Consider the following 113589-nt stretch of genomic DNA (forward strand, 5'->3'; position numbering starts at 1 on the left):
CGGCCCGCCACCTGCTGCAAAGCCGGCCGGCCGGGCTGGTGCCGCCGGGCCATGACAGCTGGGACGCCGTGCTGGACGCCGCGTTGGCCGGCCTGGCCGGCGATGTGCAGAAGGCGGCGGGCGGCGATCTCGAGGCCTTCAGCTGGGGCGCCCGCAACCAGGCCGGGGTCAGGCATCCGCTGGCCCGGCTGCTGCCGCCGGTGGGCTGGCTGACCGATCCGCCGGACGGGCCGGTGCCGGGCGACACGGTGCAGCCGCGGGCCCAGGCCCCCGGCTTCGGCGCCAGCGAGCGCTTCGCCGTCTCTCCCGGCCATGAGGAGGAAGGCTATTTCCACATGCCGGGCGGGCAGAGCGGCTATCCGCTGTCCCCCTATTACCTGGCCGGGCATGAGGACTGGGTCGAAGGGGTGCCGGCGCCGTTCCTGCCGGGGGTGCCTGTCTGGACCCTGCGGCTGGAGCCGGGGCGGTGACGGGTGGCGCGGAGGGGGCGCAAACGGGGGGCAGGGCTGTGACCCGCCGCCCCGGATGATCCATCGGCCCAGCGGGGAGCGCCATGCCGGTTTTCTTCACCGCCGACACCCATTTCGGCCATGCCGGGGCCATCGGCCGCTTCCGCCGGCCCTTCGCCGATGGGGCGGACATGGAGGCGGCGCTGGTGGCGCGCTGGAACGGGCGGGTGGGGCCGGCGGACGAGGTCTGGCACCTCGGCGACTTCGCCCTGCATCACGGGCCGGAGCGCATGGCGGCGATCCTGGCTTCGCTCAACGGGCGCAAGCATCTGCTGGCCGGCAACAATGACAGCGCCGCGACCAGGGCCCTTTCGGGCTGGGCCGATGTGCGGGACTATGCCGAACTGGTGGTGGACGACACCCGGCTGGTGCTGGGCCACTACGCCTTCCGCACCTGGAACGGCCTGTACAAGGGCGCCTGGAACCTGCACGGCCACAGCCACGGCCAGCTGAAGGGCCTGACCCGGCAGGTGGATGTCGGCGTCGATGTCTGGGATTTCCGCCCGGTGACCCTGGCGGAGATCAAAGCCCGGTTCGGCCGGCGGCTGAAGCCGGCGGACTGACGTCCGCCGTCAGAGCTTCTCCCCCCACAACAGGTAATTGACGTCCAGGTCGCGCGGGGCCAGGGCGAACCGGTCGCTGACCGGGTTGTAGGTCATGCCGCACAGGTCGCGCACGGCGATGCCGGCCCGGCGCAGCCCGCCCACCAGTTCCGACGGGCGCAGGAACTTCTTCCAGTCATGGGTGCCGCGGGGCAGCCAGCGCAGCACATATTCCGCGCCGATGATGGCCATGAGATAGGATTTGGTGGTGCGGTTCACCGTGGCCATGAACAGCAGCCCGCCCGGATTGAGCAGGTGCGACAGGGCCTGGAGGAACAGGTCCACATCGGCCACATGCTCCACGATCTCCAGCGCCACCACCACGTCGAAGCGCTCGCCGGCCGCGGCCAGATCCTCGGCCGGGATGCAGCGGTACTCGACGGGCACGCCGGCCCCGTCGGCATGGGTGGCGGCGGTCTTGACGTTGCGTTCGGAGGCGTCGATGCCCACCACCGTCGCCCCCATGCGGGCCAGCGGCTCGGCGATCAGGCCGCCGCCGCAGCCCACATCCAGGATGCGCAGGCCGGCCAGCGGCTGCAGCGCCTGCCCGTCCCGGCCCAGCCGGGCACAGAGGGTGTCGCGCAGATAGGCCAGGCGTACCGGGTTCAGCGTGTGCAGCGGACGGAACTTGCCCATGGGGTCCCACCATTCCGCGGCCATGGCGCTGAACCGGGCCACCTCGGCGGGATCGACGGTGGTGCGGGCGGCGGAAGACGGGGCGGCGGTCATGGTGAACGGTATCCGGATCAAGGGCGCCCGGCGTGCCGGGCATGGGTGCGGTGCAGGATAGCGGCCGCCCCCCTGGCTTGCGCGTCGGGGGGCGGCCAGAGTATGGATAGCCTGCTCTGCCCCGGCAAGCGAGGCTGAAACCGCGACATGCTGTGTCGCTTTGCGGCCTCCCGACGCAACTCTTGAACGGCCGCTTCGGCCTGGTGGATCTCGGCATGGCGCGTCTTGTCCTGAAATTCGGCGGCACGTCCGTTGGCGACACGGAGCGGATCAAGAACGTCGCCAGGAAAGTCAAACAGGAGGTCGATGCCGGTCATCAGGTGGCGGTGGTCGTCTCGGCCATGTCCGGCGTGACCAACCAGCTGGTGGAGTATTGCCGCTCCATCGCCAAGATCTATGACGCGCGCGAATATGATGCCGTCGTGGCCTCGGGCGAGCAGGTGACCTCCGGCCTGCTGGCCATCGCGCTGCAGGAACTGGGCGTTCCCGCCCGCTCCTGGCAGGGCTGGCAGATCCCCATCATCACCGACGATGTGCATGCCAAGGCCCGCATCGAGCGCATCGACACCACCGAGATCGTCCGGCGCATGGAAGAGAGCGGCGAGGTCGCCGTCTGCGCCGGCTTCCAGGGCGTGTCGCTGCGTAACCGCATCAGCACGCTGGGCCGTGGCGGGTCCGACACGTCGGCCGTGGCCCTGGCCGCGGCGCTGAAGGCCGACCGTTGCGACATCTATACCGATGTGGACGGCGTCTACACCACCGACCCGCGCATCGTGACCAAGGCCCGCAAGATCCCCCGCATCACCTATGAGGAGATGCTGGAGATGGCCTCGCTGGGCGCCAAGGTGCTGCAGACCCGCTCGGTGGAAATGGCGATGAAGCACCGCGTGCGGGTGCAGGTGCTGTCGACCTTCGAGCCTGCCCCCGGCAGCGACTACCCCGGAACCCTGGTTGTGGATGAGGACGAGATCGTGGAACAGGAACTGGTGAGCGGCATCGCCTACAGCCGGGACGAGGCGAAGATCACCCTGGTCGGCGTGGCCGACCATCCCGGCGTCGCCGCCCGCATCTTCGGTCCGCTGACCGACGCCGCCATCAATGTGGACATGATCGTCCAGAACGTGTCGGAGGACGGCAAGACCACCGACATGACCTTCACCGTCGGCAAGACCGACCTGGACCGCGCCGTGCAGGTGCTGGAGAAGGCCAAGGAGGAGCTGAATTTCCGCAAGCTCTCCTCCGACGCCAATGTGGTCAAGGTCAGCGTCATCGGCGTCGGCATGCGCAGCCATGCCGGCGTGGCCCAGCGCATGTTCAAGGCCCTGGCCGACCGCGGCATCAACATCCAGGTCATCTCCACCAGCGAGATCAAGGTCAGCGTGCTGATCGCCGAGGACTACACCGAGCTGGCGCTGCGCGCCCTGCACACGGCCTACGGGCTGGACAAGGCCTGATCGGATTGCGCCGCCGGCCCCCCATCCGGCGGCCGGCGGAGCTTTTGCGCCGGGGGCGGCGGGGCATGGCCGCCAGCCGTCCCCCGCCCTTGACCGGGCGCGGAGCCGGCGCTAGTGAACCCCGATTCCACCACGCCATTCCCGGCATGAAGAAAGATCCCGCCCGATGAACGCTCGCCAACGGCTCGACCACCTCTGGGCGCGCGGGCGCGACTATCTGGGCACCGACCTCGCCATCATGGGCGGGGCCATGACCTGGGTGTCGGATCACGGGCTGGTGGCCGCCATCTCCAATGGCGGCGGCTTCGGCGTCATCGCCTCCGGCTCCATGCCGCCGGACCTGCTGCGGGCGGAGATCCGGGCCACCCGCGCCCTGACGGCCAGGCCGTTCGGCGTCAACCTCATCACCCTGCATCCGCAGCTGGACCAGCTGGTCCAGGTCTGCCTGGAGGAGAAGGTCGGGCACATCGTCCTGGCCGGCGGCCTGCCGCCCGCCGCCGCCATCAAGGCCGGCCGTGACGGCGGCGCCAAGGTCATGTGCTTCGCCCCGACCCCGGTCATCGCCAAGAAGCTGATCCGCAGCGGCGCCGATGCCATCGTCATCGAGGGCAGCGAGGCCGGCGGCCATATCGGCCCGGTCTCCACCTCGGTGCTGGCCCAGGAGATCCTGCCGGAGATCCGCGACGTGCCGGTGTTCGTGGCCGGCGGCATCGGCCGCGGCGACGCCGTCATCTCCTATCTCGAGATGGGGGCGGCCGGCGTGCAGCTGGGCACCCGCTTCGTCTGCGCCAGCGAATGCCGCGCCCATCCGGCCTTCAAGCAGGCCTTCATCCGCGCCAGCGCCCGCGACGCCGTGGCGTCGGTGTCCATGGATGCGCGCTTCCCCGTGATCCCGGTGCGCGCCCTGCAGAACGAGGGCACCCGCCGCTTCATGGAGAAGCAGAAGGAAGTCATCTCCCGCTTCGACCGCGGCGAGCTGGACCAGAAGGCGGCCCAGCTGGAGATCGAGCATTACTGGGCCGGCGCCCTGCGCCGCGCCGTCATCGACGGCGATGTGGAGATGGGCTCGCTGATGGCTGGCCAGTCGGTGGGCATGGTCACGCGTGAACAGCCCTGCGCCGAGATCCTGGCCGAACTGGTGGAGCAGGCCGCGGCCGCGCTCGACCGCCGTCTGGCGGTACCGGTTCCGGGCTGAGGCCGGCCCGGCCTGGCGGGATGGTCGCAGGCCGCGGCCCGCTGCACTTCGTTCTCTTGCCCGGACCGCCTGCCATGGTAACGATGGGGGGACAGGTCCGGCGGCGTCCGGCGGCACGAGCACGGGTGACATGGCAGATCCGACCGAATCCCTGGAAGTTCAGCGTGCCCGTGACAGCGCCTTCGGCGCCCGGCGCCTGCTGGCGCGCCTGCGGGACATCATGGCCGGCAGCGGTTCGGCCCAGGACCGGCTGGACAAGATCGTCAAGACCATCGCCCACGAGATGGCGGCCGATGTCTGCTCCTGCTACGTCATGCGGGCGGGCGAGGTGCTGGAGCTGTTCGCCACCATCGGTCTGAACCCCGACGCCGTCCACAAGACCCGCATGCGGGTCAGCGAGGGCCTGATCGGCGACGTGGCCGCCCGTGCGCGGCCCATCGCCCTGGCCAATGCCCAGAGCCATCCCAATTTCGCCTACCGGCCGGAAACGGGGGAGGACCCGTTCCACGGCTTCCTGGCCGTGCCCATCCTGCGGGGCAGCCGGGTGCGGGGCGTGCTGGCCATCCAGCACACCGAACGCCGCGATTATGACGAGCAGGAGGTCGAGACCCTTCAGACCATCGCCATGATCGTGGCCGAGCTGGTGGCCACCGGCGAGCTGGTGGACAGCCGCGAACTGTCGGTGGCCAACGATCTGGTGCTGCTGCCGTCCCGGCTGGAGGGCATCAGCCTGCACCGCGGCGTCGGCATGGGTCCCGCCGTGCTGCACCGGCCGCAGCTGACCATCCGCCAGATGGTGGCCGACGATCCCGAGACGGAGCTGGCCCGGCTGAAGCTGGCGGTGGACGGCATGCACTCGGCCATCGACCAGCTGCTGATCGCCGTCGGCGAGATCGAGGGCGAACATGCCGAGATCATGCAGACCTACCGCATGGTCGCCGCCGACCGCGGCTGGCTGAACCGTATCCGCGAGGCCATCCGCAGCGGGCTGACGGCGGAGGCCGCGGTGCAGCGGGTGCAGAACGACAACCGCGCCCGGCTGCAGCAGGTGTCCGATCCCTATATCCGCGAACGGCAGCTGGACCTGGACGACATCACCAACCGGCTGTTGCAGCATCTGACCGGCCGCCCGGTCGATGCGGTGGGCGGCACGCTGCCCGACGAGTTCGTGCTGGTGGCCCGCAATCTGGGTCCGGCCGAGCTGCTGGACTATGACCGGCGCAAGCTGCGCGGCCTGGTGCTGGAGGAGGGGTCCTCCTACAGCCATGTCTCCATCGTCGCCCGGGCGCTGGACATCCCCGTGGTCGGCCAGTGCAGCGAGGTGCTGTCGCGGGTCGAGCCGCTGGATTTCCTCATCGTCGACGGTGACCACGGCCAGGTCTTCGTCCGCCCGGCCGAGGACATCCAGGACACCTTCGCCAAGTCGGTCCAGGCCCGCTACCGCCGCAAGCAGGCGGCGGCCGATCTGCGCGACCTGCCCTCGGCCACCCGCGACGGGGTGGCGGTGCAGCTGCTGCTGAACTGCGGCCTGCTGATGGATCTGCCGCATCTGCAGAGCACGGATGCGGAGGGGGTCGGCCTCTACCGCACCGAGATCCCGTTCATGGTGCGGCCCAGCTATCCCGACGTGGATGTGCAGCAGGAATCCTATGCCAAGGTGCTGGACGCGGCCGAGGGCAAGCCGGTGGTCTTCCGCACCCTGGATGTGGGCGGCGACAAGTCGCTGCCCTATTTCCCCGACCTGGACGAGGAGAATCCGGCCCTGGGCTGGCGGGCCATCCGCATCGGGCTGGACCGGCCGGCCATGCTGCGTAAGCAGCTGCGCGCCATGCTGCGGGCCGCCGCCGGGCGTCCGCTGCGGCTGATGTTCCCCATGATCGCCATCGTGCCCGAGTTTGACCAGGCCCGGCGTGTGCTGGACCTGGAGCTGGACCGGCTGGTCCGCGACGGGCTGCCGCCGCCCGCCACCCTGAAGGTGGGGGTGATGATGGAGGTGCCGTCGCTGCTGTTCCAGCTGGACGGGCTGCTGCCGCGCATCGACTTCATGTCCATCGGCAGCAACGACATGTTCCAGTACCTGTTCGCGGCCGACCGCGGCAACCCGGCCATGAACAACCGCTACGACCTGCTGTCGCCGGCCATGCTGACGGTGCTGCGCACCCTGGCCCGGCGTTGCGACGAGGCCGGGGTGGACCTGTCGCTGTGCGGGGAGATGGCCAGCCGCCCGCTGGACGCCATGGCCCTGCTGGGTGTCGGCCTGCGCCGCCTGTCGGTGTCGCCGCCGGCCTTCTTCGACATCAAGGCGATGGTGCGGTCGGTCGATGTGGGCGAACTGGCGCGCTACATGGACCATCTGCTGGTCCGGCACGACCGTTCGTTGCGGGAATGGCTGCGGGCCTATGCCCGCGACCATGGGATTCAGATCTGACCCCCTCTCGTAAGGGGAGGGATACCGCGGCGCGGTTGCGCCCGCCGCGCCGGGTTGCTAAGACAGCAGGCGACCATTGGGCCTGACCGCAGCCGATGCCACACCGGCAGCAGGCGCAACGGTCCCGGAGGATGAAGCGGCCCCGGAGGGTCGGCGGGGAACCATGGTCGATCAGAAACGCAGACAGTTCGACGTTATCGACGGCAGTGCCGGCACCATCGGCACCGCGCCGGGGCATGCCCCCGACGCCAGCCAGCCCACCGGCATCCAGCATGTGGGCGAACTGCTGCGCTTCCGCCGGCAGCAGCTGGGGCTGAACCTGACGGAGCTGGCCGGGCGGCTGCGCATCCGCGAATCCTATCTCCAGGCCATCGAGCAGGGGCGCTGGACCGAGCTGCCGGGACAGGCCTACGTCACCGGCTTCCTGCGCTCCTATGCCCAGGCCCTGGATCTGGACGCCACCCAGGTCCTGACCCGCTTCAAGCAGGATGCCGCCGGCGTGCCGCAGGCGGCGGAGCTGTATTTCCCCGAGCCGGTCACGGAAAGCCGGGTGCCCGGCGGGGCCGTGCTGCTGATCGCCGGTCTGCTGGGGGCCGTGGTCTATGGCGGCTGGTACGTCATGTCGTCGACCAACCGCAGCCTGTCCGACTTCGTGCCGCCGCTGCCGGACCGGCTGGCGGCGCTGATCTATGGCAATGGCAGCGCGCCGGAGCCGGCCCCGCCGCCCACGGCCGTGCTGCAACCCAACCAGGTGCAGGATCTGGTGGGCAGTTCGCAGCCGACGGCGCCGGAGATCGGGGTGGCGCAACCGCCCTCGCCGGCGCTGACCGGAACCGGGCCGGCGCCGGGCCTTCCTCCGGCCGGCGCTCCGCCGGCGCCGCGCCCACAGCCGGGTGCCCTGCCGGGCTCCGTCCAGCCGGGCGCCCAGCCCGGGGTCCTGGCTGGCGCCCAGCCCGGTGCCCCGACCGCGGCAGCGCCGCCGGCGGCCGAGCCGGACGAGGCGGAGGTGCCGCAGCTTCCCGATCTGGGGCAGGCGCCGCCGCCCGAGTCCGAGGAGGAGCAGGCCGCCGCACCGGAGGAGATCGCCCCGCCGCCCGCGCCGGCCACGCCGCCGACCGGCCGCGTCTTCGGCGTCAGCCAGGGCGAGGTGCGCGTGGTCGTGCGCGCCGTGGAGGATACCTGGATCGAGGTGCGCGACGCCAAGGGCACCACCTGGGCCGCCCGCAACCTGCGCCCCGGCGACGTCTTCCGCGCGCCCGACGCCGCCGGGCTGACCCTGCTGACCGGCAATGCCGCCGGCGTGGTCATCAGCCTGGACGGCCGGGATCTGCCGCCGCTGGGCGCCCGTGGTCAGGTGGTGCGCAACATCGCCCTGGCCCCCGACGCCCTGGCCGCCCGCGCCGCCCGCTGAGGCGGGCGGACCACCCGGGCACCGCCCCGTTTCCCGGCCGGCCGCATCTTTCCGCCGGCCGGGCCTTGATCCCGTCGCTTTTCGCCCGCACCTTTAGGCCCGTGCCGGCCCGCGCCCCGCGGGCCGCCCGTTCTGGAACCGGCTGTCCGATCATGTCCACCACCCATCGCGCCTATCGCCAGATCCTCCGCCGCAAGAGCCGCCAGATCATGGTCGGCCCGGTTCCGGTGGGCGGGGATGCGCCGATCACGGTGCAGACCATGACCAACACGGTGACCGCCGACGCCAGGGCCACCATCGAGCAGATCCGCCGGGCCGAGGAGGCGGGGGCCGACATCGTGCGCGTCTCCTGCCCCGACGCGGACTCCACCGTCGCGCTGAAGGAGATCGTGCGGGCGGCGCGGGTTCCCATCGTCGCCGACATCCATTTCCACTACCGCCGCGCGATCGAGGCGGCGGAGGCCGGCGCCGCCTGCCTGCGCATCAATCCCGGCAATATCGGCGATGCGTCGCGCGTGCGCGAGGTGGTGCAGGCGGCCAAGGACCATGGCTGCTCCATGCGCATCGGCGTCAATGCCGGCAGCCTGGAGAAGCACCTGCTGGAGAAGTATGGCGAGCCCTGCCCCGAGGCGCTGGTGGAAAGCGCGCTCGACCATGCCCGCATCCTGGAGGACCATGACTTCCGGGAGTTCAAGATCTCGGTCAAGGCCTCCGACGTGTTCCTGGCCGTGGCCGCCTATCAGGGGCTGGCCGAGGCCTGCGACTATCCCCTGCATATCGGCATCACCGAGGCCGGCGGCCTGCGCGCCGGCACGGTGAAGAGCAGCATCGGCCTGGGCATGCTGCTGTGGGGCGGCATCGGCGACACCATCCGCGTCTCCCTGTCCGCCGATCCGGTGGAGGAGGTGAAGGTGGGCTTCGAGATGCTGAAAAGCCTGGGCCTGCGCCGCCGCGGCGTCACCGTCATCTCCTGCCCCTCCTGCGCCCGCCAGCAGTTCGACGTCATCAGGACGGTGGAGGTGCTGGAGGAACGGCTGGCCCACATCACCACGCCCATGAGCGTGTCGGTCATCGGCTGCGTGGTCAACGGCCCCGGCGAGGCCACCATGACCGATATCGGCTTCACCGGCGGCGGCAAGGGTGTCCACCAGGTCTTCATCGGCGGCGTCCCCCACCACCGGCTGAAGGACGAGGCCATCGTCGACCATCTGGTCAAGCTGGTGGAACAGAAGGCCGCCGAGATCGAGGCGCAGAAGGCCAAGGACGCCGCCGTGGCGGCGGAGTAACCCTCCGTCCCCGCCGTAGGTCGGATCAGCGAAGCGTAATCCGACACCCCCACCCTGCGAGGCACCAGCCGTCACCCCGGCCCCCGAGCCGGGGTCCCCGGGATCGGCTGATGCAGATCACCGAAAGCCCCGTAGGTCGGGGTAAGGCGAAGCCGCACCCCGACACCCATCCCCCCCATCCTAACCCCACCCCCACCGTGGTCCGGGAACACGGATGAACACGGATCACAACGGATGAACACGGCACCCCCTCACCCCGCCGCCTCATCCCCCCGCCGCAGATACACCCCCACCCCACCCGCATCCGCTGTGAACACCACGTCGAGCACCTCGAACGCCGCCCGCAGGTCCCGCAAGGTTGCTGGACCTCTACCGCCGCGACACCGACGGCATGACGGACGACGAGTGCGACGCCTTCCTGGACCGCCGGCCGCCTGACCTGGCTCCTCACCCTACTCCCCGCCCAGACCCCGGCCCACACCTCCGCCAAACTCACCATCCTCTGCCACCGCCTCTGCCACGAACTGGACCCCGGCTGCGTCCCCATGCCGGTGACGGACTACCTGCTGGTGGAGAGTGTGCGGGGGGATGTGGAAGGAGTTCTCTCAAAATGATACGAATGGAGTAGGCGCGAGATTTTCGGGGTGTACGCGATGGTAGATCCATTCTTTAATGAACGCTCTGATCAAAGCGAGGTAAAGGCTGCAATAATCCATGATTATTTCTTTGCTTGGGCCAATGTTATTAAAGCAACAGCTAAACGGTTCCACAACAACAAAATTGCATATATAGATCTGTTTGCCGGACCTGGACGCTACAAGGATGGCGCGAAGTCGACCCCATTGCTTGTGCTCGAGCGTGTGGCAAACGATCCTGATCTTTCAAAGATGCTGGTATCTATTTTTAACGATGAGGAGCCGACGCATGCCGATAGCTTGCGCAATGAGGTTCAGAATATTAAAGGAGTAGAGAAACTCAGATTTAAGCCAGTCATAGAAAACGGCGATGCTGGCGGTTACATTGGCAAATGGATGCAGGAAACGAAACTTGTTCCAACATTCTCATTTATTGATCCATTTGGATATAGAGGTCTTTCTCTGGGATTAATTCAGGGCGCTATAAAGGATTGGGGTTGCGATTGTGTTTTTTTTCTTCAATTACAATCGCATAAATGCCGGTCTTCCCAATCAGGTAGTTGGCCATCATATGGATGCCTTGTTCGGAGCTGAAAGAGCAGAGAAACTTCGTGCTGCATTGCAGAACAAGACCCCAATACAAAGAGAGTCAATGATCCTTGAGCAAATCACGCTAGCTATAAAAGAGCTTGGCGGCAACTATGTTCTTCCTTTTCGCTTCAAAAATTCGCAAGGAACTCGAAGCTCTCACCATCTAGTTTTCGTATCCAAGCATGTTTTAGGCTATAAGATCATGAAGGAAATCATGGCAAGGCGCAGCTCTCGAGTAGAGGACGGTGTTGCATCATTTGAGTATTCGCCAGCTGATGAGAACTCGCCTCTGTTGCTGTCACTGTTGAGGCCGGTCGACGATCTTGCGAGAGATCTATCGATTAAGTTCTCCGGTCAGACACTCAGATTTTCCCAAATAGTGGATAGACATCATGTGAATACGCCTTATGTTGACAAAAACTACAGAGAAGCCCTGATCAGACTGGAGGCGGATGGCCGGATTAATGTCATAACAAACTCGCAAATATCCCGGAGAAACGGTACGTTTGGGGAGAGCGTTCTTATTTCATTCCTGTAGGATTGATGATCTATGGCTGACAGCAGCATCGAATGGACCGACAGCACCTGGAACCCGGTCGCCGGCTGCACGATCCTGTCGCCGGGTTGCACCAACTGTTATGCCATGCGCATGGCCCGGCGGCTGGAGGCCATGGGGCAGGAGAAATATGCCGGCACGACCCGGATTTCCGGCGGGCGGCCGAAATGGACGGGGACGCTGGTAATGGATCGGGCGGCGCTGGACATCCCGCGCCGCTGGTCCAAGGGTCGGATGATCTTCGTGAACTCCATGTCCGATCTGTTCCATGAGGACGTGCCGCTGGACTTCATTCAGGACGTGTTCACGGTGATGCGGGAGACACCGCAGCACACCTATCAGATCCTCACCAAGCGGGCGGAACGGCTGGAGGTGCTGGCCGCCGCCATCCGCTGGCCGCAGAATGTGTGGATGGGGGTCAGTGTCGAGTCCGAGGCGTATTGGTATCGGGTCGATCATCTGCGCCGCACCGGGGCTTTCGTGAAGTTCCTCAGCCTGGAACCGTTACTGGGGCCGTTGACGACGCTGGACCTGCACGGGATCGATTGGGTCATTGCCGGTGGGGAGAGTGGGCCTAATGCGCGGCCCATGGATCAGGCCTGGGTCCGCGGCATCCGCGACGCCTGCGTGGCCCAGCGCGTCGCCTTCCACTTCAAGCAATGGGGCGGCCGCAACAAGAAGGCCGCCGGCCGCATCCTGGACGACCGGACCTGGGATGAGTGGCCGACGCAGGCCAGGGTCCTGACTGCGGCGGAATAGGGTGATCCCCCGCTGATCCGCACGCCGCGCCCCGACCTTCCCGCGTGACCGCGGCCCTGGGATGCCCTATATCCAGCGGCCGGAGGATCGGGTGTCATGAGTGATTTCGAGCAACGCTTCGGGGAGCCGCTGGCCAAGGTGTCCCAGCGGTATGACGAGCTGCGCGACCTGATGGCCAGCGGCGGTCTGGCCGGCGACGCCTTCGTCAAGGCCAGCCAGGAATTCGCGGAGCTGGAGCCGGTGGCCGCCGCCATCGCCGAGATGCGCAAGGCCCGCGCCGACCGGGCCGAGCTGGAGGCCATGGCCGCCGGCGACGATGCCGACATGGCCGATCTGGCCCGGGCCGAGCTGGAGGAGGCCGACCGCCGCCTGCCCGATCTGGAACGGCGCATCCTGCTGGCGCTGCTGCCCAAGGACGAGGCCGACGAGAAGAACGCCATCCTGGAGGTGCGGGCCGGCACCGGCGGCGACGAGGCCGCCCTGTTCGCCGCCGCGCTGTTCGACATGTACAGGCGCTATGCCGCCCTCCAGGGCTGGCGCTTCGAGGTGATGGAGATCAGCGAGACCGGGCTTGGCGGCTACAAGGAGGCCATCGCCACCATCACCGGCCGCGGCGTGTTCCGCCGGCTGAAATACGAATCCGGCGTCCACCGGGTGCAGCGCGTGCCCGCCACCGAGACCCAGGGGCGCATCCACACCTCCGCCGCCACCGTGGCCGTGCTGCCCGAGGCGGAGGAGGTGGATGTGCAGATCGACGAGAAGGATCTGCGCATCGACGTGTTCCGCTCCTCCGGCCCCGGCGGCCAGTCGGTCAACACCACCGACAGCGCCGTGCGCATCACCCACCTGCCCACCGGGCTGGTGGTCAGCCAGCAGGACGAGAAGAGCCAGCACAAGAACAAGGCCAAGGCGCTGAAGGTGCTGCGCGCCCGCCTCTATGAACTGGAGCGCCAGCGCAAGGACGCCGCGCGCGCCGCCGACCGCAAGAGCCAGGTCGGCTCCGGCGACCGCTCCGAGCGCATCCGCACCTACAACTTCCCCCAGGGCCGCATCACCGACCACCGCATCAACCTGACGCTCTACGGCAAGATCGAGCGTTTCATGGCCGGCGAACTGGACGAGGTCATCGACGCCCTGATCGCCCAGGACGAGGCCGAGCGGCTGGCCGACCTGCAATAGGGCCGGCGGCCGCCGGTTTTTCGGGTTCCCTCAGGCGCCGGGCGCCGCCGTGCGGCGGCTTGGCTCGCGCGGGCATGGGCCCGCGGGCCGGCGGTCGCCGGCCTTGGTCCGGGTTCCCTCAGGCGCCGGGCGCCGTCACTCGTTGCGCAGCAGCGGCGCGGCCGGCTGGCCCAGGGCCCGCCAGGTGCCGACGAAGCCCAGCCCCAGCGTGATGGCGGTGCAGAGCAGGGCCGTGGTCAGCACGGCGCCGGGCAGGAAGGTCCATTCGAACTCCATGACCCGGGTCAGCACGGCCCAGGCCGTCAGCGTGCCCAGCGCGCCGGAAATGGCGGCGGTGATCAGGCCCAGCGCGCCATATTCCAGCAGGAAGGCGCGCAGCACCGTCATGCGCGTGGCCCCCAGCACCTTCAGCACCACCGAATCATAGACCCGGCGCTTGTGTCCGGCGGCGACGGCCCCGGCCAGCACCAGCGTGCCGGCCAGCAGCGTCACGCCGGCGGTGATGCGCACGGCCAGCCCGATATTGCCGAGGATGCCGTTGATGGTGTCCAGCGCATCCTTGACCCGCACGGCGGTGATGTTGGCGAAGTCGATGGCCACCTGCCGTTGCAGCCGCGCCTCGGCCTCGGGCGTGGCGCGCACCGTGGCCACATAGGTCTGGGGCGCCGCCTCCAGCACGCCGGGGGAGAAGACCAGCGTGAAGTTGATGGTCATGCTGCGGAAATCCAGATCCCGCACCAGCCCCACCTCGGCCTCGATGTCGCGGCCCAGGATGTTCACCGTCAGCCGGTCGCCGGGGCCGATGCCGAAGGCGTCGGCCACATCGCGGTAGATCGCCAGCTTCGGCGGCCCCTGGTAATCCTTGGGCCACCAGGCTCCGGCCGTGACCACGTCGCCGGCCGGCGGCTCGGCCTGATAGGTGATGCCGCGGTCGCCGTTCAGCACCCAGGCATGGTCGCGGTTGACCACGGCCTTCTCGGCCTCGGTGCCGTTGACGGCGACGATGCGGCCGCGCAGGTTCGGCACCATCTCCAGGCCGGAGGCGCCGGGAATAGCCTCCACCGTGCGGCGGAAGGCGTCGGCCTGGTCCTGCTGGATATCGACGAAGAAGAAGGCGGGCGCATTGCCGGGCAGGGTCTCCTGCACCTCGCGGCGGAAATTGCCCTCGATCAGGGCGATGGCCACCAGCACCGTCAGCCCCAGCCCCAGCGACAGCACCACGGCCCCGGTGGGATTGCCGGGCCGGTGCAGGTTGGCCAGGGCCAGCCGCAGCACCGGCAGGCGCGGCCGCCCCAGGCGGGCGGCCAGCCGGGTCACGGCCCAGCCGGCGGCCCAGAAGGCGGCCAGGGTGGCGGCGCTGCCCGCCACGAAGGCCAGGGCGAAGCCCTTCTCCTCCGCCGTGGCCACGGCCAGACCGGCCAGCCCCAGGCCGGAGGCCAGCATCAGCGCCAGATAGGCCGGACGCAGGCGCACGCGGGCCGGCAGGATGGCGTCGCGGAACAGGGCGGCGGCCGGCACCTCCCGCGCCCGGCTCAGGGGCCAGGCGGAAAAGGCCAGGGCCGTCAGCAGCCCGAACCCGGCGGCGATGGCCAGGGCGCCGGGATAGACGCCGATCTCGGCGGCGATGGGCAGCAGCCCGGCCAGGGCGCGGCCGGCCAGCAGCGGCACCAGCGCCCCGATGACCAGGCCGATGCCGATGCCGACCATGGCCAGGGCCAGGATCTGGGCCAGATAGGCCTCGAAGATCAGCCCGCCGCGGGCGCCCACGCATTTCAGCGTGGCGATGGTGGCCGTCTTGGTGTCGAGATAGCTGCGCACGGCATTGCCGACGCCGACCCCGCCCACCAGCAGGGCCGTCAGCCCCACCAGGGTCAGGAACAGGGTCAGCCGGTCGATGAAGCGGGCCAGCTGCGGGGCGGCGTCGCTATAGTCGCGCACCCGCCAGCCGGCATCGGGCCAGTCGGCCTTCAGGGCGTCGCGGAAGGCCGTGACATCGCTGCCGGGGGGCAGCTGCACCATATAATTCCAGGTCACCAGACTGCCGGGCTGCAACAGGCCGCTGGCCCGGAGCGCCGCGTCGGCCAGCATCAGCCGCGGACCCAGGGAGAAGCTGCCGCCGCCGGCCCGGTCGGGCTCGCGGGCGATGATGGCGCGCACCTGCAGCAGCAGATCGCCGACCTTGACGGCGTCGCCCACGGCCAGACCCAGCCGGTCGGCCAGCGTCTGCTCCACCACCGTGCCCCAGCGTCCGTCGCGCCGGGCCAGCGCCTGGTCCAGGGTGCCGGCGCCGCCGGTCAGCTCCAGCCGGCCATAGAGCGGATAGGCGTCATCGACGCTTTTCAGCTCCACCAGCGTGGCCCGGCCGGGATCGTCGGGGTCGCGGGCCATGGCCCGCATCTCCCCATGGGTGGTGACCCGCCCGCGCGCCTGCAGCCAGGACATCTGCTCCGGCGTCAGTTCCCGGTACAGCAGCCGCAGGGCGGCATCGCCGCCCAGGATGGCGCGGCCGTCATTGCGCAGCGCCTCCAGGATGCCGCTCGACACCGACTGGACCGAGGCGATGGCGCCGACCCCCAGGGCCAGACAGGCCAGGAAGATGCGGAAGCCGGTCAGCCCGCCGCGCAGTTCCCGCCGGGCGATGGTCAGGGCCAGCCGCAGCTGGGACAGGGGGCGGGCGGCGGCGTCGGACGGGATGGCGGTCAAGGATCGATCTCCAGAAACCGATACGGACCCGGAATGATACGCTCCGGACCTGGACTATTGCAGGCGGGGTCAGTCGGCCACGGCGCGGACGGCGCTGCGCCCGTCATCGACGATCAGCCCGTCCACCAGCCGCACCACGCGGTCGCACTGGCGGGCCAGTCCGGGATCGTGGGTGATCAGCAGGATGGTGGTGCCCAGCCGGTCGGCCATGCCGAACATCAGGTCGATGACCTTGCGGCCGGTGTCGCCGTCCAGATTGCCGGTGGGCTCGTCGGCCAGCAGCAGGGCCGGTTCCGGGGCGAAGGCGCGGGCCAGCGCCACACGCTGCTGCTCGCCCCCCGACAGCTGGCCGGGATAGTGGCCCAGGCGGTGGCCCAGCCCCACCGCCTCCAGCCCGGCGCGGGCACGGTCGAAGGCATCGGGCGCCCCGGCGAACTCCAGGGGAATCGCCACATTCTCCAGCGCCGTCATGGTCGGGATCAGGTGGAAGGCCTGGAAGACGATGCCCACCTCGTCGCGGCGGAAGCGCGCCATCTCGTCCTCGCCCAGGCTGGTCAGCTCGCGGCCCTTGACGCGGACACTGCCGGCGCTGGGCGGCTGCAACCCGCCCAGGATCATCATCATGGAGGATTTGCCGGACCCGGAGGGGCCGACCACGCCCACCTTCTCCCCCGCCCCCACATCCAGGCTGATGCCTTTCAGGATGTTGACGGGTCCGGCCTCACTCTCCAGCTTAAGGTGGACGTCCTTCAGAAGAACGACGGGATCGGCCGGAACCATGGGCTTCGCCATGACGAACTCTCGCACTGCGGAAAACTCCTGGCGATATGGCCCTGGGCCTGCGCTTTTCAACCGAATCGCGTCTCTGGTCCTGGCCATGGCGGCGTTTCTGGCCCTGTCGCTGCCGGGACCCGTCCTGGCGCAGGGCGCTGCCGGCGCCCCGGCGGACCGGCCGCTGACCATCGTCACCCTGGGCGACAGCCTGTCGGCCGGCTACAAGCTCCCGCGGGAGGCGGCCTTCACCAGCCAGCTGGAGGCGGCGCTGAAGGCCAGGGGCTATGATGTGCGCGTGCCCAACACCGGCGTGTCCGGCGAAACCACGGCCGGCGGCCTGTCGCGGCTGGACTGGCTGCTGGCCGACAAGCCCGACATGGTCATCGTCGAGCTGGGGGCCAATGACGGGCTGCGCGGCATCGACCCCGCGGCCACCCGCGCCAATCTCGACCGCATCCTGACCAGGCTGAAGGAAAAGGGGGTGGCCGTGCTGCTGGCCGGCATGCTGGCCCCGCGCAATCTGGGGCCGGAATATGCGCGGGCCTTCGACGCCCTCTATCCCGATCTGGCCAAGGCCCATGGCGTGGCCTTCCATCCCTTCTTCCTGGAGGGGGTGGCCATGGACCCGGCCCTGAACCAGGAGGACGGCATGCACCCCACCGCGGAGGGCGTGGCGGTCATCGTCCGCAACATCCTGCCCGGCGTCATCGCCGTGCTGGACGGTCTCAAGGCGGGCTGAGGGCGATCATGGCAGACAGCATGGGTGCCAGCACAGGGCAGCCCCGTTTCGCCGCCGCCCTGGCCGGGGGGGCCGACTGGGCCGAGGCCGCCAAGGCCTGCCTGGACCGGCTGCCACGGCTGGCCGGCGCCACCCAGGGCTTCCTCTATGTCAGCGACGCCCTGGCCGACCAGCTGGGCAGCATCGTCACGCTGTTCCGCGGTGTCAGCGGGGTGGAGCACTGGGTCGGGACGGTGGGCATGGGCGTCTGCGCCATCGCCGGCGGCGAGGCCCGGACCCTGGGCGGGGGGCCGGCGGTGGCGGCGCTGATCGGCCGTTTCCCCGCCGGTGCGCTGCGGCTGCTGCCCTCGATGACGGATGGTCTGGATGCGCTGGACGAGGCGGCCACCTGGCTGGCCCTGCACCGGCCGACCCTGGCCCTGGTCCATGGCAATCCGAACAACGGCAAGCTGATGGATCTGGTGCAGGGGGTGGCGCAGCGGACCGGGGCCTATGTCGTGGGCGGGCTGACGGCCGGCCGCGGCGAGCCGGCGCAGGTGGCCGGGCGGGCCGTCAGCACCGGGGGCCTGTCCGGCCTGCTGGTCGGGGCCGAGGTGGAGGTGGCCACGGCCCTGACCCAGGGCTGCCGGCCGCTGGGGCCGGCGCATACGGTGACCGCCGCCGACCGCGCCGTCATCATGGAGCTGGACGGGCGGCCGGCGCTGGATGTGTTCCGCGCGGAGATCGGGCCGGACCTGGCGGCCGACCTGCGCCGGGTGGCCGGGCCGGTGACGGCGGCGCTGCCGGTGCGTGGCAGCGACACCGGCGAGTATCTGGTGCGCGACCTCATGGCCATCGATCCCGTCCGCGGCTGGATCGCCATCGCCGAGGGGGCAGAGGTGGGGGACACGCTGCTGTTCTGCCGCCGCGACCGGGATGCCGCCGCCGCCGACATGGACCGCATGCTGGCATCGCTGAAGCGCCGGCTGGGCGGACGCACCCCGGCCGGCGCCCTGTACCTGTCCTGTATCGCCCGCGGTCCCGACAGCGCGGGGCTGCTGCCGGACGAGGTCGAGCGCATCGCCCGGGTGCTGGGCGATGTACCCCTAGCGGGATTCTATGCCGCCGGCGAGCTGTCGAACGGGCGCCTGCACAGTTACAGCGGCGTGCTGACCCTGTTCCTGTGATCGGACAGTGAGAATGGCGTTGCGGCCCCCTCTCTGCCGAAGCAGGCCGGCATCGGGGACCCCAAGCAGGCTGTCGGGGTTATGCCCGGCCGTTTACGGGTTTTCTTTGCTGTCGACTGTGCCGTTGCCTTGCAGACCGACCGGCCCTGTACCGGCGACCTTCGCACCGCCGCAGCTTTTATCCAGGCGTGTGCCTGTGGCCCCGCAGTTTTTGTTGCGGTAAGCGGCATCGCTGGAGGCGACCTTGGCACCATCTCCCTTCGGCGTCGGATTTCCGGCGCAGGCCGCCAGCAGAACAAGCGAGGACAGCAGTATGGCGTGGAGCAACGGCTTGGTCATGCACAGGCCTTTCATTGTAATGGAGAGGGGGGATGAAGGGACAGAGGGCTGTCGGCCGGCTTCATGCGAGACGCCTCCGCTTCCCAGGGTTGTTGACGGAAAGACCATGCCATCCTTCCGTGCCGGCGGATAGTCCTTGCGGCAATAGATCGGAATGGGGCAGGGGCAGCCGATAAGACCCAATCCCTGTGACCAGGGAATGGCCCCATCCTCTCCCTCTCGCCAGCAGCGGCAACCTTGGAGACGTGCCCATGATCCGCCTGTTCGTCGGTCTTGCCCTGCCCGAGGAGGTGCGCCTGCGTCTGGCCCGGCTGGGCGGCGGCGTGCCCGGTGCCCGCTGGGCCCCGGCCGCCAATTTCCACATCACCCTGCGCTTCATCGGCGAGGTGGATGAGGGCCTGGCCCAGGATATCGACATGGCGCTGGAGACGGTGGCGTCCCCGCCGTTCCCGCTGGCGCTGTCGGGGCTGGGCAGCTTCGGCAAGGGTCACCGCACCCATACGCTGTGGGCCGGGGTGGAGCGCAACGAGGCGCTGCACCATCTGCGCGACCGGGTGGAATCGGCGCTGGTCCGCGCCGGCCTGCCGGCGGAGGAGCGCAAATTCAGCCCGCACGTCACCCTGGCCCGGCTGGGCGATGCCAAGGCCGACAAGCTGGCCCGCTTCCTGGAGGAGCAGGGCCTCTACCATGACGGGCCGATCCTGGTGGACCGCTTCGTGCTGTTCGAAAGCGTGCTGGGCAAGGGCGGCCCCGTCTATCACGCCCTGCGCACCTATCTGCTGGGGGCGCGGCGCTGGGCGGACGCCGGGGACGAGCCGGACGCGGATGCGGACCAGGGCGCCGACGGGGAAGAGCGCGGCGCCTGATCGCCCTCCTGTCCGTCGCGGCCGGCCCCGGTTCAGGACCCGGCCGGCCGGTCCGATGGCCGGCCGGCCGGGGGCAGGCGCCGTGCCGCCGCCTGCCGCAGCCAGTCATGGCCGCTGACCAGCAGGATGCCCCCCAGCACCAGCAGCGCTCCGGCCAGGAAGCTGGGGTCCAGCGCCTCGCCCAGCAGCCAGACGCCGAAGCCGATACCGAACAGCGGCGTCATGAAGGACAGCACCCCCAGGCGCGAAGCCAGATAGGTGCGCAGCAGCGAGAACCAGGCCAGGAAGCTGAGGAACGACACCACCAGCGCCTGGAAGGCCAGGCTGGCGACGGAAACGGTGGTGAACCGCACCGCCGTCTGATCCAGCAGCACCGCCGCCAGCGACAGCACGGCACAGGCTCCCAGCAGCTGGTACAGCAGGGTCATGGTGGCCGGGGCGCGGGACAGGCTGGAGAAGCGGATGACCAGGGTGGTGGCGCCCCAGGCCAGCCCGCCGGCCAGCCCCAGCAGGTCGCCGATCCAGGCCGTGGACTGGCCTCCCCCGTTGAGACCCGGGGCGGGGCCGCCGCGGCCCAGGAAGGAAAGGGCGACCCCGGCGAAGGCCAGCCCGACGCCGGCCCATTGCAGCGGCCGCAGCCGTTCCGCCGGCAGCTTCAGATGCAGGCCCAGCGCGGCGAAGATCGGCGCGGTGTAGAGGAAGATCGCCATGTGGGCGGCGCTGGTGTGGCGCAGCCCCTCGCCCACGAACAGATATTCCAGGGCGAAGAGCAGCCCGACCAGCAGGCCGGGGACCCAGGTGCCGTCGCGGAAGGGCAGGCGTTCGCGCCGCGCCAGCATCAGCAGCGCGACCAGCAGGGCGGCGATGCCGGAACGGGCGGCCACCTGCACGATGGGGGCGATGTCGCCACCGGCCGCCTTCAGTGCCACCTGCTGCATGCCCCAGATGGCGCAGAGCACCAGCATCAGTCCGGCGGCACGGCCGTCAATGTCCTTACGCGTATCCATGAAATCCCATCCAAGCGGGTCCGGCCGCCCTTGGGCCGCCGGGCACCCCATCTCCGCAAGCGGCCGTGTCAGCCGCGCAGGCTGGCGGCCAGCACCGCGGCCACGTCGGCCACATCCACGTCGGCCGAGCGGAAGGCCCGGCCGATGCCGCGGGCCAGGATGAAGGTGACGCGGCCCTGGCGCACCTTCTTGTCCTTGGCCATGTGCGCCAGCAGCGCTTCGGCGGTCCAGCCGCCCCGGCCCGGATGGGCGGCGCTGGTGGGCAGGCCGACGGCGGCCAGATGGGACCGCAGCCGCTCGGCATCGGCGGCCGGGCACAGGCCCATGCGCACGGACAGGTCGAAGGCCATGACCATGCCGATGGCCACGGCCTCCCCATGCAGCACGGCGCCGCCATAGCCGGCCTCGGCCTCCAGCGCGTGGCCGAAGGTGTGGCCCAGGTTCAGCAGTTCGCGCAGGCCGCTTTCCGTCTCGTCCTTGGCGACGATGGCGGCCTTGGCCTCGCAGGAGACGCGGATGGCCTCGGCGCGGGCGGCGGCGTCGCCGGCGATCAGGGCGGGGCCGTTGGCTTCCAGCCAGTCGAAGAAGCCGGGATTGTCGATCAGCCCGTATTTCACCACCTCGGCATAGCCGGCCAGCACCTCGCGCCGGGGCAGGGTGTCCAGGGTCCGGGTGTCGGCCAGCACCAGACGCGGCTGGTGGAAGGCGCCGATCAGGTTCTTGCCATGGGCACTGTTGACACCGGTCTTGCCGCCGACCGAGCTGTCCACCTGGCTCAGCAGCGTGGTCGGCACCTGCACGAAGTCGATTCCGCGCAAGGCGATGGCAGCGGCGAAGCCGCCCAGATCGCCCACCACGCCGCCGCCCAGCGCCACCAGCACCGTGCGCCGCTCCAGCCCGCGGGCCAGCAGCGCATCCATGACCGCGGCCAGCCGGCCCATCTCCTTGGAGGCTTCGCCCGCCGGCACCACCACCGGCTCCAGCACCGGGGCACCGCTGGCGGTCAGCGATGTCATCAGGGCCGGCAGATGCAGGTCGGCCACGGTCGCGTCGGTCAGCACCACCAGCGGCCGTCCGGGCAGACGCTCGGCGATGGCCTGTCCGGCCCCGGCGATCAGGTCCGGCCCGATCAGGATGTCATAGCCGCGGCGGCCCAGATCGACCCGCACCGTCGCGGCGGCGGGTCCGGCCGTCGGGGGAAGGCCCGTCAGGGGGGCGGCGGCCGGAGGAACGGCGGTCGGGATGCTCATGGCGGCCTCGGCAGCAGGGAACGGGAGCAGACTCTAGGCAGAGTCCGGGCGGGGGGGAACCGCCGTCTCCGCAACCGGTCCCTGCGCCGTCGGCGCGGTGGTCTGATACGCCGTCGGCGTTCCGTGCTCCGCATCGCCCTGCTGCACGGCCACCCAATCCTGCACGGCGCGCAGCACCCGCTCGGTGGTGGCGTCGGGGGGGATGTCGTCGCTGTCCACGGTCAGGTCGGCCTCGGCATAGACGGGATAGCGCAGGGCCATCAGCCGCCCCAGGATCTCCCGCGGGTCGCCCTGGCGCAGCAGCGGGCGGTGGTCGCGCTTGGCGGTGCGGGCCACCAGCACGTCCAGCTCGGCCCGCAGCCACACCGACAGGCCCTTGTCCCGGATCAGGGCGCGGGTGGCCGGGTCCATGAAGGCGCCGCCGCCGGTGGACAGCACCTGCACCGGGCCGTCCAGCAGCCGGGCGATGACCCGCCGTTCCCCGTCGCGGAAGCCGGCCTCGCCGAAACGGTCGAAGATTTCCTGCACGCTGCAGCCGGCCGCGCTCTCGATGGCCTGGTCGGCATCGACGAAGGGCAGGTGCAGGCGCGCGGCCAGACGCTTGCCGATGCTGGTCTTGCCGGCGCCCATGAGGCCGATCAGCACCACCGTGCGGGGCGGCTTCAGCAGTAGGCGTGGCGGGTTGGCCTGCGGTCCGACCATGGTCTGGTCCCCCGAAGGTCTTAACCGCGGCCGGGGGCGGCGTTGCCAGCCCCCAGGTCGGACGCTACAGTGCAGAACGGTGCGGACAGCATGACCCGTCCATAGCATGGGCGGCCGTGAATGTTACAGTCCCATCATCATTCCGGTCCGGGTCCTTTGCGCGCTGGGGGCCCGGGCACCGATTCGAGCGCGGTTCCGGTCCGTCTATGAGCAAGCTTGTCCAGATCCTCCTGCTGCTGGTGCTGATCCTGGTGGTCGGCAGCGTCGCCTTCCTGGCGACCTGGGACATGCCGGCGCCATCGGCCCCGGTGGAGCGGGTGATTCCCAATGACCGTTTCGGCTGATCGCCGTCTGCGCCATGGCCTGATTCCGCTGGTCCTGCTGCTGGCCGGGACGGCGCCCGCCGCGCTGGCCCAGGGCAGCAATGCCCCGATCCCGCTGGTGCCGCCCTCGCTGGGCGGCCCGGCCCCGGATGCGGCGGCGCCCCGGGACCCACAGGGGCCGGCCCCCATGACGGCACCGGCGCCTTTGGGGCCGGAGACGGCGACGACCCCGGCGTCCCCGGCGATGGGCGCGCCGGCGGCCGATCGGCGTGTGCCGTCGGGCCTGGAGGTGGAGGAGCTGCGTCCGGTCAGCCAGGAAGCGGCCGGGACGCTGGGGCCGGACAATGGCGGCCTGTCCGCCGATCTCTGGGGGGCCACCCCGCGGCCCGAGGTGGAGCGCCTGCTGGCAGACCTGCCGGCGCGTCTGGCCTCGCCTGCCCTGCGCGCGGCGGCCCGCCGCCTGCTGCTGACCGCGGGCACGCTGCCGGCGGGGGAGGGGACACGCAATCTCGCCGCCCTGCGGCTGCAGAAGCTGGCGGGGCTGGGCGATGTGGCCGGCACCGCGGCCATGCTGGACGTGGCGCCGGACGCGCTGGAGGATGAGGAGGCGGCAGCCGCCTGGATGGCCCTGACCTATCTGGCCGGGGACAGCGCCGCCGCCTGCGGCCGCGTGGGCGAGCTACTGGGCCGCTTCAACCACGCCATCTGGCAGAAATACCAGATCGTCTGCCAGGTGCAGGCCGGCGATGCCGATACCGCCCTGCTGGGCATCGACATGCTGCGCGAGCTGGGCGACAAGGACGACACCTTCTTCCGTCTGGCGGAGATCGCCGCCAGCGGCCAGAAACCGCCGGTCAAGGGTCTCAGCGAGCCGACACCGCCGCAGCTGGCCCTGATCCTGGCCTCGGGCCGGCCGCTGCCGGCGGATCTCAAGCCCCTGGGGCCGGCGGAAGCCGCCGCCATCGCCCGCACTGCCGCGGTGCCGGCGGCCCAGCGTGCCGCCGCCGCCGAGCGGGCCCTGCGTCTGGGCAGCCTGGAGACGGCGGGGCTGCAGACCCTGCTGGAGGGGCTGGAGCCCGGCGACGCCCGCACCCTGCCTGCCGCGGCGCGCAAGCCCACGCCGCTGATCCGGCTGCAGCTGCTGAAGGCGGCGCTGGCCGAACCCTCGCCCAGCCTCAAGGGCGGGCTGGTCAAGGCCGCGGTGCAGGCAGCGGACCCGGCCCTGCTGGCCGGGGCCTACGGGTCCCTGCTGGCGGAGGAGGTGCGATCCCTGCCGGTCAATGTGGGGTATGCCGTCATCGCTCCCCATGCCGCGCGGCTGCTGCTGCTGCAGGACCGGCTGGCCGAGGCCCAGCCCTGGATCGAGCTGGCCCGGGCCGATGCCCGCGCCGGCAAGGATGAGGGGGCCTGGGGCCGGCTGTGGCCGCTGGCCGCGGCTTACGGGCTGGTGCAGGAACGCGAGGTGGACCAGGGCGCCTGGGTCGCCGGGCTGGCCAGTGGCGGCGGCGATGCCGCCGCCGCCCGCGACAAGGCCGACGGCGTGCTGCTGGTGCTGTCCGCCCTGACCGGCACGGCGCTGCCCGATGCGGCCATCGATGCCGGACCGAAGCCCCAAGGGGTGGGCGTGGCCGAGGCGCTGTCGATCCTGGCCACCAGCGGCGGCGATGGCGGGCCGGCCCAGGCCAGTCCGCTGGATGTGCAGGCCGCCGTGGCCGCGCTGAAGGCCGCCGGGCTGGAGGATGTGGCCCGCCGCGTGGCGGTGGAAGCCATGGCGGGGCGTCTGGGCGCATGAGCACGGCTGCTCCGCCGGCCGGTGCGGCGGCCAAGGCCCGCCCGGGCCGGCCGAAGAAGCCGGCCCCGCCGCTGCCGCCGCATGTGGATGCGCTGCTGGACATGCTGGTGGCCGAGCGCGGGGCGGCGGCCAATACCCGCGACGCCTACCGCCGCGACCTGACCGATGCCGACGGCTTTCTGCGCCAGCGCTGCGCCACCGGGCTGGACCGCGCCTCCAGCGAGGATCTGCGGGCCTATCTCGCCCATCTCGGCGACGGGCGGATCAAGGAGAAGGCGTCGGTGCGCACCGTGGCCCGCCGCCTGTCGGCCCTGCGCCAATATTACAAGTTCCTGGTGTCGGAGGGGCTGCGGGCGGAGGACCCGTCCTCGGTGCTGGACACGCCGAAGCAGGGGCGGCCGCTGCCGAAGATCCTCAGCGAGGACGATGTCGGGCTGATGCTGGCCGGCGCCGCCCGCCGCGGCGGGCCGGAGGGGCGGCGGCTGGCGGCGTTGCTGGAGATCCTCTACGCCTCGGGTCTGCGCGTGTCGGAACTGGTGGGGCTGAGCGCCAGCGCCCTCAGCCGCGACGGCCGCGCCCTGCTGGTGCGGGGCAAGGGCGGCAAGGAGCGGCTGGTGCCGCTGTCGCTGCCGGCCCGCGACGCCCTGGCCGCCTATCTGCCGGACCGGGCCTATTTCATGGTGCGCGGGCGCGAGGCCAAACAGCAGGCCTTCCTGTTTCCGTCCCGCAGCGCCGCCGGGGTGCTGACCCGGCGCCGGCTGGGGCAATTGCTGAAGGAGCTGGCGCTGGAGGTGGGGCTGGACCCGGCCAAGGTCAGCCCGCATGTGCTGCGGCACTGCTTCGCCACCCACCTGCTGGACCATGGCGCCGATCTGCGCAGCGTGCAGAAGATGCTGGGCCACGCCGATATCGGCACCACCCAGATCTATACCCATGTGGTGGGCGAGCGGCTGAAAAGCACGGTGGAAACCCACCACCCCCTGGCGCGCAAGCGCTAGGGCACGCGCACGCGGCCGGGCAGGGGGCGGCGGTCCGCCTCATCCCGGCGTCCGCGGGTCCAGCGGGGTGAACAGGGCGCGGACCCCGGCCAGCACGCAGACCAGCACCACCGCGGCGATGAGGCCGCCCAGCGGCTTCAGCAGGGCCAGGGTGCAGGCCCCCAGCCAGGCCAGCGACAGGAACATCTCGCCCAGCCCCAGGGTGACGGAGCCCTTGCGCCGCTGGGCGAAATCCTTGCGTTTGCCCGGCTTGGCGTACCAGAGCGACAGCAGCGACGCCGACAGCCCGGCCAGCCCGGCATAGGCCAGCAGGATCAGCGCCACGCGGGGGCTGTGGGGCAGCACGCACACGGGCACCAGCAGCAGCGGCGCGAAGGCGGGGATCAGCGCCGCCTCGATCTTGGCCCAGCGCACGGTGGCGGCGGAGACGGGCAGTGTGCCCACCAGCTCCGGCGCGTCCTCCGCCGACAGGGTCAGCCAGAGCAGGCTGCCGGCCAGCAGCGGCACCAGCAGCACAAGGCCCGTCCAGGCCAGCGACAATGTCCCGTCGGTGCCGGGGATGGGTTTGGTGAACAGGACGATGGAGAGCGGCACCAGCATGCCGAGATTCTGCAGCAGCTGCTGCGCCAGCATGGACGGGTCCCGGCGCATCAGCCGCCATTCCTTGATCCGCAGGCTGGCCCGGGGGCCGCGCGGGCGCAGGCGGCTGCTGCCCTGGCCCGAGCGGCGCCGCGGCGTGGCCGGGACGGCGGCGGCCCCGGCCAGGGTGCGGACGAAGGCGGGGGCCAGCCCCCAGGCGATCAGGACGAACAGGGCCAGCGCCAGCAGCGGCACCAGCAGCACCGGTGCCGACTGGCCGGTCAGCACCTGCCCCAGGGCCGCCAGCAGCGGCTTGGCGCCGGCCAGCCTGTCGAGCAGGGCCGTCAGCCAGTCCGGCAGCGCCTTGGTCTGCTGCATCAGGCTGGGGATCTGTCCGGCCAGCACCACCAGGAATCCCAGCAGCCCGGCCAGGATCTGGCCGGCCAGCTTGGTGCGGCGGGGGCCGATCAGGCGGAACAGCCCCAGCGCCAGCGCCAGGCCGATGGCCGTGGCCAGCAGGGCCAGGGCCGGCACCGTGACATAGGCCAGCAGCCAGCGGGCGCTGACCATCACCGCCAGGCTGTTGACCATGGGCAGCAGGAAGACGCTCATGCCCAGCACCACGGTGACGGCGATGCCCAGGGCACGCACCAGCATCAGCCGCTGCGGCGGCAACGGGCTGGACAGCAGCAGATCCAGGTCGCCGCGGGTATAGAAGGCGTCCACCGCCGTGGCCAGGGCCGTGGCCACCATCACGCCCAGGGCCAGCAGCCCGCTGCCGCCCAGGACCGGCGCCCAGTCCAGCAGCCCCTTGTCTGCCGCCGTGCGCAGGCCCAGCGCCAGCAGCACGCCGACGCCGTGGAACACCACCAGGATGAATCCCAGCAGGGCCAGGGCCAGCTTGGGCTTGTCGCTGCGGCGGTTGAACAGCCGCAGCTCGTGCCACAGCAGCCAGGGGATGCCGCCGGGCCGCAGCCGGGCCATGGCGCCGCGGCGGCGGGCCGGGGCGGGGATGTCGGAGAGAAGGGCGGTCCCGCTGCTCATGCCATGGCTCCGGCCGGCGTCTCGGGCTTCTCCAGCGTCAGGGCCAGGAACACCTCCTCCAGCGTGCCGCCCTCGCGGCCGGCGCGGCCGCGCAGCTCGGCCAGGGTACCCTCGGCGGCGATCCGGCCGCGCTGGATGATGCCGATGCGGTCCACCAGCCGCTCCGCCACCTCCAGGATATGGGTGGTCAGGATGATGGTGCAGCCGGCCCGCGCCCGCTCCACCAGCAGGTCCTTGACCTGACGGGCGATGGCCGCGTCCAGCCCGGTCAGCGGCTCGTCCAGGATCAGCAGGCGCGGCTCATGGATCAGCGCCCCGGCCAGCGCGGCCTTCTGCTTCATGCCGCGGGAAAATCCCTCGCAGCGCTCGTCGCGGTGGTCCCAGAGCTCCAGCCGCTCCAGCAGCGCCTGGGCCCGTGCGTCCGCCTCCGCCGCGCCGATGCCCCAGAGGCCGGCCACGAACTCCAGATATTCCAGCGGCGTCAGCTTGTCATAGAGCATGGGCTCGTCCGGCAGCCAGGCCACCATGCGCTTGGCCGCGATGGGATCGCGGGCCACATCGACGCCATGGATCTCGACCGTGCCGGCATCGGCGGGCAGCAGCCCCACCACCATGCGCAGGGTCGTGGTCTTGCCGGCGCCGTTGGGACCCAGCAGACCGTAGAATTCCCCCGGCGCCACGGTCAGGTCCAGGCCCTGGACCGCGGCCTTGCCGCCGAAGGATTTGCAAAGACCGCGGATACGCAGCGCGTCATGGCGTGCTGACATGGGAGCGGAAGCCTCCGGTCGGGACGGACGGGGGCAGCCGGGCGCGGGGGCGATGGTCGGCGGCCATCCGCCTGCATCGATCCCCACCCTTGCCGGCCGCACCACCATCACGGGTGTGACGATGGTCCCTTCTACCGCGTCGGGACGGGCAGGTCCAGGCGGGGGCAGGCGGGCAGGGGCTGCCTGGAGCGGAAGTCGAGAAACCGGGCGGGACCCCGTAAACACATACGGGAGGTTAGGTGGCCGAACCATTCATCGGTGCTATGTCTGGGTCCTATGCCCCGACAAAGGCGAATACAGGGAACATCACGATGGATCTGCTGTCGCGTGTGAATGTCGGGGGCCGTCTGGCGCTGCTGGCCGGTCTTCTGGGGCTGGCGCTGGCCGGCACGCAGATCCTTGACCTGGCGGCCCAGCGCGGGGCCCTGCTGGAATCCCGGCGCGAGCTGGTGCGCTCGGTGGCGGAGGCGGGGCGCTCGGTGGTGGCGGGCTATCAGGAGCGTGCTGCCCGCGGCGAGATGACGGAGGCCGAGGCCAAGGCCGCGGCGCTGACGGCGTTGCGCGCCCTGCGCTACAGCGGCTCCGAGTATATCTGGGTCAATGACCGTCATCCCGTGATGGTGATGCACCCGATCAAGCCGGAACTGGAAGGCAAGGATCTGTCGGCCACCGCCGATCCCACGGGCAAGCGCCTGTTCATGGCCTTCGTCGAGGCCACGGCCGGCGGGCGCTCCGGCTATGTGGACTATCTCTGGCCCAAGCCCGGCGCCAGCGAGCCGGTGGACAAGATCTCCTACGTCACCCCCTTCGATGCCTGGGGCTGGATCATCGGCACCGGGCTGTACACCGATGATGTGCAGGCCCGGTTCCTGGCGGAGGCCAGAAGCGCGGCCCTGCGCATCCTGTCGATCCTGGCGGCGGCGGTTGTGGCGGCCTGGATGCTGATCCGCTCCATCCGCGTCCCCCTGCGGGCGGCTGTGGCCTCCGCCCAGGCGCTGGCCGGCGGCCAGCTGGACCGGCCCGTGCCCGGCACCGGGCTGCGGGACGAGATGGGCGAGGTGGCCCGGGCCCTGGACGTGCTGCGGCTGGCCGCGCGGCGGGCGCGGGACCTGGAGGCGGAAACGGCGGCGCAGAAGCAGCAGGCCGAAGAGCTGCGCCGGCAGGAACTGCTGCGGCTGGCCGACACCTTTGAGAACGGCGTGAAGGGTGTGGTGGACGCCGTGGCCGCGGCGGCCACGGAGATGGAGGCTTCGGCCTCGGCCCTGGGTGCCACGGCCGAGGAGACCACCCGCCAGTCCGGCACGGTGGCCGCCGCCGCCGGCCAGGCCAGCGCCAATGTCGGCACCGTGGCCGGCGCCACCGAGGAGCTGTCGGCCTCGATCCAGGAGATCGCCCGGCAGGTCGGCGACAGCAGCCGTGTGGCCGGACAGGCGGTGGAGGAGGCGGCCCAGGCCAAGCAGACCATGGCCGCCCTGGCGGAGACGGCGCAGCGCATCGGCATGGTGGTGCAGTTGATCAACACCATCGCCAGCCAGACCAACCTGCTGGCGCTCAACGCCACCATCGAGGCGGCGCGGGCGGGAGAGGCCGGGAAAGGCTTCGCCGTGGTGGCCAGCGAGGTCAAGACCCTGGCGCAGCAGACCCAGAAGGCGACGGAAGAGATCGCCGCCCAGGTGCAGGGTATCCAGGGCTCCACCGCTCAGGCCGCCGGGGCCATCGACGGGGTGGCGGCCACCATCACGCGCCTGAGCGGCATCGCCACGGCCATCGCCGCCGCCATCGAGCAGCAGCAGGCGGCCACGCGGGACATCGCCGGCAATGTGGCCCGCGCCGCCCAGGGCACCGAGCAGGTCAGCCACGTCATCGGCGAGGTCAGCCAGGCGGCAGGGGAGACGGGGCTGGCCGCCAGCCAGGTCCAGGGCGCCGCCGCCAGCCTGTCGCGTGAGGCCGACCAGCTGCGCCGTCAGGTGGACGGCTTCCTGGCCGGCATCCGGGCATGAGGGTGGAATAAGGACGGCAGGGTGGGGGGACCGGCCGCGCCCGGTGCCTCCCGCCGTGCCTCAGCGGACCCCCACCTCCACATAGCTTGTGATTCCGCGGATATGCTCGTCCGCCTCCAGCCGGTGGTTCAGCGGCGGGAAGGCGCGCAGCGTGCAGTCCAGCCGCGGGCAGATGCGGCAGTTGACGCCGATGGGGGTGGCGGCCTCCAGGTTCGACAGATCGACGCCGTCGGCATAGACCAGCTGGCCGGCATGGGCGATGTCGGTGCCCAGGGCGATGGCGAACTGGCGGGCCGGCCGCTTCCAGCCGCCGCCGGGCTTCACCACGCGGCGGGCGATGGAGAAATAGGTGGTTCCGTCCGGCAGCCGGGCCAGCTGGGTCTGGATGGCGCCGGGCAGGCGGAAGGCGTCATGGATGTTCCAGCGCGGGCAGGCGCCGCCGAAGCGGGCGAAATGGAAGCCCGGCGTGGCGCTGAAGCGCTTGGAGATGTTGCCGGCATTGTCGATGCGCAGGAAGAAGAAAGGCACGCCCTTGGCGCCGGGCCGTTGCAGCGCGGTCAGCCGGTGGCAGACCTGCTCGAAGCTGGCGCCGAACCGGTGCATCAGCAGTTCCACGTCGTAGCGCAGGCTGCGGGCCGCCTGGAGGAAGCGGCCATAGGGCATCATCACGGCGCCAGCGAAGACCCCACTGAGGCCGATCAGGGCCAGCCGCTTCGCGTCCTCGCTGGAGAAGCCGCCCTGGGTCACGATGCCCTGCAGCAGGTCCCGGTGCTTCAACAGGCCGATCTGGGCGGCGAGATGGAAGGTGCGCGCCGCCGGCGGCAGCATTTCCGAGACCAGCACGCGGCGTGAATGCCGGTCATAGCGGCAGACGGCGCTGCCCATGACATCCACCGGCATCAGCTTGACCCGTACCGAATGGGACTTATGCAGATGCGCGGCCAGACTGCCATAGAGGTCGCCGGAATCGAGATCGGCGTCCAGCCACAGGCTCTCGGCCGCCGTTTCCACCTCCGGGAAATGGTTCAGCTGAGCCTGGAAGAATTCGCCCACATCCTCCTGCGGGAAGGCCTGGACATTGCCGGGCTGGACCTTGTCGCCGTCCACCATGCTCTCGGCCAGGGCCGACAGGTCCTGCCGCGCCTCGCGGTAGGCGCGATAGAGCTGGACCACGGCCTGTCCCAGGGTGGGGGCCACGGCCGCCAGCTCCTTCATGTCCTGGTTCTTGATGTCGCCGGTCTCGAACAGCGGGTCGGCGAACACCTCCTTCAGCCCGGCCACCAGCCGTGTCTCGTCATCCTCGGCGAAGCTGGCCATGTCGATGCCGTAGACGCCGGCGATCTTCAGCAAGAGCGGCACCGTCAGCGGCCGCTGGTTGGCCTCGATCAGGTTGAGATAGCTGGCGGAGATGCCCAGCTCCTCCGCCATCTGGGCCTGGGTCATCTTCAGGTCGCGGCGCAGCCGCCGCACCTTGTGGCCCAGCATGGCCTTCTTTTCCGACATGGTCCCCGTTCCCCCGCCGTCCCGTGCCGCCTCTGCAATAATTTACAGAATTTACAACACTACAGATGGCGGCGTTACAGAGTGTGACAACAAGACCATTTTACGATCAAGCCCTTATTGAACAGGGGCAGGGGCATGAGCATTCTCCTGATGTGTGCGCTGCATCATTCGCCGGGCAGCGGGGGCTTCGATGTGGAGTGCCACGCCGGAGTGTCCGCCGCGAAGCCCAGGAACACCGGCAGGCCGCCGGACCTGGTCCAGGGCGGAGAAACACAACCGGCAGCGCCGACGGTATGGAGAGGAGTTGACATATGGCCCCGCTCGACAACGGCACCAAGACGGCCGATCTGGACGCGATCCACGCCAAGCGCTTCGAGGGTATCCGCCGTGACTTCACGGCCGAGGATGTGCGCCGTCTGGCCGGCTCGGTGAAGATCGAGTATACGCTGGCCGAAATGGGCGCCAAGCGCCTGTGGGAGCTGCTGCACACCCGTCCCTATGTCCACACGCTGGGCGCCTTCACCGGCAACCAGGCTGTGCAGCATGTCAAGGCCGGGCTGGAAGCCATCTATCTCTCGGGCTGGCAGGTGGCGGCCGACGCCAATCTGGCCGGCCAGATGTACCCGGACCAGTCGCTCTATCCCGCCAACTCGGTGCCGATGGTGGTGAAGCGCATCAACAATGCGCTGCAGCGCGCCGACCAGATCCAGACCATGGAAGGCAAGGGCGACACCTACTGGTTCGCGCCGATCATCGCCGACGCCGAGGCCGGCTTCGGCGGTCCGCTGAACGCCTTCGAGCTGATGAAGGGCATGATCGAGGCCGGCGCCGCCGCCGTCCACTTCGAGGACCAGCTGGCCTCGGAGAAGAAGTGCGGCCATCTCGGCGGCAAGGTGCTGATCCCGATCCAGCAGTTCATCCGCACGCTGAACGCCGCCCGTCTGGCCGCCGATGTCTGCGGCACCAGCACGCTGGTGGTGGCCCGCACCGACGCGGAAAGCGCCCAGCTCATCACCTCCGACGTGGATGAGCGCGACCATCCCTTCATCGACCGCAACGACCGCACGCCGGAAGGCTTCTTCCGCATCAGGAAGGGTGTGGGGGTGGATTACTGCATCGCCCGCGGCCTGGAATATGCGCCCTACGCCGACATGCTGTGGTGGGAGACGTCGAAGCCGAATCTGGACGACGCCCGCAAGTTCGCCGAGGCCATCCACAAGCAGTTCCCCGGCAAGATCCTGGCCTACAACTGCTCGCCCTCCTTCAACTGGAAGGCCAACCTGGACGAGGCGACCATCGCCAAGTACCAGCAGGAACTGGGCGCCATGGGGTACAAGTACCAGTTCGTGACCCTGGCCGGCTTCCACAGCCTCAATCTGGCCACCTTCGAGCTGGCCAAGGGCTACAAGGAGCGCGGCATGGCCGCCTACTCCGAGATGCAGCAGCGCGAATTCGCCGCGGTGGAGAAGGGCTTCACCGCCGTCAAGCACCAGCGCGAGGTCGGCACCGGCTACTTCGATGCCGTCAGCCTGGCCATCACCGGCGGCCAGTCCAGCACCACCGCCATGAAGGACTCGACCGAGACCGACCAGTTCCACTGAGAACCGGTGTCCGGTCCGGCCTCCCGGCATCGCTGAAGATGCCGGGACGCCTCCCGGGCGGTGGCGCGCAGGATCGCCATCGCTCCTCCAACCCCGCGAGGGGGCCAGCCTGCCCGGTCCGGTTCCGCTGAAGGGAACCGGATCGGCGGCACCGGGTCCCGCCAGGGACGGGATGGCGCGCAGGATCGCCGTCCCCCTCCGCCGCCCCGTCGCGGGGTTCACTTCTCCACACGGCCCCGTGCGGGTGTTTCCGTCCAGCTGAAGGGGCGGGCCACCGGGCGGGGCGGGTGTGGACCCGGGGAGGTGCTGCCATGGATTGCAGGATTCCCGCGCACGGGGACCCGTGCGCGAGCGAGAGTTGCGGGCCGGCCCAGCTGAACGGGTCGGCCCTTTCTGACCGACCGGCGTTGCCCGCTACAGCCGCCGGGGGTTCGGACGTCGACGGGTCCGCTGGACGACCCGTCTCCCATGCGCTCTGGACCGCGGTCAGTACAGCGGGATTCGTGACGGTCCTGGCCTGGGATTAAGCCACCAGCAGGATCGGGCGGTTCCGCCGGGGTGCCCGCTGCACCGGGCACGCCATGAGGCACCGGATTCGGTGCTCCCTTGAATACCTCACTGATCGGCGGCGCCTTCGGGCGCCGCCTTTTTTCATCAGCAGCCGGGGGGAATCACGCCTTCAGGCCGAAGAACTCCAGCTGCCATTTCAGCTCGGTCTCGGTCATGGGATAGTCGGTGCCGTTGCGGGCGTTCAGCACGGCCGTGGGCGGGATCGTGGCCAGACGCAGCTGCACCTGCCGGCAGAAGCGCATGCTCAGCCCGGCTTTCCAGCACAGGGCGGTGACGCCGCGCGGGCTCTGGCCGGCGACGACCCGGTCCACATCCTCCAGCCCGTAGCCGCTGAGCACGGCCAGGGCCGCCAGCACCAGCCCGCGGTCGCCGCGGGTCAGGGCGGCGGAGACGGCGTCCTCGTCCAGCGTGCCCTCGGCCTGCAGCCGGCGGGCCCGGTCCATGGGGCGTTCCTTCGATGCCTCGTCGGCGGCGGTCTCGATGCCGATGTCGGGCGGATCGGCCGGCAGCCGCGCCTTCACCGCCTCGGCCACGGCGCTGCGCACCGTCAGCGGCAGGTCGGGCCGGCTTTCCAGCACCCGCACCAGCTGTTCGGCCACGAAGCCGGCCAGCCGCACCGCCGCTCCTGCCGGCAGATGCGGCCGCCGCACCAGCGGCCCGTGCCAGGGCTCGTGCCGCGGCGCCATCTCGATGATACGGTCCAGCGTCTCCTCGCGGATCTGGGCCGACTCGTTGCCCAGCAGGCTGGCGACGGCGGCCTCGCTCTCGGTGCTGGCCACGGCGGCGCAGACGGCGGCCGACAGGCCGGCGCGTTCGGCGATGGCCACCAGCTGCCCGTCCAGCGGGCGGCCGGCGATGATCTCCAGCAGATCCTGGTCGGTCAGCAGCGGCGAATGGCGCAGCACCGGGCCGCTGACCGACAGTTCCAGGTCGCGGGCCAGCTGCTGGATGATGTGGGGCGGGGCGTCGGCCTGCTGCTTCAGGGTTTCGGCCACCACCTGGCGCACGGCCGTGGCCTGGTCACGGGCCAGGGCCTCCAGCACCTCCAGCGTCATGCGCTCGATCTGGCCCAGCTGGGCGGCGGCCAGGGTCGGGGCCAGGGCGGCGATCTTGGCGGCCAGGCTGCCGCGCACCTCCTCGTCCGGGTCCTTGACCAGCAGCAGGTCGGCCTGGCGCGGGGTGGCGCGGTTGCGGGCGATCTCGCGCCGCACCTCGGCGCTGCGGTCATTGGCCAGGAAATACAGAAGCTCCGGCCGGGTCGCGGCGCTGCCGGCCACCCGGCGGCGCTCACCGGGATCGGCGCTGACCGCCAGCCGCTTGGCGGTGTCATAGTCCAGGGCGCCATCGTGCGGGGTGATCATGCCGGGGCCCCCGCCTCGGCGGCCGGTGCCAGGGCGCAGTGACCCTTGCCCTGGCGCTTGGCCGCATACATGGCCTGATCGGCCCGGTCCACCAGCCGTTGCGACGGCTCGGCACCGGCGCCGCCCTGATGCACGGCCACCCCCACCGACACGCCCAGCGGCAGTTCCGGCGCGGCGGACAGGGGCCGCAGCAGGGCCGCCGCCTCGCGCAGCAGCCGGTCGGCCACGGACAGGGCCTGCGCCTCGGTCACCCGGTCGACCCACAGCACGAACTCGTCGCCGCCCAGGCGGCCGGCCATGTCGCCGGGCCGGGCCAGCCGCGTCAGCAGCGAGCCCACGGCCTGCAGCACGGCGTCGCCGGCGCCGTGACCCTGGCTGTCATTGACGGCCTTGAAGTTGTCCAGGTCGAAATAGAGCAGGGCGGACCCGCCGCTCTTGCGCAGCAGCCGGTGGTCCAGCGCCTCCAGGAAGGCGCGGCGGTTCAGCAGGCCGGTCAGCTCGTCCCGCTCCGACAGGGTCTTCAGCCGTTCCTGATAGCGGGCCTGGGCCACCACCACGCCCACATGGTCGGCGATGGCCTGGACCATGCCGCCATCCTCGCTGCCGAAGGGCTGGGTGCGCCAGACCAGGATGACGCCGTTGACCTCCTGCTGGAACAGGGTGCGGGCCGCCAGCAGCGACAGCCCGCCCTCGTCCGACAGGCTGGTCAGCGGCTGCGTGTCCAGCCGCTGCATCAGCTCCGGCACCCGCTCCGCCACGGCCGGCGGCAGCGCGCCGGTGCCGGCGGCCTCGCGGTAGCCGTCGGCCAGCCGGGCGAACAGGCGCCCGCCCTCGGCGCCGGTGGCGTTGACGGCCACGCCGGCGGCGATCTCCAGCGTGCGGGCCGGGTCCACATCGTCGCGGGTGGAGGAGATGATATAGCCGAGATACTGCTCGCGCAGCCGGGCACGGGCCAGCTCCATGCCCTTCAGCCGCGCCTCGGTGATGTTGCGGCAGGCGCCGCGGGCGCCCTGCCAGCGGCCGCACGGCCCCGGCAGCGGCACGGCGGAGGAGATCAGGCAGGCATCGCTGCCGTCCTTGGCCCGCAGCCAGACCTCCACCCGCTCGATGGGGTCGCGGGTCTGGAACGGCAGGGGCTGGTCGGCGAACTCCGGCAGCACCAGCTCCACCGGGTCGCGGCCCACCAGCTCGTCGGCGCTGTAGCCGATGGCCCCGGCCGGGGACACGAAGATGAAGCGCCCGTCCGGCCCCACCTCCCAGGCGAAGTCGCTGGAGATGTCCACCAGATCCTTGTAGCGCTGGCGCGACTCCGTCAGGGCCTGGCGCAGCCGGCGTTCCAGCGTGGCGTCACGGCCCAGGCACAGCAGCAGCAGCCCGTCGCCGGCGCGCAGTGGCGTGATGGTGAACTCCACCACGCCCGGCCCATGATCGGTCTGCACCGGCAGCGAGCGGACGGGGTCCACCTGCGGGCCGCCCGCGGCGACCCAGCGGCAGAGATCATCGGCCCAGCCGGGAGTGATGGCGGCCAGCGCATCGGCCCGCCCGTTCTGGTCCGCCGGGGTCCCGTCGATGGTCAGCAGCAGCGCCGGCCCCGGCCAGTTCTGCATCAGGGCGCGGAGATCGACGGACCGGTCCGGTCCGGCCGGCGTCGCGGTCAGGGGCGTAGCGGCAGCGAAGATCTCGGCATCGGCCGGCAAGAACGGATACTCCGCACGAACAATTCTTAATGATCTCCTACCCCAGCAGGCCGGTCGCGTCTATCGCCGATGGTCATGACCTAAAGTCCATATCGGGCTGATCGCGGTGGTATCAGGGCTTGCCGCTGCCCGCCGGCGGCCCCATTCTCCCGGCATGACGACCGAACCCAACGCGGCCACCTTCGATGCGGCCAGCTTCGCCCATGTGGAACACTGGGTGTTCGACCTGGACAACACGCTCTATCCGTCCAGCTGCAACCTGTTCGCCCAGGTGGACCGCCGCATCGGCGATTACATCGCCGAGCGGTTCGGCCTCCCCTACGAGGAGGCGCGGCGCAAGCAGAAGGCCTATTTCCGGGAATACGGCACCTCGCTGCGCGGGCTGATGCTGGAGCACGACATCGACCCGATCCCGTTCCTGGACTATGTCCACGACATCGATGTGACGCCGGTGGCGCCCTCGGCCCTGCTGGACGAGGCGCTGGCGCGGCTGCCGGGGCGCAAGCTGGTCTACACCAACGGCTCCACCCGCCATGCCGAGAACATCCTGGCCCGGCTGGGCATCGACCGCCGCATCGACGGCATCTTCGACATCGTCGCCGCCGGCTATGTGCCGAAGCCCGACCCCGCGGCCTACGACACCTTCGTGAAGCAGCATGGCGTCGATCCGTCGCGGGCCGCCATGGTGGAGGACATCGCCCGCAATCTGGCCCCGGCGGCGGCGCTGGGCATGACCACGGTCTGGGTGCGCACCGACGCGGACTGGAGCCGGCCGGACCAGGGCGGCCTGGGCCAGGGCACCCATGTCCACCATGTGGTCGATGATCTGGTGGCCTGGCTGGCGGCGCTGGCCGGCATCGGCGCCGGTGACGGCGCGGCGGTTCAGCCGGCCTGAGGCCCGCGGTCTGGCGGTTGGCCCGTTCCGGCCGGCGGGGCGCCTGTGCAGGGGGGGCATGCGTTGACAGGGCGGGCGCCCTGTCCCATGGTCCGCAGCGTTATCCCCCAGCAGAAGCGCACGACAGACCGCCATGAGCCACACCGACCTGCAGCGCACCATCGATCAGGCCTGGGATCAGCGCGACACGCTGAACACCGGCACGACCGGCCCCGTCCGCACCGCCGTGGAGACGGCGCTGTCGCTGCTGGACAGCGGCACGCTGCGGGTGGCGGAGAAACAGGGCGATGCCTGGGTGGTGAACCAGTGGCTGAAGAAGGCGGTGCTGCTGTCCTTCCGCCTCAACGACAATGCCGTGATCGCCGGCGGCCCCGGCGGGGCCAGCTGGTTCGACAAGGTGCCGTCGAAGTTCGTGGGCTGGGACGAGGCGCGCTGGCGCCAGGCCGGTTTCCGTGCCGTTCCCGGCGCCGTGGTGCGCCACAGCGCCCACATCGCCCCCGGCACGGTGCTGATGCCCAGCTTCGTCAATGTGGGCGCCTATGTGGACCGCGGCACCATGGTCGACACCTGGGCCACCGTCGGCTCCTGCGCCCAGATCGGCCGCAATGTCCACCTGTCCGGCGGCGCCGGCATCGGTGGCGTGCTGGAGCCGCTGCAGGCCAACCCCGTCATCATCGAGGATGACTGCTTCATCGGCGCCCGGGCCGAGGTGGCGGAAGGCGTCATCGTCGAGCGCGGATCGGTGCTGTCCATGGGTGTCTATCTCGGCGCCAGCACCAAGATCATCGACCGCGCCACCGGCGAGGTGTTCATGGGCCGCGTCCCGGCCTATTCCGTGGTGGTGTCGGGCAGCCTGCCGGGCAAGCCGCTGCCGGACGGCACGCCGGGCCCCAGCCTGTACTGCGCCGTCATCGTCAAGCGCGTGGACGAAAAGACGCGCGCAAAGACCTCGATCAATGAACTGTTGCGGGAATGAGGGAATAACGGCGGCCTGGACCCGCAGGCGCGGGTCCCCGTCCACCCCGTTCCGACCAGAGAAGCCCGTCCATGTCCTGCCTCGATCCCGTCACCCTGGCCCAAGATCTCATCCGCTGCCCCAGCGTCACCCCGGCCGATGCCGGGGCGCTGGATCTGCTGCAGGCGGCACTGGCGGGGCTGGGCTTCACCTGCACCCGCCTGCCCTTCGCGGCGCCCGGCACCGACCGGGTGGACAATCTCTATGCGCGGCTGGGCACGGCGGGGCCTAATCTCTGCTTCGCCGGCCATACCGACGTGGTGCCGGCGGGCGATGCCGCCGCCTGGTCGGTGGACCCGTTCGGCGGCGCCATCATCGACGGCAAACTGTTCGGCCGCGGCGCCAGCGACATGAAGGGGGCGGTGGCCGCCTTCGTCGGCGCCGTCTCGTCCGTTCTGGCCGCCCGGGGCCGGCCGGCCGGCTCCCTGTCCCTGCTGATCACCGGGGATGAGGAAGGGCCGGGCGTCAACGGCACCGTCAAGGTGCTGGACTGGCTGCAGGCGCGCGGCGAGCGCATCGACGCCTGCGTGGTGGGCGAACCCACCAATCCCCAGGCCCTGGGCGAGATGATGAAGATCGGCCGCCGCGGCAGCCTGACCGCCACGCTGACGGCGCTGGGGGTGCAGGGGCACACGGCCTATCCGCATCTGGCCGACAATCCGCTGCCGCGGCTGGCCCAGGCGCTGACGCTGCTGACCGGCAGCCCGCTGGACGAGGGCACGGCGCATTTCCAGCCCTCGACCCTGGCGCTGACCAGCATCGATGTGGGCAATCCCGCCAGCAATGTCATCCCGGCCAGGGGCACGGCCCGCTTCAACATCCGCTTCAACGATCTGCACACGCCGGAAAGCCTGGAATTCCACATCCGCGACGTGCTGGAGGAGGTGGGCGGCGACTGGGACCTGTCGATCCAGACCAGCGGCGTCGCCTTCCTGACCCCGCCGGGTCCGCTGGTGGAGACCGTGGCCCGGGCCGTGACGGCGGTGACCGGCCGCACGCCGGAGCTCAGCACGTCCGGCGGCACCTCCGATGCCCGCTTCATCAAGGATCATTGCCCCGTGGTGGAGTTCGGGCTGGTCGGCCAGACCATGCACAAGGTGGACGAGCATGTGGCGGTGGAGGATATCCGCCGTCTGGCCGACATCTACGCCCGTGTCATCACCGGCTATTTCGGGATGGCTGCATGAGCTTCGTCCGCGATGCCACCTACGGCCTTTATGGCGCCCTGCGCCTCGCCCGTTTCGACCGGGCGGGCCTGCGGTGGATCGACGGGTCCGATGCGGGGGCCTGGCGCAGTTTCCAGGCCCTGTGGCTGCTGATCCCGGCCTATATGGTGCTGCTGCTGCTGGTCGGCAGCAGCCGGCCGCTGTTGCCGGGCGGGGTGCTGCACCGGCTGGCCGGCGAAAGCGTGGGCGAGGTGGTGGAGCTGGGCGCCTATCTGCTGGCCGCCCGGCAGGTTCTGGTGCTGACCGGCAGCACGGCGAACTTCGCGGCTTACGTCGCCGCCTACAACTGGGCCAGCGTGGTGCAGGTGGTGTTCCTGATCCTGGTCTATCTGCTGCTGGCCACCGGGCTGGTGCCCCAGGCCCTGGGCACGCCGATCATGACCGCGGTCGCCATCGCCCTGCTGGTCTATTCCGGCTTCATCGCCCGGACGGCCCTGGACATCACCATCCCCGCCGCCGCCGGCTTCGTGCTGCTGGATGTCATCATCACGGTGATGGTGTCCGGCATCACCGATGCGCTGGTCTACGCCCCCGGCTGATCCCGCCCGTCTGCGGGGCCGGGATCAGCCGTACCAGGCTTCGGTGAAGTAGAGCCCGTCCGACGGGGCGGTGGGGCCGGCGGCGGCGCGGTCGCGCGCCTCCAGCGCGGCGCTGACATCGTCGGCGCTCCAGCGGCCTTCGCCCACCAGCTTCAGCGTGCCCACCATGTTGCGGACCTGATGGTGCAGGAAGGAACGGGCGCGGGTGACCACATGCACCTCCTCGCCCACGCGGGTCACATCCAGCCGGTCCAGTGTCTTGACCGGGCTTCTGGCCTGGCACTGGCCGGCGCGGAAGCTGCTGAAATCATGCAGGCCCAGAAGGCGCTTGGCCGCCCTGTCCATGGCCTCGGCATCCAGGGGCTGGCTCACCGGCCAGGCGCGGCCGGCCTCCAGCGCCAGCGGCGCCCGGCGGTTGACGATGCGGTAGAGATAGGCCCGGCCCAGGCAGGAGAAGCGGGCATGGAACTCCGGCCCTGCCGGCTCCACCCGCAGCACGGCGATGGGGTTGGGCTTCAGATGGAAGTTCAGGGCGTCGCGCACCTTGTCGGCCGTGGTCCCCTTCTCCAGTTCCAGGCTGGCCACCATGCCCAGCGCATGCACGCCGGCATCGGTGCGCCCGGCGGCGTGGACCGTCACCCGCTCCTGGGCGAAGCGGTGGACCGCCTCCTCCAGGCAGCCCTGGACCGAGGGGCCGTTGTCCTGACGCTGCCAGCCGACGAAGGGCCGTCCGTCATATTCGAGGGTGAGTTTCCAGCGCTGGGACATGGTCATACGGAAAGAGGACGGGCGGACGCGCCCGGACAGGCGCCGCACAAGAGCACGGCACGGCCCACCGCGGCAAGGCGTGCCTGTGCTGCGGTCGGCCGCGCCGGATCGGACCCTGTCGCCGGGATCAGGGGCCGGCGAACCCGCGGTCGTGGGTCAGGGACGGCACCATGCGGCGGGCCTCGGCCACCCGCGACAGATCCAGATCGGCCAGGACGAAGCCCGGCTCCTCCCCGGCGTCGGCCAGCACCTCGCCCCAGGGGCTGACGATCAGGGCATGGCCATAGGTGCCGCGCCCGCCGTCATGCAGCCCGGTCTGGGCCGGGGCCAGCACGAAACAGCCGGTCTCGATGGCGCGGGCGCGCAGCAGCACATGCCAGTGGGCCCGGCCCGTGGGCACGGTGAAGGCGGCCGGCACGGTGATCAGGCTGGCGCCGGCCTTGGCCAGGGCGCGGTAGAGATGGGGGAAGCGCAGATCGTAACAGATGGTCAGGCCCAGCCCGCCCCAGGGTGTGGGGGCGACCACCGCCGCTTCGCCCGGCCGGTAGGTGGCGCTCTCGCGGTAGCTTTCGCCGCCGGGCAGATCCACATCGAACATGTGGATCTTGTCGTAGCGGGCGACGATGCCGCCCGCCGGATCGATCAGGAAGGCGCGGTTGGCCACGCGCCCGTCGGCCAGCAGGCAGGCCAGGGTGCCGGTCATGATCCAGGCCCCGGTCTCCCGTGCCAGATCGCGGAAGAATGGGACGCCGGGATGCCGCTCCTCCGGCGTGGCCCGGGCCAGGATGCCGGCCCGGCCCTGCACCATCATCGACACGTTCTCGGGCAGGCAGATCAGCTCCGCCCCGGCGGCGCGGGCCTTGCGCACCCAATCGCCGGCGATCTCCAGATTGGGTCCGATCTCCGGCCCGGCATTGACCTGGATGACGGCCGCCCGCAGGGATCCGGCCCGCGGTTCCCCGGCCGGCCCCGGCGTGCCGGTCTCTGCCGGATTGCCTTCCGCCATGGCGGTCAGGCCCCCAGGCCCAGAAGCGCGTCCAGCTTGCCCGCTTTGTCCAGGGCGTGGATGTCGTCGCAGCCGCCGAGCGACTGGTCGTCGACGAAGATCTGCGGCACGGTGTGGCGGCCCGAGCGCTGCTCCATCTCCGGCCGGCGGCGCGGCTCGGCCATGATGTCGATCTCCTCATAGGCGACGCCCTTGGCGTCCAGCAGGCGCTTGGCCCGCGCGCAGTACCCGCACCAGGGGCTGGTATAGATCTCCACCTTGGGCATGTCCGGCACTCTCCTTCCGCTGCACCCCGTCAATATGGCGCGCCGCTGCTGCGCTGCAAACCCCGCATGGAGGTGCGCAGGAACGGTGCAGGGCCGGTAAGGCCGTGCCTAGCCGTCGCGGGCCGGGGACAGGGCCACGGGCCGGACCACGCGGGCCAGGGTCAGCACCTCTACCGCGGCGGCGCCGCCGCGTTTCAGGGCGGTGCTGCACGCCTCCACCGTGGCGCCGGTGGTGAACACATCGTCCAGCAGCAGCACCCGTGCCCCGCGCAGGCGCGCGGCCCATCGCGGTGAGACCGTGAACGCCCCGGCCACGTTGCGGGCACGGCCGCGGCGGCTGCGGCCGCCCTGGGTGCCGGTGTCGCGCCGGCGCAGCAGCAGGTCGGGTGCGGCCGTCCGGCCCGTCAGCCGCGCCAGCTCCCGCGTCAGCAGGGCGGCCTGGTTGTAGCGGCGGTGGAACAGGCGCCAGCGGTGCAGCGGCACCGGCACCAGCAGATCGGCCGTCTCCAGCAGGTCCGCGCCGGCGCGGGCCAGCCATCCCGCGAAGCCGGGGGCGGCGTCCGTGCGGTCGGCATGCTTGAAGGCCAGCACCAGCCCGCGGCTGGCCGCGTCATAGCGGAAGACGCTGCGGCAGCGGTCGAAGGCGGGCGGGCGGGCGATGCAGGCCGGGCAGAGCAGGGGGGCGTCCCCCGGCAGGGCCACATCGAAGGGCAGGCCGCAGCAGGCGCACAGGGGCGGGGCGATGAAGTCGATCCCCTGCCAGCAGCGGGCGCACAGGGTTCCCGTCCGGTCCACATCGACACCACAGCCCAGGCAGCGCGGCGGCAGGATCAGGTCGAGCCCCCGGCGCAAGCCCGCCCGCACCGACCGGCCCATGCGGTCGAGCACCCTGATCGTCGCGGGCATGTCTTGGCTGATCATCCCGCAAGGATAGCAGCCGCGCCGCGGACGGGCGAGAGGGACGCCCCGTGTTTGCGGTTGTGCCCTCGAAATCCGCGGTGTATGGGGGCAGCATGACCGACGCCGATGCCATGACCGTTTTCGACCGCCGGGTGGTGCGGATGCACCGGGACCGGGCGGCGCCGCTGCTGGCCGAACATGATTTCCTGCTGCGCGAGGTGGCCGACCGCCTGGCCGAACGGCTGGACGTGCTGCGGCGGACCTTTCCGCGCGTGCTGGACCTGGGCTGCCATGGTGGTGAAATGGCGGCGGCGCTAAAGGGCCGGTCCGGGATCGAAACGATCATCCGGGCCGATCTCTCCCCGGCCATGGCCGCCCGCGCCGGGGCGCCGGCCCTGGCCGCCGACGAGGAGCGGCTGCCCTTCGCCCCCGGCGCCTTCGACATGGTGGTCAGCAACCTGTCGCTGCACTGGGTCAACGACTTGCCCGGCAGCCTGATCCAGATCCGTCAGGCCCTGCGGCCGGACGGGCTGTTCCTGGCGGCGCTGTTCGGCGGCGACACCCTGTTCGAGCTGCGCCGCGCCCTGATGGAGGCGGAGCAGGAGGTGACGGGCGGCGTCAGCCCCCGCATCAGCCCCATGGCCGGTCTGCGCGATGCCGCCGGCCTGCTGCAGCGGGCCGGGTTCGCCCTGCCGGTGGCCGATATGGACACGCTGACCGTCAGCTATGCCACGCCCTGGCGTCTGTTGCAGGATCTGCGCGGCATGGGCGAGACCAATGCCGGGCTGAACCGGCTGAAGGCACCGACGCGCAGCGCCGTCATCGCCCGCGCCGCCGAGCGCTACCTGGAGCTGTTCCAGGAGCAGGACGGCACGGTTCCGGCCACCTTCCAGATCCTCTTCCTGGCCGGCTGGGCGCCCGACCCCGCCACCCAGCAGCAGCCGGCCCGCCGCGGCAGCGCCACCACCCGGCTGGCCGAGGCGCTGAACCCCGACACGCCGCCGGCACCGAAGGCGAACTGACCGCCGGATCTGGTCCGGGTTCCCTCGCCGGAGTCCCTCGGGCGCCGGGCCTGCGCCCCAGTCTCCCGCGCCCCAGTCTCCCGCGCCCCGGTCTCCTGCGCCCGGGCTCAGGCCGCCTTGCCGCGCTTGCCCTCGGCCGCCAGATGGGCCAGCAGGGCGCGCAGGGCGCCGGGCCGCATCGGCTTGTAGGCCAGGCGGCAGCCGGCGGCCTCCACCGCCGCGCGCACCTCGGCGCTGCGGTCGGCGGTCAGGGTGGCGGCGGGGATGTCGCTGCCGAAGGCGGCGCGCACCGCCGCCAGCACCTCCAGCCCCGACAGGCCGTGGTCCAGGTGGAAATCGGTCAGCACCACGTCCGGCCGGCGGCCATCCAGGGCGGCCAGCACCTCGTCCGCGGTGGCGCCGGTGACCACGTCGCAGGACCAGCCGGTCAGCAGTTCGCGCGTGGCGCGGGCGATGGTCTCCTCGTTCTCGATGCACAGCACCAGCGTGCCCTCCAGCCCCTGGGTGCGGGCGCCGCCGGGGGCCAGCCGGGCCGGGGCGGCGGCGGCCAGCGGCACCTCCACGGCGAAGCAGCTGCCCGTGCCGGGCCAGGAGCGGACGGTGACGCGATGGCCCAGGATGCCGGCCAGACGCTCGACGATGGACAGGCCCAGCCCCAGCCCCTTGTCGCGTTCCGGCGCGCCGGGGTCGAGCTGGCGGAACTCCTTGAAGATCTCGGTCAGCTTGTCGGCGGGGATGCCGGGACCGGTGTCCCAGACCTCGATGCGCAGGCTGGCCCCCTGGCGGCGGCAGCCCAGCAGGATGCGGCCCCGCCGCGTGTAGCGCACGGCGTTGGCCAGGAAGTTCTGCAGGATGCGGCGCAGCAGCACGGCATCGGTCATGACCGACGCCCCCACCGCCACCCGCCGCAGGGCCAGCCCGTGGCGCTGGGCCACCACGGCGAATTCGTCGCCCAGCGGGCGCAGGATGTCGTCGACCCGCACCGGGGCCGGGCTGGGCTTGATGACGCCATTGTCCAGCTTGGTCACGTCCAGCAGGTCGCCCAGAAGCTGCTCCACCGAGCGCAGGGCGGCGTCGGCCTGGGGCAGCAGCGGGTCGGTGGAGCGCTCCATCCCGGCGGAGATGAACAGGCGGGCGGCATGCAGCGGCTGCAGCAGGTCGTGGCTGACGGCGGCCAGCAGCCGGGTCTTGGCGTGGTTGGCGCGGTCGGCGTCGGCCTTGGCGGCGGCCAGCGCCTCGGTGCGCTCGGCGATGCGCCGTTCCAGCCCCTCATTGGCCTCGCGCAGGGCCTCGGCGGCGCGGTAGCGCTCGGTGACGTCGGTATAGACGGCGACGAAGCCGCCGTCGGGCAGCGGGTTGGAGGAGATCTCCAGCACCGAGCCGTCGGGGCGGATGCGGTGGTACAGGTCGATCTGGTCCTGGCGCCGCGGGTCGGAGCGGCGGGCCAGCAGGCTGTCCATGTCGCCGTTGCGGCCATATTCGCCGCGGTTGCGCAGATATTCCACCAGCACCGACAGGGGCAGCCCCACCTGCATCAGCCCCTCCGGCACGTCCAGCATCTCCAGGAAGCGGCGGTTCCACAGCAGGGCGCAGAAGTCCCGGTCCCAGGCGCAGATGCCCTTGCCCACATGCTCCAGCGTGGTGCGCAGCAGCAGATGCTGGTCCAGGATGGCGCGCGAGGCCTCGTCGATGATGGAGCGGGCGTCGGAGCGCGACAGCCGCCGGTCCGACAGCAGGCTGGCCACCACCACCCGGGCCGAGCCGGAGCCGATGGCACCGGAGAGCAGCCATTCGGTGGCGCGCACCGCCTCCGGGTCGATGCGGTCCTGCAACCCCTCCTCGAAGGGGGCGTCGGGACCGTTGCGCAGCGCCACCAGCTCGCGGAAGGTGGCGTCGGCGCGCTGACGGCCCACATAGCGCGCGGCCAGCTCGTACAGGTCGAGCAGTGCCGCGCCGCGTGGTGCTGCGGGGCCGCTGCCGGTGTCGTGCCGCATGGAGACGAAGCGGCGGGCCTGCTGCCGCTCCAGCTCCGACTGGCGGGTCAGGGCGGAAACGCCCACCAGCGTCGCCAGATTCAGCAGCAGGCTGGCCAGGGCTCCGCCCACCAGCGTGTCCAGATCATGCACCCCGCCCAGCCCGCCGGGGCTGAGCCAGCTCGGGCCGAAGGTCGGGGCGATCAGGCCGGCGGCATCGAAGCTGGGCAGCAGCACGGTATAGGTCCAGGCCAGGAAGCCCACGGCGATGCCGGCGATGGCGCCGGCCTTGGTGGCCCGGCGGTTGAACAGCCCCACCAGCAGGGCCGGGGCGAACTGGGCCACGCCGGCGAAGCTGACCGTGCCGATGGTGGCCAGCGGGAAGACCGAGCCGATCAGCAGGTAATAGAGATAGGCCAGCCCCAGGATCACGCCCACGGCCAGCCGGCGCACCGTCAGCAGCATGGGCCGGGGATCGGCCTGCCAGCGCCGCAGGGCCGGCTTCCAGGCCATCAGCAGCGGCAGCACCAGATCGTTGCAGACCATGGTGCTCAGCGCCACGGCGCCGACGATGACCATGCTGGTGGCCGCCGACAGGCCGCCGATGAAGGCCAGCAGCGCCAGCCAGGGCCGGCCCTGGTGCATGGGCAGCGTGACCAGGAAGGTGTCGGCATTGACGCTGCCGTCCGGGAAGGTCGTCAGCCCGGTCAGCGCCACCGGCAGCACGAACAGGTTGATGGCCAGCAGATAGGCCGGGAACAGCCAGGCGGCGGTGCGGATGTCGCCCACATGGGTGTTCTCCACCACCATGACATGGAACTGGCGCGGCAGGCAGACGATGGCCAGGGCCGACAGGGCGCTGAGGCCCCAGAAGCCGAAGCCCAGGCGGGGCGAGACCAGCCCGCCCAGATCGGCGCCGCCCAGCGCCAGGCGCATGGTCTCCAGCGAGCCGCCGCTGGCCGCCAGCACGATGCCGGCCCCCACCACCAGGGCCGCGGCCAGCTTCACCAGCGATTCCGTGGCGATGGCCTGCATCAGCCCGCGGTGATGCTCGTTGGCGTGGATGTTGCGCACGCCGAACAGCACGGCGAACACCGCCATGGCCAGCGTCACCAGCAGCGTGGTGCGGCCCAGGATGCCCTGGCCGCTGCCGCCGAAGGGATGGATGCTGAGCGCTTCCAGGCTGATGGTGATGGCCTTCAGCTGCAGGGCGAAATAGGGCAGCACCCCGACCACGGCGGTGGCGGTCACCAGCGCCGCCAGCACCCGGCTCTTGCCATAGCGGGCCGACAGGAAGTCGGAGATGGAGACGACATTCTCGGCCTTGGCCACCCGCACCATCTTGGCCAGCACCGGCCAGCCCAGACCGACCATGAGGATGGGCCCCACATAGATCGACAGGAAATCCAGCCCGCCGGTGGCGGCGCGGCCGATGGCGCCGTAGAAGGTCCAGGAGGTGCAGTAGACTGCCAGGCTGAGGGCATAGAGCAGCGGCGCCCGCCGTCGCTGCGGCCCGCGGCCGGCCTGACGGTCGCCATGCCAGGCGATGGTGAACAGCACCGCCAGGTACAGAACCGAAAGCGCCAGCACCAAGCCGCTGTCCATGGTCGCCCGCCCCCGTCCTTGCCGCCCTGTGTGCCGACTTTAGCGGGCGGCGGCGGCCGGCGCCATCGGTCCCGTCCTGCGCGCGGGCGTCATCCGGGTCTGGTACTCTCGATCCGTTAGGGTTACTTTCGGACGTATATCCCTGTCGCCACGAACGTTGCGGTATGACGCCCGTTTCCGGTTCTTTCCACCTTCGCCGGGCGCTGCCGGCCCTGCTGCTCTGGCTGTGTGCCCTGCTGCCGGCCGCCCTGGCCGCGCAGCCGGAAGCGCCGCTGCCGGGCACCGCCCCGGCGGGTGCTCCCTCGCCGGGCGCTCCCCTGCCGGCCGCGGCCGGGCCGGAGCGGTGGACGGCGCTGGCCACGCCGGGGTTCGACACGGTCGGGCGCCGGGAAGGGCTGCCCAATCCGGCGGTGACGGCGCTGACCCAGGATCAGGCGGGGTTCCTCTGGGTCGGCACCCAGGGGGGGCTGGCCCGTTACGACGGGTTCCGCTTCCGCACCTATATCGCCGATCCCGATGCGCCCGACTCCCTGCCGGACAATTTCATCCTGGCCCTGCACGAGGACCCGCAGGGCGCGCTCTGGGTCGGCACCTTCACGGCGGGGCTGGCCCGGCTGGACCCGACCCGCAGCCAGTTCCGCCGGCTCAGCGTCGGTCCCGACGGGCTGCCCAACGCCACCGTCAACAGCATCGCCGACGATGGGGCCGGCGGCCTGTGGGTGGCCACCCATGGCGGTCTGGCCCATGTCGATCCGGCCAGCTGGCGGGTGACGCGGGTGCTGCAGGCCAGTGACGGCTCCGGCCTGCCCAGCGACCGGGTGTCCAGCCTGCGGCGCGACCGGGCGGGGCGGCTGTGGGTCGCCACGCGCCGCGGGCTGGTGCGGCTGGCCCCGGAGGGGGAGCGGCTTCTGGCCGTGGCTCCCGCCCCGGGCGAGCCCGATCCCGGCAGCGACCGCGCCATCCTGGGCAGCGAGGATGCGGAGGGGCGGCTGTGGTTCGCCACTTCGGCCGGGGAACAGTCGCGGCTCTGGTTCGTGGACCCGCAGGACGGGCTGGTCCATGCCGCCCATGACCGCCAGGGGCAGCCGCTGCTGCTGGCCGGTGTCACCGTCCGCGCCATCACCGCCATCGGCCCCGGCCGGTTGGCACTATCCAGCGTCAATTCCGGCCTGATCTTCTATGATATGGCCGGTGGCGACTTACGCCCGGTCCACAGCGATCCGGCCGATGCCGCCGCCCTGCCCAGCGACTCCACCCCGGTGCTCTACCGCGACCGTGGTGGCCTGCTCTGGATCGGCACCGAGCGGGGCCTGACCCGGCATGATCCGGCGGTCGGGGCCTTCGCCACCATCCGCTATTCGCCGCTGCAGGCGCAGGGGCTGAGTGATGAGGACGTGCTGGCGCTGCTGCCGCGCCCGGACGGGACGCTGCTGCTGGGGCTGGGCGAGCAGGGCATCGACCGCGTCGATCCGGAGCAGGGGGTGGTGGCCCGGGTGCGCACCGGGCCGGCCGGTCCGCCGCGCACCCTTCCCCCCACCAGCGTCGTCAGTCTGGTGTCGCCTGGTGATGCAAGCCGATCCGGCGGACAGCAGGCGCGACGGGACGACCCGGCCGGGCCGGTGCTGGCCGGCACCCGGCACGGCCTGTTCCGCCTGGGGCCGGACGGGCATGTCAGCGCGCTGCCGCTGCCTTTGCCCAATCCCGCCCCGCGCATCGAGGCGCTGCTGGCCTGGGCCGGGCGGGTCTGGATCGGCACCGCGGACGGGCTGCTGTCGCTGGACCCGGCCAGCGGCCTCATCCGGGTGGAACTGGCGGCCGGTGTCCTGGACAGCCCGCTGGTGCAGGCGTTGGCCGGGGGGGCGGACGGCACGCTGTGGCTGGGAACGGCGGCCGGGCTGGCGCGCTACCGGCTGGACACCGGCACGGTGGAGCAGATGCGGCACGATCCGGCCGATGCCGCCTCCATTCCCAATGGTCTGATCTCTTCCCTGCTGGTGGACGGGGACGGGCGGCTGTGGATCGGCACGCTGGGCGGCGGCATCGCCATGGGGGAGGCGGCGGCCCAGCCCCTGCGGCTGCGCCGCTTCACCACCCGCCATGGTCTGCCCGACAACAATATCGGCGGGCTGCTGCTGGATGCGCAGGGCAAGGTCTGGGCCAGCACGGCCAACGGCATAGCCCGCATCGACCCGCAGGACTTCACGGTGCGGGCCTTCGGTGCCGATGACGGTGTGCGCATCACCGCCTACTGGACGGGTGCTGCGGCCCGCACCGCGGCGGGTGAACTGGTGTTCGGCGGGGCCGGCGGCGTCACCGTGGTGCGGCCCGACCGGCTGATGGCGCGGCGCGCGTTGACGCCGGTGGTGGCCACGGCGGGCCGGGCCGGCGGGCAGCCCATCCCGATGGAACGCTTCAACAGCCGCCTGGACGATCCCGCCGATATCAGCCGGACCGAGCCGCCATTGCTGGTGCATCCCGGCGCCTCCAGCCTGGAGGTGGAATTCGCCGCCCTGGATTATGGCGGGCCGGAACTGACCCGCTACCGCTACCGGCTGCTGGGCTATGACCGCGACTGGATTGAGGCCGATGCCAGCCGCCGCAGCGCCACCTACACCAACCTGCCGCCCGGCGACTATATGCTGGAGGTGCGCGGCAGCGACAAGGACGGGGCCTGGTCCGACCGGACCCTGGCGGTTCCGGTGCGCTTCCTGCCGGCCTGGTATCAGACCGGCTGGGTGCAGGCGCTGGCGGTGTTCCTGGTGCTGGCGCTGGTGCTGACCCTGATGCAGGTCCGCACCTCGATGCTGCGCATGCGCAGCCGCGCCCTGGAGCAGCAGGTGGCCGAACGCACCAGCGATCTGGTGGCGGCGGCGGACGCCCTGCGGCATCTGGGTGACGCGGGGCGCGAACTGACGGGCCTGCTGGACCCGGAACAGGTCTATGCCGCCCTGCACCGGCATGTGGCCATGCTGATGCAGGCCGACGTGTTCGGCATCGCCCTGGTGCGTGGCGACGACGGGCAGTGCCACTATCCCTATTACGTCGAGAACGGGGTGCGGGCCGATCCCATCGCCTTCCCCATGGACCATCCCAATTTCCTGGCCGCGCGGGCCATCCGCGAGCAGCGGGAAATGCTGATGCTGGGCGAGGACGAGTCGATGCAGGCGCCGGCGGCGCCGGGGATCCGGCCGGGGCCGCCCATGCGCACGCTGGTCTTCCGCCCGCTGATCCATGGCGGCCGCATGATCGGCGTCATCACGGTGCAGAGCCGGCAGGCCGAGGCCTTCGGCGCCCGCGAGCTGGAGGCGCTGCGCACCATCGCCGCCTATGGCGCCATCGCCATCGCCAATGCGCGCGCCTGGCAGGACACGCAGACGGCCAAGGCCGCGGCGGAGACGGCACAGCAGGAGGCGACCCGGGCGCTGGCGGATCTGCGCACGGCCCAGGCCAGCCTGATCCGGCAGGAGAAGCTGGTGTCCCTGGGCCAGCTGGTGGCCGGCGTGGCGCACGAGATCAACACGCCGCTCGGCATCGCCATCACCACCGGCACCCATATCGAACGCGAGGTGGAGACGGTGGGCAGCGGCATGGAGAACCGCTCCCTGACCCGCTCGGCCCTGGCCGCCTTCATCGAGGATGCGCGCGAGGGCTTCCTGGTGCTGAACAGCAATCTGCGCCGCGCCGCCGATCTGGTGCGCAGCTTCAAGCAGGTGGCCGCCGACCAGTTCGTGGAACAGCAGCGCAGCATCGACCTCAAGGCCTATCTGGCCGACGTGCTGCGCAGCCTGGAACCGCTGCTGCGCCGCAATCATGTGGCCGTGTCGCTGGAGGGCGAGGACGGGGTCGAGCTGTCGCTGCAGGCCGGTGCCCTGGCCCAGGTGGTGACCAATCTGGTGCAGAACGCCGTGGTGCATGCCTTCGAGGGCGTGGCCGAGCCGACATTGACGCTGCGGGTGGCACGGCTGGGCGAGCGGCAGGCTGTCCTGACCGTGGCCGACAATGGCATCGGCATGCCGGACTCGGTGCGGGACCGCATGTTCGATCCGTTCTTCACCACCCGTCGTGGCCAGGGCGGCACCGGGCTGGGCCTGCACATCGTCCACAATCTGGTGACCGGGCCGCTGGCGGGCAGCATCGAGGTGGAGACGGCGCCCGGCGCCGGCACGCGCTTCCGCCTGCGGCTGGGCGAGACGGTGCCGGAATTCACCGCAACGGCGTGAGGGGCGGCTGGCTGCGCCCGCCGGCGCATCTGTGGACAAAATTCCTAATTTCTGCTTTCCTGGAGCCGATTGCCCGAGAGCCGGGCCGGATCTTGGATATGGTGAAAAGCAGAAGGAAGGGTGAGCGATATCGCCTGTTCGCCGCGACGGGCATGGCAAAGGTGACGCGGGGACGGCCACAGGGGGTTGATGTCACCTTAAGGACTAAAATCCTTATATTTCAGCGGTTTGAAACGCGACATATGTCACCTTAAGCGTCACCTTAAGGTTGCGTTAGTCGCCTTTGCGTCGCCTCAGGTCGCGTTAAGGTCGCCTTTGTCGCCGCGGCATTCCCCCTGGGGAGAATGCCGCGCCGCCGGGGTTCAGCGCTCGGTCAACTGCTCCCGCGTGATCCAGAACACCTCGCCGAAGCTCTCCGCCGTCTCCAGCCAGAGGAAGTCCAGCCCGGGATAGGCCTCTTCCAGGGCGGCGCGGCCGGTGCCGACCTCGCACAGCAGGCCGCCGCCGGGGTTCAGGTGCTTGGGCGCCTCCTTCAGGATGCGGCGCACCACATCCAGCCCGTCCTTGCCGGCCGCCAGCGCCAGCTCCGGCTCGTGCCGGTATTCCGGCGGCAGCACGGCCATGGCCTCGGCATCGACATAGGGCGGGTTGGTGATGATCAGGTCGTATTTGCGGGTCTTCAGCGGCTTGAACAGATCGCCGTTGAACAGGGTGACCCGGTCTTCCAGCCCGTGCTCGGCCACATTGATCTTGGCGACCTCGAAGGCATCGGGCGACAGTTCCACGGCATCCACCGTGGCGTCGGGGAAGATGGCCGCGGCCAGGATGGCCAGGCAGCCCGAGCCGGTGCACAGGTCCAGCACGCTGCCCACCTCGGTCGGGTCCTCCACCAGGGTGAAGTCGTCGCCGCCGAACAGGTCGGAGAACAGCAGCTCGCCGATATAGGAGCGGGGCACGATGACCCGCTCATCGACATAGAAGGGCACGCCCTGGATATAGGTGCGCCTGGTCAGATAGGCGGCCGGCTTGCGGGTGACGACCCGCGCCTCGATGATCTCGGCCACGGCCTTGCGCTCGGGCGCCGTCAGCCGGGCATCCAGCCAGGGGTCCAGCTTGTCCACCGGCAGCCGCAGCGTCTCCAGCACCAGGAAGGCGGCCTCGTCGAAGGCGGTGGTGGCGCCATGGCCATGCACCAGCTCGGCCTCGGTGAAGCGGCTGACGGCGTGGCGCAGGAAGTCGCGCACGGTGGACAGCTCGGCGGCGGCGGTGGCGGCATCGACGGTCGGAAGCGGCTTGGTCACGGGAAGGGCCCTTGGGCTGGTCGGAACGGCCCTCCTGTTTAGCAGCGGCCGCCGGGCGGCGCCAAGCCGGGAACGGGGGCCAGCGCGGCCCCCGGACGGGCCGGGCGGCAGGGGGATGCCAGGGGACGCCAGGGGGGTGCCCGGTCATGCGTCACGGCGTCGCTGCCCGGATTGCTTGATAATCCGCAAATCGCCCGGCGCGCCGCTGCGTCACGCTTGTGTCCGGTGAGGAAACCCCTGGGAGGAGTGGCGGTCATGCATCTGGATTCGGATACCTATATCGCCCTGGGTTATCTGGGCGCGGTTCTGCTGGTCACGGTGGGCGTGTTCGGCTTCCTGCTGGTGAAGCGCTTCCGCCGCCGCTGAGGCGGGTCCGGTCGGGCATCCCGGTCCGGCTTCGTCCGGGGGATGCCCGGTCCGGGTGGCAGGCTGTCTCCTGACGGGAAACAATCGGTCGGCTTTCAGCCGCCATACCCCCTCTGCGCCGCGGGAATTAACGGAAAATCGCCATTTCTTTGCCTCCTGTTTACCCTTCGCGGCTGGAATGAAGGGGCGAACGGTTGCTCTCCGGCAAAAGGTGATGGCGATGACCCCGATCGAGACCCAGGTGTGTGACGCGTACCGCGCCGGCCACGGCGTCAGCGACATTTCCCGCATGTTCGAGCTGCGCACGGTCGATGTCATCGGCATCGTCCGCACCCACAATGTCCAGCCGCCCGGCATGGGCGTGCGCCGGCCGCAGGTGTCGGCGGCCGTCAGCCCCGATCCGGTGGTGCTGACCCCCGCCGCTCCGCTGCCCCGGCCCGAGCCGGCGGCCATGCCCCCGCCTGTGTCTTCGCCTGTGTCTTCGCCGGTGCCCGCCCCGGCAAGCAGCCGCCCCACCGCCGCCAAGCCGGCGGCCAGGCCGGCCCTCCGGCCCATGCTGGCCGCCGTCGCAGACGACGCCGACTGGGACGAGGAGGACGCGGACGAGGCGGGGCGGCATCACGGCCGTGCCCGCGGCTGGCTGATGCCGGAAGAGGCGGTCGATGCCCTCTATGCCCGGGCCGGCCAGCGTTACCAGGATGTGCTGCTGCGCGCCAGGCCGGCGGCCCGCCCGCCGATGGCGCCGATGCCGTCGCGCTCGGGCCTGATCCTCAGCCGCCGCGCCGCCTGATCCCGGCGTTCCCCGGCGAACTCCCATGGACAGGGCGGCTCCTGCCCATGGGGGGACTGCGTCAGCGGTGCCAGTCCTGCGCCAGCCGGCGCGAGGCCAGCAGGTAGAACCCGGCCGCCAGCAGATAGAAGACCAGCCCGTAGAGGATGGAATAGCGCAGGCTGTCGGCGCCGTAGCGGGGGCCGAGATAGTCGGACAGGGCACCCAGGAACCAGGTGCCGAAGCCGATGCCCAGCAGGTTGTTGACGAACAGGAAGATGGCCGAGGCCGTGGCGCGCATGCCCGGCGGCACCAGATGCTGCACCGCCGACAGGGTCGGCCCCAGCCACATCAGGGCCAGCGCCTGCGGCACCACGAACAGGAAGAAGCCCACGGTCAGGTTGGGGGACAGCACGCCCAGCCCGAAGAAGGGGATGGACAGCAGGAAGGCCGCCGCCGGCACGCGGGCATAGTTGGCGCGGTTGCGCGCACCCAGCCGGTCGGCCAGGGACCCGCCCATCCAGACGCCGATCAGCCCGCCGGCCAGGATGATGCTGCTGAAATAGAGCGACAGGTCCACCAGCCCCAGCCCGTAGCTGCGGGCGAAGAAGGAGGGCAGCCAGAAGGCCAGCCCGTAGCCCAGCACCGAGGAGCAGGAGGCGCCGAAGGCCAGCAGCCAGAAGCTGCGCTTGCCGGCCAGGGTGCGCAGCACCTCGCCCAGGGACGGGGCCGGCAATCTGGCCGCGGCCGGCGGGTCGAACCGGCCGCGCTCCGGCTCGCGCACCGTCAGCTTGAACAGCGGCGCGATCAGCACGCCGGCCAGCCCGCAGGCGATCAGCGCCTCGCGCCAGCCCACGGCATGGGCGATCAGCCCGCCGAACAGCACGCCGGCGGCCATGCCGAGCGGGATGCCGAAGCTGTAGGCTGCCAGGGCGCGGGCCCGCTCCTGCGGCGGGAAATAGTCGGCGATCAGGGAATAGGCCGGGGCGACACCGCCGGCCTCGCCCACACCCACGCCCATGCGGCAGAGGAACAGCTGCCAGAAATTGGTGGCGAAGCCGCACAGTGCGGTGAAGCCGCTCCACAGCGCCAAGGACACCGTCATGATCCAGGTGCGGCTGCGGCGGTCGGCCAGCATGGCGATGGGAATGCCCAGCGCCGTGTAGAACAGGGCGAAGGCCAGCCCGCCCATCAGGCCCAGGCGGCCGTCGCTGAGTCCCAGCTCCGCCTTGATGGAGGTGGCCAGGATGCCGATGATCTGCCGGTCCAGGAAGTTGAAGATGTAGACCAGGATCAGGATGGCCAGCACATAGTAGCGATAGCCGCTCCGCGGGTCGGCCGCGGCGGCCGGGGCCGGCACGGGTACGGGTTTGGCGCTGGTGATATCCGCCATGCATTTCCTCCCAGGTCGCTCCGGGCGGGTTGGCTCCCGCCGGAATGGTGGGCGCCGGGGCATGTGCCACCGGCGCCGGGCGCGGTGCAAGGTTTAGAACCGCGCTTCCAGACTGAGGGTATAGGTCCGCGGCGGTCCGTAGAAGCCGATATCGGATGCGGCGATGGCGCCGAACGGGTAGCCGCCCACCCGGTAGCGGGCATTGCCCAGGTTGCGGCCGTGCAGGCCGACACGCCAGGTGTCGCTGGCGGAGGTCCAGACCAGGCTGGCGTCCCACAGCGTGTAGCCGTTCTCGTCCAGCAGCGGGTTCGGCGTCTCGAACAGGGAATAGGCGCTGCGGTGGGAATAGGTGCCGGTCAACGCCAGCGCTCCCGCCCCCTCCGGCAGGTCGTGGGTATAGCGCAGGGAGAAATTGGTGCTCCAGTGCGGGGTGTTCTGCAGCACGCGGCTGTCGGACACGTCCACCTCCTGCCCCAGCACGGCGTTGTAGGTGATGAAATCCTTGAACTTGCTGTCGATGTAACCGACCACGCCGGTGGCCGTCAGCGACGGCAGGATGCGCAGCTCGCCCTCCAGCTCGAAGCCCTTGAGGTCGGTTTCGCCCACATTCTCGATCAGGCTCTGGATCTGCAGCGGCGTGGTGTTGGGGATGGCCACCTGGGACGAGATCTGCTGGCCCTTGTAGACCGAATAGAAGCCGGCCGCGTTCAGCGTCAGCCGGTCGAAGAAGGTGCCCTTGGCGCCCAGCTCGTAGGATTCGATCTTCTCCGGCCCGTAGCCCTCCACCGTGCGCGGGGACAGCAGTGCGTCGCCGCGCATGTCGAAGCCGCCGGACTTGAAACCCTTGCTGTAGGAACCGTAGACGGTCAGATCGGGGTTGATCTTGTAGCTCAGGCTGGCGCGCGGGGTGAACTGGCGGAAGGTCTTGTCATTGTCGTAGTCGGTGCGGATCTGGGTCGGTGCGCGCGGTGTGCCGCCCAGTTCCGGGCTACGGATGCCGGTATAGACGGCGCGGAAGACACTGCCCTCCTTGTCGTCGATGGTGTAGCGGGCCCCCAGCGACAACGACAGGTCCGGCAGCACCTCGTAGCTGGCATCGGCGAAGGCGGCGTAGCTCTTGGTCTTGACCTCGCCGGAGGTCAGCGTCGTCGCCACGCTGGCGATGGTGTCGAAGGCGCCGGAGGCGGTGGCATCCATGTAGAACAGCCCGGCCACGCCCTGCAGCTTCTCGCCCTCGTACAGGACCTGGAGTTCCTGGCTCAGCTGGTCGTCCTTGTAATAGGCGGGCACGTCCAGGAAGGGCTGGGGCAGGTTGTCGAAGTCGATGCTGGTGTCGGTCTGTCCCTTGCGGTAGGCGGTGACGGATTTCAGGGTCACGCTGTCATTGACCGTCCATTCGCCGGTCAGCGACACACCCTTGTTCTCCACGTCATTGTCGTCGCCCAGCCCGGCATAGGTGTCGTACTCGTCCTCCAACACGGGATAGGTGACGGCACCCACGGTGAAGGGCCGCTCGCGGTGGCCGTGGCGGGCGTTGGAGCGGTCGTCGGTCTTGTCCGCCGCCAGCCGGATGAAGATGTCCTCGGTCGGGGTCAGTTCCAGCGACAGGCGGCCGGCATTGATGTCCTTGTTGTAATGCTCGGCCCCCGTGGTCAGGTTGCGGCCGAAACCGTCGCGGCGATAGACGGCGAAGGCGCCGCCCAGGGCCACCTTGTCGCCGATGGGCGTGCCGAAGCTGCCGATGACGTCGCGCTGCTCATAGCTGCCCACATTGAGCTTCAGTGTGGCGCTGGCCTCGTCGCCGATGCGCCTGGTCACATATTTCACGGCCCCGCCGATGGTGTTGCGGCCATAGAGCGTGCCCTGGGGGCCGCGCAGCACCTCGATGCGCTCGATGTCGAAAATGTCCAGCACGGCACCCTGGGGCCGGGCGATGTAGACATCGTCCACATACAGCCCGACGCCGGGCTCGAAGCCCCAAAGCGGGTCTTGCTGGCCGACGCCGCGGATGAAGGCGATCAGGGTGGAGTTCGACCCGCGCGCCACCTGCATGGTCAGGTTGGGCGTGCTCTGCTGCAGGGCTGTGATATCGGGACTGCCCTTGAGGTCCAGCGCCTCGGCCGTGAAAGCGGACACGGAGACCGGCACATCCTGCAGCGTCTCCGACCGGCGGCGGGCGGTGACGACGATCTCGTCCATGGTGCTGGTTCCGGCACTGGCGGTGGCATCGGCCGGCAGGGTGGTGCCGGGGATGGTCTGGGCCAGGGCGGTCCAGGCCGGCAGCGCCACCAGCGCGGCACCGGCCAGCAGCAGGGCCTTTCTGGTGTGGATCACGGTGGTCATGGTTGTTCCTCCCCTTCCTCGTTCTTGTTTCTGCGCCCGGTTTGTCCGGGTCGCGTCTCACGGCGCGCCGGGCAGGCCGGCGATGAAGTCACGCAGAACGGCGGTGAAGGCCGCCGGCTCCTCCAGCTGCGGGGCATGGCCGGAGCACTCGAACAGGGCCAGACGGGCCTCCGGCCGGCGGCGGGTCAGCCACTGGATGGTCTCTGCCCCGTAAAGTTGGCTCTGCCTTCCATGGGCCAGCAGCAGCGGCAGGGTCGGCAGCGCGTTCCGGCAGTCGGCGGCGGCCAGCGAGGTCCACAGGGACGCCATGGCCGCCGCGTCGCAGGCGGCGATCTGGTCTTCGGTCCAGGCCACCAGGGCCGGATCGGTGGCGGCCCGGCCGGGGGCGAAGATGCGGCGGGCGATGCGTGGGGCCAGGACCGGCCAATGCTCGGCCAGCGCCGGGGTCGCCGGGACGGGGTGGCGTCCGCTGCCGCGCAGACCGGCGCTCCAGTCCGGGCCGTTCAGCACCTTGGGGCTCATGTCGATGCTGACCATGCCGGCCAGGCCGGGCGCCGCCCCCTCCGCCAGGGCCCGCCACAGGACCAGGGCCCCCAGCGACCAGCCCACGGCCACCACGCCGGTCAGGTTCAGTGCCGTCAGCAACTGGCCAAGGTCGTCGGCAAGGACCTGGACCGTCGGGGGCGGCGCGGTTGCCGGCAGGCGGGAGCGGCCATGGCCGCGCAGGTCGGGCAGGATCAGGCGGAAGCTGCCGGCCAGGGCCTCGACCTGGGGCGCGAAGAAGCCGGCATGGGTGGCCCAGCCGTGCAGCAGCAGCAGCGGGCGCCCCGATCCCAGATCGTCATAGGCCAGCCGCGCCCCATCACGGGCCACGAAGTCCGCCATCCCCGGTCATCCTCCCCATGGCCCTCGCCGCCCTGCCGCGGTGTGTCCCGCGTGTCGGGGCTTGCGCCGGCGCACCCGCCTGGAGTGCTCTTGTTCGTTGCCGGTGAGCTTGCATAGAAGTGAAACCTGAGTCAATGTTCAAGTTTGTAGGAGGAGGCAACATGATCGATGCCAGCGACGCAAGTCTTCCGCCGGCCGCCGAACCGGTTGTCAGTGTGGAGGCGATCCAGCCGGACAAGACCCCGCGCACCGAGCGGGGCAAGCGCACGCTGCGCCGGTTGCTGGATGCCGCGGCCGCCGAGTTCGGCGAGCGCGGCTATCACGAGGCGTCGATCAGCGGCATCACCCAGCGGGCCGGGGCGGCGCTGGGCACCTTCTATACCTACTTCGACAGCAAGGAGCAGGTGTTCCGCGCCCTGGTCGACCATATGGGCCGGCTCACCCGGCAATGGATTGCCGACCGGGTGGCAGCGGCGCCCGACCGCATCACGGCGGAACGGCTGGGGTTGGAGGCCTTCATCACCTTCGCCCGCAGCCACAAGGATCTGTACCGCATCGTCATGGAGGCGCAGTTCGTCGCCGAGGACGCCTATCGTGCCTATTACCGGGTCTTCGCCGAAGCCTACCGCCGCAACTTGGCGCTGGCGGGCAGCCGCGGGGAGATCCGTCCCGGCGCCGACGAGGAGCGGGCCTGGGCCCTGATCGGGATGAGCGTGTTTCTGGGCCTGCGCTACGGTATCTGGGACGACAGCCGTCCGGCGGCGGAGGTGGCTGCCGCCGTGGCCGACCTCATCGCCCATGGGCTGACGCCGGCCATGGGGGCTGCCCAGACGGGGCCGGCGACGGGACCCAAGCCATGATGGGCGACCTGTTCGACATCACGGCCAAGCGGGCGGAACTGACGCCCGACCGCATCGCCCTGGAGGAACTGGCCACGGGACGGCGCATCAGCTACCGCGCGTTGGAGCAGCGGACCGGCCGCGCCGCCGGCCTGCTGGCGGCGGCCGGGGTGGGGGAGGGGGATCGGGTCGGGCTGCTCTGCCGCAACCGCATCGCCTTTTTCGAACTGCTGTTCGCCTGCGCCCGGCTGGGGGCCATCGCCGTGCCGCTGAACTGGCGCATGCCGCCGGCCGAACTGGCGCCGCTGCTTGCCGACTGCGCGCCGCGGCTGTTGCTGGCCGGGGCGGAGGATCGGGACACGGCTCTGGCCGCGGCCGGGATGGCAGCTGGGGACGGCTGCCCCGTGATCGGGCTGGATGACCCCGGTCCCCAGGGCTATGAGGCACTGCTTGCCGCCGCCGCACCGCTGGCCGGCCGTGTGCGCTGGCCCGGCGATGGCATCTGGTACCTGCTCTACACCTCCGGCACCACCGGTGTGCCCAAGGCGGTGATCTACACCTTCGCCATGGCGCTGGTGAATTACGTCAATATCAGCCAGGCCGTGGATCTGCGCCGCGACGACCGCACGCTCTGCTTCCTGCCGCTGTTCCACACGGCCGGGATCAACCTGCATGCCCTGCCGACGCTGATGATCGGCGGGCAGGTACTGGTGCTGCCGGGTTTCGATGCCGGTCGGGTCATCGATCTGCTGGCCGAGGGGCGGCTGGACGCCCTGTTCGCCGTACCCGCCGTCTATCAGGACCTGGCGCTGCATCCCCGCTTCACCACGGTGGATCTGTCACGCCTGCGCCATTGGGGCTGTGGCGGCGCCCCGCTGCCGGACGTGCTGGTGCAGCGCTATCTGGAGCGTGGCGTGCGCGTCTGCAACGGCATGGGCATGACCGAGACCGGCCCCACTGCCTTCCTGATGGATGCGGACCGGGCGGCGGAGAAGATCGGCTCCGTCGGCAAGCCGCAACTGCTGGTGACCGTGCGCATCGTCGACCCGGACGGGCGCGACGTGCCGGACGGGAAGGCGGGGGAGCTGTGGTTCGGTGGCCCCGGCCTGACCCCCGGCTATTGGCAGCGGCCCGATGCCACCGCTGCCGCCTTCACGCCTGATGGCTGGTTGCGCTCCGGTGACATCGCGCGGCGCGATGAGGACGGCTATTACGTCATCATCGGCCGATTGAAGGAGATGTTCATCTCCGGTGGGGAGAACGTCTATCCCGCCGAGGTGGAGAATGTGCTGGCCCGGCATGGGGATGTGCTGGAGGCTGCGGTCATCGGTGTGCCCGATCCGCGGTGGGGCGAGGTGGGGCGGGCCTATCTGCGGCTGCGGCCGGACGGGACTGTGCCGACGCCGGAGGATCTGGCCGCCTTCTGCCGGGCGCATCTGGCCGCCTACAAGGTGCCGAAGAGCTTCGTCATCCTCGAGGAATTCCCACGCACCGCCGCCGGCAAGGTGCAGAAGCACCGGCTGAGCAGTTGGAGCGGTTCGGGCTGGGGGAGCGGCTGATGGGGATGCCAGATGGAGGGGAGGTCCGATGGAGGGAGACGTAATGCAGGACGGCATCAGCCTGGACCGTATGCTGACCCAGGCGGAGTTCGACCGCTTCGCCCGCCTGTCCGGCGACGACAACCCCATCCATGTGGACCCGGATTTCTCCGCCCGTACCCGCTTCGGGCGCACGGTGGCACATGGGGTGTTGCTCTATTCCATCCTGCGCGGCCTGGCCGACCGGCTGGTCCCCGGCGGGCGCCAGCTATGGCAGCAGGTGCGTTTCCCCGCGCCAAGCTATGCGGGGGAGCCGCTGCGCTTCGCCGTGCGGGTGGAGCGACGCCAGGAGGACCGGGTGCTGCTGGCCCTGTCGGTGACGCGGCTGGCTGACGGCGTGGTGACCTGCGATGGGCAGATGGAAATTCAAGTGTCGGAACCGGGGATCGGGGAGGCGGCGTGATGCCGGTGCGGGAGGGGGATCGCGCGGCACTGACCCGTGCCTTCCAGGCGGCCGATGTGGCCGACTATCTGGATCTGGGGGGGGCGCCGGTGGCGGCTGGACAGGTGCCGGAGCCGCTGATCGGCGCCCTGTTCTCCACCCTGTTGGGCATGCGTCTGCCGGGCATGGGTACCAACTATCTGAAGCAGGAGACGGTGCTGCACGCCCCGGCCCGGGTGGGGGAGGTGCTGACAGCCACGGTGACGGTGACACGGCTGCGGCCGGACAAGCATCTGGTGGATCTGGACACGCGCTGCACCGGCGAAGGGGATCGCGTTATCGCTGAGGGGCGGGCACTGGTTTTCGTGCGGGATGTCGGTGCGGCAATTAGGGCTGTGCAAAAGGATTGAGTGTTTCAGCTTCTATAAAGAATGCACCCTTGCCCGGCACATCTGCCATTCGACCCAATCGATTGCACGAATATATTGCGATCCGCTAGCTTGGCCTCAGCCAAGGAGTGAAGATCCGTGTCCCCATTGTTGTATGCCGTTCTTGAACGCCTGCCGGTCATGAGCGATCCTGGCCGTATCACCTGCGGAATTCCGGCGGCGTCGGACATCGACTGGATCGGGCGGCGGCGGGATCAGATCGAGACGGCGCGGCGGCGGGATGCCACGCTGGATTTCTGGCTGGGCACTGGACAGATGGTACCACTGCCGGGCGTTCCCGACCTGCCGGAAACACCCAAGCCCTCGCGGCCGCGCTGAAGAGGCTCCTCCCGCCGCGGCGCCTGTAAGGGCTGTCGACCGGTCACGGTCGACAGCCGCCGATGACAGGATGTCAGACCGCCGGGATCAGCTCGCCCCGTGGCACTTCTTGTACTTCTTGCCGCTGCCGCAGGGGCAGGGATCGTTGCGGCCGATCTTCTGCACGCTGCGCGGGCGCGGCCCCATGATCCCGTCCACATACCACCAACGCCCGTCGCGCTGCTGGAAGCGGCTGGACTCGTGGTGGACGTAATCCTTGTTCTGAATGCGGAAGTGGGCGACGAACTCGACCCAGCCTTCCTCGTCACCGGGCTTGCCGCCCTCGGTGCTGCGGATCTCCAGCCCGGTCCACTGACTGCCGGTGGCCCATTCCTCGGCCTGTTTGCGGTCGAAGTCGGCGCGGGTCTCCGGCAGCAGGGTCTGCTCCAGATAATCCACATTGGCCTGGGTGAAGGCGGCGTAGCGGCTGCGCATCAGCGCTTCCGGCGTCGGCGGCACGGCGGTTCCGGCCAGATAGGGGCCGCAGCAATCGTCGAACGCGCGGCCGGAGGTGCAGGGGCAGGCAGTCATCACATCGATCCACAGGAACGGAAGGCGCGGCGCGTTCCTACACCATCGTGGTGTCCTGCGCCAGTGGCGGTGGGACCGGCCCGGCCGGTCAGATATCCAGCGACAATTCGGTGCCCGGTCGGTTGCTGTGGTCATGCCAATGCAGGTTGCAGCGCGGCTCGTACAGGTCGGCCTGGCCCAGTTCCAGCCGGCGGTCGTTGCGGTGCTTCTTGAAGCTCTTGCTGGCGTCCTGGCCGCAGACGGCGCAGCGGGCGCGCAGCTTGACGGCGATGTCGGCCATGCCCAGCAGCGTGGCCGTCACCGGGAAGGGCTGGCCGCGCCAATCCATGTCCAGGCCCGACACATGCACGTCGATGCCGCGCAGCAGCAGAGCGCGGATGTTCTCCACCAGATCGCCGTTGAAATGCGGGGCGCAGCAGAACTGCACCTCGTCGATGAAGACGGCGGAGACATCATCCGCCACGTCCGGCATCTCGGTGATGGGCTGGGCATCGAAGCCGATGCCGTCATGGTTGACCACGCGGTCCTGGCCGTAGCGCACGTCGAAGGCCGGCTTCAGCAGCAGGATGCGGGCGCCGGTGCCATGGATATGCCAGAGCGCCCGTTTCAGGATTTCGGTGGATTTGCCCGAGAACATCGGGCCGCAGATCACTTCCAGCTTGCCATAGCGCACGGCGGTTCCTCCGGCGGAAAACCCGCCCCTCTATAGCGGGCCGGACGCGGAGTTCCAACGGCGGCAACGACGCGGGAGCGAGGATAAGCATGCGTAGTTGCGAATATTCGTTATAAAGCATATATAAGGGCTGGTGCTGCTCCGGTTCCGTGGCCCGTCCGGCTTTTGCGAGTTGTCAAACCGCGGAATCGGAGCGGCCACTAGGCTGGCGGCGTGGATTCGATGTGGAGGAGGAGACGATGACGAAGAACATTGGCGGTCTTGACCGCGCGCTACGGCTGGTGGCCGGGCTGGTGCTGCTGTCCCTGTTGCTGGTGCTGGAGGGCGATGCCCGCTGGTTCGGCCTGATCGGACTGGTGCCGCTGGCCACGGGCCTGATGCGCTGGTGCCCGCTCTACACGCTGCTGGGGATCAAGACCTGTCCGGTGCGCAGCCAGCTGTCGTAAATCCCGCGCGGCGCGATCCGAGCCAGCGGACGATGGTGCTCGGGCGCCAGACAGGAAAAGGGCCGGACCCCGCTGGTCCGGCCCTCTCTCCATAGCGCGATGGGCTGACGGATCAGTTGGTGCGTGGCACCGCCGTGTTGAGACCGCGCATTTCCAGCAGCGCATCGACCTTCGGCGGACGGCCGCGGAACTTCACATAGGTTTCCATCGGGTCGCGGGTGCCACCGACGGAATAGATGTTCTCGTACAGCTTCCTGGCCGTGGCCGGATCGAAGATGTCGCCAGCCTCCTTGAAGGCGTTGAAGCCGTCGGCATCCAGCACCTCCGCCCACATGTAGCTGTAATAGCCGGCGGAATAGCCATCGCCCGACCAGATGTGGCTGAAATGCGGGGTGCGGTGGCGCATCACCACCTCGTCCGGCATGCCGATCTTCTTCAGCGTTGCCACCTCGAAGGCATCCACATCCAGGTCCTTGGCGTCGGTCAGCTTGTGGAACTCCAGGTCCACCAGCGCCGAGGACAGGTACTCGATGGTGGCGAAGCCCTGGTTGAAGTTACGGGCGGCCAGGATCTTCTCCAGCAGCTCCTTCGGCATGGGCTGGCCGGTCTTGTAGTGGACGGCGAAGCGCTGAAGGATTTCCGGCTCGGCCATCCAGTGCTCATAGATCTGCGACGGCAGCTCGACGAAGTCGCGCAGCACGCTGGTCCCGGACAGGTAGGGATAGGTGGTGTTCGACAGCAGCCCGTGCAGCCCGTGGCCGAACTCGTGGAACAGAGTTTCGGCATCATCGAAAGACAGCAGCGTCGGTTCGCCGGCCGCGCCCTTGGCGAAATTGTTGTTGTTGACGACGATCGGGCGGATGTCGCCGCGCAGCTTCTCCTGGTCGCGGTAGCTGCTCATCCAGGCGCCGCTGCGCTTGGAGGCGCGGGCGAAATTGTCGCCGTAGAAGATGCCGACCAGCTTGCCGTCCTTGTCCTTCACCTCCCAGGCGCGCACATCCGCCTGGTACTTCGGAATGTCCTTCAGCTCGGTGAAGGTGACGCCGAACAGGCGGTTGGCGGTGTAGAACATCGCCTCGATCATCTTGTCCAGCTGGAAGTAGGCTTTCACCTCGGCCGCATCGAGGTCGTACTTGGCCTTGCGCACCTTCTCGGCGTAGTAGCGCCAGTCCCACGGCTCGATCTTGATGGCCTGACCTTCGGCCTTGGCGGCGGCCTGCAGCTCGTCGCGCTCCTCGCCCACGCGGACGCGGGCCGGCCCCCAGACCTGCATCAGCAGATCCTCGACGGCCTGGGGCGTCTTGGCCATGGTGTCGGCCAGCTTGAAGTCGGCGAAGGTCTTGTAGCCCAGCAGGTTGGCGCGCTCGATGCGCAGCTGGACGATTTCCTTGATGATGGCCTTGTTGTCCTGGGCGTCGTTGTTGTCACCACGCATGATCCAGGCCTTGAACGCCGTCTCGCGCAGATCGCGGCGGGCGGAGAAGGTCAGGAACGGCTCAATGGAGGAGCGGCTGAGGGTGATAACATGCTTGCCCTTCAGTCCGCGCTCCTCCGCCGCCTGGGCAGACGCGGCCAGCAGGAAGTCCGGCAGGCCGGCGAGATCCTCGGGCTTGTCCAGGACCAGCGTATAATCCTTCTCGTCCTGCAGCACGTTCTGGCCGAACTGGGTGGACAGAACGGCCAGGCGCTGGGTGATTGCGGCCATGCGGGTCTTGGCTGCCTCGTCCAGCTGGGCGCCGGCGCGCACAAAGGACAGGTGGTAGCGCTCCAGCACCCGCTTCTGCTCCGGGGTCAGCGTCAGCTGCTCACGCGTCTGGTACAGCGCGTCCACCCGCTTGAACAGCACCGGGTTCAAGTCGATCTCGCTGCCATGGGCGGCCAGGACCGGCGCCATCTCGCGCTGGATGGCCTGCAACTGGTCGTTGGTGTGTGAGGATGTCAGATTGTAGAAGACCTTCGACACCCGGTCCAGGCTGGCGCCGGCCTTCTCCATCGCGTCAATGGTGTTGGCGAAGGTGGGCGCGGATGTGTCGGCGACGATAGCCGCGATCTCCGCCTTGTGCTGGGCGATGGCGCGCTCGAAGGCCGGCTTGAAATGCTCCGGCTTGATCTGCTCGAAGGGAGGAACGCCGAACGGGGTCTTCCAATCCTGGAAGAACGGGTTGCTGCTCATGGTTGCCTTGCTCGAAGCCTTGGTCGCAGACGCGGCCGAAGCCTTGTCTGCCGCCTTATCCACTGCTGCCATGGAAGAAGACACGCCCGCGCCCACCATGGTCAGGATGAGGGCTGAGACCCCCGCCGTCAAAACCGATTTCACCTTCACAGTCCCCCTGGTCGTGACTTTGATTGGATTGATTGTGCCCATGGGGCCTGCCGTCCGGGCGACATGCAACAGCCGTAACGTCACCGTTACAATCGGCAACCTTGGATGTTAAATTTACATAGCATGCCACTGTTTTGGTTTGAAGTGGTCGGGTGAAGCGCCCGGAATTCCTGACTTTTTCCGGTTACAGTCCGTCACAAGCCGGCTTCTTCTCCGATACATGCATCCCGTGTATAGTCCGGACCGAACCGTGATTCCTGATCGTGCCTGCTCCCGCACGCCTGGGATCGACCGGGGCGGTCCTCTGCCAGTGGCCGGCCCAACCCTTCTTCCAAGGTGGCTTCCCCATGAGCGTCCCTTCCGTCGAGCCGCGTCTCCGCCCGGCTGCCGCGTCGATCAGCGCGGCTGCTGCTGTGGTGGGCCGGCGCCGGCCCCGCCTGTGGATCTGGCTGCTGGGCGGTGTGGCCGTGGTGGCCGTGGTTGCGGTGGGCTACAAGGTCATGGGACCGAAGCCGCCGCCGGTGGCGGCTCCGGCCAGCCAGGCTGCGGCCCTGACAGTCACGGCAGCGCCAGTGGAGCAGGGCGTGGTCCGCCGCACCCTGCTGGTGACCGGATCGCTGGCCGCCTGGGACGAGCTGCCCATCGGTACCCAGACCAGCGGCCTTGCTATCGTCGAGGTGCTGGTGGATGAGGGTGATGCGGTCAAGGCCGGGCAATTGCTGGCCCGTTTCGATGACAGCGAGCTGAAGGCCGATCTTGCGGCCAAGGAGGCCTCGCTGCGTGAGGCCCAGGCTACGGCGGAGGAGGCCCTGACCAATACCCGCCGAGCCGAGGAACTGTCCAAGACCGGCGCCATCAGCGTGCGTGAGCTGGACAGCCGCCGCGCCACCGCCGCCACTGCCCAGGCCCGTGTCGGCGTGGCCGAGGCGGCACGGATGCAGGCCCAGGTCCGGGTGAAGCAGACCGAGGTGCGGGCGCCGACCGATGGCACCATCACCCGGCGCAATGCCCGGCTGGGGGCGGTGATGTCTGCCGGCGGGACAGAGCTGTTCCGCCTGATCCGCGAGGACCGGGTGGAGCTGGTGGCCGATGTACCGGAGATGGATCTGCGCGATCTGGTCGTTGGCCAGCCGGTCAGCCTGTCGGTGGACGGCAGCAGCGAGGCCGCGGTCGGCACCATCCGCCTGATCTCCCCCGTGGTCGATCCCAAGACGCGGCTGGGCACGATCAAGGTCGATGTGCCGAAATCCCGCCTGCTGCGTCCCGGCATGTTCGTCGGCGGTCGGGTGGAGACCGGCACCATTCAGGCCCCGCTGGTTCCGGCTGGGGCCCTGGTCTACAAGGATTCCAAGCCCTTGGTCTTCACTCTGGGCGAGGGCGACAAGGTGCAGATGCGCGCCGTGGAAACCGGGCCGCTGGAAGGCGGGCGCGTCGCCATCCTGAAAGGGGTGGCGACTGGCGACCGTGTCGTCGTGGCCGGTGCGGGCTATCTCAAGGACGGGGATGTGGTGACCGTGGCCGCCGTGCCAGACATCCCGGTCCGGCCCCTGCCGACGCAGCCCTGATCCCGCTCTCCCGCACCAAGGCAGCCTTCCATGAGCAGCGGCAACATCTCGGCGGTCGCCATCCGCCATCCGGTCCCGCCGATCGTCCTCTTCCTGATCCTGACCTTCGCCGGCATCGCCAGTTTCCTGTCGATGGATGTGGCCAACAACCCGGACATCGACGTGCCCATCGTCACGGTCTCGGTGTCCCGGCCCGGTGCCGCCCCGTCGGAGCTGGAAACCCAGGTCACCAAGAAGGTGGAGGACGCGGTCGCCAGCATCAACGGCATCGACAAGCTGTCCTCTTCTGTCAGCGATGGCAGCTCGAACACCACCATCGAGTTCCATATCGGCCATGATACCGATCGCGCCGTGAACGATGTGCGCGACGCCATCAGCCGCATCCGCTCGGATCTGCCACAGGACATCTACGAACCGCAGGTGCAGCGGGTCGAGGTCACAGGCGACGCCATCCTCTACTACTCCGTGGCGTCGGAGTCGCGCTCGGTGGAGGAGCTGTCCTGGCTGGTGGACAATGAGATCTCCCGTGCGCTGCAGCGGGTGCCCGGTGTCGGCGGTGTCGATCGGCTGGGCGGGCTCAGCCGCGAGATCCGCATCAATCTCGATCCGGCCCGGCTGATGGCGCTGGGCATCACCGCGGACGAGGTCAACAGCCAGTTGCGCGCCCTCAATGTGGACCTGCCGGGTGGTCGTGGCCGTGTCGGTGCCAGTGAGCAGACCATCCGCACCCTGGGGGCGGCCCGCACGGTGGCGGATCTGCGCAACACCGAGATTGCCATCCCCGGCGGCCGTAAGGTGCGTCTGTCGGAGCTGGGCGAGGTGGTGGACGGCACGGCCGAGATGCGGGCCATCGCCCGGCTGGACGGCGAGCCTGCGGTGACCTTCGCCATCAGCCGCTCCCCCGGCTCCAGCGAGGTGACCGTGGGCCATGGTGTGGCCGAGGTGGTCGAGCAGCTGCGCAAGGATTATCCCGATGTCCGCTTCGAGCTGACCATCAATCTGGTGAAATTCACCGAGGAGGCCTATGCAGCCTCCATCGAGGCGCTGGTCATCGGCGCGCTGCTGGCCGTGGTGGTGGTCTGGTGGTTCCTGCGCGACATGCGCGCCACCCTGATCTCGGCCCTGGCCATGCCGCTCTCCACCATTCCCACTTTCCTGGCCATGCACTGGCTGGGCTTCACCATCAACGGCGTGACGCTGTTGGCCCTGGCCCTGGTGGTGGGCATCCTGGTGGACGATGCCATCGTGGAGATCGAGAACATCGTCCGTCACATCCGCATGGGCAAGCGGCCCTATGCGGCGGCGCTGGAGGCTGCGGACGAGATCGGTCTGGCCGTGGTGGCCACCACCATGACCATCGTGGTGGTGTTCCTGCCGGTGTCCTTCATGCCCGGCATCGCCGGACAATTCTTCAAGAGCTTCGGCGTCACCGTGGCGGTGGCGGTGTTGTTCAGCCTGGCCGTGGCCCGCCTGATCACGCCGCTGATGGCGGCTTATCTGCTGACACCCAGCCAGTCGGCCGAGCACGAGGCCGGGCCGTGGACGCAGCGCTACATGCGCCTGCTGGACTGGTGCCTGAACCACCGGGGCCGCACGGCGCTGATGGCCATCGGCATCTTCGTGCTGACGGTAGTGCCGGCCGGCATGATCTCCAGCACCTTCGTGCCCGACACCGACGAGGGGTTCTCCATCCTGTCGCTGGAGCTGCCGCCGGGATCGACCCTGGCGGAAACCGACGCCGTGGCCCAGCGGGTCGGCACCATGCTGAAGGCGCGGCCGGAGGTGCAGTCGGTCTGGACCAATGCCGGACGCGGCAGCCAGGTCCGCAACGGCCAGATCATCGTCATGCTGAAGGACCGCAGCGAGCGCACGCTGGCACAGAAGCAGTTCGAGACGGCGGTTCTGCCGGAGCTGCGCAAGATCCCCGGCGTGCGGCTCTATTTCAACTCCATGGGTCCGGGCGGCGGTGGCCGCGACATCTCCATCGCGCTGACAGGCAATGACGGCGCCTTGCTGGACCGGCATGCCGAGACTGTGGCGGCGGAGCTGCGTGCCCTGCCTTTCGTGTCCAACGTCACCACCACGGCGGCCATGCAGCGGCCGGAAATCCTCATCCGCCCGCGCTTCGACCGGGCGGCGGAGCAGGGGGTTTCAGTGGCGGAGATCGGTCAGGTGGCCCGCATTGCCACCCTGGGCGATATCGACAGCAACACGGCCAAGTTCAATCTGGGCGACCGGCAGGTGCCGATCCGGGTGCAGCTGGGCGAACGGTACCGCAGCGACCTGGACCTCATCGCCAATCTGCGGGTGCGCACCAGCGGCGGAGGGACCGTGCCACTGAAGGCCGTGGCCGATATCGAGCTTGGCTCCGGACCGGTGCAGATCCAGCGCTATGACCGTGCCCGCCGCGTGTCGGTCCAGGCCGATCTGGTCGGCGGCAAACCCTTCGGCGACGCCATGCAGGTCATCAACACCCTGCCGTCGCTGGCCCACATGCCGCCCGGCATCTCCAAGCCGCCGGTGGGCAGCGCACAGGAGATGATGATCCTGTTCAAGGGCTTCCTGGTGGCCATCGGCACGGCCATCCTGCTGATCGTGGCCGTGCTGCTGCTGTTGTTCCGCAACTTCTTCCAGCCGCCCACCATCCTCATGGCCCTGCCGCTATCGGTGGGTGGGGCCCTGGGAGCCCTGGTGCTGTGCGGCATGACCATCAGCATGCCGTCGCTGATCGGTATCCTGATGCTGATGGGCATCGTCACCAAGAACTCCATCCTGCTGGTGGAATATGCCCTGGTCTCCATCCGCGACCATGGCATGGACCGACGGGCGGCCCTGCTGGACGCCGGGGCCAAGCGCGCCCGTCCCATCATCATGACCTCCATCGCCATGATCGCCGGCATGGTGCCCATCGCCGTGGGCTGGGGCGCCGATACCGAGTTCCGCCAGCCCATGGCGGTGGCGGTCATCGGGGGTCTCATTACCTCCACCCTGCTGTCGCTGGTGTTCGTGCCGGTGGTCTTCACCTTCATGGATGATCTGCAGCGCTGGGTGGCGCCGAAACTGGGGCGGCTGCTGACCCCGCGCGAGCCGGAGCTGCCACACCTGCGCCCGGTGGGCGGGGACGACTGACCCGGTCACATCGGGGCAGTTACCTGGGAATGGCCGGCCGGCGGACGATCAGTCGTCGGGCGGCTGTTCCCGTGCCCGGCTGGGGTTGATGTCCTCGTGCCGCGGCTGGTCCAGCGCGTCGTCCGACGGTGTGCCGGTCATATCGGCCCGTCCCGGCATGGCCGGTTGCGCCTTCGCGTTCAGCAGATCGCTGGGCGGCCGTGGCTGGTCAGGGATGTCCGCGATCGGGGGCTTTGTCGGGGGGATGTCGGTGGGCATATCGGGGTCCTTCCGTTGCGCTTCCCCCCTCAACAGTCCGGGGTGGCTGCCTGTCCCGTCCCCGCAGTCCGTCTCGGGCAAAACTCCAGGACCGCCTGGCTTGACCGAATGGACCGGCGCTCCTATCGGTTGATGGGCTAAAGTGGCGAAGCCCCGAAGAGCAGGAGTCGTCTGGATGCCGCGCACGCCGATCTCGCTGGAAAAGAGCACGCCCCGTCTGGCGGAACTGGATCTCAAGGCCCACAAGCTGGTGGACCGGGCCGATTATGAACGGCGGCTGGCGGAGTTGCAGGAAACCATCCTGCATGTGCAGCAGGCCTATTGGCACAGCAAGCGCCGGGCCGTGATCGTGTTCGAAGGTTGGGACGCCGCCGGCAAGGGCGGAGCCATCCGCCGCCTGACCGAGAAGCTGGACCCCCGCGGGGCCCATGTCTGGCCCATCGCCGCCCCCAGTGCCGCCGAGCAGGGCCGCCACTATCTCTGGCGCTTCTGGCAGAAACTGCCGGAGCCCGGCACCTTCGCCATCTTTGACCGCTCCTGGTACGGGCGCGTGATGGTGGAGCGCATCGAAGGTTTCGCCAGCGAAGCGGAATGGCAGCGCGCCTATGATGAGATCAACGAGTTCGAACGGCTGCTGGTCGATGACGGGGTGCGCATCGTCAAGGTCTTCCTGCATCTCAGCAGCAAGGAGCAGCTGGCCCGTTTCCGCGAGCGGCTGACCAACCCCTACAAGCGCTGGAAGCTGACGGTGGAGGATCTGCGCAACCGCGACCGCCGCGCGGCCTACGAGGTGGCCATCGACGAGATGTTTGAGCGCACCTCGACCAAGCTTGCCCCCTGGACCGCCGTTCCCGCCGACGCCAAATGGTATGCCCGCGTTGCTGTGCTGGAAGCTGTCGTGGACGCACTGAAGCGCGGCGTGGATATCGCCCCGCCGCCGGTCGATCCCACGGTTCAGGCCGCCGCCGCGGAGATGCTGGGCATCAGCTTGTGAGACGGGGCCTGGGTGCCGACCGGCGTGCGACCAGCCCGGCTGTGGCGGCGGTCACGGTGCCAGCCAGCAGGGCGAACGCGCCCCAGCGCCAGAGGCCGGCATCGGCGCCGACGACCCGGCCGGCGGATTCGGCGTCGAAGCGCCCGCGGGTGCGGTGCAGGCCGGCCGCTGGGGTGTAGAGATTATCGGGCCGTACCGGCGGCGGCGGTTCGTCTGCGGTCTGATCCGACACGGCGGTGCGGGCCAGATACCAGTCGGCAAAAGCTGGCGCCAGGAAAGAGCCGATGGCCACCAGCGGCGTCATGGCGCCAACCCAGACCTCACGCCGAGGCCGGTCCATGGCGGCCAGGATATGGGCGGCGACGGCTTCAGGCTGATAGGCCGGGGCCACAGGCCGCGGACGCCCGTCCACATGGCTGCGGGCCCAGTCGAACTGGGGGGTGTTGACCGCCGGGATCTGCACCATGCAGAGCCGCACTCGGCTGCCCTCCTGCCGCAACTCCGCCTGGACACTGTCCTGGAACCCCCGCAGCGCATGCTTGGCACCGCAATAGGGCGCCTGGAGCGGGATCCCGCGATAGGCCAGGGCCGATCCCACCTGGATAATGGTGCCGCGGTCCCGGCGCCGCATGCGGGCCAGGGCTGCCAGCGTGCCATGGACATTGCCGAGATAGGTCACGTCGGTGACCCGCCGCAGTTCCGCCGCCGTCAGCCGCTCCACCGGGCTGAAGACAGTCACCATGGCGGCATTCACCCAGACATCGATAGAGCCGAAGGCGGCCTCCACGCGGTTGGCCGCGCGCTCGACGGCATCGGCGTCAGCCACATCGCAGGGCAGGACCAGCGCCTCACCGCCGGCCGCCGTCACCTCTGCTGCTGCCCCGTCCAGTCCCGGGCGGCTGCGGGCGATCAGGGCGACACGGTCGCCCCTGCGACCACAGGCGACGGCCACGGCCCGGCCGACGCCGGCGGAGGCCCCGGTGATGACGACAGTGCGGGACATGGCAGCCTCCTTGTCAGATGCATGTCGGGCGATGTGGTGGCGGTGCGGTCGGGAGCCGCTTCGGTGCCGGTACACCCAGGCCGGCCGGGGCATGGCGCGATCCGTGTCCGTCGCCGCTTCCTTCGCAAGGGGGCCTAACAGGCGGGCGGCGGGATCAGCCCGGCGCCAGCACTGACAGGGTCAGCCAGTCCGCCAGCAGGGCCGGCTTCGACTCGCCTTCGATCTCCACCGTGACGGCGAAGGTGCTGAGATACTGGCCGGCCCCCTTGGGTTCGAAAGCAGAGAGTATCAGACGCGCACGTACGCGGCGGCCGCTGCGGACCGGTGCCACGAAGCGCAGCCGGTTGAAGCCGTAGTTGAAGCCCATCACCGTGCCAGCCACCGGCGGGATGATCTGCGGTCCCAGTGCTCCCAGCAGGGACAGGGTCAGGAAGCCATGGGCCACGGTTCCACCCAGTGGTGTGCGGGCGGCGGCGGCCGGGTCCACATGGATGAACTGGCGGTCGCCGGTCAGATCGGCAAAGCGGTCGATCATGCCCTGGTCCAGGGAGATCCAGTCGGACACCCCGACCTCTGTGCCCACCAGGGTGGGATAGTCGGCCAGGGCCACGGATGGCTTGGTCATATAGCCGGCCAGGGGGGCGGCGGTATCATGCATGGTGGGGTTCCTCCGGTCGTTGTTATGCCTGTTATCCGGCCAGAACAGGCGTAACGGACTGCTGCCGCGGGTGCAACGGGCGTAAACCAGGCTGCCGCCGGAGGGCGCCGACACGAACAGGAGGGGGACTTGGCCGGATGCAGGCATGCGCTTGCCGGGGGGCCGTCGCCGACTGCTCACCGCCACGGTCGGGTCCTGGCCACGATTTTGCTACAACCCGATGGATCGGGCCAGCGGGACGGCACCCTGCATCCCGTGGCTTTTACGGCCGTTTCCGTGCTCCGCGGGGGACACTCATCACACGCGTAGCGGTCATGCTGCGCAGAACACTTGGAATGGGACGCGGACCGCGTTAAATAGTGCCCCGCCGGGAGGTCTGGACACTTCGTCCGCCGACACCCCGGTTTTTTTCGTGCGGCCCGCTTCCCGGCTATCCGGTGTGGCCCGCAACGGACCACAACATCTTACCACGCCGGGTCAAGACGACTTTACGACGCTGGACGACGGAGCCTAGCTAATGCCCCGCACTACCCCGCTTGCTGACATCCGGAACATCGGCATCATTGCGCACGTCGATGCCGGCAAGACCACGACGACCGAGCGCATCCTGTACTACACCGGTCGCAAGCACACGATCATCGACGTCCATGATACCAAGGATCTGAAGACGTCGACGACGACCGACTACCTGGAACAGGAACAGAAGCGCGGCATCACGATTCAGTCGGCCGCCGTCTCCTGCTTCTGGAAGGGTAAGAAGATCAACGTCATCGACACCCCTGGCCACGTGGACTTCACCATCGAGGTGAACCGCAGCCTGCGCGTGCTCGACGGCGCTGTCGTCGTGTTCGACGGTGTGGCCGGCGTGGAGCCGCAGACCGAGACCAACTGGCGCCTCGCGGACAACTACAAGGTTCCGCGCATGTGCTACGTCAACAAGATGGACCGCTCCGGCGCGAACTTCCGCCGCACCGTGCAGATGGTGCGCGACCGTCTGGGGTCCCGTCCGGTCTGCCTGCAGCTGCCGATCGGCTCGGAAGACGACTTCCGCGGCATGGTCGATCTCGTCGAGATGAAGGCCCTGGTCTGGTTCTCGGACGAGAAGGACGCCAAGTGGGAGGTCTGGGACGTCACGGACGATCTGGCCGACAAGCTGAAGATCACCAACGCCTATGACCGTGAGATCCTGAGCCAGATCGAGCAGTACCGCCAGGACCTGGTGGAAGCTGCTGTCGAGCAGGACGAAGAGGCGATGAACACCTACCTGGAGACGCTGGAGGCCCCCTCGGCCGACGTGCTCCGGGAGTGCATCCGCCGCGCCACCATCTCCGGCGCCTTCGTTCCGGTCATGTGCGGTTCGTCCTACAAGAACAAGGGCGTGCAGCAGCTGCTGGACGCCGTCGTGTCCTACCTGCCGGCGCCGACCGACGTCGAAGCCATCAAGACCGTGGACCCCGACGGCAACCCCAACGGCGAGCGCATCTGCTCCGACGAAGAGCCGTTCTCGGGCCTGGCCTTCAAGGTCATCAACGACAAGTACGGTTCGCTGACCTTCGTGCGTGTCTATTCCGGCGTGGTGTCCAAGGGCTCGTCCCTGCTGAACACCACCCGTGGCAAGCGCGAGCGCATCGGCCGCATCGTCGAGATGTTCGCCAAGGACACCAACGATCTCGAAGAGTGCCGCGCCGGCGACATCGTCGCCTTCGTGTCGCTGGCCGAGACCGACACGGGTGACACCCTGTGCGACGCCACCGCCCCGGTGGTGCTGGAGCGCATGCGCTTCCCCGAGCCCGTGATCAGCGTCTCGGTGGAGCCGAAGAACCGGGCCGACCAGGACAAGTTCGGCGCCGCCATCGGCAAGATGGTCCGGGCCGACCCGTCGCTCCGTCTGGAGACCGACAAGGAGACCGGACAGACCATCCTGCGCGGCATGGGCGAGCTGCACCTGGAAGTCACCCTGGATCGCATGCGCACCGAGTTCGGTGTGGAAGGCATCATGGGCCGGCCGCAGGTGGCCTACCGTGAGACCATCACCCGCCCGGTCACGCACATCTACACTCACAAGAAGCAGACCGGCGGTTCGGGCCAGTTCGCCGAAGTGAAGATCATCTTCGAGCCGCAGGATCGCGGTGCGGGCTACAAGTTCGTCGACCAGGTTGTCGGCGGCACGGTTCCCCGCGAGTACATTCCGTCCGTGGACAAGGGGCTTCAGGTCCAGAAGGAAGACGGCGTCATGGCCGGCTATCCGACCGTGGACTTCAAGGCCACCCTGGTGGACGGCAAGTACCACGAGGTGGACTCCAACGCTCTGACCTTCGAAATCGCGGCCAAGGCCTGCTTCCGTGAGGCTATGCGTCTGGGTTCCCCGGTGCTGCTCGAGCCGATCATGAAGGTCGAGGTCGTGATCCCCGAGGACTATCTGGGTGACGTGATCGGCGACATCAACCGCCGCCGCGGCACCGTGCTGGGCCAGCTGGAGCGTGGCAACAACATCGCCGTCGAGAGCCATGTGCCGCTGTCGGAGATGTTCGGCTACATCGGCCAGCTGCGCGGCATGACCTCGGGCCGTGGCTCCTACACCATGGAGTTCTCGCACTACGACCCGGTGCCGAAGAACGTTGCCGACGAGATCGTGGCCAAGCAGGGCAAGGCCGCCTGATCTTAAGGCACGCTTGCGTAGGAAGACGGCCGTCCCATCAGGGGCGGCCGTTTTTCTTTGGGTGCCTCCGACGGACGGGCGATGGCGGCAGGACCCGATCCCCGCTACTCTGCCGTGCCATGCCCACCCGCGACTCCGCCTGGACCCGTGCCGCCCCCGCCCTGTTCGTGCTGCTGTGGAGCACCGGCTTCATCGGCGGCAAGCTGGGTCTGCCCTATGCCGGGCCTTTGACCTTCCTGCTGCTGCGACTGGCGGCAGTGACGCTGCTGCTGGGTCTGGTGGCCCTGGTGACGCGGGCGCCGTGGCCGCGCACGCCGGCAGAGGCCGGGCATATCGCTGTGGCCGGCCTGCTGGTGCATGCCACCTATCTCGGCGGGGTGTTCAGCGCCATCAAGGCGGGGGTGCCGGCGGGAACCACGGCCCTGATCGTCGGGGTCCAGCCGCTGCTGACGGCCCTGGCCGCCGGACCGCTGCTGGGCGAGCGGCTTTCCCGTCGGCAATGGCTTGGTTTCGCCCTCGGCCTGACGGGCGTGGCCCTGGTCGTGTGGGAGAAGCTGTCGCTGGGCAACCTGGCGGGCCTGGTCTATGCCGTCCTGGCCCTGCTCGGCATCACTGCCGGTACGCTGTACCAGAAGCGTTTCTGCACGGGCATGGATCTGCGCAGCGGCACGGCCCTCCAGTATGCTGCCTCGGCTCTGCTGCTGGGCGTCTTGGCGCCCCTCTGTGAGACCATGCAGGTGGACTGGACCGGCGAGTTCCTCTTCGCCCTGGCCTGGCTGTGCCTGGTGCTGTCGGTGGGGGCCATCTTCCTGCTGTTTGCCCTGATCCGGCGCGGCGCCGCCTCGCGGGTGGCCAGCCTGTTCTATCTGACGCCGCCGGTCACTGCCGTCATGGCCTGGCTGCTGTTCGGGGAGACGCTGGGGTGGCCGGCCCTGGCCGGCATGGGCGTTGTGGCGCTGGGCGTGGCCCTGGTGCTGCGGCGCTGAGCGGAGCTTTTCGCTCCCCGGCTGTGTTATGCCGGGGTAAGTCCGGTCGGGAGGACGCCATGCCCACACCCCATGTCGAATGCCACAGCCTGTCCGCCCTGGGCGAGGTGCCCAACAATCCCCGCTGCCCGCTGCTGCTCTACCGGCATGTGCTGGCGGGGGAGGGGGATCGGGCATCCGCCTTCGAGCGGCTGTTCGCCGCCAATGGCTGGGGCAATGGCTGGCGTGACGGCATCTACGACCATCACCATTTCCACACCACGGCGCATGAGGTGCTGGGTATCGCCGCCGGGACGGCGGCGGTGCGCTTCGGCGGGGAGCAGGGGGTGACGGTCGAGATCCAGGCCGGCGATCTGGTGGTGATCCCCGCCGGTGTCGCCCACAGGAACCTGGGCGCCAGCGATGATTTCCTGGTGGTCGGGGCCTATCCCGTCGGCACCGAACCCGATATGAACCGTCCGGGCGACGGCGACCTCATTGCCCAGCAGGCGCGCATCGCCGCCGTGCCCCTGCCCACCACCGACCCCGCCTATGGCCGGGATGGGCCTTTGCTACGGGCCTGGGGCGAGGGGGCGGAAGGGTAGGGGGCCGATGTGGCCCGTGGCTCAGGCGGGGCGCATGTCGGAGGTCCCGTTGGTCACCCCGACCGCAACGCCATTGTCCACATGGGCCGGGTCCACCCGGAGGCGGGTCACTCCGCGCTGAGCCGTTCCGGCGCCGTCACCGGTACCGGCAGACGGTGAAGCATCTCCTTCGGCACCACCTGCCAGAAGCGTCCACGCACCAGCGGCCAGTCGTTCAGCAACTGGGCGGCCCAGCGGCTGCCGGTCTCGGCCACATGCTCGGCGATCAGGGCCTTCAGCTGCTCCTCATAATGGGGCACCTCCAGGCGCTGATGGATGACGCTGTCGGGGTTGACGTAGAGCGGGAAGGTCCCCTCCTCATCATAGACATAGGCCATGCCCCCGGTCATTCCGGCGGCGAAATTGTCGCCGACTCCGCCCAGGATCACAGCGACGCCGCCGGTCATGTACTCGCAGCCATTGGAGCCGCAGCCCTCCACCACCACGGTGGCACCGCTGTTGCGGACGGCGAAGCGCTCGCCGGCCTGGCCGGCGGCGAACAGCTTGCCGGCCGTGGCCCCGTACAGAACGGTGTTGCCGATGATGGTGTTGCGGTTGGTCTCCAGCGGGCTGGCCGTCATCGGCCGGACCACGATGATGCCACCCGACAGGCCCTTGCCCACATAGTCGTTGGCGTCGCCGAACACCTCCAGCTTCAGCCCCTGCACGGCGAAGGCGCCCAGCGACTGGCCGGCGGAGCCGCGCAGCCGCACGGTGACGTGGCCCGGCTGCAGCCCGGTCATCCCGAACTTGCGGGTGATCATGGCCGACATCCGCGTGCCGATGGCGCGGTAAGTGTTCTGGCTGTTGTAGGCGAGCTGCATCTTCTCGCCCTCCTCGAACAGGGACTTGGCGTCCTTGATCATCTGGGCGTCCAGTGTATCCGGCACCTCGTTGCGGCCGGTCTGGGTGCAGAAGCGGGCATATTCCCCCGGATCGGCCACGGCCAGCAGCGGGTTGAGATCCAGATCGTCCAGATGGGCGGCACCGCGGCTGACCTGGTGCAGCAGATCGCTGCGCCCGATCACCTCCTCCAGCGTGCGGAAGCCGAGCGACGCCAGGATCTCACGCACCTCCTCGGCGATGAAGCTGAACAGGTTGACGACCTTCTCCGCCGTACCGGTGAATTTCTTGCGCAGATCCTCGGCCTGGACGCAGACACCCACCGGGCAGGTGTTGCTGTGGCACTGGCGGACCATGATGCAGCCCATGGCGATCAGGGCGGCGGTGCCGATGCCGAATTCCTCGGCGCCCAGCATGGCGGCCGTGACGATGTCGCGGCCGGTCTTCAGGCCGCCGTCGGTGCGCAGGGTCACTCGGTGGCGCAGCCGGTTCAGGGTCAGCACCTGCTGCACCTCGGTCAGCCCCATCTCCCAGGGGATGCCCGCATATTTGATCGAGGTCTGCGGCGAGGCGCCGGTGCCGCCATTGTGGCCCGAGATCAGGATGACGTCGGCGCCGGCCTTGGCCACGCCGGCGGCGATGGTGCCGATGCCCGAGCGGCTGACCAGTTTCACGCAGACCTTGGCCTCGGGGTTGATCTGCTTCAGGTCATAGATCAGCTGGGCCAGATCCTCGATCGAATAGATGTCGTGGTGCGGCGGCGGGCTGATCAGGGTCACGCCAGGGGTGGCGTGGCGCAGCTTGGCGATCAGTTCGGTCACCTTGAAGCCGGGCAGCTGCCCGCCCTCACCGGGCTTGGCGCCCTGGGCCACCTTGATCTCGATTTCGCGGCATTGGTTGAGGTATTCCGCCGTGACGCCGAAGCGGCCGGAGGCCACCTGTTTGATGGCGCTATTCCAGTTGTCGCCGTTCTTGTCCGGGCGGAAGCGGGCCGGGTCCTCACCGCCCTCGCCGCTGTCGGACTTGGCGCCGATGCGGTTCATGGCCACGTTCAGCGTGCCATGGGCCTCCGGCGACAGGGCGCCCAGCGACATGCCGGGGGTGACGAAGCGCTTGCGGATGCTGGTGATGCTCTCCACCTCGTCCAGCGGCACGGTCCCCTTGGCCGGGCGGAAGTCCAGCAGGTCGCGCAGATGGATCGGCGGGCGCTTGTGGACCGCTTCCGAGTATTTCTTGAAGCCGGAATAGCTGTCGGTGCTGACCGCGGTCTGCAGGGCGTGGATCAGGCCGCCTTCCCAGGCATGGCGGTCGCCGCCCTTGCGGAAGCGGTAGAAGCCCCCCACCGGCAGGGCGACGCTTTCCTCAGCGAAGGCCAGGCGGTGCTGGTCCTGCACCTCCTCCTGGATGCCGATCAGACCCAGGCCGGAGATGCGCGACGGCATGCCGGGGAAGAACTCCGCCACCAGACTGCGCGACAGGCCGATGGCCTCGAAGTTCAGACCGCCGCGGTAGCTGCTGATGATGCTGATGCCCATCTTGGACATGATCTTCAGCAGGCCGTCATTGACGGCCTTCTTGTAGCGCTTCAGGCACTCGTCCAGGCCCATGGTGCCGAACAGGCCGCGGCGATGGCGGTCGGCGATGGCCTCCTGGGCGATATAGGCGTTCACCGTGGTGGCGCCGACACCGATCAGCACGGCGAAGTAATGCACGTCCAGGCACTCGCCGGAGCGCACGTTCAGGCTGGTGAAGGTGCGCAGCTGCTGGCGGATCAGATGGGTGTGGACGGCGCCGGTGGCCAGGATCATGGGCATGGCGGCCCGGTCCGGTCCCATATCCTCGTCGGTCAGGATGACATGGGTGGCGCCGCCGCGCACCGCGTCCTCGGCCTCCTGGCGGATGCGGCGCAGGGCGTCGCGCAGCGCGTTCTCTCCGGCGGTGGGATCGAAGGTGCAGTCGATCTCCGCCGCGGTGGCGCCCATATAGTCGCGCATGGCCCGGAATTCGGCCGTGGTCAGCACCGGGCTTTCCAGCTGCAGCAGCCGGCACTGGCCGGCATCCTCGTCCAGGATGTTGCCCAGATTGCCCAGCCGTGTCTTCAGGCTCATCACCCGCGTTTCGCGCAGGCTGTCGATGGGCGGGTTGGTGACCTGGCTGAAATTCTGCCGGAAATAGTGGTGCAGGCCGCGGTACTTGTCGGACAGCACGGCGATGGGGCTGTCATCGCCCATGCTGCCGATGGGCTCCTTGGCGTCCTCCACCATGGGCTGCAGGATCAGCTCCAGATCCTCCATGGTGATGCCGTAGGCCAGCTGGTGCCGGCGCAGCGCATCCTTGGACAGTTCGGCCGGCTCCACCGGCGCCTTCTTCACCAGATCGTCCAGGGCGGTGATGTGGCTGGTCCACTTGCCATAGGGGCGCTGGCCGGCCAGCCAGTCCTTGATCTCGCGGTCATGGTAGAGACGGCCCTCGGCCAGATCGACGGCGATCATCTGGCCCGGCCCCAGCCGGCCCTTCTCCACCACCGTGGGCTCGTCCACCTTGACCATGCCGGTTTCGGACCCGGCGATCAGAAGCCCGTCACCGGTGATGACATAGCGCATGGGGCGCAGACCGTTGCGATCCATGCCGCCCATGACCCAGCGCCCGTCATAGAGTGCCAGGGCAGCCGGCCCGTCCCACGGCTCCATAACCGCGTTGGCGTAGCTGTACAGGTCCTTGTGGGCCTGGGGCATCAGCTCCTTGTTGGAATAGGCCTCGGGCACCAGCATGGTCTTGACCATGGGTGCGGCGCGGCCGGCCTTGACCATCAGCTCGAACACTGCGTCCAGCGCACCGCTGTCGGAGGCGCCGACGGGGATCACCGGCTTCACATCCTCGATATGGGCGCCGAAGACCTCGTGGTCCATCCGGGTTTCGTGCGCCTTCATCCAGTTGACGTTGCCGCGCAGCGTATTGATCTCGCCATTGTGCGCCAGGCAGCGGAAGGGCTGGGCCAGCCACCAGGTGGGGAAGGTGTTGGTGGAATAGCGCTGGTGGTAGATGGCGAAATTGCTCTCGAACCGCTCATCCACCAGATCGGGATAGAAGCTGGTCAGCTGTTCCGCCAGGAACATGCCCTTGTAGATGATGGAGCGCGACGACAGGGTGCAGATATAGAAGCCGGCGATCTGTTCCCCGGCCACGGCCTTCTCGATGCGGCGGCGGATGATGTAGAGGTCGCGCTCGAACTGCTCCTGGGTCACGTCCTTGCCGTGGCCGACCAGCACCTGTTCGATCTCGGGGCGGGTGGCGTTGGCCTTTTCGCCGATGATGGAGATGTCCACCGGCACCTGGCGCCAGCCATAGATGGTGTAGCCCCAGTTCAGCACCTCGGTCTCGACGATGGCGCGGCAGCGCTCCTGCGCCGCCAGATCGGTGCGTGGCAGGAAGACCTGGCCCACGGCGATCAGACCCTTGGGCTCGGGATGGCCGGTGCGGGCCACATGCTCGCGGAAGAAGCTCTGCGGAAGCTGCACATGGATCCCGGCGCCGTCGCCGGTCTTGCCGTCGGCATCCACGGCGCCGCGGTGCCACAGGGCGGACAGGGCCTCCACCGCCTTGGTCACCACCGAGCGGCGCGGCTTGCCGTCCAGGCTGGCGATGAAGCCGACGCCGCAGGCATCATGCTCCATGGTGTCGACGAAGGCCGCGGTGTCCAGCAGGGCCTTGTTCGCGGCATAGTTCCGGGCGAACAGGTCACCGGCGTTCGGCGTGGCGTCGGTCATGGCAAGGCCCCCTTCAGGCAAACAGGGCCGGGTCGAAGGGACGCTCGGTCCCCACCCGGTCGGTGATCTGGATATGGTCGGGCTGGGCGGCGAACCGGTCCAGCCAGCGGCGGACGGCGGGATAACGGTCCAGGTCGAAGCCGCCTTCCTCCGCCACATGGGTGTAGGCATAGAGCGCCACGTCGGCGATGGTGCAGCGGTCGCCCACCAGCCAGTCCTGGCGCAGCACATGGCCCTCCAGCTGCCGCAGGGCGGCGTGGCCCATCTCGCGCTTCATCACCAGGGCGTGGGCCCGTTCCGGCGTCATCTCCAGCCGGTGGGTGATCCAGAATCGGGCGGTGGCGATGTTGGGCTCATGGCTGTACTGCTCCCAGAACAGCCATTGCAGCACGGCCGCCTTCTCGCGCTTGCCCTCGGGCCAGAAGGGCGTGCCCTCGGCCAGATAGCGCAGGATGGCGTTGCTCTCGGCCAGATGGTCGTCCGGTCCCACCCGCAGCACCGGGATGCGGCCGTTGGGATTGATTGCCAGGAACCCCGGCGTCCGGCTCTCGCCGCGGTCGATATCCACCTCCACCCGCTCGAACGGCAGGCCCAGCTGCGTCAGCAGCCAGCGGCACTTGTAGCCGTTGCCGGAGGAGAGATTGTCGTAGAGGCGGAGCATGGGTGGAAGACTTCCCCGTGGGGCGTTGCTAAGGGGCGGTCGGGCCGAGGCAAAGCCGATGCCCGACATGGGTTGCTTGTGTCCGGCCGCTTGGTGTCGGGCATCGCCGGCGCTTGGCCCGACCTGCGGCGTGCGGATCACTCCGCTGCCACCGCGGCCGGTGCGGCGGCTCTGGCCTGGATGAAGCGGTGGATGCCTTCCGCTGCGTCACGGCCGTCCTTGATGCCCCAGACCACCAGCGAGGCGCCGCGCACGATGTCGCCGGCGGCGAAGACGCCGTCCAGGTTGGTCATCATGGTCCCGTACTTCACCTGCACCGTGCCCCAGCGGCTGACCTTCAGCTCGGGCATGCCGAACAGGGCCGGCACGTCGTCGGGATCGAAGCCCAGGGCCTTGATCACCAGATCGGCATCCAGGGTGAAGCTGCTGCCCTCGATGGGCAGCGGGGTCTGGCGGCCCGTGGCGTCAGCCACGCCCATATGCATGCGGTGGGCCCGCACATGGGTGACGTGGGCATCGCCCAGGAACGCCTCCGGCGCCGCCTGCCAGACGAATTCCGCGCCCTCCTCCTCGGCGTGGGCCACCTCGCGCTGGCTGCCGGGCATGTTGCGGCGGTCGCGGCGGTACAGGCACTTCACCGACGTCGCCCCCTGGCGGATGGCGGTGCGCACGCAGTCCATGGCGGTGTCGCCGCCGCCGATGACGACGACGTTCTTGTCCCTGGCGTTCAGCGTGCCGGTCTCGTAGTCCAGCACGGTGTCGCCCAGGGTGACGCGGTTGCTGGCGGTCAGATAGTCCAGGGCGGGGACGATGCCGTCCAGCCCGGCACCGGGACCGCCCAGGTCGCGGGCCTTGTAGACGCCGCAGGCGATCAGGATGGCGTCGTGCTGGGCGCGCAGCACCCGCATGTCGGTGTTGCGGCCGACCTCCACGCCCAGATGGAACTGGACGCCGCTGTCCTCCAGCAGCTTCCAGCGGCGCAGCACCACCTCCTTGTCCAACTTGAAGCCGGGGATGCCATAGACCAGAAGGCCGCCGACGCGGTCGTAGCGGTCATAGACATGGACCTGGTAGCCCTTCTTGCGCAGCTGGTCGGCAGCGGCCAGGCCGGCGGGGCCGGCGCCGATGATGCCCACGCTCTGCGTCCGCTCCCGGATCGGGGCCATCGGCTTGACCCATCCGCGTTCCCAGGCGGTGTCGGTGATGTACTTCTCCACCGCGCCGATGGTCACGGTGCCATGGGTGGACTGCTCGATGGTGCAGTTGCCCTCGCACAGCCGGTCCTGCGGGCAGATGCGACCGCAGATCTCGGGGAAATTGTTGGTGGCCTGGGAGATCTCATAGGCCTCCTCCAGCCGTCCCTCGGCCGTCAGCTTCAGCCAATCCGGGATGTTGTTGGAGACGGGGCAGTGCACCTGACAGAAGGGGACGCCGCATTGGCTGCAGCGCCCGGCCTGCTGCGCCGCACCCTGGTCGCTGAAGCGGGCATAGATCTCGGCGAAATCGTGCCGCCGCTCGGCGGCCGGACGCTTGTCCGGCATCTGCTGCCCGGTATGCACGAATCCCAGCATCTTCTGCTGTGCCATGGCGCCAATCCCCTGAACCGCCCCGTGTCGTTCCCCGATCGCCTGTCGCCCGGTCCTGTGCGGCCCGTGTGGGCTGTCGGTCTGGATCGGAACGACGGTGCGAAAGCGGAGAAATTCCCTTTCGCACAGCGCTGGTCGGCCGAACATATAAATCGGATCATGGCGCTGATCCAATGAATCTTTGACGATAGGTCAGTGCAACTGACCTATGCTGCGCACGCAGAGGGCGGAGTTTTGGTGTTTGGCAGTTGAGAACCGTTCTTAGTTTGAAAAATAGGTCCGAAAAGAGACAATCTTGTTATATCAATCTGATTTCAATGATGAATTTTTAAGATCTTATGTCGCAGCCATCTTCGGCTTCATGGGCCTGAGTCCGCGCCAGGCTGCGGCGCCAGGACAGGGTTCCGGGAAATCAAGGATGACGGGTCGGCCCGGATGCCCGCCAGGGGCGCGGTCCCACGTCACAGCCGGCAATCCGGATGCCGGTGCGTATCGGCAATCGTGCCGTTGGCCGGGTCGCCTGAAAGGAAAGTTGCTGATATAAGCGGTGCGCCTGCGAACCCTGTTGTCGGGGACAACGATCTTGACCGATCTCGCCACCTATCTCGATGCCGTCATTCTCGGCGTCGTCGAAGGACTGTTGGAATTCCTTCCCGTCTCCTCCACCGGCCATCTGCTTCTGGCTGGCACGCTGCTGGGGTGGGAAGGGCCGCCCGGCAAGGTGTTCGAAGTGGTGATCCAGTTGGGCGCCATCCTGGCCGTGGTGGTCACCTATTTCCACCGGCTGTGGACCGTACTGGTGAATCTGCCCTCCGATCCCCGGGCCCGCCGTTTCGCCGCTGTCATCATCCTGGCCTTCCTGCCCTCGGCTGTCATCGGTGCCAAGCTGCATGGTTTCATCAAGGGGGTGCTGTTCGATCCGGTGGTCGTCTGTGTCGCCCTGATCGTCGGCGGCTTCGTCATCCTGTTCGTAGAGCGGCGCCTGCCGGCCAGCCAGGTTCATGCCGTGGAGGAGTTCAGCTTCCCGCTGGCCTTGAAGATCGGCTTTTGCCAGTGTCTGGCCATGATCCCCGGTGTGTCCCGCTCGGGCGCCACCATCATTGGCGCTTTGCTGATGGGGGTTGAACGCAAGACGGCGGCCGAATTCAGCTTCTTCCTGGCCATTCCGACCATGCTCGGGGCCACGGTCTATGATGTTTACAAGAACCGGGACGTGCTGAGCGTGGACAGCGCCAGCCTGATCGCCGTGGGCTTCGTCGTGGCTTTCATTGCCGCCCTGGCCTCGGTGCGGCTGCTGCTGGGCATCGTCACCCGCTACGGCTTTGCGCCCTTCGCCTGGTACCGCATCGCTGCCGGCAGCCTGTTCCTGGTCGGGCTCTATCTCTGGGGGTGAGTCGCCGGGAGGGGCGTGAGCCCTGGCCGGACGACAACGGAAAAGGGCCGGTCGTGCGGACCGGCCCTATGCACATCGGCTGTCTTGATGCTGGGCCGTCCGGGTCTCAGGCTGGCTTGCCGCGCCCGGCCTTGCCGGCGTTGCGCACGAAGCGGCCGCCCAGGCAGAATTTGTCGAGATAGGTCGGCAGGATCACCTCGGCCGCGGTCGGGCTGACCCCCAGATCCGCCAGGCCGGGCAGTTGGCCCGACACCACATTGTCCCGCTTCAGCAGTTCCACCTGGTCCCGGGTCAGCAGCTTGCCCGGCAGCTTCTCCAGGATGGCACCCTGGAGCGACGCCAAGCCGAAGCCGATGGACAGCAGCGGCTTCTTCGGTCGGCCGATCTGCCGCAACGTCAGCTCCATCAGCTCGCGGAAGCTGTAGGTGCGCGGGCCGCCCAGTTCGTAGGTCTTGCCTTTGGACTCCGTGGTGGCCAGTGCGGCCATTACCGCATCGGCCACATCGCCCACATAGACCGGCTGGAACCGGGTGTGGCCGCCGCCGATCAGCGGCAGGAAGGGCAGCAGCGTCGCCATCTGGGCGAAGCGGTTGAAGAAGCCGTCCTCCGGCCCGAAGACGATGGACGGGCGGAAGATCGTGACATCGGGGAAGGCGGCCAGCACCTGCTGCTCACCCGCCGCCTTGCTGCGGGCATAGGCCGACCGTGAACCGGCATCGGCACCCAGGGCCGACATCTGCACCAGACGCTCCACCCCGGCGGCTTTGGCGGCGCGGGCGATGCGGCCGGCGGCATCGGCCTGGACGGCGTCGAAGCTGGATTTACCCGACGGGGCCAGAATGCCGATCAAATTGATGACCAGATCGGCCCCCTGCACGGCGGCAGCCACGCTGGCATCGTCCTGGATGTTGGTGGCGATGGGCACGACCTGTCCGGGGACGCCGGCCGTGCGCAGGAAGTTGGCGTCGCCGGGATGGCGCGACGGCACGCGGATCATGCAGCCCGTGCGCGCCAGCCGCTGGATGATATGCCGGCCCAGGAAGCCGGAACCGCCGAACACCACGGCACCGCGGTAGCGATAGACCATCGACCTCTCCATCCCATGTCGGCCCGTGCGCCGGCCGATCTCCAGAATCTCCATACGTGCCGCGCCTGTGCGGAACGATCACGCGGCTGAAGCTTATAGCCAAGCCGGCATGCCCTTTCCAGACGCCATCCTCCCGGCAGCCTGCATCGCCCGCGGCCCCGGGCGTCTGCCGGCCGTGCTGCGAAGGGCCGAAAAGAAGCTGTTGACAGGGGGGCGGCGGATCAGTAAACACCCCGCTCACCGGACGACGCCCAGGTGGCGGAATTGGTAGACGCGCAGGTTTCAGGTACCTGTGCCGCAAGGCGTGGAAGTTCGAGTCTTCTCCTGGGCACCACTCCGTCGTTCGGTTATGCAGTCAGGTCACCGCAAGTGCGTGGGCCAGACTGTCAAAGTGTAGGAGTACCGGCTTGCCGGACGACGCCCAGGTGGCGGAATTGGTAGACGCGCAGGTTTCAGGTACCTGTGCCGCAAGGCGTGGAAGTTCGAGTCTTCTCCTGGGCACCAACGTCGTCAGGCATGCATGATGGGCCGCCGGTCTCCCGGCGGCCTCATGTGTTTTCCGGGGTCGTGTTCGCGCGGCCCGCTGTCCGCCGGACCCGGCGCGGGGCCGGCACCCCGTGACCTGGAGCACCGCCCGCCATGCCCATCGATCTTCACGACGGCGACCTGCCTGACGGCCTGGACCTCGGCCCCGTGGTGGCCATCGATACCGAGACCATGGGCCTGAATCCGGCGCGCGACCGTCTCTGTCTGGTCCAGCTCTCTGCCGGTGACGGGCGTTCCCATCTGGTGCAGCTGCGCCAGGGCCAGTACGCGGCCCCTAATCTGAAGCGGCTGTTGACCGACCCGAAGACTCTGAAGCTGTTCCACTTCGCCCGCTTCGATGTGGCCGTGATGCAGGCCTATCTCGGCGTCACCTGCGCGCCTGTCTATTGCACCAAGATCGCCTCCAAGCTGGTGCGCACCTTCACCGACCGACACGGGCTGAAGGATCTCTGCCGCGACCTGCTGGGGGTGGAACTGTCGAAGCAGCAGCAGTCCAGCGACTGGGGGGCGGCCGAACTGACCGCCGAGCAGCTGAAATATGCCGCCAGCGACGTGCTCTATCTGCATGAGCTGAAGGCCAGGCTGGACGAGATGCTGATCCGCGAGGGCAGGATGGAGCTGGCGCAGGCCTGTTTCGATTTTCTGCCCGTGCGCGGCAAGCTGGATCTGGGTGGCTGGGACGAGCCCGACATCTTCGCCCACTGATCTGCCTGCCGGCGATCTGGCGATGTCCTGTGCGCGGCGTCACTGATCGTCGCCGCGACAGGGGCGAGAACTCCGTCCGTGTGTTTGACCGGCGATTCCGCGGTCGGATACAGTTTCCAGGCGGATCTGTTGGTCGAGGCCGGTTCTGGAAATTCCGACCCCGAAGAACAGGCTCCTGAGCAGCATTCTCCCTGAACCTCAGCCTCTCTGGACGACAATTAAGCCCGATGGCCTCCTCTTCCGACTCCGACGGCCGCCAGACCGACCGGACGCCCCCGCCGCAGGCTGGGGCGGCGAAGGGCCATGCAAGCGTGGCCGCGGCGCTGATGCGGCCGCACCAGAGGCTGCGCGATGCCCACGCCCATACGCGTCTGGTCAATCTGGCCAAGGTGGCTCTGCCGGCTCTGGCCGCGGCGACCCTGGGACTGATCCTGATCTGGCCGCTGTTCACCGGTGGCGACGGATCGAAGGCAGGACCTGAGGCAGGATCGCTGGAGATGGTCGGGGCCCGCTATGTCGGGGTGGATACCACCGCCCGCCCGTTCGAGGTTCGCGCCCAGACCGTGCAACAGACCGGTAATGGCGGGTCCATGGTCGATCTGGGCAGTCCGGAGGCGGAGATCACGCTGAAAGGCGGCACCTGGCTCAATCTCAAGGCCGACCGTGGCCGCTACGACCAGACCAGCGGCCGCCTGTCCCTTGAGGGCAATGTGACTCTCTATCATGACGGCGGCTACGAGTTCAGCACCGACCAGGCGGAGCTGGATACCGGCAAGGGGCTGGTCTGGGGCAATGTTCCGGTCAGCGGCCAGGGGCCGATGGGGCATGTCGATGCCGGTGGGTTCCGTATCCTGGATGATGGCAATACTGTTGTATTCACCGGGAGGGCGCGGCTGCACCTGACCGGGCAAGGCGAGTCGGGGAGGCCCGGATGACGTCCGGTCGTATGGCAGGAGTGATGATGGCGGGGCTGCTGGTGACGGTGGCCTGGAGTCTGCCGGGGGCGGTGATGCACCCGGCCGTGGCCGAGCCGGCAAGCCTGCAACTGGGCGGCGACAAACCCATCGACGTGGTCTCCGAGGGCGGCTTCGAGTTTCACGAAAAGGAAAAGGTCGCCATTGCCCGCGGTGGCGCCTCCGCGACCCAGGGCGATATGACGCTGAAGGCCGAGACCCTCGCGGCCTATTTCCGTGAGACGGCCAATGGCGGCAACGAGATCTATCGGCTGGCCGCCGACGGCAATGTGGAGATTCGCGGCAAGGAACAGACAGCCTATGGTGCCCGCGGCGTGTATGACGTGGATAGGGGCGTGGCCGTGCTGACCGGCGGCGACCTGCGTCTGGTGACGGAAACGGATGTGGTCACGGCCAAGGACAGTCTGGAGTTCTGGCGTCAGCAGAATTTGGCGGTGGCCCGCGGCGATGCTGTCGCCGTGCGCGACGACAACCGCATCCGTGCCGACCGGCTGGTCGGGTTGCTGGAGGACAAGGCCGATGGCGGGCAGGAGATGACCCGTATCGATGCCGACGGCAATGTGGTGGTGACGACACCGTCGGAGGTGGCCCGCGGGGACCGGGGCACCTATGACATAAATAAGAAACTGGCAATTCTGACCGGCAATGTGAAAATCACGCGCGGGCAGAACCAGCTCAACGGCAAGGCGGCCGAGGTCAATCTCGACACCGGCATCAGCCGCCTGCTGTCCACGGCGCCGGGGGGCGGCGGCGCAGCGAAGCCGGGTGGCGATGACCGCGTGCGGGGGCTGTTCATTCCGCAGTCCAACACGCAGAACCAGCCAGCCCAGGGCACCAGTCAGGGAGCCAAACAACCATGAAGCCTCGCACGCCCGAGCTGCCCCAGCCGCCCGCGCCGACGCCGCCCGCCGAGGGCGCGGCCAGCGGGCCGCGGCTGGTCACCAACAATACCGGCCTGATCGCCACCAAGCTGGGCAAGGCCTATAAGGGCCGGCCGGTGCTGCGCGACGTCAGCCTGTCGGTGAAGCGCGGCGAGGCCGTGGGACTGCTGGGGCCGAATGGTGCTGGCAAGACCACCTGTTTCTACATCATCACCGGCCTGATCCTGCCGGACTACGGCAGCATCACCCTGGACGGGCTGGCGGTCACCGACCTGCCCATGTACCGGCGTGCCCGTCTGGGCATCGGCTATCTGCCGCAGGAGGCCAGCATTTTCCGCGGCCTGTCGGTGGAAAACAACATCCGCGCCGTGCTGGAGGTGGTGGAGCCGGACCGCGATGTGCGCGAGCAGATGCTGGATGAGCTTCTGGCGGAGTTCAGCATCACCCATCTGCGCCGGACCCCGGCCCTGGCCCTGTCCGGCGGCGAGCGCCGCCGCGTGGAGATTGCGCGGGCGCTGGCCTCGCAGCCCCACTTTATCCTGTTGGATGAACCGTTCGCCGGCATCGACCCCATCGCGGTCAACGACATCCGCGAACTGGTCAGCCATCTGCGAGAGCGCGGCATCGGCGTGCTGATCACCGACCACAATGTGCGCGAAACGCTGGAGATCGTCGATAGGGCCTACATTCTCCACGACGGTGTGGTACTGATGGAGGGAGAACCCTCCGAGATCGTGGCGCACAAGGACGTGCGCCGGGTCTATCTTGGGGAACGGTTCAGTCTCTAAGACAGTGCATCCGGCGGGGAGATGGCGCTCCAACAACGGCTCGATATCCGGCAATCCCAGGCGTTGGTGATGACGCCGCAGCTGCAACAGGCCATCAAGCTGTTGCAGCTGTCGAATCTGGAGCTGGCCGATTATGTGGAGCGCGAGCTCGAGCAAAATCCTCTGCTCGAGCGCGACGAGGGCGACCGCTGGAAGGATGCGGTGCCCGATGGTGTCGATCGGCAGGAACCGGTCGCCCCGCCCGATGGCCGCGTGCGCGACACCGTCGATCTGGCAACCAGTGACCGGCTGACCCCGGCGTCCGAAGCGCCGCTGGATACCGATTTCGAGAATGTCTATACCAATGCCAGCGCCACCGACCCGGACAACGGTTTTTCGGATGGCGCGTTCTCAGGCGGCGGTGATGAGGCGTTCGGCTCCTGGTCCTCGCATTCCGGCAGCTTCGAGGGGGACGAAAGTTCTCTGGAAGCGACGCTGAGCGAGAGGCCGGACCTGCGCCGGCATCTGGAGGAACAGATCCTCATGGATGTGCCGGACCGGCTGGACCGGTTGGTGGCCCATACCCTGCTGGAGCACCTGGACGAGGCCGGCTATTTCCTGGGCGATATCGGCGAGATTGCCGACAGCTTGGGCTGCCTGCCCGAGCGGGTGGAGGAGGTGCTGGGCCGGATGCAGCGTTTCGACCCGTCCGGCATCTTCGCCCGTTCGCTGAAGGAGTGTCTGGCGATCCAGCTGCGCGAACGTGACCGGCTGGATCCCTGTATGCAGGCGCTGCTGGACAATCTGCCACTGCTGGCGGCCCGCAACCTGCCGCAGCTGTTGAAGGTCTGTCAGGTGGATGCCGAGGATCTGGCGGACATGGTGTCCGAGATCAAGGCACTCAATCCCAAGCCGGCTCTGGCCTTCGATTTCGAGCCGGCGCAGACCGTGGTGCCCGACATCCATATGCGTCCTGCCAACGGCGGCGGCTGGATTGTCGAGCTGAACTCCGACAGCCTGCCCAAGGTGCTGCTGAATCAGCGCTATCACGCCCGCGTGGTCGCCGGTGCCCGCAGCAAGCAGGAAAAGGACTACATCGCTGAGCGCTTCCAATCGGCCAGTTGGCTGGTCAAGAGCCTGCACCAGCGGGCCAACACCATCCTCAAGGTGGCCACCGAGATCGTGCGCCAGCAGGAGGCATTCTTCCTGCACGGGCTGCAGTTTCTGAAGCCGCTGATCCTGCGCGACATCGCTGAGGCCATCGGCATGCATGAATCGACGGTCAGCCGTGTCACCACCAACAAGTTCATTGCCACGCCCCGCGGTGTTTTCGAGCTGAAATACTTCTTCACCTCGGCCATCCAGGGTGCGGATGGGCAGGCCGCTCACTCGGCCGAGGCAGTCCGCTTCCGCATCAAGGCGCTGATTGACGCGGAAAAGCCCGATGACACTTTGTCCGACGACAAGCTGGTGGAAATCCTCCGGGCGGAGGGGATCGACATTGCGCGCCGGACGGTCGCCAAGTATCGTGAGGGTATGAAAATTCCCTCCTCCGTCCAGCGCCGCCGGGAAAAGGCCCTCGGGTTATAAACCAAGCGCTGACCGGGATCGGATGACCATTCCAAGGGGTGTTCCCGGCTGCTGGACGCTGGCCCTGGAAGACGGATCCGATCAGGAACCGGACAGCTCTGACAAGAAACAGGTCAGGTCATGCAGGTCACTGTAAAAGGCAAACAACTTGATGTGGGTGATGCGTTGCGGACCCATGTCAAGGACACCCTGACGTCGCTCGTCGGCAAGTATTTCGGAAATCCGATCGAGGCGACGGTGATCCTGTCGAAGGACGCCCATCTCTTCAAGGCGGATATCCAGGTCCATGTGGGGCGCGGCATCCTCCTGCAGTCCAATGCGGAGGCAACGGAACCCTATCCTGCGTTCGACGAGGCCGCCGACCGGGTGGCCAAGCGCCTGCGCCGCTACAAGCGCCGCCTGAAGGACTATCAGCGGTCCAGCGTGACCGAACTGCCGGTCACCCCGGCCCGCAAGTACATCATCGAACCGGTTCTGGATGAAGTCGAGGAGGCCGAGGAGGTTCATGCCGAGGCGGTCAACGGAGCTGATGGGCATCAGCCCGTCGTCGTTGCGGAGATGGAGACCGCCATCGACACGCTGACGGTCAGCGAGGCGGTCATGCGCATGGATCTGGCTGATCTGCCGGCGCTGATGTTCCGTAACCGGGCCCATGGCGGCTTCAACATGGTTTATCGTCGTCCCGACGGCCATGTGGGCTGGGTCGACCCGGCCGGCGCCACCGGCACGGTCAAGCGTTGATCCTTGCCGGTGACCGCCGTGTTTCCTGTTCGTCTTTCGTCGTCCACCGCCTCGTCGGCTTCCATGAATGATCTGATCACGCCGAATGGCATCCTCCCGAACCTGCGGGCCGGTTCGAAAAAGCAGGCCCTGCAGGAGTTGGCGCGGAAGGCCGCCGAGCTGACCGGTCAGCATGAACGGGCCATCTTCGATGTGCTGGTGGAGCGGGAGCGCTTGGGTACCACCGGTGTGGGCCGGGGCATTGCCATTCCCCATGGCAAGCTCCCCGGTCTGCCCGGCGTTCTGGCGGTGTTCGCCCGGCTGGAGCGTCCGGTGGATTTCGAGGCCATCGATGAGCAGCCGGTGGACCTGATGTGCCTTCTGCTGGCGCCGGAGACGGCGGGGGCGGATCACCTCAAGGCCCTGGCCCGGGTGTCGCGCCTGCTGCGGGACCCGGTGCTGTGCGACAAGCTCCGCGGGGCAGAAACGGCCGATGCGCTGTATGCCCTGCTGACCCGTGACGAACAGTCGAACGCGGCTTGATTTCCCTGATCCCGTAGCGCCCGTCCGTCCGGTTTATCCCGGCGGACGGGTTTTTTGTGGCCGTATCGCAAAGCCATCGTGGCTTCGCGTCGCGTCCATGCTCTGCCCATCCGGCCTGTCTCCGTCGCCCTGCTTTCTCGGAACCCCACCGAAGCCCGCCTGTTGTCGGGGGACCCCCGCTTCCGGTGGGGGTGCCGCGGAGGACGGAGGATACAGATGACCGATTATGGCAGCCCGCGCGGGTACGGGTACGAAAACGACAGAGATGACGACGGCAGTTATGGCGGCGGCGCCGGCGGTCATGGCCGGACGGACCGCGGCAGCGGGCGCTCGGGCGGCTATTATGGGGCGGGCGGCGGAGGCCGCGCCTTCGGCGGCCGGCAGAGCGGCCGGGAGTCGGGGGGGCTGGGCACAGGCAGTGCTTATCAGATGGCCCCGCTGGTGGTCGGCGGTCTGATGGCGGCCCTGGGCCTGCGGCGTGGTGGCTGGCTGGGGTATGGTGTGGCCCTGGCCGGGCTGGGGGTCATCCAGCAATCCTTCACGGGAAAGCCGGACATCGCCGACTGGGTCGGGCTGGGCGACAGGCTGCGGCCCGAGCGGCATGCCACCACTGTCTCCCATACCGTGACCATCAACACCTCGCCGGAGGAGCTCTACCGCTTCTGGCGCGATTTCTCCAATCTGTCCCAGTTCATGAATCACATCGAACGCATCGACATCATGGACGAGCGGCACTCCCATTGGGTGGCGAAGGCCCCGGCGGGCCTGCGGGTCAGCTGGGACGCCGAGGTGACGGACGACCAGGAGAACCGCCGCATCGCCTGGCGTGCGGTGGAGGGGGCCGACGTGCCCAACTGGGGCCATGTGGAGTTCCGCCCGGCGCCAGCGGGCCGTGGGACCGAGGTCCGGGCCGTCATCCGCTACGAACCGCCCGGCGGCGCCCTGGGCCGGACCATTGCCCGCATTCTGGGCGAGGAGCCGCAGCAGCAGATGGTGGACGATCTCAGCCGGCTGAAGCGGCTGATGGAAACCGGCAGTCCCGGCATCGGCGGCACCGGCTCGTCCGCCCGGACGTCGGAGGTGACAGGAACCCCATAAGGGCCGACAGTCTGGGAGATCGATTCGAATTAGGAATGATAGGCCGGAGTACAGCAGGGGGCGGCAGGAGCTTTGCGCCGCCCCCTATTCGTATGGCGTGCGGCAGGAGAGTGGGATGCAGGTTGTCTATGTCTATCAGGGGGGCCGGGACAGGGCGCTGGAGCAGCAAATTCTCGACCGCTTTCCTGACAGCCGGTGCGTGACCGCCCTCTCCGGCATGCAAGGACTGACCGAGGTGACCTTGGACCTGCCGCCGTCGCTGGCGGAATCGGTTGTGGACCAACTCCGTGCCTTGCCGCGGGTGGTTGATGCCGCTCGCGGGTCCCTGGGCGAAGGGGTATGATCTGGAGCACGGGACGTCAGGCCGCGTTGGAAAGATGTGTGCAAGCGGTCGAGAAGGGCATTGAACCGGAGCGATGGCCTCCCAATATCAGCGTCAGTCCAACTGGAACGTCGGGGACATACTTCCATGGTGAACGGACCTTTCGGTCGCTTCGCGACGGTCGGCCAGACGATCGATCAGGCCGCGTTCGACGAAGGCCTTCGCGCCCATATGCGGCGCGTCTACAACTTCATGTGCTTGGCACTTGCCATCACCGGCGGTGTGGCCTTCCTGGGCTCCACCTGGGTGATGAGCTCGCCGGCCAACATCCAGCTCGTCTATGGCACGCCCCTGAAGTGGGTGCTGATGCTGGCACCGCTGGCCTTCATTTTCTTCGGGTTCCGCCCGCAAAGCATGTCGGCGGCTGGTCTCCAGACCAGCCTCTGGGTGTTCAGCGGCCTGATGGGCCTGTCGATGATGAGCCTGTTCCTGGTCTTCACCGGGGAAAGCATCGCGCGGGTGTTCTTCATCACCGCCGCCATGTTCGCCGCCACCAGCCTGTACGGCTACACCACCAAGGCCGATCTGTCGAAGATGGGCGCCTTCATGGTGATGGGCCTGTTCGGCATCGTCATCGCCGGCATCGTGAACATCTTCCTGGGTTCCAGCGCCCTGCAGTTCGCCATCTCGGTGATCGGTGTGGTGGTGTTCACCGGCCTGACCGCCTGGGACACCCAGGCGATCAAGGAGCAGTACGCCGAGGGTTGGGGCGAAGAGGCCAACAGCAAGCTGGCCGTCATGGGTGCGCTGTCGCTCTATCTGAACTTCATCAACCTGTTCCAGATGCTGCTGTCGCTGCTGGGCAACCGCAACGAATAGCATCGGCCGGTCGGGTCGCAGGACCATGACCGGGGAGACTGCCGCCCGGAGGGAAACCTCCGGGCGGTTTTCCTTTGGGCATTCGGGCAAGAGTCTGTCTTCGGCCTTGACCCGGGCCGCGCTTCCCGCCATCTGCGACGGGGAGGGCGGGACGTCCGCGACCGCCACAGGTGAGAGCAGCGCATCCGTGAGCCCCAAGGCAGACCGCCGGCTGAACCGCCGCTTCGACAAGTTGGAACAGGCCCTGCCGGACCCGGTCAGCAACCGGCTGAACTGGCTGCGCCGGCCGCATGCGCGCTGGCTGCGCATTCCCCTGGGTCTGCTGTTCATCCTGGGCGGGGTGTTCAGCTTCCTGCCCGTGCTGGGCTTGTGGATGCTGCCGTTGGGCCTGCTGCTGCTGGCCATCGACCTACCCTTCCTCAAAGGACCGGTCAGCCGGGCCATGGTCTGGGGCGAACGGAAGTGGCAGACTTGGCGCCGCCGTCGCCGGAGCGACCCGCACGGCGGCACCCCAGCCCGATAGAACTGACACGACACATGATTCCGCCCGATCTTCCCGTCCGCACCCTGGCCGAGTGTGGCGCTGCCGAAGCTGCCGCCGTCCTGAATGCCTGTTTCGATGGCTATCTGGTGCCGGTTCGCATGGATGCCGTCGCCTTCGAGCGGCGTCAGCGTGCCGAACATCTCGATCCCTTCGCCAGCCGCCTCTATGGCACGCCGGAGCGGCCGGCGGCCCTGCTTCTGGTGGACCGGCGGGGCTGGTCAAGCCGCATCGGCGCCCTGGCCCTGGCTCCTGCCTATCGAGGTCGCGGCCTGGGCCGTCTCCTGATGCAGGCGGCCCTGGCCGAAGCTGCGGCCCGTGGCGACCGGCGCATAGGGCTGGAGGTGTTCGAGCAGAACGCGCCGGCGCTGGCCCTCTACCGTTCCCTGGGTTTCAAACCCCTGCGTCGGCTCTATGGCTATGGCTGGACACCGGCGCCGGGCGAGGTGGACTCGGCGATGCCCTTGCAATCAGCCGATCCCCTGGGTGTGGCCCGTGCCGTGGCCCGGGAGGGGGAGGTGGATCTGCCCTGGGTGCTGCAGGCGGAAACCCTGGCCGCCAGCGCGCCGCCGGTCCTGGGGTTCAGCCTGGACGGCGTGGCCCATGCCCTGGTTCGTCCACTGGCCGACGACCGGATGGGGCTGCTGGCCCTGGTGGTGGCACGGGAACAGCGGCGGCGCGGTCTGGCCCGGCGCCTGTTGCAGGGGTTGGCCGCACGCTTCCCCGGCCAGGGCTGGATCATCCCGCAGATCGTGCCGGAGACTCTGGGCGAGCCGGTGCTGCCCCGCCTTGGCTGGCAGCGCCTGCCGCTCAATCAGCTGGAAATGTGGTGCGAGTTGCCGGCCTGACGCAAACCGGCCGGGGCGCCGTTGATGGCGACCCGTCAGGCCGCCCGCAGCAGCATCACCGGTGCCGCCCAGCAGCGGCGGCATTCCTCCACCGCCTCGTCCAGATCGGCGGGGTCGGCAGGGTCGCCCGGCAGAAACACGGCGATGCCGCGATTGCCCGTGTTCAACTCCAGCGTCAGCTGGTGGCCGCGGCGGGTGTCCCGGTCCATGATGACGAACTGGCTGCCCTGCCGCTTCATCAGGCGGGCGATGTCAGCCGTGGTCTCGCTGACGCCGGCGATGACGAAGGCGTAGCGACCATCGGTGCAGGCGGCTTCGGCGGTGGGGCGGGACATCTCGTTCATGGCGGTTGCCGGCAGGTGGCTGTTGCGACGCAATATGATAGGGCGGTATGGGTTAAGGCTGTATTGCCGATAAACCAGCGCCAAGGCAACGCGGCATGTCCGCACAGCCGCCATGTTCATGCTGCACTGCAATATCGACGATTATCCCTAGCGCCGCACGGTCGGCACCACCGTGGGGTGCTGCATCAGTGCCAGGAACGGCAGGTCGGAAGGGCGGTTGCCATACCCCCAGCTGCCGCTGAACGGCCCGTGTACCGCCATATAGGCGGCGATACGCCGGGCCTTCTCGTCCCGCACGCAATTGCCGCCCTCCATGGCTCCGGTCAGGATGCCGTCCCGCTGCTCCAGGCGGGTGGCCAGCAGATCGTCCACCGGCAGCCCGCGCAGCAGTGTGGGCATGTACAGGGCCAGGGCTCCCGTCGCGACCACCACCCGGTCACCCTTTTCGGCATGGCGGCGTAGGGCGTTGAGCGTCGGGCCATGCCAGCGCAGCCAGCCGGCCAACCCTTCGGCAGCGGCAGTTACCTGCTCCACCGGTAGGTCGGCCAGGGTGCGGGCCAGGAAGTCCGCCTTGATGGCGGTGCGCAGGTCGAAGCCCGATCGGGCGCGGGCAGCGCGCACCATGGCGTGGCGGATGGCCAGGGCGAAGGCCAGCCGCGTCCGCCGACGGCCCACCACCCGCTCGACGAAGGGGATCAGGCTGTCACCGGCCACCAGCGTGCCGTCGAAATCGAAAATGGCCAGGCCGGTCATGGGAGACTCGCGGAAAAGGCGGACAAGGGGCGAGACGGGACGGATCAGAGGCGCAGGCGGCGGCGTAGCAGCACGCCGATCCAGGCGCCCAGGACCAGGGCCGGTGCGGTCCAAGGCAGGCGCTCCGGCGTATCCACCAGCCGGTCCATGGCACCGGCGAAGGCCAGCAGCGTCAGCACGCCCAGGAACACCAGACTGGCCGAGGATTCCTCGGTGGACAGGCGCAGCTTCAGCCGCCGCAGGGTGAGGCGCAGGCCGGCATGGGCCAGGAAGGCGGCGGTGATGCTCATCAGGAAAGGCAGCAGCACCCCTTCCATCAGATCGGGCACGCCATCCACCCAGCGCAGCGCCACCTGCAGCAGCAGTCCGCCCTTCAGCATCAACAGCCAGAGCAGACCGTAGAAGATGGCGTAGATCAGCGCGCCGTTGGCGATATGGCTGAACGCGCGGTGCAGCAGGGTTCCCTCCTGTGGTCGGTCGAGGCGGCCTGTCCCGTTCGCAGCCCCGCCTTGAGCGGCATGTAAGCCGGTTGACGCTTTCCTCTCAATCCCTTTCCAGGTAATCCGGGGGCACGAGGAGAGAGACGACATGCCGCGTGAAAAGATCATCATCGACACCGATCCCGGCCAGGACGACGCCGTGGCCATCCTGCTGGCCCTGGCCAGCCCGGAGGAGATCGAGGTCCTGGGCATCACCGCCGTGGCCGGCAACGCGCCGCTGCACATGACCGAGGTCAATGCCCGCAAGGTCTGCGAATTGGCCGGCCGCCCGGACGTCAAGGTCTATGCTGGCTGTGACAAGCCGCTGTTTCTGGAATTGCACACGGCGCCCGAGGTGCATGGCCCCACTGGACTCAACGGTCCCATCCTGCCAGAACCGGCCATGCCGCTGCAGCCGGAGCATGCGGTGGATTTCATCATCGACACGGTGCTGGCCGAGCCGCCGGGTTCCGTGACCCTGTGCCCGCTGGGGCCGCTGACCAATGTGGCCCGCGCCATCATGCGCGAACCACGGGTGGCCGGGCGGCTGAAGCGCATCGTGCTGATGGGGGGCGCCCAGACCGAGGGCGGGAATTCCAGCCCGGTGGCCGAGTTCAACATCTTCGTCGATCCCCATGCCGCCGATGTGGTGTTGAAGTCAGGCGTCGAGGTGGTGATGTTTCCGCTGGACGTCACCCATCAGGTGCTGACCAGCCGCGTGCGCATGGACGCCATTGCCGCCATCGGTACGCCTGTGGCCAAGGCCACCTATGAGATGCTGGACTACTACCGCCAGTATGACGAGAAGAAGTACGGGACCGACGGCGGCCCGCTGCACGATCCCTGCGTCATCGCTTGGCTGATCCGGCCGGAACTGTTCCAGGGCCAGCATGTCAATGTGGCGGTGGAGACGGGCAGCGCGCTGACCATCGGTCAGACCGTGGTCGATTATTTCGACAAGACCGGCCGGCCCCGCAATGCGCTTTACATGCGCAAGGCCGACGCCGATGGCTTTTTCGCCCTTCTGACGGAGCGGCTGACGCGGCTGTGATCTGGTGCGATCCGCCGACCCGGTGCCGGAATCGAACAGGGGCCCTGCAGGGCCCCTGTCTACATCCGGGATCGGTCCGGGACCGGCGGGTTCAGTGTTCGCGCATCTCGCGCACATAGCGCCACGGCCAGGACAGGGCGTAGCGCAGGGCGAACATGCAGACGGCCATGTCGGCGCGGCGACCGCTGTCGCTGGTCCGGAAGCCCGTGGGGATCAATTCGCCCAGGCCGATCAGCAGATAGCCGATGACCGTCAACCAGAATGCTTCCACCAAGGCGACCTCCCGCCATCCCGACTTTACCTGTGGGCAGTGTGCCGCTGCCCGGTTAACGACCGCTGAACAGAACCCCAAACCCAGCCCTGACCAGAAGGTGTAACGACGCCATGCATCAGCATGCCGCAGCGGTTCCGCCACCGGGGGGCAGCAACAGATTGATGGTGAAGGGTCTGTGACCGCTGGGGGGCACCGGGAACATAGGTTTCAGTCATCCATTCCCCGTGGAGACCCGCCTCGTCCACTGCCTGATCGCCGCTCCATGCCGTCTCCTATCCCCCGCTGGGCCTTCATCGATGCCGCCCGCGCTGTTGCCATCGCCCTGGCCATGCTGTCCCATGCCTTCCTGGTGTTCGAGGTCTGGCCGGCCTTGCCGCAGGCGCCCCTCCACACCCTGCGCTTGCTGACGCGGACAGCCACGCCGGTGTTCATCCTGGTGTTCGGCATGATGCTGGAACTGGTCTATCTGCGCATGTTGCGGCAGCGTGGCCGTGCGGCCGCGGCGCAGAAGCTGCTGACCCGGGCCTTGCTGTGCTACGCGGTGTTTCTGGCCGACGCGGCCCTGGCGGGCTTGGTGGGTTGGCGCTCGCCGCTGCAGGCCGCCGCGGCGACCCTGTTCCTTGAAGGGACGCGGCTGGGCAGTATTCTACAATTCTACGCCCTGGCCCTGGGGCTGGCCGTCCCACTGCTGCTGCTGCGGGAGCGGTTGGGACTGGTGGCGCTGCTGCTCCCGGTGGTGCTGGTCTGGTCGCTGCACCCGCTGCTGGCCGATCTGCCGGCGTTGCCCTATCCGCTGCATTATTTTGGCGCCTTCCTGGCCGGGGCCGGGGATCGTTTCGGTCCCAATATCCTGCATGGCGCTACCTTTATCGCCGCCGGCATGGCGTTGGCGCGTGCCCTGACCCTGAGCCGGGAGCAGCAGCCCATTGCGGCGCTGCTGTTGCTGACGGTGGTGCTGCTGCCGGCCCTGGCCGTGCTGCTGGACGGTCTGGACCGGCTGGGCGGGGCCGGCTTCGTCGTCGGCATCGTCGACATCCGTCAGCTGCGCTGGCGCAATGATCCGGCCTATTTCGGCTTCGGCATCATGGCGGCGATGCTGCTGCTGGGCCTCTGCGCCCTGCTGCTGGGCCGGCGATCCCTCAACGCTGATGGGCTGATGGCGACCCTGGGGCGGCGGACCCTGTTCGCCTTCGGTGCCGGCAATGGCGCACTGGCCTTGCTGCCGGCCCTGCCGGAGGGCTGGGGGTTGGCACCGCGTCTGGCGGCGGCCGGCTTGTTCCTGCCGGTGCTGGCCGGGGCCGTGATCCGTCACGACCGCACCGCAGGAAAGGGCGGCGCCGGCGCCTATGCCCCTGCCCTGGGTCTGCTGCGCGGGGTGGAAACGCTCTGTGCCGTCCTGGCGCGCCGGCTGGTCGGGCTGGGCCGCCGGCTGCTGCCGCGCCGCCCGGCCGAGGCGCAGTGACGCCGCCCGTCAGCCCCAGAGCGCGGGGTCGGGCGGATACAGGGTGGTGCCCTGGAAGCGCAGTCCGGGGGCCCGGTCGCGGGCCAGCAGCAGCGGCCCGTCCAGATCCACATAGCGGGCGCCCTGGGCCACATAGACCGCTGGCGCCATGGCCAGCGAGGTTGCGACCATGCAGCCGACCATGACCTCCAGCCCCGCCGCCTCGGCTGCGCACTTCATGGCCAGCGCCTCGGTCAGCCCGCCGGTCTTGTCCAGCTTGATGTTGACGACCCGGTACTTGCCGCGCAGCCCGTCCAGGCTGTCCAACCCGTGGGCGCTTTCGTCGGCGCCGAAGGGAAGGGGACTGGCAAGGCCCAGCAGGGCGTCGTCGGCCCCGGCGGGCAGCGGCTGCTCGATCATCTCCACCCCCAGATCGGCCAGCCGGGCCGGCAGGCTGCGCAGATCCTCCTGGCTCCAGCCCTCATTGGCGTCCACCACCAGCCGGGCGGCTGGCGCATTGTCGCGCACGGCCCGCACCCGCTCCAGGTCCAGCCCGTCGCCGGCCAACTTCAGCTTCAGCAGCGGCGTGCCGCAGTTGGCGCGGGCGCTGTCGGCCATGATCTCGGGCCGGTCGATGGAGAGGGTGAAGCAGGTGGTCAGCGGCCCCGGCGCCGCCTCCAGGTCGGCCAGCTGCCACAGCGGCACGCCGGTCAGCTTGGCCTCCAGATCCCACAGGGCGCAGTCCAGGGCGTTGCGGGCTGCGCCCGGCGGCAGCGCGGTCCGAAGTCCGGCCCGGTCCAGCCCGGCGGCCACGGCGTCGGCCAGGGCGGCGATATCGGCAGCCACCTGCTCCACCGACTCGCCGTAACGGGCATAGGGCACGCATTCGCCGCGGCCGACCACACCGCCATCGTCGATCTCCGCCACCACCACCCGGGCTTCGGTCTTGGCCCCGCGGCTGATGCGGAAGGTGCCGCGGATGGGGAAGCTCTCGCACAGCACCCGCAGGCGGCGCCGGGGTTCGGCCTTGGACATGGAATTCCCCCTCTGGGACGGCGGCGAAGGACGATCTCAACTCTGCCGGTACGGAATGCCGGCGGGACCGCATCCTAGACCGCTCCCCGGCTGACCGCACGGCTGCAATGCGATGGCGGCAGGGCCTTTCGCCGGACGCCCGGCCTATGTAACCCTTCCGAGATCTGGCGGTGGCGGCAGCTTCGGCCGATATCGGCAGGCTGGAATTGATGTTCTGATGATGTGGAGCCGGTTCGACATGACCCATCCGATGTCCCTTTCCCCGCGCGCGGCCCTGCTTGCCGCCGGGACCGCCTGCGCCTGGGCCGCCGTGATGCTGGCCGTCCCGGCCCAGGCCCAGGCGGTGAAGACCCCGGCCCCCGGCGACCTGTCCTTCGGTGTCTCCGCCGGCACCCGCTTCCAGGCGGACGGCACCTTCCACAAGGGCGCCGCCGCCGGCCCCGCCAGCGTGCGCTCGCGCGACTGGTCCGATGCCTATGACCGCACCTGGACCCTGGAGGGGGAGGCGGCCTACGGCCTGACCGACCGGTCGGAACTGGCGCTGACCCTGGGCTGGAGCTGGGCCAATGCCAGCGCCATGGATGTGGGCAGCGTCGCTGGCCAGCCGCTGCGGGCCAAGTTCGATGACTATGACGCCTGGAGCCTGCGCGCCACCTACCGTCAGTATTTCGACGTCAGCCCGACCTTCATCCCCTATGTCGGCATCAGCGGCGGCGTGCGCTACACCGATAGCATCGACGCCGAACTGCGCTCGGACGGGTTCACGGGCCTGGGCCAGCCGGCCGTGCTGAAGACCGGCTTCTACAAGAAGAGCTGGATCCCCACCGCCGGCCTGACCTTCGGCTGGCGCTACCATTTCTCCGGCGCCGTGGTCGGGCTGGAGACGGGTGTCTTCTACGACTGGAAGCCGCGGGACGATGACAGCGTCCTGGCCGCCCAGGGCTTGGCCCGCCTCAACGACGCCGGCGACCGCATCACCATTCCCCTGACGCTGACGGTGGCGTTCTGATCCGTTTCCGGCACGCCTGCCGGGACGATCTTGCCGGATATGCCCGTTGGCGGCGATAGTGCGCGGCATGTCCGGCCGGTGTGAAGGGGGCGGTATGTTCGGGGAAGGCTGGCGCCGCGGACGGCAGGCGCTGGGGATCGTGGTCCAGGACTGGCGGCGGGTGCTGCGCTTCGGCCTGCTGCCGTCGCTGCTGGCGATGCTGGTCCAGCTGGTCATGCCCGTGACCGTGGAGGGCGGCTTCAACTGGGCGCGCTGGCCGCTGGTACTGGCGCTGCTGGCCGTGCTCCTGTGGCTGTCGGCAGGACAGCAGATCCGCTGGTACCGCTGGGCCGTGCTCGGCGATGACAGCCCGGCCTGGTGGTCGATCCCCCTCGATGCAAGGCCGCTGCGCTTCATCGGCTGGTCCCTGGCCGTCGGCGCGGCCCTGGCATTGGTCGGCGTGGCCGTGGCGCTGGCCGTCTTCCTGGTTCTGCTGGTGATCAAGCTGGCCGGCCTGCCGGAGCAGTCGGTGGCCGCCGTGGCCCTGCCGCTGCTGGCGTTGGCCTATATGGGGATGAAGCTGACCCCCGTGCTGGTCTCCGTCGCCATCGACCGGCCTGTGCGCATGGAGGCGGTGCTCCGGGCCATGGGCTGGCGGCGCGTGCTGGTACTGGTTCTCGCCATGCTCGTCGGCGTCCTGCCCCTTGCCATTGTCGTGGCGCTGCTGGGTGGAATCGTGGGCGCCGTCGCCGCCCTGCTGTCCGCGACCGATAAGGTGCTGGGGCTGGTGGGCCTGCTGGACATGGTGGCCGGTCCATTCCTGCTGGCGGCCCTGGGCATCGTTGTCGGCCGCTTCTATGCCGACCATCTGGCGCCCGTGCTCGATGGGGTGCCGGAGTCCCGTGGTCCGACCGATCCGGGTCCCGGCGGCCCCGATGCGGGAGGACCATCGCCCTGGTCACGCTGATTTCCCGCGCGAGCCTATAGCGCCGACGGGCCGGACCCCTTATCTGCATGCGCGGGGACGGTGTCCCCTTGCATCCGCTCTGCAGGGAACAGCACAGCCATGGGTTTCCGTGATGCCTGGCGCGAAGCGCTGGCAGCCTATCTCCTGGTTCTGGCCGAGCCGCGGCGGGCCGTCCGTTTCGCCGGGGCGCCGGCCCTGATCTTCGCCCTGCTGGGGCTGGTGCAGCTGACGGCGGGGCCGGAGGGCGGCAGCCTGTTCCTGCTGCTGAACATGGTGGCCATGGTCTTCGGCTGGGGTCTGTGGACCCTGCGCTGGCAACGGTTCCTGCTGCTGGGCGATGACGGGCCCCGCTTCTGGGATCTGCCGCTCGATCGGCGGATCTGGCGGGTGGGCGGCACGCTGACGGCCCTGTTCTTCGGCAGTGTGGTGATGGTGGCCCTGGTGCTGTCCCTGCTGCTGACACTGATCCTTGGGCTGCTGGGTGTGGCCGATGGCGGAGTGCCGCTGTCGGCACAGGTGCCGGTGCTGCTGGGCGTCATGCTGTCCGCCGGCCTGATCCTGGCCCGCATGGGGCCGGGCATCACCGCCCTATCGCTGGACCGGCGTTTCGACCCGCTGTTGTCCTGGCGGGTGTGCGGCTGGCGCGGAGGCTTCGCGCCGCTGCTGGCGGTGCTGCTGACGGCGGTGCCGCTGGAACTGCTGCCCACCGGGCTGGCCGTGGCCTACATGATCCAGGGCGATCCGCTCTATGCCGTGCTGATGCAGCTGATCCGGGTGGTGACCTATCCCCTGTCCACCGGGCTGACGGCCCTGGTCTGGGCCCGCATCTATGCCGTCGCCATTGCCCCGGCGGAAACGGCCCGGCCCGCCTGACCATTCCCGTCGGCCTCAGCCGGGATAGGGGACGGACAGAAGCTGGTCGGCAGCGGGCCGCTCCAGCCGGCGCACGGAGCCGTCGGGCCAGCGCACCTCCACCCGTTCCACGGTCCGCTGCGATCCCAGGCCGAAATGAGCCACCGGCTCCATCTGGCTGAAATGGCCGGAGCCGCCGCAGATGGCCCGCATCTGCTGGCGTCCGCCGGCCCACAGCCTGACCACGGCGCCACGGGCCGGAGCGCCGGCGCGGGTCAGCGGCCGGACCCGCAACCAATGGTGGCCCCGCGGTTCGGCGATGAACAGGCTGAGCGGCTGCGCCGCCTGCTCGCCGTGGGCCAGGATCAGTTCCAGCTGCCCGTCGCCATCGAGATCCGCCACGGCGGCTCCGGTGTTCATGCCGGACGGCTCAGCGGCATCGCCGCAATCGACCAGTGTCCAGCGCTCGTCGCGCCAGGCGAAAAGCCGGTTCGGCGCCCCCTGCACGGTCAGCAGGATCTCCTCCCAGCCATCATTGTCGAAATCGGCGACGATGACCGAGCGCACGGCGCCGGGGGCGGCCAGCTCCGGCGGGGCGATGTCGGCGAAGCCGCCGCCGGGCCGCTGCTGGAACAGCCGGTTGCGGCCGCGATGGGTGCCGACGACGACGCTGAACAGGCCGTCCTCGTCCAGCAGCGCCAGACCGCGGGGCTGGGTGCCGGGATCGGACAGGCCGCGGGCGGCGCCGATCTCCTCGAAGCTGCCATAGCCGAGATTGCGGTAGAGCAGGGTGGGGCCGCCATCGCCGCCCACCAGGATATCCGGCCCGTCCCCCAGCAGCGGTGCCGCCAGCAGCGCCTGTACGCCGGTGACGGCATCCAGTCCGGCATCCTCGGCCAGATCGGCCAGGGCGCCGCGGGCGTTCAGCTCCAGCAGGCGCAGGCCCGGCGTGCCGATGACGAATCCATAGCGGCCGCTGCCAAGGCGGTCGACCACGGCCAGGCCGTGCCCCGCCGGCCCGGCCGCCAGGGCGAAATTGTCGGGTTGGGCCAGCAGGTCGATCCAGCGGCGGCCGAAGCAGGCCAGCAGCCGGTCCGGACTGCGGCCGGTACCATTTCCCTGGTTCTGGACATAGACCTCCTCGCGGCCATCGCCGTCCAGGTCGGCACAGACCAGGGCCAGGGCCGGGCGTCCGTCATCGGCCAGCAGCGGATCGGCCACATCCACCAGCGTCTGCCCGTCCCATTTCAGCAACCGGTTCGGGCCGCCCTGGCCGGCCACCAGCACCTCGTCCTGGCCGTCCCCATCCACATCGGCCACGGCCACCCCCTGGTGCAGCGCCGGCGGATTCCGGGGGATCAGGTTCGAGCATCCGATGAACATGGGGGGATATCCTCGGCCGGACGGGCACCCTTCAGGAATAGCGCGTCCGCTGCGCGCCGGGCAAGGGTCGGCGCCGCTCCCCCAACGGATCGCTCGCCCCCCAGATCTTGTGGTGATGGCAGAGGTGCGTCAGGGAAAATGCGGGCCGGACCTCCCGCGGCACCGTTGGTCCTGATGGGGATGAGGTCCGCGCCGGAGACCGCGCGGACGGCCGATTCCCGCCAGTCCCTGTGGGCGGCGGCCGTATCGGCCGGCGGTGGTGGCGCAAACCCGCGGCTTCGCGATGTCAACAGTTCCCTCACGCAATGGACGGAAAAAATGGACTTGTGAGGGGGGCGACATCTGGTACCATCGCCGACCGTTGCCGCTACATCTTGGGGTCAACGCATTGTTATCCACAGCGACCATGCTGTGGGTGATCTGGGGATTACGGGGATAAGTGATGCGCGACGGTGATGTCAACGAGTGGGTCCCGCAGGGTGGCGACGTGTTCGGTCAGGTGCAGTTCGCCAAGCACCCGGCGGTCGTTGTGGACCGTTCGCGGGACGAGCTGCTGACGGACTTCGGCAAGGAGACGCTGAAGGACCGCTATCTGCTGCCCGGCGAGTCCTACCAGGATCTGTTCGCGCGCGTCGCCAGCTACTATGCCGACGACCAGGCCCATGCCCAGCGTCTGTACGACTATATCTCGCGCCTGTGGTTCATGCCGGCCACGCCGGTCCTGTCCAACGGCGGTACAGACCGCGGCCTGCCCATCTCCTGCTTCCTGAACGAAGCCAGCGACAGCCTGGAAGGCATCGTCGGCCTGTGGAACGAGAATGTGTGGCTGGCGGCCAAGGGCGGCGGCATCGGCAGCTACTGGGGCAATCTGCGGTCCATCGGTGAGAGGGTGAAGGGCAACGGCAAGACCTCCGGCGTCATCCCCTTCATCCGTGTCATGGACAGCCTGACCCTGGCCATCTCCCAGGGCAGTCTGCGCCGCGGCTCGGCCGCCTGCTACCTGCCGGTCTCCCATCCCGAGATCGAGGAATTCATCGAGATGCGCCGCCCCACCGGCGGCGATCCCAACCGCAAGGCGCTAAACCTGCACCATGGCATCGCCATTCCCGACGCCTTCATGCGCGCCGTGGAGAATGACGAGGAATGGGCGCTGACCAGCCCCAAGGACGGCACGGTGCTGCGCCGCATCTCGGCCCGCCAGCTGTGGATCCGCATCCTGACGGCGCGGGTGGAGACGGGCGAGCCCTATCTGCTGTTCATCGACCACGTCAACAAGGCCATCCCCGAGCATCACAAGCTGGCCGGCCTGAATGTGAAGATGTCGAACCTGTGCAGCGAGATCACGCTGCCCACCGGCATGGACCCCTGGGGCCAGCAGCGCACGGCGGTCTGCTGCCTGTCCTCGCTGAACCTGGAATATTTCCTGGAATGGCAGGATCATCCGACCTTCATTGAGGATACGCTGCGCTTCCTCGATAATGTCATGACCGACTTCATCAGGAAGGCGCCAGATGACATGGCCCGGGCCAAATACTCGGCCATGCGCGAGCGCTCAGTCGGCCTGGGTGTCATGGGCTATCACAGCTTCCTGCAGAGCCAGATGATCCCGCTGGAGGGTGTCATGGCCAAGGTGTGGAACAAGCGCATGTTCGCCCACATCAAGCGCCAGGCCGACGCCGCCTCGGTGAAGCTGGCGCATGAGCGGGGTGCCTGCCCGGATGCCGCGGAATACGGCATCATGGAGCGCTTCTCCAACAAGATCGCCATCGCGCCGACGGCCAGCATCTCCATCATCTGCGGCGGCGCCTCGCCGGGCATCGAGCCGGTGGCGGCCAATGCCTTCACCCACAAGACGCTGTCGGGCAGCCGCTCGGTGCGCAACCCGTACCTGGCCAAGCTGCTGGAAACCTACGGTCGCAATGACGAGGACACCTGGTCCAGCATCACCCTGAACGGCGGTTCGGTGCAGCATCTGGATTTCCTCAGCCAGGACGAGAAGGACGTGTTCAAGACCGCCTTCGAGCTGGACCAGCGCTGGCTGGTCGAGCACGCGGCCGATCGCACGCCCTTCATCTGCCAAGCCCAGTCGCTGAACATCTTCCTGCCGGCCGACGTGCATAAGCGCGACCTGCACCAGATCCATTTCATGGCCTGGAAGAAGGGCGTGAAAAGCCTCTATTACCTGCGCTCGCTGTCGGTGCAGCGCGCCGAGAGCGATGTGACCAAGGATCTGGCCAAGGCCCCGGCCCCGGCCGAGCCGGCCAAGTACGAGGAATGCCTCGCCTGCCAGTAGGGGCGTCTTTCCGGTGCCGCTGAACTCCCGTCCGGCTTGCCGGGCGGGAGTTTTTATTTGAATTCTAATTATATTGCCGTCGCCCGCATGATCTCGGCGTGTCCGGTCCGGCAGGACGGCATCGCCAACGATCTGGCGTGCACCATGGCCGGTCTCTGGGCCCGGACGCGGTAGCAGCAGGGCTGTCCCGAGCAGGTCCGGGTCATCCGCTTGGCCGTGCCGGCTGGTCTGATCCCATCCGACAGGGATGTCGGATCGTGGGCGTGTAAGGTCCAGACATTCACCGGTCCGGACCGATCATGCGTCTTCCCCTGCTTGTGGCCGCCCTCTCCAGCCTGGCCCTGCTGCCGGCCTGTGCCAGCGATCCCGAACGGGGGCCGCCGCATCCGCGGCCGATGATGATGGCGATCAGTCCGGCCGGTGAACGTCTGGGGCTGCCGGGCCGCCCGGCGGCCGAGGCCCTGGCCGCCTGGTTCAAGGCCGCCGATGCCAACAGTGATGGGCGGTTGGATACGGCGGAGTTGCAGGCCGATGCCGCCCGCTTCTTCAAGACCCTGGACGCCGACGGCGACGGTGCGGTGAATTCCCGCGAGTTGGAAGAGGCGCGCCGCCAGCAACGGGATGCGCTGCGCCGGGTCGCGGCGGCCCCGCCGGACGGGACGCTGCCGGAGGGCGCGCCAGTCGATGATGCGCCCGGAGACAGGGACGGTGAGAAGGCCGACGGCAGCCGTCCGCGCGGCCGTGGCCCAGGCGATGCGCCCGGCGGGGTCATGGGCGGCGGCATGGGGGGCGGGGTGGATCCGGTGATGTCCGCCGACCGCAACCTGGATTTCCGCGTGACCCTGATCGAGATGCAGCAGGATGTGCTGCGCCGGATGCAGGAGATGGACGGCAACCAGGATGGCTCTGTCGATCTGGCCGAGGTGGAGGCATGGAGCAGAGCGGCGGCGGCGCGTGCGCCCGGTGGCGGACGTCATGGCGGTGGCCCCGGCGGTGGCCCAGGTGGCCCAGGTGGAGGACGGGGCGGTGGGCGCGGCGGCTTCTGACCGTCGCAATCCCGGTTCGACCCGCCCCCGGGGTGCAGGCCGCGCCGATCCGGGCTTGACAGCGGGCGGGCAAGCGGCCGTGCTGTGCCGGGTCTGTTCCTGCCGCCCGGATGTCTTCATGCGCCTGCCCGCTCTGCTGTCCCTGTCCATCTGCCTTGGCCTTCTGTCCGCCTGCTCCAGCCGGCCCGGCCCGGTGCCGCTGCGCTATCAGGCTGTCAGCCCTTCGGGCGAGTTGCTGGCGCCGCCCACGGCCGATCCGGATCGATTCCGTCAGGCGCTGGTGGACTGGTTCCACCGCAGCGACAGCAACGGCGACGGTTTCCTGGATAAGGCCGAGTTCCTGGCCGATGCCGACCGCAGCTTCGCCGCCTTCGACCGGGATGGCGACGGTCTGATCACCTCGCTCGAGCTGACGCAGATGCGGATGGAGTCGCCCAACCGCGCGCCGCCGCCGAAACCCAGTTCGCGTCTGCGCCCCGATCATCTGGTGGTGGGGCCGGAGCAGATGGAGGCTGCGGCAACCGAGTCGGCGCGGCGCGGGGTGCAGCCGCGCGTCGCCGTCGATCCCGTGATGTCCGCCGACACCAACGCCGATTTCCGCGTTTCGCTTGCGGAGATGCGGGCCCAGGCCGAACGCCGTTTTGCCCAGTTCGATGCGAATCGCGACGGACGCCTGAGCCTGGACGAGGTGGTCGAGCGGCAGATGCGACTGCTGAAGGGTTTGCGCGGGGAGTGACGGGGTGGCAGATCTTTTCACCGGGATTCACAGGCCAAAGGGCTTCCCCCAGCGGCCTGTTGTGGTAAGGTCCGCGTCCAACCCCAAGATATAGCGTGATGTGCCATGGCCTGCGCCTTGATGACACCGAATCCGGTGTACAAGCCCTTCCGGTATCCCTGGGCCTATGAGTCCTGGTTGACCCAGCAGCGCCTGCATTGGCTGCCGGAGGAAGTGCCGTTGGCCGACGACGTCAAGGACTGGCGCCAGAAGCTGACCCCGGCCGAGCAGAACCTGGTCACCCAGATCTTCCGCTTCTTCACCCAGGCGGACGTGGAGGTGAACAACTGCTACATGCGGCACTACAGCCGTGTGTTCACGCCGACCGAGGTCTGCATGATGTTGGCCGCCTTCTCCGCCATGGAGACGGTGCATATCGCGGCCTACAGCCATCTGCTCGACACCATCGGCATGCCCGAGGCCGAGTATTCCGCCTTCCTCCGCTACAAGGAGATGAAGGACAAGTACGACTACATGCAGGGCTTCACCGTCGACAATCCGACGGAGATTGCCAAGACCCTGGCCGTGTTCGGTGCCTTCACGGAGGGGCTGCAGCTGTTTGCCAGCTTCGCCATCCTCATGAACTTCCCCCGGCACAACAAGCTGAAGGGCATGGGCCAGATCGTCACCTGGTCGGTGCGCGACGAGACCCTGCACACCCAGTCCATCATCCGCCTGTTCAAGACCTTCGTGGCCGAGAACCCGGAGATCTGGACCGAGCAGCTGAAGCAGGACCTGCATGAGGCCTGCGCCACCATCGTCCACCATGAGGACGCCTTCATCGATCTGGCCTTCGAGATGGGGCCGATCGAGGGGATGACCGCCGAGGATGTGAAGCGCTATATCCGCTATATCGCCGACCGCCGGCTGGAGCAGCTGGGCCTGGACGCCGTCTACCATGTGGGCAAGAACCCGCTGCCCTGGATGGATGCCATCCTCAACGGCATCGAGCACACCAACTTCTTCGAGAACCGCGCCACCGAATATTCCCGCGCGGCCACCAAGGGCACCTGGGACGAGGCGTTCGCGGACTGATCGACCTGGGGTCGGGGCATGCCCGTTGCGGGGCGGGCACGC

98 protein-coding genes and 2 tRNA genes (1 of these 100 running past the window's edge) are annotated in these 113589 nt (G+C 69.1%); 63 read left to right on the forward strand and 37 right to left on the reverse strand.

Annotation, left to right across the window (positions count from 1 at the left end):
- On the forward strand, window positions 1–470 hold the end of the coding sequence (locus tag DK368_RS04310) for a penicillin acylase family protein (RefSeq protein WP_162305859.1). 1924 nt of this gene lie to the left of the window's left edge; the window shows 470 of its 2394 coding nt (coding positions 1925–2394); the start codon falls outside the window, past its left edge; its stop codon occupies window positions 468–470.
- A gap of 83 nt (window positions 471–553) precedes the next feature.
- Window positions 554–1072: a metallophosphoesterase gene (locus tag DK368_RS04315; protein ID WP_114392327.1), complete on the forward strand. Its 519-nt coding sequence runs from the start codon at window positions 554–556 to the stop codon at window positions 1070–1072.
- Window positions 1073–1081: 9 nt separating this feature from the next.
- On the opposite strand, the gene ubiG is transcribed toward DK368_RS04315, so the two are convergent.
- Complete coding sequence (gene ubiG, locus DK368_RS04320; RefSeq protein ID WP_114392328.1) at window positions 1082–1840, reverse strand: bifunctional 2-polyprenyl-6-hydroxyphenol methylase/3-demethylubiquinol 3-O-methyltransferase UbiG; 759 nt, start codon at window positions 1838–1840, stop codon at window positions 1082–1084.
- A 215-nt stretch (window positions 1841–2055) separates the two neighbouring features.
- On the opposite strand from ubiG, the gene DK368_RS04325 reads away from it, so the two are divergent.
- The 9 genes from DK368_RS04325 (at window position 2056) to prfA (ending at window position 13334) form a co-directional block, all read left to right on the forward strand.
- Window positions 2056–3294, forward strand: coding sequence for an aspartate kinase (locus DK368_RS04325; protein WP_114392601.1), 1239 nt, complete (start codon window positions 2056–2058; stop codon window positions 3292–3294).
- A gap of 166 nt (window positions 3295–3460) precedes the next feature.
- Window positions 3461–4489: an NAD(P)H-dependent flavin oxidoreductase gene (locus DK368_RS04330; protein ID WP_114392329.1), complete on the forward strand. Its 1029-nt coding sequence runs from the start codon at window positions 3461–3463 to the stop codon at window positions 4487–4489.
- 130 nt (window positions 4490–4619) lie between these two features.
- Window positions 4620–6917 carry a phosphoenolpyruvate--protein phosphotransferase gene (ptsP, locus tag DK368_RS04335; RefSeq protein ID WP_240002330.1) on the forward strand — a complete coding sequence of 766 codons (2298 nt, stop codon included), beginning with the start codon at window positions 4620–4622 and terminating at the stop codon, window positions 6915–6917.
- A 163-nt stretch (window positions 6918–7080) separates the two neighbouring features.
- Window positions 7081–8328, forward strand: coding sequence for a helix-turn-helix domain-containing protein (locus DK368_RS21250; RefSeq protein WP_155524466.1), 1248 nt, complete (start codon window positions 7081–7083; stop codon window positions 8326–8328).
- 152 nt (window positions 8329–8480) lie between these two features.
- Window positions 8481–9614 carry a flavodoxin-dependent (E)-4-hydroxy-3-methylbut-2-enyl-diphosphate synthase gene (ispG, locus tag DK368_RS04350; RefSeq protein WP_114392607.1) on the forward strand — a complete coding sequence of 378 codons (1134 nt, stop codon included), beginning with the start codon at window positions 8481–8483 and terminating at the stop codon, window positions 9612–9614.
- 653 nt (window positions 9615–10267) lie between these two features.
- Window positions 10268–10843, forward strand: a complete 576-nt coding sequence (gene tcmP, locus DK368_RS22225; RefSeq protein WP_205028036.1) for a three-Cys-motif partner protein TcmP — start codon at window positions 10268–10270, stop codon at window positions 10841–10843.
- Complete coding sequence (gene tcmP, locus DK368_RS22230; protein ID WP_205028038.1) at window positions 10755–11378, forward strand: three-Cys-motif partner protein TcmP; 624 nt, start codon at window positions 10755–10757, stop codon at window positions 11376–11378. The genes tcmP (DK368_RS22225) and tcmP (DK368_RS22230) overlap by 89 nt, the downstream gene beginning before the upstream one ends.
- Window positions 11379–11390: 12 nt before the next feature.
- The gene (locus DK368_RS04360) at window positions 11391–12155 is read left to right on the forward strand and encodes a DUF5131 family protein (RefSeq protein WP_114392330.1); all 765 of its coding nucleotides are present in this window, start codon (window positions 11391–11393) and stop codon (window positions 12153–12155) included.
- A 96-nt stretch (window positions 12156–12251) separates the two neighbouring features.
- Complete coding sequence (prfA, locus tag DK368_RS04365; RefSeq protein ID WP_114392331.1) at window positions 12252–13334, forward strand: peptide chain release factor 1; 1083 nt, start codon at window positions 12252–12254, stop codon at window positions 13332–13334.
- Window positions 13335–13469: 135 nt separating this feature from the next.
- On the opposite strand, the gene DK368_RS04370 is transcribed toward prfA, so the two are convergent.
- Together DK368_RS04370 and DK368_RS04375 are read right to left on the reverse strand one after the other, a co-directional pair.
- Complete coding sequence (locus tag DK368_RS04370; protein ID WP_240002331.1) at window positions 13470–16037, reverse strand: ABC transporter permease; 2568 nt, start codon at window positions 16035–16037, stop codon at window positions 13470–13472.
- Between the two features lie 69 nt (window positions 16038–16106).
- Complete coding sequence (locus DK368_RS04375) at window positions 16107–16829, reverse strand: ABC transporter ATP-binding protein (protein ID WP_114392332.1); 723 nt, start codon at window positions 16827–16829, stop codon at window positions 16107–16109.
- 85 nt (window positions 16830–16914) lie between these two features.
- Here DK368_RS04375 and DK368_RS04380 point away from each other — a divergent pair, with 85 nt between their 5' ends.
- Window positions 16915–17550 carry an arylesterase gene (locus DK368_RS04380; protein WP_240002332.1) on the forward strand — a complete coding sequence of 212 codons (636 nt, stop codon included), beginning with the start codon at window positions 16915–16917 and terminating at the stop codon, window positions 17548–17550.
- Between the two features lie 8 nt (window positions 17551–17558).
- Window positions 17559–18716, forward strand: coding sequence for an FIST signal transduction protein (locus tag DK368_RS04385; RefSeq protein ID WP_114392334.1), 1158 nt, complete (start codon window positions 17559–17561; stop codon window positions 18714–18716).
- A gap of 93 nt (window positions 18717–18809) precedes the next feature.
- On the opposite strand, the gene DK368_RS04390 is transcribed toward DK368_RS04385, so the two are convergent.
- Window positions 18810–19055: a hypothetical protein gene (locus DK368_RS04390; RefSeq protein ID WP_114392335.1), complete on the reverse strand. Its 246-nt coding sequence runs from the start codon at window positions 19053–19055 to the stop codon at window positions 18810–18812.
- Between the two features lie 251 nt (window positions 19056–19306).
- On the opposite strand from DK368_RS04390, the gene thpR reads away from it, so the two are divergent.
- The gene (thpR, locus tag DK368_RS04395; RefSeq protein ID WP_114392337.1) at window positions 19307–19921 is read left to right on the forward strand and encodes an RNA 2',3'-cyclic phosphodiesterase; all 615 of its coding nucleotides are present in this window, start codon (window positions 19307–19309) and stop codon (window positions 19919–19921) included.
- Window positions 19922–19953: 32 nt separating this feature from the next.
- Here the strand turns inward: thpR and DK368_RS04400 are convergent, their stop codons facing one another.
- The 3 genes from DK368_RS04400 to DK368_RS04410 form a co-directional block, all read right to left on the reverse strand.
- Complete coding sequence (locus tag DK368_RS04400; protein WP_114392339.1) at window positions 19954–20928, reverse strand: DMT family transporter; 975 nt, start codon at window positions 20926–20928, stop codon at window positions 19954–19956.
- Between the two features lie 68 nt (window positions 20929–20996).
- On the reverse strand, window positions 20997–22178 hold the full coding sequence (aroB, locus tag DK368_RS04405) for a 3-dehydroquinate synthase (protein ID WP_114392341.1): 1182 nt from the start codon (window positions 22176–22178) through the stop codon (window positions 20997–20999).
- A gap of 33 nt (window positions 22179–22211) precedes the next feature.
- Window positions 22212–22880 carry a shikimate kinase gene (locus DK368_RS04410; RefSeq protein ID WP_205028040.1) on the reverse strand — a complete coding sequence of 223 codons (669 nt, stop codon included), beginning with the start codon at window positions 22878–22880 and terminating at the stop codon, window positions 22212–22214.
- Window positions 22881–23086: 206 nt separating this feature from the next.
- On the opposite strand from DK368_RS04410, the gene DK368_RS21720 reads away from it, so the two are divergent.
- Genes DK368_RS21720 through DK368_RS04420 form a run of 3 tightly spaced genes read left to right on the forward strand, consistent with a single transcriptional unit; the run spans window position 23087 to window position 25993 of the window.
- Window positions 23087–23224, forward strand: coding sequence for a hypothetical protein (locus tag DK368_RS21720; RefSeq protein WP_193552246.1), 138 nt, complete (start codon window positions 23087–23089; stop codon window positions 23222–23224).
- A complete protein-coding gene (locus DK368_RS04415) occupies window positions 23208–24995 on the forward strand; it encodes a hypothetical protein (RefSeq protein WP_114392344.1) in 1788 nt (595 codons plus the stop codon). Before DK368_RS21720 ends, DK368_RS04415 begins: the two co-directional genes overlap by 17 nt.
- Window positions 24992–25993, forward strand: coding sequence for a site-specific tyrosine recombinase XerD (locus DK368_RS04420; protein WP_114392346.1), 1002 nt, complete (start codon window positions 24992–24994; stop codon window positions 25991–25993). Before DK368_RS04415 ends, DK368_RS04420 begins: the two co-directional genes overlap by 4 nt.
- 39 nt (window positions 25994–26032) lie before the next feature.
- Here the strand turns inward: DK368_RS04420 and DK368_RS04425 are convergent, their stop codons facing one another.
- Together DK368_RS04425 and DK368_RS04430 are read right to left on the reverse strand one after the other, a co-directional pair.
- On the reverse strand, window positions 26033–27616 hold the full coding sequence (locus DK368_RS04425; RefSeq protein ID WP_114392348.1) for a hypothetical protein: 1584 nt from the start codon (window positions 27614–27616) through the stop codon (window positions 26033–26035).
- A complete protein-coding gene (locus DK368_RS04430) occupies window positions 27613–28383 on the reverse strand; it encodes an ABC transporter ATP-binding protein (RefSeq protein ID WP_114392350.1) in 771 nt (256 codons plus the stop codon). Before DK368_RS04430 ends, DK368_RS04425 begins: the two co-directional genes overlap by 4 nt.
- A gap of 311 nt (window positions 28384–28694) precedes the next feature.
- Here DK368_RS04430 and DK368_RS04435 point away from each other — a divergent pair, with 311 nt between their 5' ends.
- Window positions 28695–30383: a methyl-accepting chemotaxis protein gene (locus tag DK368_RS04435; protein WP_162305860.1), complete on the forward strand. Its 1689-nt coding sequence runs from the start codon at window positions 28695–28697 to the stop codon at window positions 30381–30383.
- Between the two features lie 60 nt (window positions 30384–30443).
- On the opposite strand, the gene DK368_RS04440 is transcribed toward DK368_RS04435, so the two are convergent.
- The gene (locus DK368_RS04440) at window positions 30444–31886 is read right to left on the reverse strand and encodes a helix-turn-helix domain-containing protein (RefSeq protein WP_114392354.1); all 1443 of its coding nucleotides are present in this window, start codon (window positions 31884–31886) and stop codon (window positions 30444–30446) included.
- 311 nt (window positions 31887–32197) lie between these two features.
- Between DK368_RS04440 and aceA the strand changes: the two genes are divergently transcribed.
- Window positions 32198–33487, forward strand: a complete 1290-nt coding sequence (gene aceA / locus DK368_RS04445; RefSeq protein ID WP_114392356.1) for an isocitrate lyase — start codon at window positions 32198–32200, stop codon at window positions 33485–33487.
- Window positions 33488–34158: 671 nt separating this feature from the next.
- Here the strand turns inward: aceA and DK368_RS04450 are convergent.
- Window positions 34159–35418, reverse strand: coding sequence for a DUF2336 domain-containing protein (locus tag DK368_RS04450; protein WP_114392358.1), 1260 nt, complete (start codon window positions 35416–35418; stop codon window positions 34159–34161).
- Window positions 35415–37115: a sensor domain-containing diguanylate cyclase gene (locus DK368_RS04455; RefSeq protein WP_114392359.1), complete on the reverse strand. Its 1701-nt coding sequence runs from the start codon at window positions 37113–37115 to the stop codon at window positions 35415–35417. Before DK368_RS04455 ends, DK368_RS04450 begins: the two co-directional genes overlap by 4 nt.
- A 154-nt stretch (window positions 37116–37269) precedes the next feature.
- On the opposite strand from DK368_RS04455, the gene DK368_RS04460 reads away from it, so the two are divergent.
- From DK368_RS04460 to DK368_RS04475, 4 genes are all read left to right on the forward strand, one after another.
- The gene (locus DK368_RS04460; protein ID WP_114392361.1) at window positions 37270–38010 is read left to right on the forward strand and encodes a pyrimidine 5'-nucleotidase; all 741 of its coding nucleotides are present in this window, start codon (window positions 37270–37272) and stop codon (window positions 38008–38010) included.
- Between the two features lie 133 nt (window positions 38011–38143).
- Window positions 38144–38986 (forward strand): 2,3,4,5-tetrahydropyridine-2,6-dicarboxylate N-succinyltransferase, encoded by an 843-nt coding sequence (gene dapD / locus DK368_RS04465; protein WP_114392362.1) that lies wholly within the window; start codon window positions 38144–38146, stop codon window positions 38984–38986.
- 71 nt (window positions 38987–39057) lie between these two features.
- Window positions 39058–40212 (forward strand): succinyl-diaminopimelate desuccinylase, encoded by a 1155-nt coding sequence (gene dapE / locus DK368_RS04470; RefSeq protein ID WP_114392365.1) that lies wholly within the window; start codon window positions 39058–39060, stop codon window positions 40210–40212.
- Complete coding sequence (locus DK368_RS04475; RefSeq protein WP_114392366.1) at window positions 40209–40790, forward strand: hypothetical protein; 582 nt, start codon at window positions 40209–40211, stop codon at window positions 40788–40790. The genes dapE and DK368_RS04475 overlap by 4 nt, the downstream gene beginning before the upstream one ends.
- Before the next feature lie 24 nt (window positions 40791–40814).
- Here the strand turns inward: DK368_RS04475 and truA are convergent, their stop codons facing one another.
- The 4 genes from truA to DK368_RS04495 form a co-directional block, all read right to left on the reverse strand.
- Entirely contained in the window at window positions 40815–41564 is a 750-nt protein-coding gene (gene truA / locus DK368_RS04480; protein ID WP_240002333.1) for a tRNA pseudouridine(38-40) synthase TruA, read from the reverse strand.
- A gap of 121 nt (window positions 41565–41685) precedes the next feature.
- Window positions 41686–42564, reverse strand: coding sequence for a carbon-nitrogen hydrolase family protein (locus DK368_RS04485; RefSeq protein ID WP_114392368.1), 879 nt, complete (start codon window positions 42562–42564; stop codon window positions 41686–41688).
- A 5-nt stretch (window positions 42565–42569) separates the two neighbouring features.
- Window positions 42570–42830, reverse strand: a complete 261-nt coding sequence (gene grxC / locus DK368_RS04490; protein WP_114392370.1) for a glutaredoxin 3 — start codon at window positions 42828–42830, stop codon at window positions 42570–42572.
- Between the two features lie 108 nt (window positions 42831–42938).
- Complete coding sequence (locus tag DK368_RS04495) at window positions 42939–43736, reverse strand: ComF family protein (protein ID WP_240002334.1); 798 nt, start codon at window positions 43734–43736, stop codon at window positions 42939–42941.
- Window positions 43737–43843: 107 nt separating this feature from the next.
- Between DK368_RS04495 and DK368_RS04500 the strand changes: the two genes are divergently transcribed.
- Entirely contained in the window at window positions 43844–44752 is a 909-nt protein-coding gene (locus DK368_RS04500; protein WP_114392615.1) for a methyltransferase domain-containing protein, read from the forward strand.
- A 107-nt stretch (window positions 44753–44859) separates the two neighbouring features.
- Here the strand turns inward: DK368_RS04500 and DK368_RS04505 are convergent, their stop codons facing one another.
- A complete protein-coding gene (locus DK368_RS04505) occupies window positions 44860–48330 on the reverse strand; it encodes a hybrid sensor histidine kinase/response regulator (RefSeq protein ID WP_114392372.1) in 3471 nt (1156 codons plus the stop codon).
- 164 nt (window positions 48331–48494) lie between these two features.
- Here DK368_RS04505 and DK368_RS04510 point away from each other — a divergent pair, with 164 nt between their 5' ends.
- Window positions 48495–52550, forward strand: coding sequence for a two-component regulator propeller domain-containing protein (locus tag DK368_RS04510; RefSeq protein ID WP_114392374.1), 4056 nt, complete (start codon window positions 48495–48497; stop codon window positions 52548–52550).
- 362 nt (window positions 52551–52912) lie between these two features.
- Here DK368_RS04510 and prmB read toward each other — a convergent pair whose 3' ends face one another.
- A complete protein-coding gene (prmB, locus tag DK368_RS04515; RefSeq protein ID WP_114392376.1) occupies window positions 52913–53851 on the reverse strand; it encodes a 50S ribosomal protein L3 N(5)-glutamine methyltransferase in 939 nt (312 codons plus the stop codon).
- 586 nt (window positions 53852–54437) lie between these two features.
- On the opposite strand from prmB, the gene DK368_RS04520 reads away from it, so the two are divergent.
- Entirely contained in the window at window positions 54438–55007 is a 570-nt protein-coding gene (locus DK368_RS04520) for a hypothetical protein (protein ID WP_155524468.1), read from the forward strand.
- Window positions 55008–55068: 61 nt separating this feature from the next.
- Here DK368_RS04520 and DK368_RS04525 read toward each other — a convergent pair whose 3' ends face one another.
- The 3 genes from DK368_RS04525 to DK368_RS04535 form a co-directional block, all read right to left on the reverse strand.
- A complete protein-coding gene (locus DK368_RS04525; protein ID WP_114392380.1) occupies window positions 55069–56379 on the reverse strand; it encodes a spinster family MFS transporter in 1311 nt (436 codons plus the stop codon).
- A gap of 93 nt (window positions 56380–56472) precedes the next feature.
- Window positions 56473–58722, reverse strand: coding sequence for a TonB-dependent receptor (locus tag DK368_RS04530; RefSeq protein WP_114392382.1), 2250 nt, complete (start codon window positions 58720–58722; stop codon window positions 56473–56475).
- Between the two features lie 57 nt (window positions 58723–58779).
- Window positions 58780–59607 (reverse strand): alpha/beta fold hydrolase, encoded by an 828-nt coding sequence (locus tag DK368_RS04535; RefSeq protein WP_114392384.1) that lies wholly within the window; start codon window positions 59605–59607, stop codon window positions 58780–58782.
- Between the two features lie 161 nt (window positions 59608–59768).
- Between DK368_RS04535 and DK368_RS04540 the strand changes: the two genes are divergently transcribed.
- The 5 genes from DK368_RS04540 (at window position 59769) to DK368_RS04560 (ending at window position 63193) form a co-directional block, all read left to right on the forward strand.
- Window positions 59769–60467: a TetR/AcrR family transcriptional regulator gene (locus DK368_RS04540; protein ID WP_114392386.1), complete on the forward strand. Its 699-nt coding sequence runs from the start codon at window positions 59769–59771 to the stop codon at window positions 60465–60467.
- Window positions 60464–62005 carry an acyl-CoA synthetase gene (locus DK368_RS04545; RefSeq protein WP_114392388.1) on the forward strand — a complete coding sequence of 514 codons (1542 nt, stop codon included), beginning with the start codon at window positions 60464–60466 and terminating at the stop codon, window positions 62003–62005. The genes DK368_RS04540 and DK368_RS04545 overlap by 4 nt, the downstream gene beginning before the upstream one ends.
- Window positions 62006–62033: 28 nt before the next feature.
- Window positions 62034–62447, forward strand: a complete 414-nt coding sequence (locus tag DK368_RS04550) for a MaoC family dehydratase (protein WP_205028042.1) — start codon at window positions 62034–62036, stop codon at window positions 62445–62447.
- Window positions 62447–62836: a hotdog family protein gene (locus DK368_RS04555; protein ID WP_114392392.1), complete on the forward strand. Its 390-nt coding sequence runs from the start codon at window positions 62447–62449 to the stop codon at window positions 62834–62836. Before DK368_RS04550 ends, DK368_RS04555 begins: the two co-directional genes overlap by 1 nt.
- Window positions 62837–62953: 117 nt before the next feature.
- The gene (locus tag DK368_RS04560; protein WP_155524469.1) at window positions 62954–63193 is read left to right on the forward strand and encodes a hypothetical protein; all 240 of its coding nucleotides are present in this window, start codon (window positions 62954–62956) and stop codon (window positions 63191–63193) included.
- A gap of 87 nt (window positions 63194–63280) precedes the next feature.
- On the opposite strand, the gene DK368_RS04565 is transcribed toward DK368_RS04560, so the two are convergent.
- Together DK368_RS04565 and DK368_RS04570 are read right to left on the reverse strand one after the other, a co-directional pair.
- Complete coding sequence (locus DK368_RS04565) at window positions 63281–63763, reverse strand: YchJ family protein (protein ID WP_114392396.1); 483 nt, start codon at window positions 63761–63763, stop codon at window positions 63281–63283.
- A gap of 88 nt (window positions 63764–63851) precedes the next feature.
- Window positions 63852–64436, reverse strand: a complete 585-nt coding sequence (locus DK368_RS04570; RefSeq protein ID WP_114392398.1) for a thymidine kinase — start codon at window positions 64434–64436, stop codon at window positions 63852–63854.
- Between the two features lie 239 nt (window positions 64437–64675).
- On the opposite strand from DK368_RS04570, the gene DK368_RS04575 reads away from it, so the two are divergent.
- The gene (locus DK368_RS04575) at window positions 64676–64882 is read left to right on the forward strand and encodes a YgaP family membrane protein (RefSeq protein ID WP_114392617.1); all 207 of its coding nucleotides are present in this window, start codon (window positions 64676–64678) and stop codon (window positions 64880–64882) included.
- A gap of 112 nt (window positions 64883–64994) precedes the next feature.
- Here DK368_RS04575 and DK368_RS04580 read toward each other — a convergent pair whose 3' ends face one another.
- A complete protein-coding gene (locus DK368_RS04580) occupies window positions 64995–67055 on the reverse strand; it encodes a M3 family metallopeptidase (protein WP_114392400.1) in 2061 nt (686 codons plus the stop codon).
- On the opposite strand from DK368_RS04580, the gene DK368_RS04585 reads away from it, so the two are divergent.
- The 3 genes from DK368_RS04585 to DK368_RS04595 all read left to right on the forward strand — a co-directional run bounded on the left by DK368_RS04585 (window position 67054) and on the right by DK368_RS04595 (window position 71899).
- Window positions 67054–67317 (forward strand): hypothetical protein, encoded by a 264-nt coding sequence (locus DK368_RS04585; protein ID WP_114392402.1) that lies wholly within the window; start codon window positions 67054–67056, stop codon window positions 67315–67317. The genes DK368_RS04580 and DK368_RS04585 overlap by 2 nt on opposite strands.
- Window positions 67318–67552: 235 nt before the next feature.
- The gene (locus DK368_RS04590; RefSeq protein WP_114392404.1) at window positions 67553–68770 is read left to right on the forward strand and encodes an efflux RND transporter periplasmic adaptor subunit; all 1218 of its coding nucleotides are present in this window, start codon (window positions 67553–67555) and stop codon (window positions 68768–68770) included.
- Between the two features lie 30 nt (window positions 68771–68800).
- Window positions 68801–71899: an efflux RND transporter permease subunit gene (locus DK368_RS04595; protein WP_114392405.1), complete on the forward strand. Its 3099-nt coding sequence runs from the start codon at window positions 68801–68803 to the stop codon at window positions 71897–71899.
- 48 nt (window positions 71900–71947) lie between these two features.
- Here DK368_RS04595 and DK368_RS04600 read toward each other — a convergent pair whose 3' ends face one another.
- A complete protein-coding gene (locus DK368_RS04600; RefSeq protein WP_114392407.1) occupies window positions 71948–72157 on the reverse strand; it encodes a hypothetical protein in 210 nt (69 codons plus the stop codon).
- Between the two features lie 175 nt (window positions 72158–72332).
- On the opposite strand from DK368_RS04600, the gene DK368_RS04605 reads away from it, so the two are divergent.
- The gene (locus tag DK368_RS04605) at window positions 72333–73151 is read left to right on the forward strand and encodes a polyphosphate kinase 2 family protein (protein ID WP_114392409.1); all 819 of its coding nucleotides are present in this window, start codon (window positions 72333–72335) and stop codon (window positions 73149–73151) included.
- Here DK368_RS04605 and DK368_RS04610 read toward each other — a convergent pair.
- Together DK368_RS04610 and DK368_RS04615 are read right to left on the reverse strand one after the other, a co-directional pair.
- The gene (locus tag DK368_RS04610) at window positions 73141–74154 is read right to left on the reverse strand and encodes an SDR family oxidoreductase (RefSeq protein WP_114392411.1); all 1014 of its coding nucleotides are present in this window, start codon (window positions 74152–74154) and stop codon (window positions 73141–73143) included. The genes DK368_RS04605 and DK368_RS04610 overlap by 11 nt on opposite strands.
- 154 nt (window positions 74155–74308) lie before the next feature.
- Window positions 74309–74812 (reverse strand): MaoC family dehydratase, encoded by a 504-nt coding sequence (locus DK368_RS04615; protein ID WP_240002335.1) that lies wholly within the window; start codon window positions 74810–74812, stop codon window positions 74309–74311.
- A 517-nt stretch (window positions 74813–75329) separates the two neighbouring features.
- Here DK368_RS04615 and fusA point away from each other — a divergent pair.
- From fusA to DK368_RS04630, 3 genes are all read left to right on the forward strand, one after another.
- Entirely contained in the window at window positions 75330–77471 is a 2142-nt protein-coding gene (gene fusA / locus DK368_RS04620) for an elongation factor G (protein ID WP_114392413.1), read from the forward strand.
- Between the two features lie 119 nt (window positions 77472–77590).
- Window positions 77591–78457, forward strand: coding sequence for a DMT family transporter (locus DK368_RS04625; RefSeq protein ID WP_114392415.1), 867 nt, complete (start codon window positions 77591–77593; stop codon window positions 78455–78457).
- 59 nt (window positions 78458–78516) lie between these two features.
- Window positions 78517–79041, forward strand: coding sequence for a cupin domain-containing protein (locus tag DK368_RS04630; RefSeq protein ID WP_114392417.1), 525 nt, complete (start codon window positions 78517–78519; stop codon window positions 79039–79041).
- A 107-nt stretch (window positions 79042–79148) separates the two neighbouring features.
- Here DK368_RS04630 and gltB read toward each other — a convergent pair whose 3' ends face one another.
- The 3 genes from gltB to DK368_RS04645 form a co-directional block, all read right to left on the reverse strand.
- On the reverse strand, window positions 79149–83690 hold the full coding sequence (gltB, locus tag DK368_RS04635) for a glutamate synthase large subunit (protein ID WP_114392419.1): 4542 nt from the start codon (window positions 83688–83690) through the stop codon (window positions 79149–79151).
- A 13-nt stretch (window positions 83691–83703) separates the two neighbouring features.
- Complete coding sequence (locus DK368_RS04640) at window positions 83704–84351, reverse strand: glutathione S-transferase family protein (RefSeq protein ID WP_114392421.1); 648 nt, start codon at window positions 84349–84351, stop codon at window positions 83704–83706.
- A gap of 137 nt (window positions 84352–84488) precedes the next feature.
- Window positions 84489–85937 (reverse strand): NAD(P)-dependent oxidoreductase, encoded by a 1449-nt coding sequence (locus DK368_RS04645; RefSeq protein ID WP_114392423.1) that lies wholly within the window; start codon window positions 85935–85937, stop codon window positions 84489–84491.
- Between the two features lie 583 nt (window positions 85938–86520).
- Here DK368_RS04645 and DK368_RS04650 point away from each other — a divergent pair.
- Complete coding sequence (locus tag DK368_RS04650) at window positions 86521–87330, forward strand: undecaprenyl-diphosphate phosphatase (protein WP_205028044.1); 810 nt, start codon at window positions 86521–86523, stop codon at window positions 87328–87330.
- 106 nt (window positions 87331–87436) lie between these two features.
- Here DK368_RS04650 and DK368_RS04655 read toward each other — a convergent pair whose 3' ends face one another.
- Entirely contained in the window at window positions 87437–88417 is a 981-nt protein-coding gene (locus tag DK368_RS04655) for a complex I NDUFA9 subunit family protein (protein ID WP_114392425.1), read from the reverse strand.
- Window positions 88418–88666: 249 nt separating this feature from the next.
- On the opposite strand from DK368_RS04655, the gene DK368_RS04660 reads away from it, so the two are divergent.
- The 14 genes from DK368_RS04660 to DK368_RS04725 all read left to right on the forward strand — a co-directional run bounded on the left by DK368_RS04660 (window position 88667) and on the right by DK368_RS04725 (window position 98831).
- Window positions 88667–88751: transfer RNA gene (locus tag DK368_RS04660), tRNA-Leu, on the forward strand.
- 85 nt (window positions 88752–88836) lie between these two features.
- A tRNA-Leu gene (locus tag DK368_RS04665) sits at window positions 88837–88921 on the forward strand.
- Between the two features lie 135 nt (window positions 88922–89056).
- Window positions 89057–89668: a ribonuclease D gene (locus DK368_RS04670; protein ID WP_114392427.1), complete on the forward strand. Its 612-nt coding sequence runs from the start codon at window positions 89057–89059 to the stop codon at window positions 89666–89668.
- 227 nt (window positions 89669–89895) lie between these two features.
- Window positions 89896–90603: an LPS export ABC transporter periplasmic protein LptC gene (gene lptC / locus DK368_RS04675; RefSeq protein WP_114392429.1), complete on the forward strand. Its 708-nt coding sequence runs from the start codon at window positions 89896–89898 to the stop codon at window positions 90601–90603.
- Window positions 90600–91502, forward strand: coding sequence for an LptA/OstA family protein (locus DK368_RS04680; RefSeq protein WP_114392431.1), 903 nt, complete (start codon window positions 90600–90602; stop codon window positions 91500–91502). The genes lptC and DK368_RS04680 overlap by 4 nt, the downstream gene beginning before the upstream one ends.
- Complete coding sequence (gene lptB / locus DK368_RS04685) at window positions 91499–92311, forward strand: LPS export ABC transporter ATP-binding protein (protein ID WP_240002336.1); 813 nt, start codon at window positions 91499–91501, stop codon at window positions 92309–92311. The genes DK368_RS04680 and lptB overlap by 4 nt, the downstream gene beginning before the upstream one ends.
- Window positions 92312–92332: 21 nt before the next feature.
- A complete protein-coding gene (rpoN, locus tag DK368_RS04690) occupies window positions 92333–93880 on the forward strand; it encodes an RNA polymerase factor sigma-54 (protein WP_114392433.1) in 1548 nt (515 codons plus the stop codon).
- Window positions 93881–94000: 120 nt separating this feature from the next.
- Window positions 94001–94621 carry a ribosome hibernation-promoting factor, HPF/YfiA family gene (gene hpf / locus DK368_RS04695; protein ID WP_114392435.1) on the forward strand — a complete coding sequence of 207 codons (621 nt, stop codon included), beginning with the start codon at window positions 94001–94003 and terminating at the stop codon, window positions 94619–94621.
- Window positions 94622–94684: 63 nt separating this feature from the next.
- Window positions 94685–95143, forward strand: a complete 459-nt coding sequence (gene ptsN / locus DK368_RS04700; protein ID WP_114392437.1) for a PTS IIA-like nitrogen regulatory protein PtsN — start codon at window positions 94685–94687, stop codon at window positions 95141–95143.
- Between the two features lie 216 nt (window positions 95144–95359).
- Window positions 95360–96241 carry an SRPBCC family protein gene (locus tag DK368_RS04705; protein ID WP_114392440.1) on the forward strand — a complete coding sequence of 294 codons (882 nt, stop codon included), beginning with the start codon at window positions 95360–95362 and terminating at the stop codon, window positions 96239–96241.
- A 115-nt stretch (window positions 96242–96356) separates the two neighbouring features.
- Window positions 96357–96584, forward strand: coding sequence for a hypothetical protein (locus tag DK368_RS04710; protein ID WP_114392442.1), 228 nt, complete (start codon window positions 96357–96359; stop codon window positions 96582–96584).
- Window positions 96585–96710: 126 nt separating this feature from the next.
- Entirely contained in the window at window positions 96711–97442 is a 732-nt protein-coding gene (locus tag DK368_RS04715; protein ID WP_114392444.1) for a Bax inhibitor-1/YccA family protein, read from the forward strand.
- 187 nt (window positions 97443–97629) lie between these two features.
- On the forward strand, window positions 97630–97965 hold the full coding sequence (locus tag DK368_RS04720; RefSeq protein ID WP_114392446.1) for a hypothetical protein: 336 nt from the start codon (window positions 97630–97632) through the stop codon (window positions 97963–97965).
- Between the two features lie 14 nt (window positions 97966–97979).
- The gene (locus tag DK368_RS04725) at window positions 97980–98831 is read left to right on the forward strand and encodes a GNAT family N-acetyltransferase (protein WP_114392448.1); all 852 of its coding nucleotides are present in this window, start codon (window positions 97980–97982) and stop codon (window positions 98829–98831) included.
- 35 nt (window positions 98832–98866) lie between these two features.
- Here DK368_RS04725 and DK368_RS04730 read toward each other — a convergent pair whose 3' ends face one another.
- The 3 genes from DK368_RS04730 to DK368_RS04740 form a co-directional block, all read right to left on the reverse strand.
- Window positions 98867–99175, reverse strand: coding sequence for a Rossmann-fold NAD(P)-binding domain-containing protein (locus DK368_RS04730; RefSeq protein ID WP_114392450.1), 309 nt, complete (start codon window positions 99173–99175; stop codon window positions 98867–98869).
- 147 nt (window positions 99176–99322) lie between these two features.
- Window positions 99323–99928 carry an HAD-IB family hydrolase gene (locus DK368_RS04735; protein WP_114392451.1) on the reverse strand — a complete coding sequence of 202 codons (606 nt, stop codon included), beginning with the start codon at window positions 99926–99928 and terminating at the stop codon, window positions 99323–99325.
- Between the two features lie 44 nt (window positions 99929–99972).
- The gene (locus DK368_RS04740; RefSeq protein ID WP_114392453.1) at window positions 99973–100308 is read right to left on the reverse strand and encodes a hypothetical protein; all 336 of its coding nucleotides are present in this window, start codon (window positions 100306–100308) and stop codon (window positions 99973–99975) included.
- A 208-nt stretch (window positions 100309–100516) separates the two neighbouring features.
- On the opposite strand from DK368_RS04740, the gene DK368_RS04745 reads away from it, so the two are divergent.
- Window positions 100517–101458 (forward strand): nucleoside hydrolase, encoded by a 942-nt coding sequence (locus DK368_RS04745; RefSeq protein WP_114392455.1) that lies wholly within the window; start codon window positions 100517–100519, stop codon window positions 101456–101458.
- Between the two features lie 91 nt (window positions 101459–101549).
- Here DK368_RS04745 and DK368_RS04750 read toward each other — a convergent pair whose 3' ends face one another.
- Window positions 101550–101729 carry a hypothetical protein gene (locus DK368_RS04750; protein ID WP_155524470.1) on the reverse strand — a complete coding sequence of 60 codons (180 nt, stop codon included), beginning with the start codon at window positions 101727–101729 and terminating at the stop codon, window positions 101550–101552.
- A gap of 265 nt (window positions 101730–101994) precedes the next feature.
- Between DK368_RS04750 and opgC the strand changes: the two genes are divergently transcribed.
- The gene (gene opgC / locus DK368_RS04755) at window positions 101995–103194 is read left to right on the forward strand and encodes an OpgC domain-containing protein (protein WP_114392459.1); all 1200 of its coding nucleotides are present in this window, start codon (window positions 101995–101997) and stop codon (window positions 103192–103194) included.
- 9 nt (window positions 103195–103203) lie between these two features.
- Here opgC and dgcA read toward each other — a convergent pair whose 3' ends face one another.
- Window positions 103204–104208, reverse strand: coding sequence for an N-acetyl-D-Glu racemase DgcA (gene dgcA, locus DK368_RS04760; RefSeq protein WP_114392460.1), 1005 nt, complete (start codon window positions 104206–104208; stop codon window positions 103204–103206).
- A 250-nt stretch (window positions 104209–104458) separates the two neighbouring features.
- Between dgcA and DK368_RS04765 the strand changes: the two genes are divergently transcribed.
- The 3 genes from DK368_RS04765 (at window position 104459) to DK368_RS04775 (ending at window position 107036) form a co-directional block, all read left to right on the forward strand.
- Window positions 104459–105217: a hypothetical protein gene (locus DK368_RS04765; RefSeq protein ID WP_155524471.1), complete on the forward strand. Its 759-nt coding sequence runs from the start codon at window positions 104459–104461 to the stop codon at window positions 105215–105217.
- Window positions 105218–105311: 94 nt separating this feature from the next.
- Window positions 105312–106163, forward strand: a complete 852-nt coding sequence (locus tag DK368_RS04770) for a hypothetical protein (protein WP_114392464.1) — start codon at window positions 105312–105314, stop codon at window positions 106161–106163.
- Between the two features lie 99 nt (window positions 106164–106262).
- A complete protein-coding gene (locus DK368_RS04775) occupies window positions 106263–107036 on the forward strand; it encodes a hypothetical protein (protein WP_114392467.1) in 774 nt (257 codons plus the stop codon).
- 15 nt (window positions 107037–107051) lie between these two features.
- On the opposite strand, the gene DK368_RS04780 is transcribed toward DK368_RS04775, so the two are convergent.
- Window positions 107052–108398 carry a CRTAC1 family protein gene (locus tag DK368_RS04780; RefSeq protein WP_114392469.1) on the reverse strand — a complete coding sequence of 449 codons (1347 nt, stop codon included), beginning with the start codon at window positions 108396–108398 and terminating at the stop codon, window positions 107052–107054.
- Window positions 108399–108840: 442 nt separating this feature from the next.
- Between DK368_RS04780 and DK368_RS04785 the strand changes: the two genes are divergently transcribed.
- The 4 genes from DK368_RS04785 (at window position 108841) to DK368_RS04800 (ending at window position 113547) form a co-directional block, all read left to right on the forward strand.
- Entirely contained in the window at window positions 108841–110691 is a 1851-nt protein-coding gene (locus tag DK368_RS04785; protein ID WP_114392470.1) for a ribonucleoside-diphosphate reductase subunit alpha, read from the forward strand.
- A 299-nt stretch (window positions 110692–110990) separates the two neighbouring features.
- Complete coding sequence (locus DK368_RS04790; protein ID WP_114392472.1) at window positions 110991–111737, forward strand: hypothetical protein; 747 nt, start codon at window positions 110991–110993, stop codon at window positions 111735–111737.
- Window positions 111738–111855: 118 nt separating this feature from the next.
- Window positions 111856–112473 (forward strand): EF-hand domain-containing protein, encoded by a 618-nt coding sequence (locus DK368_RS04795; protein WP_162305861.1) that lies wholly within the window; start codon window positions 111856–111858, stop codon window positions 112471–112473.
- A 105-nt stretch (window positions 112474–112578) separates the two neighbouring features.
- Window positions 112579–113547 (forward strand): ribonucleotide-diphosphate reductase subunit beta, encoded by a 969-nt coding sequence (locus DK368_RS04800; protein WP_114392476.1) that lies wholly within the window; start codon window positions 112579–112581, stop codon window positions 113545–113547.
- Window positions 113548–113589: the final 42 nt, after the last annotated feature.

Source organism: Oleisolibacter albus (assembly GCF_003336875.1).
GTDB lineage: Bacteria > Pseudomonadota > Alphaproteobacteria > Azospirillales > Azospirillaceae > Niveispirillum > Niveispirillum album.

Excerpts from the sequence above, each read along its gene's own strand:
- DK368_RS04315 (WP_114392327.1), top strand. The coding sequence starts at position 554 with ATGCCGGTTTTCTTCACCGCCGACACCCATTTCGGCCATGCCGGGGCC.
- ubiG (WP_114392328.1), bottom strand. The coding sequence starts at position 1,840 with ATGACCGCCGCCCCGTCTTCCGCCGCCCGCACCACCGTCGATCCCGCC.
- DK368_RS04325 (WP_114392601.1), top strand. The coding sequence starts at position 2,056 with ATGGCGCGTCTTGTCCTGAAATTCGGCGGCACGTCCGTTGGCGACACG.
- DK368_RS04330 (WP_114392329.1), top strand. The coding sequence starts at position 3,461 with ATGAACGCTCGCCAACGGCTCGACCACCTCTGGGCGCGCGGGCGCGAC.
- ptsP (WP_240002330.1), top strand. The coding sequence starts at position 4,620 with ATGGCAGATCCGACCGAATCCCTGGAAGTTCAGCGTGCCCGTGACAGC.
- DK368_RS21250 (WP_155524466.1), top strand. The coding sequence starts at position 7,081 with ATGGTCGATCAGAAACGCAGACAGTTCGACGTTATCGACGGCAGTGCC.
- ispG (WP_114392607.1), top strand. The coding sequence starts at position 8,481 with ATGTCCACCACCCATCGCGCCTATCGCCAGATCCTCCGCCGCAAGAGC.
- tcmP (WP_205028036.1), top strand. The coding sequence starts at position 10,268 with ATGGTAGATCCATTCTTTAATGAACGCTCTGATCAAAGCGAGGTAAAG.
- DK368_RS04360 (WP_114392330.1), top strand. The coding sequence starts at position 11,391 with ATGGCTGACAGCAGCATCGAATGGACCGACAGCACCTGGAACCCGGTC.
- prfA (WP_114392331.1), top strand. The coding sequence starts at position 12,252 with ATGAGTGATTTCGAGCAACGCTTCGGGGAGCCGCTGGCCAAGGTGTCC.
- DK368_RS04375 (WP_114392332.1), bottom strand. The coding sequence starts at position 16,829 with ATGGCGAAGCCCATGGTTCCGGCCGATCCCGTCGTTCTTCTGAAGGAC.
- DK368_RS04380 (WP_240002332.1), top strand. The coding sequence starts at position 16,915 with ATGGCGGCGTTTCTGGCCCTGTCGCTGCCGGGACCCGTCCTGGCGCAG.
- DK368_RS04385 (WP_114392334.1), top strand. The coding sequence starts at position 17,559 with ATGGCAGACAGCATGGGTGCCAGCACAGGGCAGCCCCGTTTCGCCGCC.
- DK368_RS04390 (WP_114392335.1), bottom strand. The coding sequence starts at position 19,055 with ATGACCAAGCCGTTGCTCCACGCCATACTGCTGTCCTCGCTTGTTCTG.
- thpR (WP_114392337.1), top strand. The coding sequence starts at position 19,307 with ATGATCCGCCTGTTCGTCGGTCTTGCCCTGCCCGAGGAGGTGCGCCTG.
- DK368_RS04400 (WP_114392339.1), bottom strand. The coding sequence starts at position 20,928 with ATGGATACGCGTAAGGACATTGACGGCCGTGCCGCCGGACTGATGCTG.
- aroB (WP_114392341.1), bottom strand. The coding sequence starts at position 22,178 with ATGAGCATCCCGACCGCCGTTCCTCCGGCCGCCGCCCCCCTGACGGGC.
- DK368_RS04410 (WP_205028040.1), bottom strand. The coding sequence starts at position 22,880 with ATGGTCGGACCGCAGGCCAACCCGCCACGCCTACTGCTGAAGCCGCCC.
- DK368_RS21720 (WP_193552246.1), top strand. The coding sequence starts at position 23,087 with ATGAGCAAGCTTGTCCAGATCCTCCTGCTGCTGGTGCTGATCCTGGTG.
- DK368_RS04415 (WP_114392344.1), top strand. The coding sequence starts at position 23,208 with ATGACCGTTTCGGCTGATCGCCGTCTGCGCCATGGCCTGATTCCGCTG.
- DK368_RS04420 (WP_114392346.1), top strand. The coding sequence starts at position 24,992 with ATGAGCACGGCTGCTCCGCCGGCCGGTGCGGCGGCCAAGGCCCGCCCG.
- DK368_RS04425 (WP_114392348.1), bottom strand. The coding sequence starts at position 27,616 with ATGAGCAGCGGGACCGCCCTTCTCTCCGACATCCCCGCCCCGGCCCGC.
- DK368_RS04430 (WP_114392350.1), bottom strand. The coding sequence starts at position 28,383 with ATGTCAGCACGCCATGACGCGCTGCGTATCCGCGGTCTTTGCAAATCC.
- DK368_RS04435 (WP_162305860.1), top strand. The coding sequence starts at position 28,695 with ATGGATCTGCTGTCGCGTGTGAATGTCGGGGGCCGTCTGGCGCTGCTG.
- DK368_RS04440 (WP_114392354.1), bottom strand. The coding sequence starts at position 31,886 with ATGTCGGAAAAGAAGGCCATGCTGGGCCACAAGGTGCGGCGGCTGCGC.
- aceA (WP_114392356.1), top strand. The coding sequence starts at position 32,198 with ATGGCCCCGCTCGACAACGGCACCAAGACGGCCGATCTGGACGCGATC.
- DK368_RS04450 (WP_114392358.1), bottom strand. The coding sequence starts at position 35,418 with ATGATCACCCCGCACGATGGCGCCCTGGACTATGACACCGCCAAGCGG.
- DK368_RS04460 (WP_114392361.1), top strand. The coding sequence starts at position 37,270 with ATGACGACCGAACCCAACGCGGCCACCTTCGATGCGGCCAGCTTCGCC.
- dapD (WP_114392362.1), top strand. The coding sequence starts at position 38,144 with ATGAGCCACACCGACCTGCAGCGCACCATCGATCAGGCCTGGGATCAG.
- dapE (WP_114392365.1), top strand. The coding sequence starts at position 39,058 with ATGTCCTGCCTCGATCCCGTCACCCTGGCCCAAGATCTCATCCGCTGC.
- DK368_RS04475 (WP_114392366.1), top strand. The coding sequence starts at position 40,209 with ATGAGCTTCGTCCGCGATGCCACCTACGGCCTTTATGGCGCCCTGCGC.
- truA (WP_240002333.1), bottom strand. The coding sequence starts at position 41,564 with ATGACCATGTCCCAGCGCTGGAAACTCACCCTCGAATATGACGGACGG.
- DK368_RS04485 (WP_114392368.1), bottom strand. The coding sequence starts at position 42,564 with ATGGCGGAAGGCAATCCGGCAGAGACCGGCACGCCGGGGCCGGCCGGG.
- grxC (WP_114392370.1), bottom strand. The coding sequence starts at position 42,830 with ATGCCCAAGGTGGAGATCTATACCAGCCCCTGGTGCGGGTACTGCGCG.
- DK368_RS04495 (WP_240002334.1), bottom strand. The coding sequence starts at position 43,736 with ATGCCCGCGACGATCAGGGTGCTCGACCGCATGGGCCGGTCGGTGCGG.
- DK368_RS04500 (WP_114392615.1), top strand. The coding sequence starts at position 43,844 with ATGACCGACGCCGATGCCATGACCGTTTTCGACCGCCGGGTGGTGCGG.
- DK368_RS04505 (WP_114392372.1), bottom strand. The coding sequence starts at position 48,330 with ATGGACAGCGGCTTGGTGCTGGCGCTTTCGGTTCTGTACCTGGCGGTG.
- DK368_RS04510 (WP_114392374.1), top strand. The coding sequence starts at position 48,495 with ATGACGCCCGTTTCCGGTTCTTTCCACCTTCGCCGGGCGCTGCCGGCC.
- DK368_RS04520 (WP_155524468.1), top strand. The coding sequence starts at position 54,438 with ATGACCCCGATCGAGACCCAGGTGTGTGACGCGTACCGCGCCGGCCAC.
- DK368_RS04525 (WP_114392380.1), bottom strand. The coding sequence starts at position 56,379 with ATGGCGGATATCACCAGCGCCAAACCCGTACCCGTGCCGGCCCCGGCC.
- DK368_RS04530 (WP_114392382.1), bottom strand. The coding sequence starts at position 58,722 with ATGACCACCGTGATCCACACCAGAAAGGCCCTGCTGCTGGCCGGTGCC.
- DK368_RS04535 (WP_114392384.1), bottom strand. The coding sequence starts at position 59,607 with ATGGCGGACTTCGTGGCCCGTGATGGGGCGCGGCTGGCCTATGACGAT.
- DK368_RS04540 (WP_114392386.1), top strand. The coding sequence starts at position 59,769 with ATGATCGATGCCAGCGACGCAAGTCTTCCGCCGGCCGCCGAACCGGTT.
- DK368_RS04545 (WP_114392388.1), top strand. The coding sequence starts at position 60,464 with ATGATGGGCGACCTGTTCGACATCACGGCCAAGCGGGCGGAACTGACG.
- DK368_RS04550 (WP_205028042.1), top strand. The coding sequence starts at position 62,034 with ATGGAGGGAGACGTAATGCAGGACGGCATCAGCCTGGACCGTATGCTG.
- DK368_RS04555 (WP_114392392.1), top strand. The coding sequence starts at position 62,447 with ATGCCGGTGCGGGAGGGGGATCGCGCGGCACTGACCCGTGCCTTCCAG.
- DK368_RS04565 (WP_114392396.1), bottom strand. The coding sequence starts at position 63,763 with ATGACTGCCTGCCCCTGCACCTCCGGCCGCGCGTTCGACGATTGCTGC.
- DK368_RS04575 (WP_114392617.1), top strand. The coding sequence starts at position 64,676 with ATGACGAAGAACATTGGCGGTCTTGACCGCGCGCTACGGCTGGTGGCC.
- DK368_RS04585 (WP_114392402.1), top strand. The coding sequence starts at position 67,054 with ATGGTTGCCTTGCTCGAAGCCTTGGTCGCAGACGCGGCCGAAGCCTTG.
- DK368_RS04580 (WP_114392400.1), bottom strand. The coding sequence starts at position 67,055 with ATGAGCAGCAACCCGTTCTTCCAGGATTGGAAGACCCCGTTCGGCGTT.
- DK368_RS04590 (WP_114392404.1), top strand. The coding sequence starts at position 67,553 with ATGAGCGTCCCTTCCGTCGAGCCGCGTCTCCGCCCGGCTGCCGCGTCG.
- DK368_RS04595 (WP_114392405.1), top strand. The coding sequence starts at position 68,801 with ATGAGCAGCGGCAACATCTCGGCGGTCGCCATCCGCCATCCGGTCCCG.
- DK368_RS04600 (WP_114392407.1), bottom strand. The coding sequence starts at position 72,157 with ATGCCCACCGACATCCCCCCGACAAAGCCCCCGATCGCGGACATCCCT.
- DK368_RS04605 (WP_114392409.1), top strand. The coding sequence starts at position 72,333 with ATGCCGCGCACGCCGATCTCGCTGGAAAAGAGCACGCCCCGTCTGGCG.
- DK368_RS04610 (WP_114392411.1), bottom strand. The coding sequence starts at position 74,154 with ATGTCCCGCACTGTCGTCATCACCGGGGCCTCCGCCGGCGTCGGCCGG.
- DK368_RS04615 (WP_240002335.1), bottom strand. The coding sequence starts at position 74,812 with ATGCATGATACCGCCGCCCCCCTGGCCGGCTATATGACCAAGCCATCC.
- fusA (WP_114392413.1), top strand. The coding sequence starts at position 75,330 with ATGCCCCGCACTACCCCGCTTGCTGACATCCGGAACATCGGCATCATT.
- DK368_RS04625 (WP_114392415.1), top strand. The coding sequence starts at position 77,591 with ATGCCCACCCGCGACTCCGCCTGGACCCGTGCCGCCCCCGCCCTGTTC.
- DK368_RS04630 (WP_114392417.1), top strand. The coding sequence starts at position 78,517 with ATGCCCACACCCCATGTCGAATGCCACAGCCTGTCCGCCCTGGGCGAG.
- gltB (WP_114392419.1), bottom strand. The coding sequence starts at position 83,690 with ATGACCGACGCCACGCCGAACGCCGGTGACCTGTTCGCCCGGAACTAT.
- DK368_RS04640 (WP_114392421.1), bottom strand. The coding sequence starts at position 84,351 with ATGCTCCGCCTCTACGACAATCTCTCCTCCGGCAACGGCTACAAGTGC.
- DK368_RS04645 (WP_114392423.1), bottom strand. The coding sequence starts at position 85,937 with ATGGCACAGCAGAAGATGCTGGGATTCGTGCATACCGGGCAGCAGATG.
- DK368_RS04655 (WP_114392425.1), bottom strand. The coding sequence starts at position 88,417 with ATGGTCTATCGCTACCGCGGTGCCGTGGTGTTCGGCGGTTCCGGCTTC.
- DK368_RS04670 (WP_114392427.1), top strand. The coding sequence starts at position 89,057 with ATGCCCATCGATCTTCACGACGGCGACCTGCCTGACGGCCTGGACCTC.
- lptC (WP_114392429.1), top strand. The coding sequence starts at position 89,896 with ATGGCCTCCTCTTCCGACTCCGACGGCCGCCAGACCGACCGGACGCCC.
- DK368_RS04680 (WP_114392431.1), top strand. The coding sequence starts at position 90,600 with ATGACGTCCGGTCGTATGGCAGGAGTGATGATGGCGGGGCTGCTGGTG.
- lptB (WP_240002336.1), top strand. The coding sequence starts at position 91,499 with ATGAAGCCTCGCACGCCCGAGCTGCCCCAGCCGCCCGCGCCGACGCCG.
- rpoN (WP_114392433.1), top strand. The coding sequence starts at position 92,333 with ATGGCGCTCCAACAACGGCTCGATATCCGGCAATCCCAGGCGTTGGTG.
- hpf (WP_114392435.1), top strand. The coding sequence starts at position 94,001 with ATGCAGGTCACTGTAAAAGGCAAACAACTTGATGTGGGTGATGCGTTG.
- ptsN (WP_114392437.1), top strand. The coding sequence starts at position 94,685 with ATGAATGATCTGATCACGCCGAATGGCATCCTCCCGAACCTGCGGGCC.
- DK368_RS04705 (WP_114392440.1), top strand. The coding sequence starts at position 95,360 with ATGACCGATTATGGCAGCCCGCGCGGGTACGGGTACGAAAACGACAGA.
- DK368_RS04710 (WP_114392442.1), top strand. The coding sequence starts at position 96,357 with ATGCAGGTTGTCTATGTCTATCAGGGGGGCCGGGACAGGGCGCTGGAG.
- DK368_RS04715 (WP_114392444.1), top strand. The coding sequence starts at position 96,711 with ATGGTGAACGGACCTTTCGGTCGCTTCGCGACGGTCGGCCAGACGATC.
- DK368_RS04725 (WP_114392448.1), top strand. The coding sequence starts at position 97,980 with ATGATTCCGCCCGATCTTCCCGTCCGCACCCTGGCCGAGTGTGGCGCT.
- DK368_RS04730 (WP_114392450.1), bottom strand. The coding sequence starts at position 99,175 with ATGAACGAGATGTCCCGCCCCACCGCCGAAGCCGCCTGCACCGATGGT.
- DK368_RS04735 (WP_114392451.1), bottom strand. The coding sequence starts at position 99,928 with ATGACCGGCCTGGCCATTTTCGATTTCGACGGCACGCTGGTGGCCGGT.
- DK368_RS04740 (WP_114392453.1), bottom strand. The coding sequence starts at position 100,308 with ATGCTGAAGGGCGGACTGCTGCTGCAGGTGGCGCTGCGCTGGGTGGAT.
- DK368_RS04745 (WP_114392455.1), top strand. The coding sequence starts at position 100,517 with ATGCCGCGTGAAAAGATCATCATCGACACCGATCCCGGCCAGGACGAC.
- opgC (WP_114392459.1), top strand. The coding sequence starts at position 101,995 with ATGCCGTCTCCTATCCCCCGCTGGGCCTTCATCGATGCCGCCCGCGCT.
- dgcA (WP_114392460.1), bottom strand. The coding sequence starts at position 104,208 with ATGTCCAAGGCCGAACCCCGGCGCCGCCTGCGGGTGCTGTGCGAGAGC.
- DK368_RS04765 (WP_155524471.1), top strand. The coding sequence starts at position 104,459 with ATGTCCCTTTCCCCGCGCGCGGCCCTGCTTGCCGCCGGGACCGCCTGC.
- DK368_RS04770 (WP_114392464.1), top strand. The coding sequence starts at position 105,312 with ATGTTCGGGGAAGGCTGGCGCCGCGGACGGCAGGCGCTGGGGATCGTG.
- DK368_RS04775 (WP_114392467.1), top strand. The coding sequence starts at position 106,263 with ATGGGTTTCCGTGATGCCTGGCGCGAAGCGCTGGCAGCCTATCTCCTG.
- DK368_RS04780 (WP_114392469.1), bottom strand. The coding sequence starts at position 108,398 with ATGTTCATCGGATGCTCGAACCTGATCCCCCGGAATCCGCCGGCGCTG.
- DK368_RS04785 (WP_114392470.1), top strand. The coding sequence starts at position 108,841 with ATGCGCGACGGTGATGTCAACGAGTGGGTCCCGCAGGGTGGCGACGTG.
- DK368_RS04790 (WP_114392472.1), top strand. The coding sequence starts at position 110,991 with ATGCGTCTTCCCCTGCTTGTGGCCGCCCTCTCCAGCCTGGCCCTGCTG.
- DK368_RS04795 (WP_162305861.1), top strand. The coding sequence starts at position 111,856 with ATGCGCCTGCCCGCTCTGCTGTCCCTGTCCATCTGCCTTGGCCTTCTG.
- DK368_RS04800 (WP_114392476.1), top strand. The coding sequence starts at position 112,579 with ATGGCCTGCGCCTTGATGACACCGAATCCGGTGTACAAGCCCTTCCGG.